Below are 107,836 nucleotides of genomic sequence, written 5' to 3'. Positions count from 1 at the left end.
CACGGGACCGAGATTCAGCTGAACGCTTGGGAGAGGATCGTCATCGAAGCCAGGATGAAAACGATGATGAAAGACGGCGCCGAAGATTTTTCTTGTTGTCTGAGGGATGATTGGTATGAAAATGGACATTAGGTTTTGGCTTTTCAGTGTCAGAGTGTTGGTGCTGCTGGCATGCGGATCGGGTTCAGTAGCTGTTGCAGCGAGCTGCCCAAGTGATGACTTCGCGGCGTTTGTGAAAGAATTTTCAGCCACACCCGAAGTGCGCCAGGCTTTTAGCGCATCGCCATTGCTGAAGCTGGAGGTCGCCGCTGATGGAAGCAAACCCAGAGTGATACAGAAAAAAATAACGTCTCTGGACGCGGACGAGTTGAATCTATTTTCCTTGAAGTCTGGTTTGATCGTTCAGGTTAAGTTACCGAACAGGCTCATTGCACGAGACCAGCAAGGTTCAGTTTTGAAAATACTCACCTTCAAGCACAGTGATTGCTGGGTGGTTAATCGCCTTGAGGATTGGTCTCTCGAAACGGTGCTGGATGCTCAGGCGCAGGCCTCCGCACTGCCGGCAGATGAGCGTGCATTGCGCAGAGGAGCGATGTTTAACGATTTAGGCATTTATGTGCAGTCAGACTCTTCAGCTCAGTTGTACGAGGCCGCCTTGGACAGTTACCTTGATGGCGCACAAAAAGGATCGGCTGAAGCGGCATTCCCTGCGGCCAGCATAAGCCTTTCAGGGCAGGCGCCGCAGTTAGCCACGCCCAGGATCTACGACCTTTTGATCACTGCCTCAAACAGGATTGCTGACGCGGGTGTCGCATTAGCTGAGTTTTATTGTGATGAGGGGGAGTACGACAAGTCGCGCGCTTGTATCAATCCGCAAAAGTCACTCGCTTCCCTTGAAGGTGCTGCGAGACAGGGCTCAGCAAGCGCGCTGATTCAGTTGGGTGAGTCTTATGAGACAGGTAAGCTGGTTTCGAGAGATCTGCCTCGAGCGATGGCGTGTTATCTGGATGTTGAGAAGAGCCAACGTGAGATCGGCGCACGCGCCGTGGCACGCTTGGCGATGCAAGGCGTTGCTGCTAACAGCGCAATTCAGTGTCTTTAAAGCAGGAAGCTTCCGATGAGCACAGGACTACTCGAGCAACGAGCAAAATACCCGCGCAGCCAGAATGAGTACGGCTTAGGCGGACACGGTACGCCAGATACCCGTGGTGATAACGTTAAGACGGAACTTTAAATTGAAAAGTTCTAAGATTTTCGGCTTCAAATATGCTGTTGTATTGTCATGCTTTAGCAGCATGGTTTTCGCTGACGGCCTCGACCTCGTTGGAGCGAATGGTGCTAAGTTAAAGTTTAGTGGGTGGCGTGCTGAAAGTTCAGTTTGGCAGCAAGTCAGCTACGAAAATTCCAATACTCGCTTTTCTATTTACGATCCTTTTCTGAGTAATGATATAGGCGTTGGCGCAGGTATAAGTTCGGACGCACTTGCACCTGATAGAAGCTTAGTCGTTTTGCAACGATCGGTTTTCGGGGTGCTAAATGATGGTGAGCAAATTAGCACAACAGAAAAAAATTATTGCGATATGATTTCTCTCCAGTCCGGATGTGTATTGCTTACTCGACCTGCGCAATTTTGTTCAGGAAGTTGGAAGGTTGGAGAGTGGATCACTGATGCCGGAGAAATAGTTAAACCCGAACTCGAAATAATATCGCCGCAAGATTTAGTCAAATCAGTTATTAACATTGCTGATAAAACGTCTCGGAAAGAAGCGATTAAGTCAGAGATGTTTATGGGCGCTCAATCTTATATGGCCTGTTTTTCGCCTGCAAAAAATGTTCAAGCGATGAATGATATCGGCTTCTATTTGGCGAAGGCTGGCGACGACGTTACAGCACTGCAGATATATAAAGGCGTAGAAGTCGCCGGCAAAAGAACTGTCTTGATGTTAAATATAGCAGACTCTCTTTGGAATACTGGACGTAAGGTTGAAGCGAAAGAGTATTATGATCGGTATTTAGAATACCTGTCTGTTAAGGGCGGTCTAACTAAGGTTCCTGCACGGGTTATTGATAGATTGGCAAGCATAAAAAGGGAAGAACGTTAAACAGCTAGCGCCCTAAGTCGAAACACGTCAATCGAGGGGTCCTGGGTAGCCAGGACGCATACCAGCAGACAGATATAAAAACTTAAAGGTATTTTAAATGGTTAATAAATACTGGTCGGGTCTATCACTAGCGTTTATTTTTTCCTCTATCTGTTATGCAGGTGAAAACACGGTCGCTATCAAGGGGTGGAAAGATAATTTATTAACCTTTCGACAGTTTGATCAGCGATATGGAGGATGGGCCGATGTTGAGTTTAGTAATGCGGGCGATAGGTTTCGATTATATGCGATAGAAAAAGGCGTCGTAGCTAACCCATACGAGGAGATATTGTCTCCCGACAAAAAATACTTAATGGTACAAAGAACAAACGCTGGAGAAATAGTTGATGAACAGGGTAACAGCATAATTTCGGCGCAGGCTTATTGCGACATGGTTTCTTTGGAAACTGGTTGCGTGAAAAACGTCGGTTCAATTCAACAATGCGATGGTATTTGGGTAGCGCAAAAATGGAAGACCTCGACGGGCGATGTGTTTGATTTTTTAAAAGAAGGTCTCTCGCCAAGTCAGTTGGTGTCAAAAACATCAAGTTTATTACCCGATGAAGGTCGTTTAAACTCTTTGAGAGAATGGCTATTTATGGGCGCAGAGTCTTATATGGCATGTTTTCCACAAAAGGAAAATATTTCGGCTTTAAACGACATAGGATTTTACTTGGCAAACGAGGGGGAGCATGTTATTGCGATGCAAATTTACAAGAGACTGTTAGATATTGCACCGAGTAGGATCCCGCTAAAACTGAATACCGCCGACTCGCTGTGGGCGCTGGGTGAACGAAATGAAGCCAAGTTATATTATGCTGAGTATCGCGATGCAATGATGCAAAACGGTAACAGGGCGAAAATACCCAAGCGCGTTGAGTCGAGAGCTGAATGAACTGCGAGAAAAAGCCTGGAAATAGCTAATGAGGCTTATAAATAGGATCGCAACATGTAGATGGATTTGCATCATTTGATTGTTATTATAAATGTAGGGCGGGGAGAGTGTTTGTCTACCTTTTGAGTATAACGATTTTTATAAAAGGGTCTTTATAATGCGGCATTATATGGTTTTAATCGCTTTGGTTTTATTTTTTGTTGGCGAGTCAGTAAAAGCTGATGAGCGATATTTGCAAGGTCGACTCATTCAAGGCCCCTATAAGACAGCGGTAGTTGATGGGGGGGAATTATCAGTTCTGGAAACCGGCGATGAAGAATTCCCAGTCTCGTTAGTCTTGGATGTGATAGGTGCAGATGGCGTCAAAACGAGGCAGTTGGTAGATAAATACGATGTGGCCGGGTCTAGCCCGAAGGTCGAGTCAATATTTTTCTATCCCGTGAAGGGTAAAATCAATGTTTTAACGTTGGTATCTTGGGAGTTAACAAGCAGAGGCGATGGGACGTACGGCACACTTTATCAAGTCTTCGGCTATTATAAAAAATCTAACAACACACTGTCTGCGAACAAGTTAATTGAGTTTGATGGGCGGCTTGGTGGTATTGAAGGTTTTCAAAGTGGGGTGCCGCAGAGTTTTAAGTATAAAAATGCAGCAGCGATAAAGGCCTATTTAAAAGCTCAGTAATTATGTGTGAGCTAAAATATTCTCGGCGTTAGGTATCGAGCCAATCTGATCACCATCGACCACTGAATTTGGATTGTATTCGGAGATAGTATGAACGTCATTAAGCCCGCGGTGGTGTTGGTGTTGAATTTTTTTGCGATGGGCGCTTTTGCATGCGATTTTCCTAAAGAGCGAGCTTTTGAACCGATTCCTATCAAAGGAGGCGCAATAATTTTTGATTTTGCACCTATCGAAAATGAATCGGTAGATAAAAATCAGACATCTGAATTAGGAATTGATATAAATTTTTTAAGTTGCTCCGATGGTTCCAGGAAAACAATTGGCCAATTACCCTATTTGGCTGAGACAGGAAAAGTCAGAGACGCGTTCCTCTATAAAACTGATGGCGGAAGCACCAACGATTTATTTGTGATTCATAGCGTTGAAATTCGTTCTGATACCGGAGTCAGATACTCGGGGGAATATTACACGATAAGCATTTATAAAAATGACGGGGATAGGTATGTGTATGATGAAGGTTTATCGAAATATTTTGGTAATGGTGCAGATATTTTAGCGGAAAATTATGAAGACTTAATATATACGTTCCCGTACAAGAGCAAGGTGTCTATTTTGAAAAAACTAAACTCAGAGTCCTATAGAAAATGGCGTTCAGGCGACCCGGTGAATCTGGTCATAAACAAAAAAACGCTACTGTACAGATCTCCAGTCTTAACAGAGGTGACGAGTATGTATCTAGTGCCAGGGGATCTCGTTTCTCAGGAAGCTGTCGAGAGCGGGTGGTTATCTATTGTATATAAAACGTTGAAAGGTAGGTATATTCATAGCTGGATTCAATGCGCAAACGCCAATGGCTGTTAAAATGCTATCGCTAACCGCTAAATCGTATGCCTGCTCTAGAGATATGCCGCAAAGCCCGTGATAGCTAAATAATAGAAATGCAATTCCCGCTACAGAAATACCTGAAGTTTAAAACTCCAAGGAATCGGCCCGTAGTGAAAATCCACTTCAACATTGTATTCTCTTTTTCGGCATTATTATTTTCCGTTTCGGCGATGGCTGGAAATAACCTCTCATTGTATGCGTCATCCTCGGGAAGTGCGGTTCTCACAGAGGCAGATAACCATAAATCGATATTAGTTTTTGCTGGGGGGGGATGAGTCTGGAGAAGCGACAGCAGGTGGTTGTGTGGTTGCTGCGAATTTATTAACTATCAAAGGTGGCTTTGAAGGTAAGCTAGTACCGGTGACGACTGAGATCAACAGCTATGACAAAAGCCAGGCTCAGGGAAGAAGTATTAGTATTGAAATGCAGTCTGACGCAATAGTTATAAATGATGTGGATTTTGTTGGGCTGTGTAGTTTAGACAGTAGCTTGGTTAATGTATATCAACACATAGGCGTTAGTGATAGGAGATATAAAAATATTTACGCAGAAATGATGGAGATTGCTCATACTGATGCCCTGGCGATGTTTAAAGGCGGCAGAGTTATGGACGCAATTACAAGGCTTTCGAGTTTTGCAGATGGTTACGACGTATCTTGGTTGACGAATAAAGATGTAGGGAGAATCGTAATTTCTGCGATTAATGATTATGCATTTTTTCTACAGCAGAATAACAGTGCTATGGAATCTATTACCTTCCTGAATGATGTCGTAAGCGCCGATCCCGGCAGAGCCGTAGCTTGGTTGAACTTGGCAGATTCAAACTGGATAATTGATAAAAACAACGAAGCAGTCAAACAATACATTGAATATAAAAAACTTATGTTGCTAAAAGATAAAAAATCAAAAATTCCCCTGAGGGTGATAGAGCGTATAAACACACCTGTCGGCTCTTGACTTAAACGTTTTGAATGCTTTAATCGTTGCGCCAGAAGTGGATGACTTTTGCTAGCGGGACCAAGGTCAGCCAGGCATGACCAAGCGAGGCTTCGGGGGTTGCCTGCAAGTGCTGTCATTCAGCGTCAGTAAGGCGAAACTGACCTATACCTTGCCCTACATCTGCCGAACAAGAGGGCGTGCGACTACTTCCAGATACATTATCTACTGCCGTAGTATGCTGGTGATGGTATAAATTTTGAAAAATCTCACAAAAAATGATGAACGCTTGATGGAGTTATCACCGCATGGACAGTTATTTTTCATCACGTTATTGGATTTTGATCACTCTTTTCTTGGCGCCCGAAATTTCTTATGCTTCACCTCTTGCCTTCGACAGTTATAAGGTAAGCGAAGTATACCGCGGCGCGCACAAGCTGAAGGCTGGAGCGCAGGGCGATAAAAATTTGGAGGAGGTACGAAAAAATGCGCTGAAAGTGCCAGTCAACTTCGCCGGTCATTATGTCATCTATACCATTGGGTGCGGTGGGGGCACCTTATGTGGTGAAATATTGGATGTAAAAACAGGCGAAGTGGTTGAGTCCTTTCCTAATGCCTATTATATAGATGGGGAAGATGGCACTGCCCCGTTTGCTGCTGCGTCCGAGCCAGATAGCCGATTGCTAATTATCACTGGGGTCGCCGCCGATACGGAAACGGGTATGAAGGGCGAGGAGTTAGATCAAGGTAGCAGACAGCGCTACTATGAGCTTGTAAATAACAAACTGTTATTAATTAACATTGTTCAAAAATAGCTCATGCTTTATTTTGGTTTCTCCGCACTTTTAGAAAGTAAGCGCGCAAACGGCTCGCCAAACTTATATCTAAATTACTGCTGTTAAAGAGGCGCGTTTAAGTGAAAAATTTAAAGGTCATTAATATAATCAAAATTCAGGCAATGTTTCTAACGTCGCTAGTTATTGTTACTGGTCCTGCGTTAGCTGGAGAAGACGTGAAAACGGTAGATGCGCGCTCCTTTAGTGAAGGTTGTTATGGTTACCTGACCGAGTTGGTGAGAAGCAGCAATTTCCCTTTTCGATATACGACTCGAGACAAGGTAAATTTGTTGATTGACGATGATGACGGTGAGCGCGTCTTTGCACAGCTACATTATGAAACCTCGGGTGAGGGTATCGTCGGCTGGGTGACATATTATATCAATGATCAATTGCTAGTTAACTCATCGGCCGATCTTGAGGAGCCTATTGCATTAAATTATGATAAAAAATATGCAAAGCAATATAAGGATTGCGCATCAAAGCATGGCCATCACCAAGAGTAACTGAGTGCGTGCCTCCCTTGTCATTGGAATTTTCGGACCTCAAAGCTGATGATATTTTCGATGGCAGAGCTTTGAGGCTTAAAGAAGAAGGTGTGTCTGCCAAGGTGAGTGAAGACAAAGCTTATTTGTATTCGGATTCATCAGAATCTTCACGCCTAAAAAGTTACTTGGTAAAAGGGGATGACGTTAAATTATTAAAATTCAGCGCCGGCTTTTTAAAAGTCACGTACATCAATAAAGACGGAAAAACATTGACCAGATGGATTAGTTTTTCCTCGTTAATTTAAGATTGTTCGTTGTGCTGTGACGCCGATTCATAATAGTACTCAACATTACGCTGGATAGGAGGGGTTATGTACTTAGGGCACTTAAGCGAGATAGCCAATAAAATTGTTTCTAGCGCACTATTCTCGCTGTTGCTGTTAAGCTCGGCAGCATTTGCGGCTACTCCACAATTTTCAAGTTATAAAATTGACGATATTTATGCCGGAAAAAACGCTCCATTAGTTATTAGCGAAACCGCGGGTGCACAGTGGAATGATTTAAGGCGGGCCGCTGCAAAACAACCCGTGAATTTTGCAGGGCATTATATTTTATTCACCGGCGACTGCGGCGGCGCTTCAGTGTGTGGGGAAGTCATTGACGCAAAGACAGGCGTTGTTGCGAGAAGCCTGCCGAATGCTTATCTGGCCTATAATGAGGATACCGAAGAGTCATTTGATATTGATTATAAAGTTGATAGTAAATTGATAATTATAACTGGACTCGCCCAAGATAGTGAGGTTGGCGTTAACAAGGAGCTCGTCTCGCGTGTCTATCGCACTCGATATTATAGTTTTGATGGCGTTGATTTTAACATGATATTTAGTGAGGATAACTAAGTTGTATGATGTCGGTTGTATTCAATTGAACAGATATGGCGCAGCTATAAGAATAGATAACGACTAAGATCGTGCAAGCGTTTTAAATGCTGTAGGGTAAGTTAATGGATTTTTTGACAAGGAATGACAATTGAAATTTATTGTTTTGTTTTGCTTGTGTCTGCATCGACTTTTTTATTTGCAGGTAAGGTGCTGCCACAACACGAGTCTTGCACGGTCGGTCAGGACAACGCAAATAGCTGTGATGTTGTACTTGATAGCGGCGGCTTCTTAATTGAAGGGGTTTCAGGACATAAACTCTCCGTCGTTTCTGAGAACACAGGAATGATGAGTGCTAATTCGCTCTATAAATACAGTGATAGGTACATCCTTGAACACCTGGATTTTTCATCTTCGCAAGCGCGACAGTGGATAATTTTTGATTATATTGATCGAAAGATTGTCATTGATAAGGTTTACAGTTTTTCGCAAGCGTTATCTTCGAAGTCGGTACTGTTATGGTACGGCTACGAGTGCCGCGGGAGCGGTGAGGCAGCCGTGCATAATAACGACGTCGCCTTTAGTGACGCTGTTGTAGCAGCATTTTGTGGAGAGGCGACTCAGGATAATTTAAGAGTGAAAAGAGGTGCAGCTGATTCAGCGGATGGCGACGCCCTTAATCTTGATATTCCAGTTTACCGGAATAAAAAAATAGTCGGCGAGGCATCCTATTTCTTTTTTGACTCGGATAAACCGGATTTATTCCAGATGGCCTGTTATTTAAATTGTGCCTTGTCGTCTCGTCACCCTGCGACGACATACATCGGAAGGGTTTCTAAGTCTGCGTGGTTTGTTAGTCAACTCATTGAGCAGGGATGCAACAGCCGCGGGGCGTATAGTTACAGAACCTCACAGCAAAAAATTGTGCTTAGCGGATGCATCGGGGCAGGTAAGGTTAACCTCATAGAATTCAGTTCGGGTAAAGCTTCCGAGCGTGCAGAGTTTTCTGGCTCATCTGACGGTGAGGGATACCGCGGAGAGTGGGTGTCCAAGTCAGGCGATAACAAAAGATTCGCGTTTTTCATGTATCCTTCGACCGTTTTTTAAGCGTATGGGTGGTACTCCAGACAATTTCGTCAAGGTGTAAATGTTATGCGAGCGTTAATGGTAGTTGGCAGGGTATGCGTAATTTCTTGTATTCTGTACGCTTCAATCGGTTGCGTGTTCGCGGACGCTCGGTGTGGGGCTACTGCTTTAACCAATGCGGATATTATTAATTGCTCAAGCGTCGCCTATAAGAAGATCGATAAATTACTGAATGAGCAATACAAGGCCTTGATGCTTGAGCTTGATACTCCTCTTAAAGCAGATCTCTTGGCTGCCCAGAAAAACTGGATTAAGCTTAAAGATAGCTATTGCGAAGATGAAAACAACGCGGCTTCCGGGGCAGAAGCACCGATAGAAAGTTTGTCTTGTGAGACTCAGCTAACCAGTTTTCGTTTAAATGAAGTTATCTATTTACGGACTGGCGTGATTGGAGATGGATTTTATAAGGCGGTTTCAATCGTGAATAAGGCATCTGCTTCGATGGATTACGCCAAGGCTGTGAAATACATGGCCGGCGATGTTGATTTGGGGTCTCTGTGGGCGACGTACGCTCAGCAAAATTGCGCGCTTTCTAATACGTTGTTCGGCGAGGTTGCGGAGCGCTGTAAGGCAAGAATGCAATTTCAAATGCCAATCTATTAAAGACCTACAGGGATGCAGAGCATGATTAATGATAATGGTTCGTCTGCTCGGCCAATGATAAAATCTATGGATACTCATTTTGGATGTGTGCTGGGTGAATAGTTATTTGAAGTTTACAGGGACGCTATTTCTTTTTACCTGTCTTTGCGCGCCGCCTGCCTACGCGTGCGAACCCGATAAAAGCGATGCATCGTATCCTCCGCTTTCAGTAGGTGGTGGTTTTTTAGTCTTCGGTCCAGTTGCAGTGCTTGAAGACGAAGGCAAATCAACTCCGGAGATGGGTATTGGCGTTAGTTTTATTGATTGCTCTACAGGCGCGATAAAATTTATCGCCAGATTGCCGTACGTTGCGGATCCAGGAGTGGTAGAAGATGCTTTTGTAGCGGATGTCGCGCCTGGTAACACTACGATTTTCATCATTCACAGTGCGCCGATTCGGGCATTTACCGGCGTCAGCTATGGTAGCGATTATTTCAGTGTGATGGTCTTTCATCAAAAAGGTAAAAATTTTCTGCTCGATCAGAAACTCACTGATTATTTAGGGAGCGGTGCTGATGTAGTCATTCATGCGGCCGATAACGATATCTCTATTTACACCTACCCGTACAAAGCGCGTGGTGCAATTATCGATAAGTTAAAGTCTAAAAGCTACAAGCGCTGGCTGAGCGGCTCGCCGACAGAATTGACGGTTGCTCGTAAGGCGGTGATATATTCTTCAATGACCGTTGCAGACCCGACTAAAATGTATTTGGTAAAAGGGGATAAGGTGATGCAAGAGTCTGTTTCGGCTGGGTGGGTCTCCATTTTATATAAAACGGTGAAAGGCAAAAAAATACGTGGCTGGTTATTATGTGACGATGTGGGTGGGTGCTGAACAAGCGCAAAGCACGTGCAGACAGTGACCTTTTTGAACAATTTTTCACTGTGACAGGGGGAGCCTTAATTAATGAATAAGCTTGTAATGGCTGCAGCATTCGTCTGGTCTGTTGCCGCGCTTGCGGAAAATAAAAGTTATGACCTCCATCCTGCTTTCAATGACGCAATAAAGGCAGAATTTACACAGGTAATAGGTAATAACGGCGAAACAGTTTCAGCTGTTTTGGTCGATAAAAACGGTAACCAATTTAACCTTCCCGACACCTGCGAGCCTGAAGGTGGGAATGCGGCGCTAAAAGATGCATTCATCGTCAACGCAAAAAAAGCATACTTCTTGTTTATATGCGCATGGCCCGTTCGGCATCCGGGACTCGGTTTAAATGGTACTCAATATGAGACGTTTGTATATGAGGGCGACACGCTAGGTCAGCTTAAGAAAAACGTTGCATTCTCTCAAGCGCTTTCTGGTTACGAGGGAAGTCTGGAGGAGGGTGGAGTTAGTTATGCGTGGTATTTACCTCGTCAAATCGCCAGCCAAAAAGTGACGGAACTTGAGTTGGGTAACCCTACGGATTCGTTAGGGCTGGCTCACCATGTGGTATTGGCTCGTTTGAAAGACAAGGACTATGCAGGGGTCAAGGCCTATCTGGACCCTGACAGGCTCGACCAATTAAACAAAGACTTTCCCGTCAATACGTCAAATTGCATCATTTATAACGATTTCGGTTACGCACTTGCCCAGGCAGGCGACAACGCGTCAGCTTATAAGCTGCTTAAAGCTGTTGAGTTGGTTTCTCCAGATCGAATAGTTCTGAAACTAAATATAGCGGACGTGTTGTGGTCATCCGATAAAAGCGCATCAAGGATTTACTATAAAAAATATGATGAGTCTATGCGCCAGGCTGGAAAAGAAAAGCTAATCCCCAGGCGGGTAGTTGACCGAATCAATTCAATTTGAACGCAGCGACTCAAAGAGTCGGTGTTTTCCTCGGTTGCCGCGCGCAACCGTCAATCGCCCACGTCAGACCTTCTAATGCGTTGCGCCTTGGCTTCACCCGCATACACACCAAGCTTCTCTTGCTGAGCAGCCAGCAACGCACAGACTTTCATCAGCGTCGCTGTTTCATCAGGTGTTTTGCCAATGGCCGCCATGGCCGTCAGCTCAACCACCGACCATCCAATAACAGCCGCGGCATCTTCCAGGTCATAAAACAGTTCTTGCTGAGCGGTTCTGGGACCGTCGAGATCGTTTATCAAAAAGTCATCCTGATCAAAATGGCGTCGCACAACCCCATTCTGCCTTTGATGCGCACGCTGTGCCAATCACCCGGCAGCGTCGAATCAGGCGTGCCTAAACCGGTGAGATGGTCGCGAGCAAGCCAATGCCGATGGTCAGCACTAAAAAGCCGAACAGAAAAAGTGCCATCTTGGTCATAACGCCTCCGAAGGGAAGGGGACGGCAGGAATGTTCCTGCCGCGCTCGACAAGGGTGTCGGGAATGGGCGTATTGTCCGCCCCTGGCGGTTTTCAATACAGACGCAGATGGCAAATAAAAAACCGTATCAGATGCCGCGTGTATTTTTTAGCCTTCATGTAAGCTTGATGCGAGCCTGCGAATGCAATGACCCGCTTTTGCCAGGGTAAAGCGCGGCGGGCATCGCCGGTTGTTGATCGGCCGTGCGCATCATGTGTTGGCGTCTGCGCAGATCCTGGATAACTGGATGCCACGTTTTCGCCGTTTCGGCAGCCCAATCCTCTAAGATGGCGCCCACGGCATCAACAATAAGCGTGGGCTGACCCTCAATGGAAAGACGCCAGTTCAGCGGTGGCATGCAAGGCAAGAACCTGCGCTATCTGAATGAACATCCTCAGCAGCCGTCGCCGGTCACCCGCGTCGGCTTTTTGCTGCTTGAGCACTTCTCCCTGCCAGCCTTCACCCAGGCTCTCGATACGCTGATCACTGCCAACCTGTTACGCCCTGAACTGTTTGCCACGCGCACGTTCGGCTACGGCGAGGGCGAAGTGATCAGCGACCTGGGCCTGGTGATCCGCCCCGATGCACGCCTGCAACTGTCGGCATTGCCGGGCCTGGAGTTGCTGGTGATCTGCGGTGGCTTGCGTACCGCGCTCAAAGCCGATGACGCGTTTATCCAGCTGTTGCGCAGCGCTGCCGAACACGGTGTAAGACTCGCAGGGCTGTGGAATGGCGCTTGGTTTCTTGGCCGCGCCGGCCTGTTGCAGGGTTACCGCTGCGCCATCCACCCGGAACATCGACCGGCGCTGGCGGAGGTGTCCAAAGCCGCTCAGGTGACCAGCGAACCTTACGTGATCGACCATGACCGCCTGACGGCCGCAAGCCCGTCGGGTGCTTTTCATATGGCGTTGGATTGGATCAAAGGCCTGCATGGCAAAGCCCTGGTCGAAGGCGTTGAAGACATTCTGGCCTTTGAGGAGTCGCGCTACCGTCGCATTAAACCCACGGAAAACCTGTGCGTCAGCGCGCCGCTGCGCGAGGTGGTGAAGCTGATGGACGCCAACCTCGAAGAACCCTTGGCGCTGGACCAACTGGCAGTGTACGCGGGCCGCTCGCGTCGCCAGCTCGAACGGCTGTTCAAGGAGCAACTGGGCACTACACCGCAGCGCTATTACCTGGAATTACGCGTCACCGAGGCGCGGCGGTTGTTGCAGCATACGGAGCTGTCGCAGGTGGAGGTGCTGGTGGCGTGCGGGTTCGTTTCGCCGAGTCATTTCAGTCGATGTTACAGCGCCTATTTCGGATATCGCCCCTCGAAGGAGAAGCGACGGGTGAAGTAGCATGGGCGCCGTTGACTCATTTTTTGCACGCGTTTTGATCAAGGAGCGCCGTTGTCTATTACGCTTTCAGACCGCTATCGCGGTAGTTTGCTCGGCTTGGCCTGCGGTGACGCAGTGGGCACCACCGTCGAGTTCATGCCGCGCGGTTCGTTTACGCCGGTTACCGACATGCTCGGCGGCGGCCCATTCAAGCTCAAACCTGGCCAATGGACAGACGATACGTCGATGGCGTTGTGCCTCGCCGAAAGCCTGTTGCGCAAGGGCGGCTTTGACGCCAAAGACCAGATGGGTCGCTACCTGAATTGGTGGAAGTGGGGTTACCTGAGCGCCACCGGCGAATGTTTTGATATCGGTATGACCGTGCGTGAGGCATTGGCCACATTCGAACAAAGCGGCGAGCCCTTCGCCGGCTCTACACATCCGTATTCCGCCGGCAACGGTTCGATGATGCGCCTTGCGCCTGTGGTGTTGTACTTCTTCCCCAGCGCGCAAAACGTCCGCATATTTACCATCAAAAGCTCATGCACCACGCATGCGGCTCAGGAGGCAATCGAATGTTGTGTGGTGCTGGCGTGCGCCATCAGCAACGCCCTGAGCGGAGCCTCGAAAGATGACGTGTTGAGCCTGTCACCCGGTGGCTTGACCGCGCCTGAAGTGATTGCCATCGCAGGCGGCGAGTATCGCCATAAATCACGCGATGAGATCACAGGTTCCGGGTATTCAGTGGCGTCTTTGGAGGCCGCGTTTTGGTGCTTCCAGCACACCGACAGCTTTGCCGACGCCGTGCTCGCCGCTGCGAATTTGGGTGACGATGCGGACACCACCGCAGCCATCGTGGGGCAGTTGGCCGGAGCGTACTACGCTGTGCAAAGCATTCCGGCGGGCTGGCTGGCGAAGCTGTGGATGCGCGATGAGATTCAAGAGATGGCCGATGCGCTGTTAAACGCATCTCAAACCCGCGCTTAAACAGCTCGGTCGATGGGTTTAATCAGAACCGGTCCAGTCGATAAAGCGCCGACGACGGCGTTGAAGTCGCCAACCGCGCAACCATTTCCGCCGTCACCGCCGCCTGCGTCAAGCCTAAATGCTGGTGCCCGAACGCAAGCAACACCCTGCCGTCGCACACCTGATCGATAATCGGCAGCGAGTCGGGTAACGACGGCCGGAACCCCATCCACGCTGTCGCGCCTTCTGCGCTCAGGTCCTCACGAAACAAGCCCTGGCTCAGCCGGTGCAACTGCCAGGCGCGTTGCATATTCGCCGGCCGCTTGAGCCCTGCGAACTCAACCGTGCCGGCCAGGCGCAGGCCGCCGGTCATGGGCGTCATGATGAATTTGCGCTCGAACGACGTCACCGCAAACGGCAGGCGATCGTGTTCGTGGGGCAGCATCAGGTGGTAACCGCGCTCGGTGTCCAGCGGGATTTTTTTGCCGGTCAGTGCCGCGGTGAGCTTGGCCGAGTGGGCGCCGCATGCGATCAGCACCTGGCGTGCGGTAAACGAGCCTTGGTCGGTGATCAGCGACACGCCGTCCGCCTGCAGCCGCCCATCCAGCACGCGTTGCTTGAGAAACTGCACGCCTTCGGTCTTGGCTGACCTCACCAACTCGCAGACCACTTGGTAGGGGTCCAGAAAATGCCCGGTACTCGGGAAGAACAGACCGCCTTTGAGCGCATCGCTCAACTGCGGCGCTAGCGTGCGAATCGCATCGGCTGACCATAACGCTACCGCGACGTTTTGTTGCTGCATACGCTGGCGCAGCGCATCGATCGCTCGCCGTGACTCGGCACGCTCGAACACCAGCAGCGAGCCGTCTTCGCGCAGCAGGTGCGCGCGATCAATTGAGCGCAGCAAGCGTTGCCAGGCGCCCAGGCTGCTTTCATTGAGCGCACGCAGGCCCGCCACCGTGCGCTGGTAGTTCGCCGGGCGCAGGTTCAACAGCAGGCGCGCGAACCAGGGCAGGGCGCGGGGCAGGTATTGCCAGTCCAGGCGCAGCGGGCCCAGGGGGTCCATCAGCATGGCGGGCAGCCGCGTGAGGATCGAGGCGTCGGCAATCGGAAAAACCTGCTCGGTCGCCAGGTGCCCGGCATTCCCGTACGAGGCGCCCATGCCGGGTGCCTGCGGGTCGATGACCACCACGCGCTTGCCCTGACGCGCGAGTTGCAAGGCACAGGCGACACCCATGATACCGGCGCCGACAACGGCTATATCGGCGCTGTGAGTGTCGGGCATGGCCTAGGCCTCAATCTCGGCCGACCAGTGGGCGTACCACTGGCGGAACAGCGTGTACTGTTGCTCGGCGTAACCGCGCTGGGCATCGCTGAGCGCATCGGTTGGGTTGAAATGCAGGGCATAACCCTGGTCACCGTTGAGTACCATCAGGTGCTTGTAAAACAGCACCAGGTCGCAGCCTTCGTCAAAAGACGAGAGCACGCCCAGCGCAGCTTCCAGCTCGCGGGCCAGGCGGCGGGCCTTGGCGTCACCGTTGGCAGCTTGTTTGCTCAGGGCCACCAGGTGCAGCACTTCGCGTGGCAGCGCGTTGCCGATGCCAGTGATCGCGCCGGTCGCGTTGCAGTTAACGAAACCGTGCACCACTTGGGTGTCGACGCCGACCATCAGGCTCACGTTTTGGTCTTGGGCGGTGATGTTTTCCGCCGCGTAACGCAGGTCGGCAGCGCCGCCGAACTCCTTGAAGCCGACCAGGTTCGGGTGTTCGCGGCGCAGTTCAAAGAACAGCTCGGCGCGGGTCGCAAAACCGTAGTAAGGGCTGTTATAGATCACCGCCGGCAAGTTCGGCGCGGCCTTGAGGATGGCTGAGAAGTGCGCCTTTTGCGCGGTGGTCGAGGCGCCCCGGGACAGCACGCGCGGAATCACCATCAAGCCGTGCGCGCCGACTTTTTCGGCATGTGCAGCATGCGCCACCGCCTCACGGCTGTTGACTGCGCCGGTGCCGACGATGGTCGGCACGCCAGCGGCCACCAGGCGCGCCACGCCTTCCTGGCGCTCGGCCTCGGTGAGCAGAGGCCAGTCACCCATGGAGCCGCAATACACCACGGCGCGCATGCCGATTTCGGTCAACTCGTGGCCCTTGGCAACCAAAGCGTCGAAGTCCGGTCGACGCTCAGGCGTGCACGGGGTCATCAACGCGGGGATGCAACCGGTAAAAATTGTGTTGTGCATGGCGCTAGCTCCTTGCAACGTTCGATAAAAGTAAGACGAGGCTCAGATGCCCCAGGCGAAAGGGTCCTGCTCGTCGATCAGCAAGGTGCTGTCGGCGGTCATGTAGGCGCGGCCGGTAATGAACGGGCTTACACGGTCGCCGTCCCATTCATAGTGGGCCTGGAACAGGCTGCCGGTGATGCTCGCTTGCACCCACGACGCGCCAGGGCTGAGTGTTCCGTCGGCGGCCAAACACGCGAGTTTGGCGCTGGTGCCGGTGCCGCAGGGCGAGCGGTCGTAGGCCTTGCCGGGGCACATCACAAAGTTGCGGCTGTCGGCCTGGGCGTCGTCGGCGAACAGCTCAACATGGTCGATCAGTGCGCCGTCGGCCGCGTAAATGCCTTGGGCTTCGAGGGCCTTGAGCATCGCCCAGGTGTAGTCGGTGAGGGCGTCAACATTGTCCATGTGCAGCGTTTGACCGTGCTCCGACACCAGAAAAAACCAGTTGCCGCCCCAAGCGATCTCGCCGTGCACCACGCCATAACCTGGCACGTCCACCGGCACCTGTTGGCGATAGCGATAGGCGGGCACATTGCGCAAGGTCACGGCGCCGTCTTCGTGCAGCGTCGCGGTCACGGCGCCCACCGGCGTGTCGATGCGATGAACACCGGGTTCGATGCGACCCAAGTGGTGCAGCGACGCAACCAGGCCGATGGTGCCGTGGCCACACATGCCGAGGTAGCCGGCATTGTTAAAGAAGATCACCCCGCACGTCGCGCCCGGCGTTACCGGCTCGCAGTACAGCGCGCCGACCAGAACGTCATTGCCGCGTGGCTCCAGCAGGCAGGCGCGGCGCCATGCATCATGTGCGTCGCGCAGGTTGTCGCGTTTGTCGGCGATGCTCGCGCCGGTAAGCTCGGGGAAACCCGTCATCACCAGGCGCGTCGGCTCACCGCCGGTGTGGGAATCAATCACGTGCAAGCGTTTCATAACAGGCTCCGTGCAACGGGCGGGGAAGGGCTCAGGCACTTTTTCTGTGGCCTTTTTGTGAGTTATTCGCAAGGCAGGCAGTGCGCACAGCGTGAACCGATCAAGGTGGCAACGATTGATGGTTTGCGTTCGCTGGAGTGACGAAATTGGCACAATTACCGCGCTCGACAGCACCGCAGGCATGCGGCACTCTGCTCGCAGTCAACCTGACAAATGCGGGGTGGAAGGCATGTTGCACAGCGTGTTTACGACCCTCTGCCAAGGCAGTGAGACGAGTCGCCCGCACAGCATCGAGCAGCTACTGTCCGGGGTCGCGCAGTTGTTGCCGATGCTCGATGTGATCCCCAATGCGACGATTTTCATCAAAGACATCAACGCCCGTTACGTGCTGGCCAACCGCACGCTGGTGCAACGCTGTGGCCTTAAACATCTGCAACCGTTGCTCGGCAAGACCAGCGCCGAGGTGTTCCCCGCGCAACTTGGCCCGGGTTACACCGAGCAGGACCGGCGCGTGCTGCAACACGGCGTGGTGCTGGAAGATCAGCTTGAACTGCACCTTTACGGCAGCCGCGAGCCCGGCTGGTGCCTCACGCATAAATCGCCGCTGTACAACCCTGCAGGCGACATCATCGGCCTGGCGGGAATCTCGGTCGACCTGCAATCGGCCAGCCAAACCCATCCGGCGTACCAGCGCCTGGCGGCCGTCGATGATCACATCCGCGCGCATTTCAACCGGCGCATCAGCCTCGCTGAGCTGACGCAGGTCGCCGGCATTTCCGTGGCGCAGTTGGAGCGCTACTGCAAACGCATCTTCCACCTGACGCCCCGGCAGATGATCCAGAAAGTACGCCTGGAACACGCGCATCAGTTGCTGCGCAGCGTGTTGCCGATCACCCAGGTGGCGCTGCAATGCGGCTACACCGACCACAGCGCGTTTACCCGCCAATTCAAGGCGTTGACCGGGTTTACGCCCATGCAGTATCGGCAGTTGCCCTGGTTAAGCGCATTGCGATGCAACGAATAGCCGCGTTTGCGGCTCCTATGCTTACGAGTAACCTTTTCACGACCACAGGTAATAGGCTTATGACGGCGGCGGACAACGATCATGTGAACTGGCTGGTGCAACAATCGATGCTCAACGCGGCGCGCCAACGCGCCAAGCTCTATTCGGGGCAGGGGCGGTTGTGGCAGCAGCCGTATGCGCACACTCGGCCGCGCGATGCTTCAGCCTTGTCCTCGGTGTGGTTTACCGCTTACCCGGCCTCGATTGTCACGCGTGAGAACGGCACAGTGCTGGAGGCGTTGGGCGATGAAAGCCTGTGGCACGCATTGTCGAAAATCGGCATTCAGGGCATTCACAACGGCCCGCTGAAAAAGTCCGGGGGCCTTTCCGGTACTCGGCATACGCCGACCATCGACGGCAATTTTGACCGCATCAGCTTCGACATCGACCCGCAACTGGGCACCGAAGCACAGTTGCAGGCGTTGACGCGCATGGCCGCCGCGCACAACGCGGTGATCATCGACGACGTGATCCCGTCCCACACCGGCAAGGGCGCAGATTTCCGCTTGGCCGAGATGGCGTATGAAGACTATCCCGGCCTCTACCACATGGTCGAGATTCGCGAGGAAGACTGGCCGTTGCTGCCGGATGTGGCCGAGGGGCGTGATGCGCAGAACCTCAGCCCCTTGCAGGTCGATGCGCTGCGCGACAAGCACTACATTGTCGGCCAGTTGCAACGGGTGATCTTTTTCGAGCCCGGCGTCAAGGAAACCGACTGGAGCGCCACCGCGGTGGTGGTCGGCGTCGATGGCAAACCGCGCCGCTGGGTGTACTTGCATTACTTCAAGGAAGGCCAGCCGTCGCTCAACTGGCTGGACCCCTCGTTCGCCGCGCAGCAGATGATCATTGGCGATGCCTTGCATGCGATTGACGTGATGGGCGCGAAGATCCTGCGCCTTGACGCGAACGGCTTCCTCGGCGTGGAGCGCAAGCTGGACGGCACCGCCTGGTCAGAAAGCCACCCGCTGTCGATCACCGGCAACCAGTTGCTCGGCGGTGCGATTCGCAAGGCCGGCGGTTTCAGCTTTCAGGAGTTGAACCTCACGGTTGACGACATTGCCGCGATGTCCCACGGCGGCGCCGACCTGTCTTATGACTTCATCACCCGGCCCGCGTATCAGCACGCGTTGCTGATGGGCGACACGGAGTTTTTGCGTTTGATGCTGCGCGAAATGCACAGCCAGGGCATCGACCCCGGCTCGCTGATTCACGCGTTGCAGAACCACGATGAGATGACGCTGGAGCTGGTGCATTTCTGGACACTGCACGCGCATGACAGTTACCTGTTCCAGGGCCAGACCTTCCCCGGCAGCATCCTGCGCGAGCATATCCGCGAACAGATGTACGAGCGCCTGGCTGGTGAACATGCGCCGTATAACCTGAAATTCGTCACTAATGGCGTGTCCTGCACCACGGCCAGCATCATCACCGCCGCCCTGGGTATTCGTGACCTGGACGCGATTACACCGGCGGACATTGAACAAATCCGCCAGATCCATTTGTTGTTGGCGATGTACAACGCCATGCAGCCCGGCGTGTTTGCCTTGTCGGGTTGGGACCTGGTCGGCGCGTTACCGCTGGCCGCCGATGAAGTCGCGCATTTGATGGCGGATGGCGACACCCGCTGGGTTCATCGCGGTGCCTATGACTTGGTCGACCTGAACCCGCACGCAGAGTGTTCGGCGGGGCAGATGCCGCGCGCCAAATCTTTGTACGGCAGCCTCAACAGCCAGCTGCAAGACCCGCAATCATTTGCCTCGCAACTGCAAAAAATTCTTGCAGTGCGCCGCGCTTACGACATCGCCGCCAGCCGCCAGATTCTGGTGCCGGAGGTCGAAAACCCGGGCTTGCTGATCATGGTTCACGAACTGCCGGCGGGTAAGGGCACGCAAATCACCGCCCTGAACTTTGGCGCCACCGCGATCACCGAAACCCTGCACTTGCCCGACATTGCGCCAGGGCCGGTGGTGGACATCATCAACGAGCGCGTCGAGGGCGATCTGACTGCCGACGGCGAATTCACCATCACGCTGGATGCGTATGAAGGCCTGGCGCTGCGAGTGGTCAGCCATTCACCGATGCTCTAGGCAACGCTTACGGCGCAAAAAAAAGCGGCGACTCAGTAATGAGTCGCCGCTTTTTTATTGGGCGTGCGCTGATGAGCGTGAGTGTCTGCCGCCAGGAAAAAACCGCCGGCTGAACTATGCTTGCCCTTTGCAATCGTATTGCGATCAACGAATGTGTCGACGGGGCAACATGGACAAGCGGCTGGCAGGTCTCTCATTTTTGTTGACGCTCGGCTGGATCAGCGCCGTCATATTCGTCATGTGGTTCTTTTCAAAGGCCTAGGTTCTACAACTCGACACGCGCGCTCGCCGCAGCAGCCCTGTTGAGCGAGGCAGTGCCGATCAGAGGCGCATGCCTTCAAACGGATTCCAGCCCTGTTGCCCCTTCACCTCTTTGAGGTAGTACGCATAGTTCGTCAGCACTGCGTACATGAACGAGAAACCCAGGCCGATGCCGTTATCCAGCGCTCTCGGAAGCTCCATGTCGAAGATCGCGAAGACGATGCTAACGGCGATATACACCAGGAACATGATGCCGAGCAGCGCCAGGTTCTTCTTCCACAGGCCCAGTACAAACAGGTAGATAGGGCCAAAGAAAAACGCGATCACGTTCGCGTTGATCAAGACCTTTTTACCGAAGGTCGGCAACGCTTTAAGCGCCGCTTTGTGTCGCGGGTCGTTCGGCGGGCCGTAGGTTTCAAAAAAATTGAAACGCTCTTGCCATTTTGGCTTGTGTGTCCCTGCCGCTTGCACCTGTTCTGTCGTGCTCATCATTGCTTCCTTGTGTTCCATCGATGGGTGTTTCTTCCGGTACTGTCCATTCATCTTTTTGCACTACGGCGTTTTCCAGCTCAGTCGCCGTTGGCATGGCTTATAAACGATTCGTTTAACGGTGTCGATGGATCGTGGTTGCCTGGCCCTGTGGGGCAGTGCGCAGTGCTTGAAGGGCAAAGAAGCGTCCTGCGCGCCTAAAAAATGATGGGCAGTCCGTGAGCGGTCTGTATTTCTTCGATCACCACCGTACTGTCCACCTGTTTGACGCCCGGCAAGCGCAGCAATACTTCACCAAGCAGCGCGCGGTACTGCGCCATGTCGCGCAGCCGAGCCTTGATCAGGTAGTCGTAGCGCCCCGACACCCAGTAACAATCGAGTACCGCCGGAATCTTCGCCAGTTCGCGCTTGAACTGCTTGCTACGGTCGCCGGCGTTGTCGGCCAGGGTGATTTCGATAAACACCAACATGCTCAGGTCCAGCACCACGGGGTCAATAACCGCGTGGTAGCCGGTGATTACCTTGTTCTTTTCCAGACGCCGCACACGGTCGATGCACGGGGCCGAGGTCAGGCCAACCGCCTCCGCGATGTCCTTCATTTGCAGCCGGGCGTTTTCTTGCAGATGCTGCAGTATGTTCAGGTCGATGCGATCCAGCACCCGCTCGGTTTTACGTTCTGTTCTCATCTATTCACGCCCCCAATGACCCCGCCGCCTTGGCCCGGATGCGTACGGCGTTGCCGGGCATGTAGGCCAGCGGCATCGTATCAAGGTCCACCACGGTGACTGAGTCCGCGATCGCACCGGCGCAAATGGCGCGTGCGATGGCTTGATTCACCGCCTCATCGATCCCGGCGTTCAACGACTTGTGCTCCAGCGACACGATCAACTCGACTTCCCCGCTGGCCTGGGCAATGGCGACCCCAATGGCATTGGCGACGCCAAAATTTTCTGGCCGGATGATCTGCGAGGCGCCCTCCAAGTGCGTCGGCAAAATAATCGCGCCGCCCCCCACCAGTACCACTGGCAGCGGCGCGCTGCTGGTTTTCATGCGATCGATGACTGCTTCGACCATGGCCACGTAATGTTCATACACCTGCTCTACCAATACCGCCGATAAGTCACTGACCCGTCGGCGATCACCAATATCCGCCAGCCCCTTGGCGACGGCGATATCGGTAATGGTCAAGGTTTGCCCACCAAACACCAGGGCTTCACGCGTCAAGCGGTAGCCAACACTGTCTGGCCCTATCTGGAAGCCGCCTTCGCCCACCAGGTGCACCACCGTGCCGCCGCCCAAGCCGATGGACGCGATGTCCGGCATCCTGAAGTTGGTTCGCACGCCGCCAATTTGCGCTGCAATCAAAGACTCCCGGGGAAAACCATCCGTGAGCATCCCGACGTCGGTGGTGGTTCCGCCAACATCGATAATCAATGCGTGCTCCAGCCCTGCCAAGTAGGAAGCGCCGCGAATGCTGTTGGTCGGCCCGGAGGCGATGGTCAAGATCGGGTAGGCCAGCGCATGCTCCAAGGTCATCAGCGTGCCGTCGTTCTGACCGAAGTACACCTTGGCGTTGACCTGATGGCGCTTCAAGGCCTCGACGAAAGCGGCTGCGGTGGTCCGGGCCGTGCGAAACAGGGCGGCATTGAGGATCGAAGCATTTTCGCGCTCAAGCAAGCCGATCGAGCCAATGGCATGCGACAGCGACACCGGAATGTCCCCCAGTTCTTCTTTGACCCATTGCGCGACCTGCAACTCTTGATGCGCCGACACCGGCGAGAACACCCCGCACACCGAAATCGCATCTACCTCGCCGCGCACGTCACGCAGGTGCCGGCGGATCTGCTGCTCGCTGAGCGCGCACAGGCAACTGCCGTCGTACTCGACCCCGCCTTCGAGCATAAACAGATGCTGGCCGAGCAGCGCCCGCAAGTCATCGGGTACGCCCTCCATGGGCGGAATCGCCAACGTCGCGGGCGCGCCCAGACGCAAATGTGCCACGGTGTTCAACGCCTTGCGTTCGACAATCGCATTGGTGCATTGGGTTGTGCCAAGCATCGCCTGGGTAATCGCCTCTCGCGGCACACCGGAGGCACCGAGTAACGTGGCGATGGCGGCTTCAATACCCGACATGACGTCCGCCGTCGTCGGCTCCTTGGTCTGCGCGATCACCTGGCCGGTCTCATCGAGCAACACCGCATCGGTGTTGGTTCCGCCTACATCGATACCCATCCGATAACTCATGACAGCGCTCCCTTGCCCGCCACCAGGGTGGCCAGCGGTACGTAATCCAGGCCGTATTTGAAGTAACGCGGGCCCGCGACGTCGATGCCCTTGGTGGTCATCCATTTTGGATTGGCCGCAATACCGATCGCCACCACACGTGCGCCGTAGCGCAGCCGCTCGGCCAATAACGGCAGGCCGGTTTCTTCGTCGAGTACGCAAATCAGGTCTGGGGTGATGCACAAGGCGCGGTCGTTGTTGCGCGCCAGCAGGTATTCATTTTGGAACGCGATTTCGAAACGCTCGCCTTTGTCGGCCCCAATCCCGTCGAAGTAAGCGACGCCGCGCGAGAAACCTTCCTCGGTACGCCGGTCCACCTCGGTCACCTTGCCGCGAAACAATACGTGCCCTTGCAGCAAGTCGAGCAGTGCGCCCAGTGCCGGTGTGCCGCTTGACCGGGCGTGCTCAAGGGTTTCGCCGATACGCTGCTCGAAACTCAGAATGCCGTGTATGCCGGAGCGCCGCGCAATGGCAGCGGTGATCGGGTAACCGGCAAAAATCGCCGCGCCGCCCATGCGCGCGCACACCGCGCGGGCAAACCGCTCGGTGCGCAGGCCATCGTCAGCCTCCACCAGCACGCTGTTGAGCTTTTCGTCGACCACGACAAAAGGCGAGGCGTTGACGCCATCCAGGTGAAAGGTGGTCATCTGGAACTCGGGAAAGGCACGGCCCATGCCATCCATGTCCACCACCGGCAAGCCCAGACGGGCCGCCGTCGCCAGTGGCAGCAAGGAATTGAGGCCACCTGCTTCGATCGGAAAGATCGCCGTTACCTTACGCCCATGAATCTGCTCAATAATCTCACAGGCCTTACGGGCTTCCTGGCCGTTGGGGATTTTCTCGATCATCACCGTCGGCGCACCGATCATGCCGGTCGACAGAATTAAATCGTCGTCGTGCAACTCGTCCACACTGATCAAGCGGATCGGCCCACATTCCTTGATCGCGCGTTGCGCCATCAGCTTGCCGATATACGGGTCGCCGCCGCCACCGGCGGCCAGGATCGAGGCGCCGACAGTGATCAGCTCAATCGCTTGTTCGTCGAGTAATCGCATCAAGCACGCTCCATGGTCATAAATCGTTGCCGGGCCAAACCCACCAGCCAGTAAGCCGACGCCGCTGCCACCAGTGAATTCAATGACGCAATACCGTGGTTGAGCAAAAGCCCCACGGCGGCACCGAAGGCGCAGCAACATAACGCTGGCCAGCCAATATTCACCGTGGCCGCCGGTAGCAGGCCCAACGCACGGCTCTCGTCGAGGGCCTGGCGGTGGGTTTTTAACACGAAGTAATCCACCAACATGACCCCGGCAATCGGCGGGAATATAACGCCGAGCACAATCAGAAAATCGATAAAACGGTCGAGAATTCCAAGCACTGAAAGCAGCGTGCCGATTGCGCCGAGCACGAGTGTCAACATGACTCGGCTAATGCGCTTGTCGAACAGGCCTTCGAGGCTCGTGACCATCGCCAGCGATGAGGAATACAGGTTGAAGTCGTTGATTTTGATGGTCGCCAAAATCACCGTCAGCAAGCCAACCCAGCCCGACGTCTGGGTCAGGATGGTCACCACATCATCGGTTTGCAGCGCATGCGCGATGAGGATGGCGATGGTATTGACGATAAACTCGCCGACCACCAGCGACGCCAGCGTTACCCACACCGCGTCGCTCACGCTGCGGCAATAACGCGTCAAGTCCGGTGTCACCAAGGCCCCCGCGATGTAGCCACCGGCAACCGCGCTGGCGCCGGCGCCCAAGGTCAGCGCGGTGCCCAATGGCGTGGCCGGGAACAACTCTGCGGCGGTTGGGTGGGCCACAATGCTGTAAAGCGACCACAGCACCACCCCAAAAAACAGCGGCACGGCGATCTTCGCGGTCCAGCCCAGCGCGCGAAAGCCGAACGCCACTAACAACGACAACGTCGCCCCGGCAATACACGAAGCGAGCCCAAACCCGAGCACGCCGCCGGAGGCGTAGTTCAGGCTCTTGGCGAACATTGCGTTCTGCACCCCAAACCAGCCCAGCAGGCTGATGGCAATTACCACGCCCACCAAAATCGAGCCCACCCGCCCAAAGCCGCACCAGCGCGCCAGCAAACTTGTCGATAAACCCTCGCGCGCCCCGGCAATCCCCAGCCCCAAGCTGACAATTTCGAGTAACAGGCTGCCGATGAACGTTGCCAATAGGGCCTGGCCAAACGTCATCGAATGCCCCAGCGTAGCCCCGACCATAAACTGGCCAAGCGAGGTCATCGCCCCAATGCGGATAAGACTGATGGCAAACAGCGAACCGCGTGCCGACATCGGCACGCGAGAGGATGAATAGTCGTCGGAAGATTCCATCGTGCTCACTCGTTCTCGTTGTAAAAACAATCGATGCGCGATGCAAAGGACGCAGCGCGTTGTTAAACGGGGCAGTTTGGAAAGGGGCGGGCAATTGCAGGTGGGTTTCTAGTTATGCCTCGATGCTAGCATGGGTGTTGCCCAACCCAATTGGGATGTTGAGTGGGGAAACCAAAATGATAAGGGCGGCGCACTAGTTTCATTGCGCCGACTTATTTTTGAACTGGTCATGCCGTCGGGTGCCAAAACATGCATCACCCAGAGGACGTAGCGATGACTCAAGAAAAGAGCAAAGAGCCCGAACAGGAAACCCCGGCACATGCCACGGAGGAAGAACGGGAGAGGTTGAAGGATTTCAACAAGGACGGGATTCCGCCGGGTGCTTGCTGATCAGGCCGCCAGTTGAATAACAACTGCTCACCGGTCCCACGCGCGACTCGGTGAAGGCGCGTAATCGCGCGGGCGCTGAGCGTGAATTGCGCAACAGCCTGGATAATTACGGAACACAAAAGATAAGGGCCTGCATGACGTTCATCATGCAAGCCCTTGATATCTATGGTGCCCGAACCCGGAATCGAACCGGGACGCCCTTACGAGCGGGGGATTTTAAGTCCACATACAAAGAAATATAAAACAGCAGTTAGGGTGATTACCTCCCTCCGCCCGCTGTGGGGCGCGCCGCCTTGATGATGTGGACGATGAAACCGAAGGTGATCAGAAGCCAGGCGCAGGTGCCGCTGAATGCTCCAAGTAATGCGGCCTCAGTACCGACGCCGAGCAGCTCGGGGCGAGCCAAATGAACCAGTAGCCGGTGGCGACCAGGTACAGCAAAGCGCCCAGCAGGATCAGGGTGAGTTTTATTGCGAACAGGGTTTATCCTTGCCGCGCTGGGCGGCAGAAGGTGGGTTAGTCGGTTAGAAAGACTTCTGCGCGGACGGCGCAGGCTCGGATAGCTTGGCGAGCGCCATGGTCACGTTCGAAAAGCCCATATCTCTGGCTTTCTGCCAAACTTCGTCGTACAGCTCGGCTTTGTACTTTTGGCCCTCAAGCAACCGGACAGGCTTCTCGGCAGCCAATATCTTCAGGCACCGCTTACAGGTAGCCTTGACCCTGTAAGGCGTCATCCCGGGATCGCCAATATTGGTACCGCAGAACAGTGTGTCAGGATGATCTTGATCAGCCTCAGTGCCGCCGTCCCAGTCGTCGTAGTGGATGGCGCGCTTGCTCATACAGCCTCCGTCGTTACCAGATCATGGGTATTCACAACCGTCATGCCGAGGTGCTGAGCAATCAGGACTTCGAGTTGGGCGCCCTTCGATTCTTGCCAGCCGGGCAGAGTGGCCACGGTGTCGCAGTCCATCAGGGCGGCAATGTCGCGGCGCATGCAGTCGCTCCAGGTGCCGCCGTCGGGGTTGATCTCGGCGGGATTGGTGACGGTGTGGCCAGCGGCGCGCAGGTTGAAGGTCATTGCGGCTAATGCCGGTAGAAAACCATCCGATCGAACACTTTAATCCGATCCGTTAATTGGCATGCTGGCGCAAGCGGTTGGGAGCTTACGCCAGATGGCTCATTCCGTATCTACGGGGAACCGATCAAGCAAGGCCGCTCTGCTTGAGCCAATCAATCACTTGAGACTGGTCGTTTACCAGGAAACGAAGAGGGCGCTCATACGCTTCTCTCGCAATGCTGCCCTGCACAACTGAAGGAGCATCGTCGATAAACTTTTCGGCTAATGCTGTCAATGCCTCGTTATTGAAATTCGGCGAAGACTTCAGAGCCATGGCAATGGCATTCATTGCCATGAAAAGCCCAAGCTCAGTCGGCGTCATTGCAACTTCGATATCTGATTCGCTGCTCACTTCGACCTCCAGGTCATAAATGCGCCGGTATTGGCGCAACTCCGGTCCTTGGGCTTGCAGGCGAAGGACTCGGGGAATCCATTCGAGTTTTGAGGATGTTTTAATTGTGTCTTAAATCCCAATCATCACTGATTTCGGCAAGAGAGTGAGGCGATCGCTCGATGCGACCGGCGATATCCTCGAGATCGTCATATTCAATTGGGGGGAGTTCAGTCTCCCCAGATCCACCGACACTTTCGCTGTTAACGGCACTCACTACCTTGGAAATCGGACGCGGAATTAACTTTTCAGTTATCCGCTGCTTCTCTAATTCGGTGCCAACCAACACCCCTTCAATACTGTTCCTGGCTTTTTGGCGATTGGCCTCGGTATCTGGCCCGTTACGCAAATTTTCAACCGCCTCGCGAATCGCAGATGCCAGAGCTTGATTGTTCGCCGTCATACTAATTCCTTGTCGTAGATTTCCTTTGGAGGCATAACGCTACTACGGGAAAACCTCATTCTGTTACTGGCATTCCATCCACGCTGGATGCCTGTACAGTGCCGATTCCAGTTGAGGGGCAGCGATGAAAATTTGGGTGGCAGCTATTACAGCAGCATTGCTTGCCGGTTGTGCCGACAGCGGGCCGATCAAGGTCGGACCGGACACTTACACAATTTCAACGCGGGTTCCGTTCGGCGGGCCAGCATCCGCGAAAGGTCAGGCGCTCAAGGAAGCAAACGTGTTCTGCGAGTCGCAAGGCCGAGAGATCCTGCTGGATCACATGCAAGCTAGCGAGTGCGCATTACATGGCGGCTGCGGCGAGGCAGAGATTTACTTCTTCTGTATGGCCAAGGGCGATCCGCAATTAAAGCGCCAAAAATACAGCCCAGATCCCACGCAGAAAATTGAAATCGATCAGCGCTGATCAGTTACGTCTGTCTGGTCCAGCAGCTTAGGTTGGGCTACAGTCCTGCCAAACCAAAGAGGGAGCTACATGCGAATTTTGATAGGGATAGTGGGATCAGTTTGTTTCGCTACTGTGGTGTATGCCGACGCACAGTCAAAGTCTATTTCAATGAGCTTTGATGAGTGCCAATCGTATCAGGCAAGCACCATCGCTAAGCTCAACGTGCCAGCTTCAGACATCGAGCCGATCGTGAACTCGTCAGTGCTGACGATCACCAGAGTCTATACGGCCGACGGCAGTGTTTTGATCAGCTGCAGCAAGCCCGATCAGAAAATGGTAGTAACGATGTCCAGCAAAGGTCGGTAGCGCTACTGACTATTGCTTACCCAAGCCCGCACTGAGCTTTTTGCATCTGCCAATCATAGGCTTTCGTGGAGTGCACTACAGACACTTGCCCATTCGGACATCTTGAAGCACTCTTCATGCCCCCCGATACTTTGAATGAGAAATAGATATGAACCGAACGTATCTGCATGGGCGCTGGGGGGTGTTCAAGAACTCCGCAGCGCAAGAGCCTATCGGGATTCTGATTGATGGAGCTGGGGCGCCTATCGCTCCAGGAGGGCCGATTTTCAGGCTGGCGGGAGATCGCTTGGTAGACCCGCAAGGTGTGAGTGGACCCCTAGCACCATTCCGGACAGTGGAGTGGGCAGTTAACTATGGTCAAAACGACCAGACCTATGTACTGAAGCGGATTGGTTAATCAGGCACTAAAGACCAAGGCTCGCGCTGAGCTTTTGGCATCTTGGAATGTTTGAAATCGAAACCATTGGAGCGTCAACGAATGGACGTGAGTACCACTCAAATTGAATATCGAAGGCCGGACAATTTGGCCGGTTTGGGGCGGCGGTTGGTAGGGCAATGGATTGACTCGTTAATCACCCTTTTTGTGTTATTCGCCGTGGGAAAGGCGGCAGAGCTTGTTGGTGTATCTCCAAACGCGGTCGGGATTCTGGCTTTTGGGTCCGCTGCTGCGTATTACCTATTCTCAGACGCAATGCCCAACGGTCAAAGCGTGGGTAAAAAACTGTTGGGGATGTCAGTGATTGACGAGCGCAGCCACCTTAATTGCAATCTTTATCAGTCCTTTATGCGAAATATCACTACACCCATCCTGAGTATTTTTGACTGGATATTTATTTTCTTTGGCTCACGGAAACGGTTAGGAGATATGCTCGCATCCACTATTGTGATCCGATCTAAATAGCTGTAACTGCTACAGTCCCGCCAAACCAAAGAGGGAACGACATGCGGATTTTGATAGCGGCGGTAGCGGCGGTGATGCTGGTGGGGTGCGCCTCATCGGCGATTTCAGTAAGGGATGCGAAGCCGGTGCCGTCGGATGAGGTTTATGCCTTCCAGACAAAGCCGGCCGGTGAAAGCGGGAAGGTCACGGTTGTGCGCGACTCCGGCGCTGTTGGTTCAGGCTGCGATATCGTCGTCTATGTAGACGGCCGCAAGGCTGCGAAAATTGGCACCGGTCAGCGGGCTACCTTTTACCTTCCGCCAGGCTCACCAAGCCTCGGCGCCGGCCTTGCCGGATCAGGCCTGTGCGCAGGCGCTACAATTCGCACTATCGCAGCCACGGTGCAGCCCGGCAAAGAAAGCCTATACCGCATCAGCGGCGACATGGCCGGTTTCTACATTGGCCCCTACGTCGACTACAACTGAAAAACGAAAATCATAAAGCCGCCTCCGGGCGGCTTTTTCATGCCTGGAGAAAATGATGCAGGCTTCAGCGATCAACTACCAACCGATGACAACGATTCGCCTGTATGGGCAACTTCGCCAGTTCGAGAAAACCTTCAGGCTTGCGGTGAAGTCACCGGCCGAGGCCATCAAGGCGCTCTGCGTCCAGATCCTTGGCTTCGAGCGCTTCCTTTCGAACGCTAAGTCGCGAGGGCTTGAATTCGCAGTTTTTCGCGATAAGCGCAACATCGGCGAGAAGGAACTGATCTACAACGGTGCCGGTGATATTCGTATTGCGCCGGTGGTGGTGGGCAGCAAACGGGGGGAGTCCTTCAAACCATCGTCGGTGCGATCCTGATCGTCGTCGGTGTCATTTTTTCAGCCACGCCGTTCGGCACTCCGCTTATTGGCGCCGGTATTGGCCTTGTCGCCGGCGGCGTCATCCAGATGCTCAGCCCCCAAGCCGGTGGCCTCAAGACCAGCGCCGCACCAGAGAACATACTCGGCTACGCCTTCGGTAGCGCCAAAAGCACCACTGCATCGGGTAACCCGGTCCCACTCTGCTACGGCAAGCGGCGGGTTGGTGGTGCGATTATCAGCGCCACCATCTACGCCGAAGATCACACGTAAACATTCACCGCAGCACCGCAGCCGCCCACGAGGCGGTTTTTTATTGCCTGGAGAAAAGCATGGGCGCAGAACGCAAGACTGATATCCACGGCGCCAAGGGCGGCGAGGACAAACCAAAAACGCCAACTGAAGCCCCGGATAGTCTGCGCTCGATCGCCATCGCCAAGATGCTGATCGCAGTGGGAGAGGGTGAGTTTGAAGGCATTCCGACCGCCAAGGATATCTACCTCGACAACACGCCGCTGCAAGATCCTCAGGGCAACATGAACTTCCCGAACGTGAAGTGAGAATGGCGCACCGGTGCGGTGGATCAGACCTATATTCAGGGGATCCCGTCGGTAGAGAATGAAACCTCCATCAGCACCGAGTTGCGCAGTGGCACCCCGTGGGTCCGCGCGATCAGCAACACCCAGCTTTCCGCCGTGCGTGTTCGCTTCGCTTGGCCAGCGCTCCAGTCCGTGGATACCGGCGGCAACATCAACGGTTACCGGATTGAGTACAAGGTTGAACTGGCCACCGACGGCGGCGCGTACCAACAGGTGCTGAGCGAGGCTGTCGACGGCAAAACCATCAGCGTTTACGAACGCACCCGCCGCATAGATTTGCCGAAGGCTACTTCTGGCTGGTTGATGCGCATCACGCGACTGACCATCAACCAGAACAACAACAAAATCTCCGACACGATGCAGATCGCCGGATTTACCGAGGTGATCGACGCCAAGATTCGTTACCCGAACACTGCGCTGCTCTACATTGAGTTTTCAGCTGAGCAGTTCCGCAGCATTCCGGCCGTCACGGTCGAGACAAAGCTGAAGAAGATGCAGGTGCCGAGCAACTACGATCCTGTCGCGCGCTCGTACACCGGCGTCTGGGACGGCACTTTTAAGCAGGCGTGGACCGATAACGCGGTCTGGATGACCTACGACATCACCACGGCCGACCGTTTTGGCCTCGGCCGGCGCATCAAGTCGTGGATGGTGGACAAGTGGGAGCTCTACCGGATATCGCAGTACTGCGATCAGGTGGTGCCGGACGGGAAGGGGGGTCAAGAGCCGCGCTTCATCTGCAACCTGAACCTACAGAGCAAGGCTGACGCTTGGTCTCTGTTGTGTGACATCTCGGCGATCTACCGGGGCATGACTTACTGGGCTCAAGGCCAGGTCTTCACACTGTCGGATATGCCGCGCGCCACCGACTTCGACTTCGCCTATACCCGGGCGAATGTCATCGAATGTAAGTTCACCTACCCCAGCGCGTCGGAGCGTATGCATCGGTGTTTCTCTGGTGGAGTGAACAGCGTAGCAGTTGGCGAAACGGAGGATTTGAATTGAGTCGGCAGAACGCCGGAGAGGGAAATTGCGGAACGCAAAAGATAAGGGCCTGCATGAAGTTCATCATGCAAGCCCTTGATATCTATGGTGCCCGAACCCGGAATCGAACCGGGACGCCCTTACGAGCGGGGGATTTTAAGTCCGCAATGTATTCTTTTAAATACAACAGGTTAGCGTCTATTCTGCACCGCTATGAGTAGTTTTTACCTCGCTTGCAGCCCTTTGTTTTCAAGGGGGTCAAAACTATTGCGGTGCAGAATTTACCTGGTCGGCGTGACCTTTTTGCCGATCCTCTTACGGATGTAGTTCTCTGTCATAACGACAGTTGTGTGCCCAAGTTGGTCGCGAGCCTGCAGGATGTCACCGCTGGATTCTGCTTTGTCGGTGCCAGCTTTTGCGCGCAGATCGCGCATCTGAAAGTTTCCTTTCTCAACACCTGCCGCCTCACGGGCCGCGTCAAACCTTCCTCGCAACATGCTGCTAGTCATTGGCTGCCCGTTATCCATAACGATGAGCCTGCTGGTGCGGATCTTGTGCCCGTCCTTCCTGGCCATGATTCGATCAATCACCACCTTCAGCTCTCCGGTTATCTCAATCCTCCTTTTCGCATTCGTCTTGCCTTGCTTCACGGCCAGCCTATTGTCGCGGATGTCTCGCTCATCCATCTTTAGCGTGTCCGCTATCCGCTGGCCGGTCAGGTAGAACAGATCGAGTGCATCACGCAGCGGCTGCTCGGCGTGCTGGTACACCAGGGCGAACATCTCGTCCTCGATGTATTGATCTCGTCCAGATTCCTTGTGACCCTTCACGCCGGCGCACGGGTTGGCCAAGGCCGTATAGCCGCTGCTGCGGGCAAAGTTCCAGATGGCGCTAAGTAACGCCTTCTCGCGATTAGCGCGCACTGGCGCCGTCTTGCCGCGCTGGCGCAGGTACTGTACGACGTGTTGAGGCTCGATCGCCTCCAGAGGCGCCGGTGGATCATCGAAGAATTTCAGAAGCTGCTTAAGCTCCCGAGTGTTGTCCTTCTGTGTGGCCGGGCTCTTGGTCGGTACCACCTCATCCATGTAGATTTTTGCGACATAGGCGAACGTCAGTACTGCCTGCACCATGGCAGACGAAGTGCGGCTCTTTTCCAGCTTCGCGTATTCAACAATCGCCAGCCCGTAGTCGCTGCCCAGAGCGATTTCCTTTCTTGGAGAGCCGCCGAGGTCGTAGTAGTAATAGATGATCCCGCTGCGCTGCTTGCGCTTCCTGAGGCGTGTGACGCTATCAGGGTTTGTTGGCTTCCTTCCCATTTAACTCACCAGGCGTGGCTGCCATTTTGGTTTTTCTGCTGATACCGCGACCGGTTCGCCGGTTAGGGCGCTGGCGATTACGCAAGGCCAACCGCTGCGCTTGATGGTGTGCCGAATACCGTTTCTTTTAAGAACCTGCACCTGTCCTGCTTTCGTTCTTGCACCGGTAAGGGTGCACACCTCTTCGTGCGACAGGAAATGAATACTGTCCATAGGGAATACCTCGCCCGCCGCTCACCGGCAGGCATGTAGGGGGATTGTGGTTAAGCGGCTGGGTGTTGCACGGTGTCGCGGAAGACATCCATTTGCGCCGCACCGTCGAGCCAGGCGGCAGCGATCCGGCGTTCAGCCATTGCGGCGTATTCCGGGTTGAGTTCACACAGTATCGATTTGCGACCTTCCTGCATGGCGACCACCGCCGTAGTGCCGGCACCGCCAAAAGGGTCAAGCACGACGCCTCCGAGTGGGGCGCCGGCCAGGATGCAAGGTCTGATCAGGTCCGGAGGGAAGGTCGCGAAGTGTGCACCCTTGAAACCTTGCGTCGGAACAGTCCACACACTGCGCTTGTTACGAGTATCCAAGGGCCAGGCACTTTCCTCTCGATCTGACCGATGTGTTCCCAGTGACTGCCCAGGGATGGGCTGCTCTCGCTTTGATTCATCACGCTTGAAACTGTCCCGCTTGCTACGCACTGCTTTCATTGGTCCATTTGCTTTTCCGGGCACGCGATCACTCCCGCGCTGTTGCTCGAGATCCTGCGCCATTCGCACTATAGAGCTGAGCGCTGCAGGTTCCTTGATCGCATCCTGGTCGTAGTAATAGCGTGGTGACTTGCTGAGGAGAAATAGGTACTCATGCGACTTTGTGCAACGGTCCTTGGTGGATTCAGGCATGGGGTTCGGTTTATGCCAGATGATGTCCTGGCGCAGGTACCAGCCATCATCTTGAAGGGCGAAGGCGAGTCGCCAGGGCACGCCCATCAGGTCTTTTTGTTTTAAACCCGTCGGTGGAGCTCGGCGCTTGCCGCGCAATACCGCACCGCGCGTAGCCTGAGAAACCATGTCGTGTTTGCCAGCGGAACCACCAGGTGCGTAACCCCCGGCGATTGATGCATACGTATCGCCCATGTTTACCCATAGCGTTCCGTCATCACGCAAAACCCTGCGCACTTCGCGAAAGACCTCCACCAGGCGCGCGATAAATTCAGCAGGAGTTTCTTCCAGACCGATCTGCCCGGCCATGCCGTAGTCCCGGAGACCGAAGTAGGGCGGCGATGTAACACAGGTGTGTATCGACTGGTCCTGCAGCGTCCGCATCGACTCAATGCAGTCGCCGATCAAAACGCGATGCTGTTTCATGGCCTCGGCCCCTTGTAGGTAAAGACGTAGGCGAACCAGAGGGTGGCGATCATGGCGTCACCCGCTTGAACTCGACAACCCAGACCCACGGGTTTGCAGCCCAGTCACCGCCGACGCTTTGCCAGAGGTCTCGGAACGCGCCAGTCGCCCTGCCGAAAGCATTCTCGCTGTCATCATGAGCGAACCATCGGTTGATCAATTCCACTCGTCTTACGCCCTCGGCCTTGGCCTGATCCTCGGTGATGTCCTGCAACCGCTCGACGTGCACGGCTGTAATTTCCAGCAGGATACGGCTGACCCAGCGGGGCATATGGATGGACGGCCGATAACCGTAGCCGCGATTACTGATGCTCAAATCGGCAAGCGGGTCGGTAGCTGCGTACATGATGTTCTGCCCGCGCCCGCCGTGCGGCTTCACCGGCTCATATTCTCCGGCACTGAGCGTGGCAAATGTCTCGCGCACCCAAAGCCGATCGCCGATCTGGCCAAAGGGGCAGAAGTCCGTGTAATACCCGATGCTGTTCGGGTGCAGCGGGCCTTCGCTGGGAAGTTCGTGGCACTCGCCGAGCTGAACGCCGTAACCGATGTTTTTCAGCGCTTTCGCATTCAGTGCGCGCCGCGTGACCGTCTTCCGGCCTTCCAGGATGGCTCGCACCATCGGCGCCGAGAACAGGATTGGGCGTTCCTTGATTTGGCTCACGGCGTAACCTCCCGGCGCGCCCACTGAACATAGGGGCCGTCATCCGTATCGAAGATCCCCATCAGGAACCACTCAGGGCCTGGCGATTCGGGATTCCAGCCTTTGCAGTGGCACTCGCCATCCTCACAAGGGTGTCCGTCAAGTTCATCGCCCAGATGCCAGCCTTTCAGCTCCAGGCCTTGCTCTTTCGTCCATACGGTATACGGCGCTGGATCTTCACCTTCGCCAAAGCTTGGAATGTTCGGGTGATACCACCAGCCGTCCGCATCGCGCTTCACCTCGACCGGTCCGAATGGCTTGATGCCGCTGTGCGCCTCGCAGGGACTGACGTACACCACGTCTGAGTAGTGGCCGCCGCCACAGCTGAATTCCATTTTGCAGCCGCACTTGGCTGGAGCGCCGTTGACGAACGTAATTTTTTGTTCAGGCATGACTTCGTCCTTGCCGCTATAGCGGCTGACTTTGGATAGGTTGGGGGTGATTAAAAAATCTTTTTGAATGGGTATATCGCTGACATTCGCCTCGGTCGCATAATCGCGGCCTTAATATCAGGGCTACACAGATGAGAAAACGAGGCAACGTTTACTGGGACTGGGCCGACCAAACTCTTCACACTCGTTCGGTGGATGAGCGACAAGTCGACGGCACGGTGCTGAACGTGCAAGTCCGTATGTCTCTACTTGGTAGAACTCAGTTGTTCATAGGGGTCTACGGGGACAAAGGCGCAGTTATCTCTGAAGAAGCCTTTGATTCACTACCCGGCGAAACGATGACAAAAGCATTGGCTTGGGGACTTGAGCGGGCGAGATTGCAATCTCCTGCTCGAACCAAATCCGTCAAGGGCCGAAAAACCGAGAGCTTGCCCAGAGCAGGCTCAAAGCAAGCAGAGAGGTAGCGGTTCTCAGGCATTGCGGAACGTTTGTCCGGACATTTTGTCTTCCTGTGGATAGGAATAAAACACGGAGCTTCCGGAGAGACCTATCGAAAGGCTTTTCAATGAACGGTATTGACGATTTCCGCTTTGAGTCTCACAAGCTGCTTGTCCAGCTTGATGCAGCAACCACCAAAATGATGATGCTGGTCGTTTCTAAAAATGTGAGCGGCCCAGAATGGCAGGAAGCAACGAGCGACCACAAAGCTGCGTTCGATGCTTGGAACTCCTTTCTTAACTCTACAAGCACCTCTTTAACGGATCAGGTCTGAGCCGTTTTTCTTCCCTAGTTACCAGATCATGGGCATTCACAACCTTCATGCCGAGGCGTTCGGCGATCAGCACTTCCAGCTTGGCGCCTTGCGACTTCTCCCAGTCAGGCAGCAGGGCGATCATTCCGCACAGGCCAAGGCGGGTCAGGTCGTAGGCCATGTAGTCGGCCCACTGTGCGCCCTCGACGATTCCGTGGTCTGCTGGGTTTTCGACTTCGTAGCCCTGGGCGCGAAGCTGATCAGCAACGGCGTTGAAGGCCGGGTAGTTGAAGTCGGCGATACCAGTCATTGGCCCGGCCACGTAGACGCGGTTGGCGCGCTCGGCCTGAAGAGTGACTCCTGATGGGGCTGGCGCCGGCGCAAGGTCGTGCCAGGTGTAAACCTCGAACTCTCCGGGACGTAGCCCAAGGTGATGCCCATCAGGCATTACCGCTGCCACGGCGCCATAGCTGTTGGTCCACGCCTGATAGATGTCGTTCTGATTCGCCACCGGCACCGCGCCTTTGATGTACGCAAGCCCAATGCCGGGCATTGGATCGGCGGTGACAGTTTTCACCATTCGCACGGTGCGCGGCACGCGTGCGCCAAACGGATAGCTGTTGCTGCGCTTGTGCAGAGCTGGGCAGTCGATACGGTTTTCTGTAGGCATGGGAAGTCCTTGCCGGGCCATGCCCGGTCGGTTGTTCTGAGGGTTTTGGAAAAACCCCAAGTGGAACGAGGGGGCGTTCTTGGATTCAATTGGGCACCTGTAGACTACGAAGCCGTTCCTCGGCTTTGAGTCTGAGGAGGATGCTCATTTGAAGAACCTGATAAAGCTCGTTGACCTGGTCACCGCCATCGCTCGACTGTTCGATGCGATCATGCGTACGGGCTGGGTGTGATCTGTTGCAAAAGGCGCAGCCCAAGCCAGCGAACCACGGTGACGGCCTTGCTGTTGCCGATCGCCTTGTAGCGGGGACCGTCCGGGCATTCGCTGGCTAGCTTGCCGCGCCAGGGGATCAGGGTGTAGTCATCGGCCATGCCCTGGAGGCGTTCGCACTCGACGGGAGTGAGGCGGCGCACGGCAGAGCCAATTTGAACGGATGGGGTGCCCTGTCCCGGCTTGCCTCCACCCGTACTCATAGCTCCGGTGATGCCGCCGTCGCCGTCCTCATAGCGAAGTTCCGATCTAGAGTTCTCGGCGAAGGCCGCTACGATATTCGGCCCTAATGATGAGTTGGTGTTGTCCAGTTGCTTGCCGTAATTGCTGGTTATGGCTTGGGCAACCTCGCGACAGTACAGGACGTTCTCCTGTCCATTGTTACGACCTAATGTATGCGCCTGTTCGATGCTGACGCAGGGGTCTTGCGTGCCGTGCACCACCAGATGACTGTGGCCGTGGTTTGCATCCTGGCCAGAGCAGCCCTGCAGCCGCCCATAGCTCGCGTCGAGGGTCGCGGCAATGCACGGCACATCATCGTAGCTGTAGCCGCCTTTTTTACGTCCCCCACCGGCGAGCGTTGTCGCAACAAGGAAGTGCCCTGCCGCTGCGCCCTCGGGCCTGCCGCCTGAGCCTCCACTGAACGCGTGGCTTGTGAGCGTCCCGGCGACCTCGGGATGAATTAAGAATGTCTCGCTCTCGATGTCGAGTCGGCTGTCCTTTGCGGTGAGCGTTGCAGCGCGCTCGATCGAGCTGCTCAGGCTATGGCCGCCGAAGGCCGGGATTCCGCCGAAAATCGATACCGCCGGCCCGTCGTCGCCTTCGCAGTTAGGGCAGCCATGTGGGCCTAAGTATTCTTCGAACACGAATCCGCATCCGCACTGGAGCGCAGGGCCGAAAGGAGCTGTTCCGGTAACGTCTTGCCCCTCGCCTCGGCGCGGCGCAGTATCCCGGCGCACGCCTTCTCGCTCAAAAAGTACCTCGGCGGGATCGAATCCGTCACGAGCACTTGCGACAACGAACACACGACGGCGTCGTTGGGCCAGGCCGAAATATTGGGCGTCCAGGACCCGCCACGCGATTGTTCTTTTGGGTCCATACACACAACCAGCGTCCTGCCATTTCTTCCCTGGAGGCTGCAGCTCGCAGTCTTCCCCAGCAAGCGCGCCAAGAAAGCATCCGAAGGCGTTCCCTTTGTCGCTGAGGACGCCGGGGACGTTTTCCCAGACGATGACGCTGGCGGGCTTTCGCTGGCCGGCGCGAACATAGTCAACTGCATCTGCAAGCTCCACGTATTTGATGGTAAGGGCGCCGCGCGGGTCGGTGAGGCCTTCGCGCATGCCGGCAACCGAGAAGGCCTGGCACGGGGTGCCGCCGACCAGCACATCCGGTGCCGGTATCTTGCCGGCCAGCACTAGGGCGGCCAACTTGGTCATGTCGCCGTGGTTGGGCACGTCGGGGTAGTGGTGGGCCAGGACCGCCGACGGGAAAGGCTCAATCACGGAGCATCGTGAGGCGCGTATGTCCAGCGGGTGCCAAGCTCGGATTGCAGCCTCGATGCCGCTGCAAATACCGCCATAGCAAAAAGCCATATTTTATGCTCAAATTCAATTTTATCGATCACGTTAGTAGTTTCGCCCGAAGAACGTTCATGCGGCTGCAAGCGTTTTAGTTGATGGATTATCGGTAGACGTCATTAAGTCAAAAAAGGAAGGTGACGATGTTCGCAGTAAGCTGTATTGGCTCTCCTATCGCGGGTAAAAAACTGATAGCCCAGGGTGTAGGATTAGGTACGGAAAATTCACCATTATTGTTTGAGGTATGTGTTCCTGATATTTCGATTCCGTTAGTAATTGATTTTAGAATTTCTGATGATCCAACTAAAGGGACTGCGACTGCGACGGTTGGAGAGATTGCAAATAATTCTGTAGCGGTTACGTTTTACAACGTCACCCGCAATGGGCCAAGCGGAATAATCAGACCTGTAAGCATTGTTGCGGTTAATAATGTAGATTTAGAAATGCAGTTCCATGTTGAGCGAACGAGTAGCGCTCCGACATTTTTGTTGTTCTACACATTCTATGAGACCTCACTTGAGCGAGGTCCATGGGGATGAAAGATTGGAATACTTATGCTCAATCTAGGGCAAGCAGTGCCTCTGGCAGCGGTGCAGAACCTTCCGTTACCGAATACCTTTCTATAAAGCTTGCAGATAACTGGATCGCAGTAGTGGTAGTAATGGTCATGGTGTTGTTTGCACTCGGAGGAGTGGTAACCCTAATCCCAGATAAACCATCGTTCAGTACTTCAAGTGTTTGGTTTTTTGATGCGGCTAAACTTTGCTTGGGCGTTTTCCTTGGACTACTGACTGCGGGAAAAAAGTAGCAAGTCATCTTTGTTGACGCGAAAAGCTTCGCGGTCGTAGGCGATTATCAATTTACGCGACATGCCTTCAAGTGTTGCGTATTCGTGTCGCGGCGCGAGGAACTGCGCCGATCCTGCTGGGCCCAGGCCGTGCAGGTGGTGAATCATCAAGGTCATGGCCTCGCCCTGTTCCTCGATGCAGCTCCAGGCCATCAGGTCAGCCAGGGCCTGGCGGGTGCCGGCCATGGTGTGGAGTCGCAATTCTTCCTCGCCGCGAGTCTTTCGCCTCGCCGCAGTCTTTGCTGATCGTTCTTTCTGCGCGGCTGCCATGGCCCACCTCTTCTATTCCGCTGGCCGGCAGTGCGAGCCAGGTTTGTCGTTTGCGTTGCTGGATGCGGGTTATGCGGCGCATGCAGCGACCTTCTGCTGATTCCAGGCGCCGACAGCTTCGAAGATTCGCGCGGCGTGTTCCTCGTCCAGTGACATCGCTTCAGGAATGGCGATCCAGCCTGACGCCACCATCTGGCTTTGGTTTGCCTCGTCGCGCAGCTTCTTGTAGCAATGCTCGATCACGTCTTCCAGGTGGTCGGAGAGGTAAACGCCATCGGGCGCCACCTCCACCGACTTGCTGTATCGGTCGCCGCGGGCGTCGATGCAGAGGGCGCTGAGGTAGATCGTCCACCTGTGGGGAATGCCGCAGACAGCCTGGCCAATCTTCCCCGGCGCGATGTTTTTCAGCGACTTGTAATTGATCATGCCCTGGCGGCCACTGGGGTCGATGTTGACCACTGCGACGTGGTTAGCGGCCAGCAGCGACCGGCAGGACCGGTCAATGCGGGCTTTGAGGTTGTGGGGTTTGCGCTTGCTCATAAAGCCTCCGCAAGTTTGCGCAGCGCCTTACGCTCGTCCCGCGTGATGGGGGGCTTGCGACGCTTGAGGATGGTTGTCGGGTCGATGAATTCCGAACGCTTTGCCGGATCTGGATTGATCGCCGGGCTCTCGCCGATTGTGATCTTCCCGCCGGCGGCCAAGTGCCGGCGAACCTGACTGGAAAGCTCCAGCGCCTTCTCGCGCCGGAACTCGATATCTGATCTGAGGTTGCTGATCATGCTGCCGCCTTGCCGAGTGTCACCCCAGCCATGCTGAAGTTTGCACCCTGCGCTGCGACCATCGAGTCGAGCGCTTCCCAGTTCACCAGAAGCAGCGTGATCGGCGCCTGACCATATGCCACCGCTTTTATCAGTGCCTCGAAGTCCGTCACGTTGGCCTGCAGCGCTACCTGCTCCACCGTGTTGCTCGGCACAGGCTTTGTGGCCTGGCCGACGGGCGCCGCCTTGACCGGAGCGGTGCGGACAGGCTCTGGTGTCGCCACCTTCTCCACGACAGGCTCTGGCTTGATGGTTTCCAGCCGCTGGGCTTCCTGCTCTTCGGCGATGCGCTTCGCTTCGGCCTTTATCTTCTCCGCCTTCTGGTGTTCGGAGATTCGGAATTTGATCAGCGTCACCAGGTCATCATTGGCCTTGGTCACCAGCTGCTGCACGTCGTTGAACAGGAAGGCGTAATCAACGGCGAGCTCCGCCAGACTGGTCAGGTTCAAGCGAATACTGTCCGCTGCCTGACTTGCATCGATCTTCGCCCGGGCCAGCTCGGTATCTACCGCGTCCTGAAGGCTGGCGATGGTGCGCTTGTTCTTCATGGCGCCGGCGAAGTCCGAAACAACATGAGGCAGTGTGACTTGGCCCAGCGTCTTGTTGATTGCAGCGATGTGATCTGCCAGTGCCAGTTCGGCCTTTTGCTTGATGTTGGTCTTCACCAGCAGCTCTTGAGCCTTCACCAGCTTGTCGACTTTCAGGCGAGTCTCGCGAGCATGGGCACTGATGCGATCCAGCGATGAAAACAACTCATCGATGCTTTGGGTTTGCGACAGGGCCTGTTTCTTGGCGACGGCGACAGCCTCTTCAACATCGCCGCACCATTTGACTGCCTTCTTCGCATCAGCGAAGTCCTGGTCGGTGGAGAGTGTGGTTTTCACCGAATCGATGACGGCCAGGGCCGAGTCTTCAAATACCTTCAGGTTGCTGGCAGTGACCATGCCGGTCAGCTCGATGCGTAGGGCTGGCAGCTCATCAGGTGCCTTGCCGACGACGATTGAAGGAGCGTCGGTCATCTCGAAGTTGGCCAGGTCTGCCTCGAACTGTTTCCATCCTTCGATCAACTGGGCCGCGCGGCCGGCGACGGGCCGGTACTCCATGTGCACGAAGTTCTCCGGCGTGCCGTCCGAGCAAACAAAGATCACCCGCTCAGCGCCGCTGACCAAGAGTTGCTGCTCAAGCTGCCAGTAGTAGTGCGGAGCCAGTTCGCCGGCTTTCACCTGGGCCACAACCGACTCATTCCACAGCTTGTGTTCGAACAGGGTCTCGCCGAGCATCGTGGCGCCGTCCATGGAAGCCAGCAGGTTGCCCTCGGTCGCGACGATCGGATACAACTCTTCGCCGATCAACGCTTCAGTCAGTGGGCGGGCCAGGGCTTCAGTAGCGTGGCCCTTGTCGAAGATGAACTGCTGAGACGGCGTGACATCGGGCGTGATGCCGGTCTTTTTGGCTGCCAGCAGGTCTGTGCGGGTTTGGTACTTCGAGGCGCCCATCATTGCCGGGGCTTCGGAGGCGGTGCGGAACTTAGCGCGAAGGGTAAGCCACTCGGCGGAGCCTTGAGCTACGTTGTGAATTTTCATGCTGAATCTCCATCGAGGGCTTTGAGGTTGGTGATTTTTTCAATCTGCGCCGGGCTCAGCGTGTACTTGCTGCTGATGGTCGCAATGAGGTGTTCGGGGCTGGTGCGGTTCGAGTCGATCAATGGCTGCCACCTCACGATGTTCTCGGTCAGCAGTTCGTCGGAGTAGGCGGGCAGCGCTTCCGGTTCAGGCTGGGCGTGCTGTCGTGGGCTGACATCGCGCGCCGGCTCCTCGAATGCTTTGCCTTCCATCTCGTCGGCCGTTGGCGCCGATCCAACTTCAGGGAAAGCTTTGCGCAGGGCCTGGGCCTCGGCGCACTTGGCGAGTTGGGCAAATGCTCGGCGCTTCCACATGGCGTTGGGCGCCGCGGTGTCCTTGCTCGACGTCGCGTAGTTTTCGAGCCAGCGTTCATTGGCCGTGTATTCGGCAACCAGGCCGTTGCTCATCTGCCGCTTGACCGTTACACGGCACCATTCGGGATACGTGACTTCTACGCCGCTCAACTTCGCCGTTACTGGAGGGCCATATTCCGGCTCGCTGATCCCTGCATATTGGCCGGTGCGAGCTGCCTGAATGCGGTACAGGCCGATGCCCGGCATCACCGTGTCCTGCATCTTTTTTGTCTTGGTGTTCCAGATCGGGACGATGTGGACCGGTTTCAACATTGGGTCCAGGTGAGCGGCCTGGCAGTAAGCCAACACCATCACGACTGAGTTTTTTTCTGCGCCGGGGTAGAGGCTGCTGCTCAGTACTTCAACGAGCGCGGCCTCCGACATCGCAGGCGTGTTGTCGTCCTGCTTCATTACTGCGGACATGGGGAATCCTTGCCGCGATGCTCGCAGCGATTGAAGGTGTTGGTTATTGAGTGATTCGATCAGCGAGGGCGCTGAGCAACATCAGGAAGGTGAAGAGGGCAAGGACAGGGAAAGAGCCGCGCCAGATGAGTAGGTGCCGCTGGCGGCTGGTCACGTCCGAACTCTCACAGCGATCCTGCCACCCTTCATTGTTGGTGCCAGGCGCTGCGGCAGATCCCGCACCAGGTCTTCGCGCTTGCGGCCGATCAGCTCGTTGAAGGGGACGCCGAAGCCGAGGATGGCAATGCGGCGTTCGATGTCGTCGAGCTGGCTGTCGATCAGCGATTTAACCGGTGCGGTAGTCATGCTGCAGCCCTCTTGAGTTCTGTATTGCGCTCGACGAACTTGGCGTCCAGCGCATCGCGGTAACGGTTGGCGGTAGGGGAATCGACCAGATCGGCGAACTCGGCCATTTCGATCATGCCCATGATGAAGGTGCGGTCCGGGACCGGCGTACAGGACTTCTTCATCTTGGCGATTTCCAGGCCAAGACGGGCGAGAGCGGTAGCGTTGCTCATAATTCGTCGTCCTCAGCCTGGGCGGCCAGTGCATCGTCAGCGAGGGGCCGAAGTAGGGCCTCTGCAATTTCGCCAAGCTTGCCGAAAGGGTGGTCGCTTCGACCCAGCAGCTCGACGACGGCGTCTTTGTCGGCCCGTCCGCAGTTGTTGGAGATCAATAGCCAGCCAAGTGCCGGTGTGCCGACATCACAGTCCGCCTGCCGGGCGTTCGCCAGTTCATCCGCCGCCAGTGCAAGCTGGGCGACCGTGACGCACTGCGGCGACCTCATGCGCAGCTGAACCCTCACATCTGCGCCGAACCTCACCAGCTGCTCCGTGGCGTTGTAAAGCCACTCACTGCGGGCAATCTCCACCGCCGACTCGCTTACTGGAGGCGGCAACTGAGCGTCGTAACGCTCCTGGCATATCTTCAATGCTGCGTTCATGGTCGCCTCCAGGGTGGCGTTATTCGGTAGGCGGGGCGGGAAGTGGCTGCCAGTGGGTTGGCTCCATTGACCCATCAAAGTCGGTTACGAGATTCCCCAGTCCGTCATCTGCGGCCGGGTGAAAGTCATGGTCATCTTCTGAGTAGATCGTCGGCTCAACCCAGCGACCCTTGGTTGGGTCTCTGAAATTCCATCCAGATCCGATAACAAGCACGCCATCATCTGGCAGCCTGTCCTCAACCTTGATCCATTCGCTCATGGCGACCTCCAGTGTTTGGGGTTAAGCGTCTGCGGCAATGTCCGCGAGGATTTGAGCCTTGCGCTTTTCGAAGCGAGCGCTCCAGGTTGGACTTCCATCTACGCGCCAGATGGTCGCGCCACGCTTGCGGAGCTTCCGGGCACGAGCCGGAGAAATTCGATTCCCCCACCCCTCGGTGCGGTAAATGGCTTCCCAGTACTCGACGGTCTCGCGCTTGTCGTACTTGTAGTACCTGCTGCTCGGCTTGTTTTGGGACAGCCAGTCCTCTACCAGTGACCTCGCGACGGTGGCGCCACTGAAAACGTAGCAACTCTCCAGTGACTCACGGGTGCCAATGCCAGCATGAAGCGTGGGTACACCAGGATCGCCGCCGCAATCCCAGACCTGACCTTTGCACTCTAGGGTCGAGCCGTCAGTGAGAGTGATGGTGAAAGAGCTGCCCGCAAACGCATCACGGGTTCCAGGCGCAATCTTCATGAAGTCGAAGAAGCCATCGTGACTCGAAACAAGCAGGTTGCCGGTGCGCTCGTATACAAGACGCGGCATTTCATCCAGCAGCAGGAACATCTGCCCCTGCTTGGTTTTGATCACATCCAAAATCTTTGGCATTTCGGGAACTCCATTCGTTGGTTCACCTGTATTCGTCAACACTCATGCCTCCCGCTGGTTGCCGATGGGCGCGGGGGAGGAGTGCTGACGTAATAGAGGTGGGGAAGGGTGCCGGTCTTTCACGGCTGCCGCGGCGCTGGCCGTTTAGCGAGTCGTACTGAAGGCTGGTAGCATCGACACTCCTTATCGGAGCAAGGAATTGCTATGCATCAGGTTGTTGAAGGGGCGTTAAACGTGATCGCAGCAGAGAGCAGCGAGCCCAAATACACTGAAGCGTTCAGCGCTGTCCGTGCAGTAGTGGTTGAGTTTGGGGAGGAGAATTTGGCTGATCGGCTTTTTGCCGATATCCCTGACTCGATATCGTTTCTGCAGGTCGCTAGGCTATTTGACTTTCTTGCTTGGCAGACGGATGACAACGGATCAGCGATGACTCGCGCAGCTGAGCGCTGGCTCGTCGAAGGCACAGATCTACGCAAGATTCAGATCGCTCTCAACCTCGAGGTGTACCCGTTTCCGGACGAGCATGAGATGTACCGTGTGCTGTCTGACGTGGCTGTAACCTTCCCGCAGATGGCTGATAGATGCCAGCAGCTAATCAGCTCTCGGAAAAGTCGGTAGTACCCGGTCTACATCCCAAAGCCCGCTCTTCGAACGGGCTTCAGTGATGCTTTCCGCCTTGACCCGCTTCTGGCGTCGGTCATCGGCTTGAATCGAATGTTTCTCCAGCCGCGGGCCTCTCGGCTTGTTCTCCCGCTGGATAACTGTTCTTGGCGCTTTACGCTGCACGCCCGGGTAAGTTGCCAACCCTCTGAACCGTTTAGGCCGGTTCATCGCTGCCTTTGAATCTGGGCCGGTGGTGATCCGGCAAGGGTGAAACCAAAGAGCGGCGGGCGGTGAGGCCCTGGCGAGTCCCTGTTGGGTGACTCGATGAAGCCAACATTACTAGCGATAATATTATCAGTCAAGACCGCAGGTAATAAAAAAGATCGTGGATAATAAAAAACCCGCTCAATGGCGGGCTAATTTATGCGTCGCAGTATTCTCGCCAGCCGATCCTGACGGTTCCGCCCTCCAGGGTCTCGACTCGGACGCCGGCCGTTTCGCTGATCTCATCCAGCAAGCGCTGCCAGTCTTCGGGAGCTTCATGCTCCAACCTAAACACGGTCACCGCCTGATACTTTTGAACGCCTGGGGAGGCGATCAGGGCCTGTAGGCGACGGCCTGCCGACTCGTAAGAGGATGTTGGTTTAGAGGTGGTAAACGCTGGACTTGGCATGCGACTCTCCTGGTCGTTACTGGATATATATACAGTATTGGTGGCGGGCGATATTGGCAAGCTGCATTTGGATCCAACATGCATTTATGCATAAATAGTCTAAGGGTGACTTTCATCCACGCAAGAAAAAGCCCGCACTTGGGCGGGCTCTGGTTACTTTTAGCTGTCAGTCATTAACAGACGGGGCTTGGCTCTTACCGGTCCATATAAACAATTTCGCTGAATAATTTTGGTCCTTCGCGCATCGTGACAAGGGCGTTCTTGGCCTCTTCCTTGGTTTCAAATGGGCCAGCACCTACGACCAGGCCCGTCATTGAAACAACTGGAAGTCCGGCTGCGGAAATGGCCGCCGTTGATCGCCGCTGATCTTCTACGTCACGACAAGCCACGGAAGCAACCCAGCCATTTTTAAGCTTTAACGCTTCGACAGGCTCAACATCTGCTGCGCAGTGCTTGCACTTGACCGCTGCAGCCTTAATGCTCTCGGCGCACATAGGGCAAGGCCGAGTATCTTTTTCGGCGAGAGAAGTGGTTGGCTGGTTTTTTCCGGAAAGCAGAAGCATGAGAAGACCCGCGAGCGCGATCACACTGCCGACAATAGTGTGGATCTGCCGATCGGCCATCAGGCCCATATTGTTCACTCGCCCGCCAGCACCAGTCAGCACCGAGACGTCCATGCTCAACGCAAAAATCAACCAGCAAGCGCCGACAATCAGAGCGAGCACTCCAAGTCCTTTCATTGATTAACTCCCGTAATTGAGCCAGCACTTTATCATCCGTGGCGTACAGCCACCATCTAAGGGTGGGGGTGCACAGACTACAAAGATCACGCTCTGTGGCAGGTTAATGAAAAACGGATCATTAAGATGCTTGACCGCTTCAGTCACCTGGATCGGCATTAGCTGTTGTTGTGATCCCGAGCGCCTGCGATCTGAAGTCTTGATGAGCGGTCGCCATTTTTAGTACGGTTTTGGAATATCTTGTTTCTAAATCGGCTTTCGCTTCGGCGGACAGGTTTTTATCTTTCAGTGCTTTCTTCTGATATTTTAAGTCATTTTCGTAAGCTGTTAGATAGTCTGTTAGTTCCGGAGCCTGTTCAACTTTTCTTTGAAGTCTAGATATTCCGGCTGCAATAAACGGACTCGCGATTCCTGCTATTACGGGGATTATTGTTTTTGCCTCTATCGATAAATCAGCTGTAAATAGAGCGCTAATGGATACCAATAATCCTGTGATAGTGGCGGTCAATCCCGTGCGGCTACTGGACGATGAGTGCTCGGCTTCACTCATGGCTGGCTCTCCGCTGGCTTAACCCTAGGTCAATTTCTTTAATTGACCCGTCACGTTTTCTCTGTATTTTTATACGAGATTTTACGACGCCGTTATCCTTGTATGTAACGTAAATATCTTCGATCGAGAAATATCTATGATATATATATCTTACGGACAGGCGACCAATCCTGAATGCTAAGGGAGCAAGCAGGATCATGAATAGAAACACCATAGCCAAGGCAATTTCGTGCTGGCTCCATGCAGGCATAACCACCTCCGTCGCTACCATTCAGGAAATCATTCCTTAACCTTGACTATAGCACGCTCGATGGTTGCACGCGTGGGTCTAGATGTCGTGGTGGTTTCAATCGTAATATTATAATTATCGTCCTTCTGGAAAGTTTTTTGATTCTTGTGAACCTTGTCAAGGAATGTCTTGTCTTTAACAGTAACCGCGAATTCCGAGCCGTCATGCTTTCTGATTCGCCAGCCTTTCGATGATTCGAAATTGATTTGAGCGAAAGATGCTCTGACAACCTCTGTCTCAACTGTTATCTCCTCGAGAGTACCCTTTGGTAATCTTGAGAAATCATCGATAGCGGCTTCCTTAATAGCAATCACTGTGTTTTCAGCGCTCCCCTTCACCTTAAATTGAGCGTCTTTTTTTCCTGTTAGAGGCGCTTGTATTACCTTGTGCAAGGCGTCGCGAATTTTCGTATTTGTAATGAGCTTTGCGAGATTTTTGTCCACCTTGATAGGTCCGCCTGTAGTCATAACTTCCGCATTTTCACTGTCTCCTTCAATTGTAACAGAAGTTATTTTTTTGCCTTTAATCTGCTGGACTAATTCGACAAGTGAACCGCCTACAAACGCCGCAACTGGCGTTGCAAATCCCAATATTCCAAGAACTTTAAGTGCCGTTGCAGGATCTGCCAATAAAGCGAATACAACCTCGACAGAACCCTCTTTTGCCGGTGTGGTTACCTTGAGCGACACATCTGCCGAGCCATTGCTAATGACGCTTGCGGTTTCCTCGATAAGGTTATGCATGCCTAGAATGGCCTCACCGAGGTCCTTCGCACTTATTTCATGGCGAGAAAGTGCACTTTCCTTCGCATCGTAAGATATTGTGAACTTTTTTTCAGAGAGCTCTTTTTCTTTTGCCCGTTTTACAGCTTTGGCTTCCGCCATATCCTTCTCCCCAGCGCAGCCTTCCAATTGGCAGGCAAAATGTTTTTTGTGGATGACTTATCAGCTAAAAAAGTAATTTTTTCTAATCGGCTGAGGTTAGTTCCATATGCTCGTGTAGTCCATAACCCCATTAGCCGTAGTATCAAGCGTGGTGGGCACTACACGCCACTAGTCTCCGATCCTGGATGTAGGTTGATCACTCAGCCTTTTCCCGCACAAACCTTCCCGCCTTCACCTCATCCGCATAACCCGCCAGCCTGGCCTCTGATTCTTGAAGGCTGATTGCAATCCTCTGCATCTCTAAGGCGCCTTGCTCATCCCCGGCGGCTAGCATTCGCTCGGATACTGCAAATAAATCCACTCCAGCCCATACGAGCAGGTACGCAGCCTCTTTCAGGTCGCGGCACAGCTGCTGGTTGGGTTTGGTCAGGCCCATCACGACCTCCGCACTCAGTAGTGAAATTTCTGGGTGGCCTGCACTACAACGCCAACGATTCGGCAGTTTTCATCAAATACTTCAGTCGGGTAGCCGGGATTCAGGGGTTTTAAGTAGAGCCTGCCACCATCACTGACTAACTTCTTAAAGGTCGCCTCATTGCTGTCCGGCAGCTTGGCCACAACAAGCTTGCCTGGGGTCGCCTCGACTTCGGTGTCTACTAGGATCAGGGATCCCTGGGCAATGCTCGTGCCGACTGGAGAGGTCATTGAGTCGCCTTTGACCTCGAGCCAGAACGCCGGGCCTTTCGAGTTGTACTCAGAGTACTCGTAGCGATCCGATACGCCGGCAGGGTAGGGCTCGACCGCCTCAGCCCAAGATCCGGCAGACACCCAGCTGATAACGGGGTATCGGTAATACGCTCCCGGCTGCTGAGCGCCCTCAACATTGGATTCAGAAGACCTGGAAATGCCCTTGATCTCTCTCGCCAACCTTTCACTGAAGTCAGAGACCGGTACCTGCAGGTACCTGGCGAAAACTGCGGCAGCCTCAATGTTCAATGCGTTCCGGCCGGTAAGGTAATGGCTTGCAGCGCTTTGACTATTCGCCTTCAAACCCTCCATTGCGATTTTCTCCTGACTGATGCCAAGAGACTTTTTTTTCGCCTTGTAGATGGCGTTCAGAGCCGCGCACTCGGCCAGCTCTTCAGCTGAGAGCGCGCGCTTTTTTGCCGGGGCTTTTTCAGGATTTTTCATCAGGCAACTGTATGACTTCGGGTAATAACATTCTAAGACCGCCGATATTGACTTAATAAAGACCGCAAGTAATACTTGTGCATGCATCGCGCAGGAGAAACCCGTATGCAACGCACACCATTGAAAGAGTTCGTGACAAGGGTCGGGCAGATCAAGGCTGCCGAAGAGCTGGGCATGACCCAGGGCGGAATCAGTAAGGCTCTGCGTGCTGGTCGAGAGGTTTACGTGATCGATCTGGGTAACGGGAAGTTCAAGGCCGAAGAGATAAAGCCTTTTCCCGGCCAGGCTCAACGACTCGCCAGCTAAGCGACATCCCTGTCCGCCGCTCCATTGAGCAAATGATCGCCTCTGCACCTGCAGGGCGCCACGTAAAGAATTTCGAGGTGTTACATGCAGGATTTGATGAAGGCGATCTATGACGTGGTTGACGACCATGGGGCAGGGCGGATTGCGGAGGGCGCCAGCTTCTCTTCGAAGACGCTGCTTTCTCAAAAAGCGAACCCGGACTACGACAGCCACAGACTGAACGTCCAGGAGCTGCACCGGATTATGAAGTTCACCCAAGACTTCCGCCCGCTGAAGGCATGGGCTGAGGCTTTCGGTTTCGACCTGGTGCCAAAGGAAAAGCCCGAGGGGATCAACCTCAACACCGCGCTTCTGCGCCTCCATGCCGATCTGGCAGACGTGACACGCCTTGCGTTCGACGCCCAAGCCGATGGCCGGGTTTGCACTCGCGAGAAATCCGAACTTCTCAAGGAGGCCGAGGAAGTGATCGTCAGCCTGGAAGTGTTCAAGCAGTCGGTGAAAGCAGCCTGAATTTCAAACACAAAAAAGCCACCGGACGAGGGTGGCTTTTTCTGCAGCAGTAAACATCTGGAGCGAATCATGCACCAACACACAGAATCGATCAATACCCCCAACAATCTCGCGCCACGTTTTTCGCAATCTGAAAACGTGGCGCGCAATTCCTCAGTGATTCCGTTCGACTTCGACGGCGCCGCGATCCGAGTCATTACCGACAAGCTCGGCGACCCCTGGTTTGTTGCCCGCGATGTCGCTGACGCCCTCGGCTACTCAAAACCGGAAAACGCCGTGGCCCGTCACTGTAAGGCTGCGACCACTACCCCGAAACAGGGTGGTGGTTTCATGACCATCATTCCTGAGCGCGATCTGTACCGGCTGGTGATGAAGTCCAAGCTGCCGGCCGCCGAGAAGTTTGAAGAGTGGGTGGTGGGGCAGGTCCTGCCGAGCATTCGCAAGAGAGGCACCTTTTCTGCCCAGGGCCCGAACAACTCCAAAATCGTCGGTGAGCTGGCCATTCTGGAATGCTTCGACCGTCTGCTGAAGCCTGCGAACTCCAGCAAGATGATGATGCTGGCCAAGATCGCCGCCAACAACGGCCTGGACGCCAAATTCCTCCCAGGCTACGCCATGGACGCCGCCCCTGACGCCGCTGGCAGCTCTTCGATGCCTACCAAGGCAATCACTGCCCTTATCAAAGATCACGCCATCGCCAGCACCGCCCGCGCTTTCAACCTTGCGCTCAAGGCTCACGGCTTCCTGACTTTGCTCCAGCGCAAAAACTCCAAGCAGGAAATGGTCGACTTCTGGTCCGTGACTGAGAAAGGGATGGCCTACGGCAAGAATCTCACCAGCCCTCAATGCCCCCGCGAGACTCAGCCTCACTGGTACGTGGATCGCTTCCTTGAATTGGCCGGCCTTGTCGGCAAAGGAGCCAAGTAATGGCCGGAGATTGGATAAAAATGCGCATCGACCTTCAGACGCATCCGAAAGTATTCCGCATGGTGTCCGCATTGAAAGCGGACAGATTGCGGATCATCGGCGGACTGCACATCGCTTGGAGCATCTTCGACACCCATTGTGATGATGGTGTGCTGGTGGGCTACACCGTCGACGCGATGGATGCGGTGGTCGGCTGGCCAGGCTTTACCCAGGCCATGATCGACGTGGAGTGGGCATCCGTGAATGAAGGCGGAAGCCTTGTAATGCCCCGCTTTGACGAGCACAACGGGGCCAGTGCAAAGCGGCGCGCGAACGACAACGAGCGGAAACGTAACGACAGAAAGACGAAGAGTGTCCGCAATGTGTCCGCTAGTGATGCGGACAAATTGCGGACCAGAGAAGAGAAGAGAAGAGAAGATAAAGAACAAAAGCCTTATGGCGATGATGAAGTCGATCACGCTGAGTTGTTCGCGCAGTTCTGGGCCCTGTATCCACGCAAGGTGGGCAAGGAGGCTGCACGCAAGGCGTGGGACAAGCTCAAGCTGACCAACGAGCTTTTCGATTCTCTGGTTCAGGCCCTGGGCGCGCAGTGCCTCACGACAGACTGGCTCAAGGACGACGGCCGGTTCATCCCACACCCATCGACGTGGATCAACGGCAAGCGCTGGGAAGACGAAGTGCCTGATCCGTCGTCGGCCGGTAGCAACGTCCACCAGTTCACGCCGCGCCCTCAGTCTGGCGAACCAGACTTCAACAGCAAGGCGTGGGCTGACGGCCTTGTGGCTCGCCCATGAAGCCAGTCAACCAACTGATGGCGACCATGGGCAACCTGCCCGCTGAAAGCCATGTCCAGCCGATCGACATCACGCCGCAGACGGTCGAGGTGGTTAACGACTTGTTCCGACGGCTGCGTGGGATCTTCCCTGCATGGCGCCAGGCGTGGCCGTCCACCGAAGCACTGGACGCTGCAAAGGCCGAGTGGATCAAGGAGTTCGCCGAGGCGGGCATCCGCACCCTGGAGCAGATCGAGTTCGGCATCCAGAAGTGCCGCAAGCTCAAGAAACCTTTCGCGCCGAGCGTTGGTGAGTTCATCGCCATGTGCGTGCCTGGCCCGGAAGACTTCGGCATGCCAGCCGCTGCTGACGCCTGGATCGAAGCGCTGATGACCACTTACAGCCATGAAGCGGTGAAGCTGGCCGCTGAGGCGACAGGGCTGTTTGATCTGCGCGTCGCCAAGCAGGAAGACAAGGGTCTTCGCGCCAGGTTTGACCACAACTACGAAATCATCCTTCGCCGTGCGCAGGCCGGGCAACAGCTCGACGGCCGAATCGCCACCGGCATCGGTCACGACAGCCAAAAAACTGAACTGGAACTGGCCGAAGAGTTTGCCAGCCAGCGCCAGGCACGCCTACTCGACGTACAGGGAATCCCATCCACCGGCGCCGGCGCACGCGCGCAGTTGATGGCCAAGTTCGGCAAGAAGACAACGGAGCAACGGACATGACCATCGACAAGCAGAAACTTCAGAAGCTGCTGTGGAGTGAAGTCGCTTCTTGGAAGGCTGACTGCGGGGAGTGGAAGCAGAACGCTGAAGCGCTCGGCGAATTCCTTGGCGAGAAGACCGTGGAGGAGGTGGCTTTGGAGCTGCTTACCGAAAACGAGCTCCTCCGCAAAGAGTGCGCCCGGCTGACAGAGGACAACCTTGCATTGCTGGAAACCCCGGGGGACGCGCTATGACCGACTACATCGAGCTTCAGAAGGCCGCCGAATACGCGGCCCAAGACACAATCAAGTTCGCTGATGAAAGCGAGGAGATGCGTGCGCTCCAGCAGTTCCACGAAGAAGTTGATCCTGAAACAGTCCTGGCCCTGATCGCCGAGAACGAGCGGCTGGAGCGACTTGCTCTTGATTCAGTCAACGGAGAGTACGCGGCCAATATGGATCTTGAATCCGTCTGCGCCGAGCGCGACCAACTCCGCGCCGAAGTCGCCGGCCTCAAGACCGGCTACGAAGCCTACGGGCGGGTGAATGCTGAGCTGAAGGCTGAGTGTGAGGCGCTGCGGAAATACGGGGAAGAGTTTGCCGTATTGGCTGAGCGCCGCCGCGAAGAGGCCGATGCGTTGCGCAAGGATTCAGAATCCTATCGCTTGTTGAGCTTCTGCCATGGGCAGGGAACGCTGCAACTGGTTCGGTCTCACCATGAGTTGTGCGCCGAGATTCGCCGATTGAAAATTCTCGCCGGCGAGCCAGTGCCGCCAACTCCCGAAGAGTTCATTGGGCCAAGCCCTGAAGGTCCGACGGCGCGCATCCGCCGCAAGCTGGCCGCCATGGGCAAGGGAGAGCAGTCATGAATGTCCCGACGTTCAATCCAAAGGGCATTCGGCCTTGGATGATCAAGTACCGGTTCGCGGCGCGCATATTCTGCCTGGCGATGTTGCCTGTTTCCCCATTCGTGTATGGCGCCGCCATCCTCTGGGAGAACCGTAGCGGTTTTTCTGAAATCAAGATGCTCGCCAAGGCGGCTTTCTTGCCATGGAAGGTGAAGTCATGACCAGCCTCCAGATCCGCAACGAATCAGACCGCAACAAGGCCATGGGGTACATCGCCGGCCTGGACCTAGCCAAGCCGAAGAAGCTGGACATCACCGAAGTGGACCGAAGCGGGGAGCAGAACAAGGCCCTGCACGCGGCTCTGGCCGATATCGCCGCCCAGGTCGAGCACGCCGGGAAGAAGTGGGATGTCCTGATCTGGAAGCGCCTGCTGACCGCCGCATGGCTGCGCGAGTCGGGCGATCAGCCGCAAATGATACCGGCGGTGGACGGCAACGGCTTCGACGTCATCTACGAGCGCACCAGCAAGCTCACCGTGAAGCAGTGCGGAGAGTTGATCGAATGGGTTCATTGCTTTGGCGCCGAACACCAGGTGCGCTGGACGCAGAAGGACAATTGGGGAGGGCGTTACTAAATGGCCATCGAAAGGAAGCCGGCCAAGCCGAAGAAATGCCGCGTTGCTACGTGCAGGGCCTCATTCGTGCCTTCTCGCATGGGGCAGGCGGTATGCAGCCCGGCGTGCGCAATGATTGACGCGCCAAGGCACGCGCCCAAGGCAAAAAAGGCGCTGGCCGACATTGAGCGCAAGGAAATCAAGGTCCGCAAGGAGAAGCTGAAGAGCAGGGCGGATCACGCCAAAGAGGCCCAAGCGGTTATCAACCGGTATGTCCGCCTACGTGACGCTCATCTGGGCTGCATCAGCTGCGACAAGCCGGCGAGTTGGGGTGGTCAATGGCATTGCTCGCACTTTCGCAGCGTGGGCGCCGCCGCACACCTCAGATTCAACCTATGGAACATGAACAAATCCTGCTCCCAGTGCAATGCCCACCTGAGCGGAAACATCATGGTTTACCGGCCCCGCCTGGTCCAGAAGATCGGCGCGGAAAAGGTCGCGTGGCTTGAGTGCAATCAGGACCTGGTCCGCCATGAAATCCATTACTTGAAGCGCCTCAAGGCTGTTTTTACGAAGAAGGTGAAACGGATAGAGCAGAGATATGAAAGGGGGCAGTCATGGGTAGCAATGTGATTCTTGTTCGAAAAGCGCTCGTCGAGATTTCTGGATCAAGAAGGTCGATCGGAGTGTTTCGGTGCCCGGAGTGCTTGGTCGAATTCGAAACCAGAATGGAGCGCGCCAAGGTCATGACAGGGCTCTGCATTCCATGCGCAAACAAGGCGGCGGGTAAGAAGCGCGCAACCCACGGCCTCAATAACTCGAACAGCCGGCTGCATGTGACGTGGGCGAACATGAAGCGCCGCTGCCTGAAGCCTCGTGGCTCTGAAATCCAGAAATACCACGGCGTGACGCTTTGTGAAGAGTGGATGAGCTTTGAGCCCTTCATGGAGTGGTCGCTTGCAAATGGCTACACCGATGAGCTGACGCTTGACCGGATCGAATCCTCGAAAGGCTACGAGCCGGGCAATTGCCGTTACGCCGATTACAACGTGCAGGCGGCCAACCGCAAAAAGACGGACAAGAACACCAGCGGTCACGTCGGGGTTTCTTGGGACCGTGGCAGATGGTGCGCGAAGGTCCAGTGGCAGAAGAAGCAGATACACCTCGGTCGGTTCAAGGACCTCCGCGATGCAGTGAGGGCGCGCAACGATTACTTGGCGGCGCACGACCTACCGCACTTGAGGGCATAGCAATGGACGACATCAAAACCATCAAGGCCAAATACCGGGCATTGACCAGAGAACTGAAAAAAGGGGAAGCCGCATGACCTATCGCAACGTTGTTTCAGCAGTAGTTCGCGCCCTTGCGGCCGAGACCATCACTTCTGCTGGCGGTTGTGACTTTGAGCCAAAGGTGCAGTGTGCCAAGCAGAAGGGGGAGATCGTCGGCAAGGAGGCTGCATTCCTGACTGACTGCTGGGTTTTCGGTCGCCTGCACAAGTCGCTGACCGCCGAACACTGGCGCGCCCTTGTGGCGAAGTTCTCCACGCACACTGAGCGCAAGCATGCGGCAATTGCAGAATTGACCCGTGTGATGCGCTCACCGGCGCCGGAGCGTTTCCTACACTGCGCCGTAGTTACGTGGGCGTTACCTCGGCTGCCGGGAGTGGACGGCAAGCGCTCCACGAACGTACTGCCGGCCGGGTGGTACGAGATGGACAACTGGTCGAACGAGCCTCACCCGATCAAGACCCAGGAACGGTGGAGGCGAGATATTCGCAAGTCGCTGGAGAGCTGCGTAGATATCGCTTTGGTCGAGGCTCAGCACATTCTTGAGCAAGAAGGCCTTGTGACATCAGAAGTCGCTTGACGGCGACTGAGCCAATGAGCCATTATCTACCCATCCTGTCGTACTTGCGCATGTAGGTGATGCAAGAGACAAACAAACCCGGCCATCGCGCCGGGTTTTTTATTGCCTAAGTTTCCCCAAGCCCTCAGAGCCTCTGACTTGTCACGCTGATGAGGTACCTATTCAGGGCCTCTGCACATGCAGGGGCTTTTCTCGTTATGAGGCAAAGCAAATGTCCGGCCAAATCCAATCCTGCGATTACGTGCCGGGCGTTTCCGGATGGAAGCTCGACACCGATACCGGTACTTTTGAGGTTAATTCCTGTCGCGCCCAAGGCGAAGGCGGCACTACCGTCAAAGTTCATGGCGGATCGATGACCGTAACTCACAATGGCGTACTTCGATCCCTTCTGAATGGGCTTCCTAGCCTGTGTGACAAATAATTGCTATTCAGGGCCTCGCCATCGTGCGGGCCTTTTCGTTTTCGGCCCCACCACACCCATTGCTCCGAGCTGGGAGTGCTGCTGGGCTGGATTTATCAATCTCCCCGAGAGGGAGTAATCCGGATGCCAAACATGCCTGATAAGCCAGACACCTGGGCCAAAATCTGGCTGGCGTTGAGCAATCCGCTCTGGCAGGGCGTGATCATGTCCATCACCGTCTCACTACTGCGTGTCATGTATGACGCGAAAGAAACGAGCAAGCGCCGGATCGTGTTTGAAGCGCTGATCTGTGGATCGCTGAGCCTGGTTGCGTCAAGCGTGATCGAGTGGATGGCTTGGCCACCAAGTCTTTCTGTTGCTGCTGGAGGAACTATTGGGTTCCTCGGTGTGACGGCCATTCGCGAGATGGTGACCCGCTTCCTGGGTCGCAAGGCTGATTCAGCATGAAGGCGTTCGCAGCAGCAATCATCATCGCCTTGGTCGGTCTGTTACTGGTGGGCATACAGCAGTCGCGTGTCATAGCCCTTCGCGGGGAGGTGGCATTCGAAGCTGGCGAGAAGTCGAAAGCCGTCGCCGCCAATGCCGAGAGTCAGGCCACGATTACCACTTTGCGCGCCGAAGCGCTGCGCAACGCCGCGTACACATCCGACCTGGCCAAGCGAATCAAGGCCAGCGAGAAGAAAGCCGAGAAGGCGAGGAAAGACTTTGAAGAACTCAAGCGCAGCAGCAAGCCTGTTCGTGACTGGGCTAATCAGCCTTTACCTGACGGGCTGCGCGGCAAAGACGGCGGTAGTGACAAAGACCGAGGCGGTAAGAATTGAAGCGCCCGAGCTGATCCCCTGCGAACGCGTTGAACAAGACCAGGCCGACCTTCGACTCAACGGTGATGTGTGGGAGCTCAAAGATAAGGCGATCAAGTTACTGGATACGTGCGCTGACCAGGTCGACGCACAGATCGTTCGCAGTCAGAGCAAGTAAACGTAAAAGGTCAAGGCAGGATATGAGCCCTGAAGGCCAGCTCAAGCTCGGAGTTCAGCTGCTTAAATTGCTCGCGACTGATAAAACCAGCATCCAACAATGTTTGGTTAAAGCTGTGAGCGTCGTTCGTTAAGTTCTCACGATCTGATTTGCTTACGGCCGAAGCCAAGCGCCCGAAGTTTATGCGGGCTGCGGTCATCGCGAACTCTGTGTCTGTTGGCATGTGCATCTTCTCTAAAAGTTTGCCGACCATGCACTTGATGAACGTGCTCAATCGTAATCTATCCAGCAGCGTTGATTGTCTGCGGACAGGGCGAATCATTTGATTCAAGCTAAGGGTGATTTGTAAGCCAGACAGGCTTCATCGAGCTCTCTGTTCAGTTGATCCAATTGCTCGGGGCTGATCAGGCCGGCAATCAAAAGTGACTGGTTATAGCCGCAAGCGCCTCCCTTTAGCTTGGCGAGGTGCGCATCATCTTTTGCTTCAGCCAGATACTTGAAATTGTCTCTTGCCCTAGCCATTGCGGTTGCTGCATCAATTGGCATCGGCTTCTCTTTTTTTGGTTGCGAGCTTAGCAGGGGCTCTGTTTTATCGGTTTTGACCTAGTTTATCCCAATCGTAAATCCGCGCCACGTTTTCAGATGCGCCAAATTGTGGCGCGCAATTATGAGGGTTCGCCATGAACCAATTTCCAAATATGACCGGTGCCTTCGTCATCGGCGCGGTCACTTGTGCCGTGGTTGGGTGGGCAGTCATTGAGGGCGCCATCTGGATTGGCACTCACATCAGTATTGGGTGGGCGTGATGAACAATGTCACCCGGCTGCATCACGCGCTACCTCTGGGCCAAGACATCAACGCTGTCGTGAACGCTCTCGACAAGGCCATTGCCGATGCCGTGGACGCCGCCAAGAACGCCGGGTTGCCCCAAGGCCTGATCGTTGGGTTGCTCCACGGTCACGCTCACGCACTGACGCACCAGATGGTGACCGAATGACCGTCAAGGTTCTGGAGTTCAAACGGGAAGATTGGCGCAACGCCGCCAAGACCCTGCGCAAGATTGCCGATGACCTTGACGCGGGCGAGCATCCTGAATGCACCGTAGGCGCCTTGACGCTGATCGGCGCGAAGGGGGAGGTGACCGTGTTCGGTCTCGGCCCCAAGTGCGACGACCTCCAATGCCTGGGTGCTATGCGCCTGGGTGAGCAGAAGCTGATTGATGTGCTGCTGGATAACGCGGAGGGGTAGGTGTGCCGCAGGTGAGTGCGGCCCGGACAGGCCCTAATTCTTTTTCAGCGCAGCTCTCTCTCCAATGCTTTCTGATAACAGACAAGGTCAGAAGACCGCATTCCTGTTTCGTATGCCGTTTGATAATGATCTGCACTTAGGGTGCATGGGTCGCTAGTTCCGCCACTCATCTCCCGCTCAAGAGCCTTTTGATAGCAGACCAGATCGCTAGCTCGCATCGTTGACTCATAACGATCTTGATATTTTTGAGCGGGCTCAGGGCAGGTTCCATATGGTGTTGCAGCCATACATGCTGACGAGGTCACCACCGCTGTGCAGGCTAGAAGGCTTCGTAACTTTACGTTCATCCTTGATGCTCCTTTTGTGTTTTTTCATCAATACCGGCAACGCGCCACTATTTCAAGCTCAAGGTGAACCATGGATAGGCCATACCCTCCATCATCACTGCTTGAGCTGTCCGATCTGTCCGACTTTAGCATTCGCCTAACCCCAGCTCCTGAAGTGTGGGAATGGCTCCAAGCCGAGATCCTTGCCGACACTGGCAGCATTCACAACGAAGACCATGTCCACCTACTGGATGCAGACATCCGGATCATGTGGGCGTCGTCGAGCTTCGCCAAGCAGGGTCGCACAGTCCTGGGCCAGGCCGAGCAGGTAGCGTTCCGTGCCGGTGGCTGGCAGAAAGCCCGAATGGAACAACAGATGCGCGATTGGTTCGGCGACGTGCCGGCCTTCATCATCACCTTGGCTGCGGACTACTGCGCCCAGTGCAGTGACACCGACTTCTGCGCCCTGGTGGAGCATGAGCTGTATCACCTGGCTCACGCGACCGACAAGTACGGTCAACCAGCATTCACCCAAGACGGTGCACCGAAGATCAAGCTGCAGGGCCACGACGTAGAAGAGTTCGTCGGTGTTGTCCGTCGCTACGGTGCGAGCCCTGACGTTCAAGTGTTAGTGGATGCAGCAAACAAACCCGCCGAGGTGGGGAAACTGAACATATCGAGGGCTTGCGGAACCTGTCTGCTCAAGCTGGCCTGAATGTGAGACAGGCATGAGACGGAACCCAATCTATGGCAGCCCTGAAAAACGATGTGAAAGCCTTCATCGTTCAGGCTTTGGCGTGTTTCGACACTCCCACGCTCGTCTCACAAAACGTTAAGCATGAATTCGACATCGATGTGACCCGCCAGCAGGTGGAGCAGCACGACCCAACAAAGCGCGCCGGAGCCAATCTGGCAGCCAAGTGGCGCACCCTGTTCGAAGATACTCGCAAGCGGTTCCGTGAAGAAACTGCAGAGATTCCTATAGCCAATCGAGCCTATAGGCTGCGAACACTTGGGCGTATGGCTGAGAAGGCCGAGAACTCAAAGAATATGGCGTTAACGGCCCAGCTATTGGAGCAGGCCGCCAAGGAGACGGGAGACGTCTACGTCAATCGCCGCGTTGAACCTGACAAGTCGCTAGATGAAGAAATCAAACGGCTTGAGATCGAGAAGCGTAAGGCCGAGCTCAAGCTGATAGAGAAGGGTGGTGGCAACTCCAATGCCCAACTGCTGGCCGATTTGATCGCGAGGCTGCCGTCATGATCGCGAACACCGGCAATCTGATGCTGGATCGGCAGCTGTCACGTTGGTACCCGCTCAAGGATCACCCGGTGCAGCTCGCCTTGGTGGGCGCTGTGTCTGAAGGAGTTCGCTTCCCGCTGGTGCCTGCTGGTCGTCGTAGCGGCAAGACTGAGCGGTTCAAGCGCTTCGTGGTGAAGCAGGCATCGGCTTACACCGGCATGTACTTCGCCGCCGCACCAACGCATGCGCAGGCCAAGAAGATTTTCTGGGATGACCTCAAGGCATTCACGCTGTGCTGCATGCACAGTCGCCGCCCCTCAGAGTCGGACTTGATCATCTATCTGGACAACGGTAGCGAGATTCACGTCATCGGCCTGGACAAGCCGCAGCGGATTGAGGGTATTCCGTGGACTGGCGGTGGCATCGACGAGTTCGCCGACATCAAGCCGGATGCCTGGGAGGCAAACATTCTCCCGGCGCTTAACACCGTCAACCCGACCATGCCTGATTACCGGGCCTGGTGCTGGCTGCTCGGTGTACCTGATGGCCTGAACCACTACTACGATCTGTGCATGCAGGCAGAGTCGGGCAACGACCCGAATTTCCGGGTGTTCCACTGGAAGTCGGCCGAGATTCTTCCGGCTGATGTGATGGATGCAATGAAGCGGGCCATGTCCGCCAAGCAGTTCAAGCAGGAATTCGAAGCATCGTTCGAAACGGCGTCTGGCCGGATCTACGAGGACTACAGCAAGGCGAACACCACGGATGCAGCCATTGAGCCGCATGAGCAGCTGATGTGGATGCACGACCAGAACTTCACGCCTCTGTCATCTGCGATCGGTGTCCGGCGCAATGAAGGCAAAGACCTCTATCTGCTCGATGAGATCGTTCTGATCAGCGCCGTTTCGAAGCAGTCGGCTGCCGAGTTCGTGGACAAGTTCAAGGACCACAAGAACAAGCACGTCCTGATCTACGGTGACCCGGCTGGCAAGGCGGGCGAGAAGCACGGCCACGCTTCTGACTACACCGACATCGAGGGCGTGCTGAAGGCCAACGGTTGGACGTACACACGCAAGGTCAAGCCAGCTCACCCATCCATCAAGGATCGGCAGAACGCCGTGCGAGCGAAGATCCTGACCGCCTCAGGCGAAACCAGCTTGTTCATCAACCCGGTCACCGCTCCCTGGTGCCACAAGGGGCTTAGCACGGTTCAGCTTCAAATGGGCTCGACCTTCCAAGAAGACCAGAAGAACGACTACCAGCACATCACTACGGCGATCGGCTATTGCATCGACGTTGAGTGGCCGTGCATCAAACGCACAGGCGGAACACGCCGAATTGGAGGCTTGGCCTGATGCCAGTGCAATCGACAAACCCCGACTACGACGCGCATATCGCCGAGTGGGAAATGATGGACGACGCGCTCGAAGGTGAGTGCGCCGTGAAGCGTAATGAGCGAAACCTCCCAAAGCCCAGCGGAATGGTGGAGGCTGAAAAGCTGGACGCCACCGGCAACAGGTATCTCTACGAGAACTACACGAACCGGGCTCAGTACGAGCACTGGGTGCGCGACTCGCTGCGTTCGATGATGGGGCTGGTGTCTCGACTCATCCCCGAGATAGAGCTTCCTGCCCGCTTAAAGGGTCTCGAGGACAACGCCACAGCTGACGGCTTCGGCCTAAAGCAACTGTTCTTCCGCATGGTGCGCCAGGCAATCTCGCACGGTCGCGTGCCGCTGGTGGTGAACATCGACGACAGCGGCGAGCCGTATTTCTCTACGTACGCTACGCGCAATGCGATCAACTGGGACACCGCTGATCAAGGTGGCCGGCAAGATCTGGTGCTTTCGGTGTTCCGTGAGTTCCGCAAGAAGGGCGGTGACCGATACAGCCATGACTGCGACACGGTGTTTCGTGAGTTCTTCATGCTGGGAGACGTCTGCTACACCGCGGTGCGTAATGAGGGTGGCGAGCTCGTCGAGGATGAGAGACCGCTGGGCACGACTGGTACAGACAATCGCCTGGTCAAAGGCTTGCCCTACCTACCGGTGATCTATTGCGGCTCGACCGACAACTCGCCGGAAGTTGACGAGGTGCCGCTGCTGACAATGGCGCGGGCAGCCTTGAAGTCCTACCAGTTGAGCGCCGACTATTTCACTTCGTTGCACCAGACCAGCCACCCGCAACCTTGGGTTTCTGGCCTGGATGAGGCTGTGGAGTTGAGCGTAACCGGCCCATCTGCCGCATGGGATCTTGGCCCGAATGGCGAATGTGGCTACCTGGAGTTCCAGGGCGCGGGCATCGAAGCCGTTCGCACGGCCATGGACGATCAGAAGAACGCTGCGCTTGAAGCCGGTGCCAAGGTCATGGACGTGGGCGGCACCGAGTCTGGTGAGGCACGTAAAACTCGCCAGAACGATCAGCACGCCACACTGCACAGTATCGTCATTACGGTTGCTGAGGCAGTGGAGCAGGGCTTGCGTTACGCCGCTGAATGGAAGGGCTACGACCCCAAGCAGGTGAAGTTTAAGGTCAACCCTGAGTTCGTCACCCCAGTGGTCGACGCCCAGGTTCTTGCTGAGCTGCTCAAGGGCGTGATGGCTGGCACGATCAGCGCTGACACCTACTGGCATTACCTCACCACCGGCAAGTTGCCGGAGCGCCCCTACGAAGACGAGGCCGAACTGATCAGCGACGAGCGCGAGTCGGCCGGCATCAACTTGGACAAAGAAGATGCCAACGACAAGCCAGGCGCAGGTGGAAAGCCAACTGCTGGAGCAAACGACACGCCACTCGGTAATGCTGGAGCGGCTTAAGGCAGGTGAGGTAAAGAAGTTCGAGAAATACCTGCGCCAGATTGACACGTTGGTACGGGAGCAGTTGACCCGCAAGGAACTGACCACCTACAGCCGGGACCGGCTTGAGCAGTTTCTGGCCCGCGTGGACGGAAAGCTGCTGGAGATATACAAGGCCTACGGTGACCTGGTGCAGGCCGATCTGGTCGACATCGCGCTGTATGAGTCGAGCTTTGAGGCAAAAAGCCTAAGCAATGCGCTCTCCGTCGACGCGGTGGTGCCGACTAATACGGTGATCCGCGCGGCGGTGTTCTCTTATCCGCTGCAGGTGAAGGGCATCGATGGTGGCAAGTTGCTGAAGAGCTTTGTCAGCGGCTGGACGCGCACCGAGACGATGCGCGTCACGAATACCATCCGGCTCGGCTTTGGCCAGGGCCAGACCAACGCCCAGATCATCCAGGCGATTCGCGGTACCGCGGCTCAGAACTTCACGGATGGCGTCTTGGCGGTGAGCAACCGCAATGCTGCCGCCGTGGTGCAGACAGCAATCCAGCATGTTGCCACCACCGCACGGATGGAAACGCTGAAAGCCAACAGTGACGTAGTGCTGGGCTACCGCTGGGTGTCGACGCTCGATCGCAAGACCTCGCAGCAGTGCAAGGGCTTGGACGGCATGCGCTTCGACCTGGGCAAAGGTCCGCTGCCGCCGGCGCATATCAACTGCCGGTCAACCACGGTGCCGACCACCAGGCTTTCGGAGGTGTTCGCCAAGGACGCCACGCGCGCCTCGGTGGGCGATAACGGTGGGGCACAGGTCGACGCAGGCCTGAATTATTACGAGTGGCTGGCAACGCAACCGGCGAGCTTCCAGGATCATGCCCTCGGGCCTGTCCGGGGCAAGTTGTTCCGCGATGGCGGGCTGACGCCGGAGAAGTTCGCCAAACTCCAACTCGACAAGTCTTTCAAGCCGTTGACCCTCGCGCAGTTGAAGGAAGCAGAGCCTGACATGTTCACCCGAGCAGGCGTTACACTCGGCGCTTCACCAGGTTGAGATAGCACATGCAGATCATCGTTGAGGACGGAAAGGGCAAGCCAGACGCGAATAGCTTCGTGCCACTGGAGAAGCTGACCTTCTACCGCGACTACTACGGGTTCCGGGTACCTGAAGCTGAGGCTGACCAGGTCGAACTGCTGCTGCGCGCCGCGGCCGACATCAACGGTCGCCAGTGGAAAGGGCGCAAGGCCCAGGCTGAACAGGCAATGGCCTGGCCCCGACGTGACTGCAAGATCGAATACCAGACACTGTCGGAGACGTTCGTGCCCTTTGAGCTTGAGTGGGGCCAGGTGCGGTTGGCGGTTGAGCTGTATGCCGTCGAGCAGGGCTTCCAGATCGACGAGCCAACGCATTGCACTGAGCCGAATGGCCGGCGTACGCGACTCAACCGAGATACGCCCGGCCTGCGCATGCGGCCGCCACCATACGCGCCGAGCAGGACGCAGTTCGCTGATTACCTGGTAATGCGCGGGCTTTCGATAGTCCGATAAAACACCGAATTCACACCAAGCCGCCCAATGGGCGGTTTTTTTATGCCCGCAAAGCGGGAAACCAAACCCAAGGGGTGCACCAAGTGGCAGACGAAAACCAGATTGATCTTGAGGACCCGGCAGTTCAGACCGCCATTGCTGCAGCCGTTGAGGCTGCAACTCTGGGCCTCAAGAACAAAAACACCGAGCTACTTGGCTCGCTCCGGACCACCAAAACTGAACTGGATGGCTTTAAAAACCAGTTCGAAGGCCTGGACATCGCAGCTGTGAAGGGCCTGCTGACCAAGGTTGGCCAGGATGAGGAAACCAAGCTGATTGCCGAGGGCAAGCTGGACGAGGTCATCACCCGCCGCACCGAGCGCCTTCGCACCGACTACGACACCAAGCTGGCCGCCGAGAAGGCCCGTGCCGACAAAGCCGAACAATTTGCCGCCAAGTACAGCGACAAGGTGCTGGCCGACTCCATCCGCGCTGCTGCCATCAAGGCCGGCGCGCTCCCAGAGGCCGCCGAGGACATCATCCTGCGCGCCCGGGGCACTTTCAAACTCAGTGAAGACGGCGAGGCGATTGCCACCGATCGTGACGGCGAGGTCGTTTACGGGAAGGACGGGAAAACCCCGCTGTCGCCGCTCGAATGGGCGGAATCGCTGCGTGAAACCGCAACACACCTGTGGCCAAGGGCCCAGGGCGCCGGGCAGACCGGTGACAACGGTGGCAAGGCCACGAAAAAGTGGGGCGAGTACACGGAGGTCGAGCGTGCCTCGATTGCCCGTGACAACCCTGAGCTGTTCAAGAAAATCCAGGCCACCAAAGGAACCTAATCCATGGCAACTACCCAACTGACCGACATCTTCGTCGGCGACTACTACGCCTCCCTGGCGCCGGTTAACAGCCCGGAAAAGACCGCTGTATACGAGTCGGGCATTGTGACCCGCTCGCCCGTGCTGGATGCGATCGCGTCCGGCAGCCAGGGCACCGCCGAGATCAGCTACTGGCAGGATCTCAACGCCGATGAAGCTCCGAACATCAGCAACGATGACCCGAGCGACCAAGGTGAAGTTGGCAAGGTGACCCAGGACAGCATGCGTGCCCGTGTCCTGTACCTCAACAAAGGCTATGGCGTGACCGATCTTACCGCTGAACTGGCGAACAGCGAGCCTCAGCAGCAGATCCGCAACCGCTTTGGCACCTACTGCCCCCGCCAGTGGCAGCGTTACACGTTGGGCGCGGCTCGCGGCATCATTGCCTCGAACATCGCGAACAACGGCGGTGACATGGTCATCGACGCGGGCGCGACCATCAGTGCGAACGCTTTTCAGGATGCTGCGTTTACCGCCGGCGATGCCGCTGACCAGTTCGGCGCTATCGGCGTGCACTCCGTGGTGATGAACCAGATGGTCAAGCAGGACCTCATTGAGTACCTGCGCGACTCCGACGGCAAGATCATCCTGGCCACCTACCTCGGCAAGCCAGTGTTCATGGACGATGCCCTGGTGTATGGCGCGGGCAAGTACCTGTCCGTGTTCTTCGGCCAGGGCGCTTTCGGCTACGGCGAAGGAACTCCTAAGGTGCCGGTAGAGCTGGAGCGTAAGCCAGGCGGCGGTAACGGCGGCGGTGCCGAAGTGCTGTGGGAGCGGAAGACTTACATCCTCCAGCCTGCCGGCTTCAGCTGGAAGGGTTCCGAGGCTCAGAACCTCAGCCCGACCGCGACTCAGTACGCGGCTGCTGCGAACTGGCAGCGCGTGTTCAGCCGCAAGCAGGTCCCGTTCGCTGCTGTGATCAGCGGTACCACCACGCCGTAATCCGGCCCCCACAACCTGGCGTCTTTATGGGCGCCGGGGTGCTTTTGAGGTGACTCATGAAAGTGATCTACACGGACAAGCCGGGCAAAGAGCGCGGCGTATGCTACCGCCTGCTGAGCGAATTCTTCGGCGTCATCGGCTCCGCGACCGAAGTGGTCGTTGATGGCGATGCACCGAATATCTTCGATGCCTACCAAGCAGCCGGCATCAAGGTTTCCGATGGCAAGGAGCAGGAAATCCCTGAAACCGACCCTCTCAAAATGAAGGTCCCCGAGCTGAAAGAGTGGCTGACCGCGAAGGGCATTACCTTCGACCCAACCGCCAGGAAAGAAGACCTGCAGGCCCTGGTGCCAGCGGAATAAGGACAAGCATATGACCGATTTCATCACCGTTGCCGATGTTGACGCCTCGCTGGGTCCTGGCTGGGCAGGCACCGGTGATCCGGTCCTTGCTGTGACCATGGCCAACGCCTGGCTCACGGCCAAGATTAAGCGGGCTGTTCCCGATCTGGTCCCGCCTGAGATCAAAACAGCCGGCGCCCAAGTCGCCAAAGAGGCGGCGGCGGGCAAGTTGTACACGTCCACGCAGAAGGAAGTGCAGAGCAAGACGGTTTCGGCTCAGTCCGGCACGTCTGTAAGCAAGACCTACGTGGCAGGCTCTACCGATCAGTCCGCGGGCGAGAATTTCGCCCTAGCCCTGCTTGCACCCTGGATCAAACGCTCCGGCGTGATGATGCTGAAAAGGATCTGATAATGGGCATGCGCGAAGAGATCCAGGCCGACCTGGCTGAAGCGTTCGACGATCCTGATGGCCTGGCGGACGCGGTAAAGCCGGTGACGGGCGTGCGTATGGTTGCTGGCGAGTATGACCCTGACTTGGGTGGCGAAACGCCGGAGACCACCCTGACTTACACGGGGCGCGGAGTTCTGGGCAGCTACCTGTCCAAGGAAATCGACGGCAGCCTGATTCAGTCCACCGACAAAAAGCTTCTGGTACTGCAAAACGAGCTGTTCGTCTCCGAGGCTGGTCTGCCAACGGCGGTACCAGCGTTACTAGTTATCGGGGACATTATCAACGGCCTCCGGGTGATGAACGTGTCTGCCGATCCTGCTGACGCAACATGGACCGCGCAACTGAGGAAGTGAGATGGCAAGCAAAGGCGCCGGCCAGTCCGGCAGCTTCGCACTGAGCCTGGCCGCGTTCGCCGCGCAGGCTACCGAAGCCCTCGACGCAAGCATGCGCGAGATCATCATTGAGGTCGGCAGCAGCCTGATCCGCATGTCCCCCGTGGGTAACCCGGAGATTTGGGCGCAGAACGCTGTGGCGACCCAGTACAACAAGGCCGTCGACGACCACAACAGCGCGCTGCGGAGCGATCCGGCCAACCTCACAAAGGCAGGCAGGCTAAAGCCAGGGCGCAAGGTGCACGACGGCATGGACATTGCGGCGCCCGCAGGCTACGTGGGCGGCAGGTTTCGCGGGAACTGGATGTTCAGTATCGGCACCCCGGACGGCAGCACAACCGAAGAAGTCGACCCGAGCGGCGTCAAGTCGACGGCGCGCATTACCTCCGGCGCCATCGAATTCAAGGCGGGCGACACCTGCTACATCACCAACAGCCTCGGTTATGCCATCCCGCTGGAGTTCGGCCATTCGACCCAAGCACCCGGCGGTATGGTCCGGGTAACCGTGGCCCGCTTCCAGCAGATCGTGCTGGAGGCCATCAGGAACAACCAGGTATGAGTCACGCAATCATCGCTTCGATCTACGAGGCAAAGCTCATCGCCTGGAACGCTGCCAGGTCGCAGAATCTGAAGATCGTCTTCGAGAACACGGCCTACACGCCGGCGGCGGACGAGACCTACCTGAGGGCGTTCACGATCCCGGGCGATACCGCGAGCAACACGCTCGGCGGTGATCACCGGCTGTTCACCGGCGTGTTCCAAGTGAGCATCATCGCACCGGCGGGCACCGGCAAGACCAAGACGAATCCGATTGTGGCTGAGTTGACAGACCTGTTCCCGCTGTATGTGCGCGACACGAAAAACGGCTTCGTTGTCACGCCCATGACGCCGGTAGATCAGGGGCCAGGTCTCACCGGCGACTCCACCTACACCGTCCCGCTGTCGTTCTCGTACCGGTCCGACACCACACCATAATCCGCCCGTTGGGCAAATCCTGAACCCGCCAAGTGCGGGTTTTGTCATTTCTGCAAAGAGGAAAACCCATGTCGATCTACTTCCCCAACGGGGCAACACTGGCGATCTCAACCGGCTTTGCTGCAGCCAAGTTGATCTCCGCCATCAGCAACGCTAATCCGGGCGTGGCCACGGCTTTGGCCAACGGTTTCTCCAACGGTGACATCCTGCTGGTTACTTCGGGCTGGGAGGACATCAACGAGCGCGCCGTGCGCGTGTCCAACGCCGCGGCCGGAGCCTTCACGCTTGAAGGCATCGATACCTCGAACGTTGCGTTCTTCCCGGACGGCATCAGCGCTGGCACTGCCAAAAAGGTGACCGGCTGGGTTGCGGTGAACCAGGTGATCGGTAACTCGATGTCTGGCGGTGAGCAGCAATACTGGACGTACGCACCGCTGGAGGCTCGCCGCGACAAGCAGATTCCGACTACCAAGAATGCTCAGGCGTTTGCGTTCCAGCTCGCCGACGACGACAGCCTCGCCTGGTACGACGAATTGGATAAGGCTGATCGTGAGAAGGAAGTGCGGATTCTGCGCATGTCTCTGCCCAACGGTAAAACGATCTACTACGCCGGTTACCCGTCGTTTAACAAAACCCCAACGCTGGTGCGCAACGAGGGTGCAGCTGTGACGTTCGGCTTCACCATTAACGCCGAGATTACGGCGTACCGCGCGCCAGTGGTTGCTGGCGGGGGTAGCTGATCATGGCGAAGTTCAAGATCGCGCAAGGCGCTACCTTCAAGGCGGATGTGGAAATTCCGCGCGTCGGCGGTGCATTCATCAAGGTGCCGTTTGAGTTCAAGTATCGAAACCGCAATGAGCTGGCGGCCCTGTTTGCGGGGTGGCAGCAACGGGCGAAGGACGATCAGGAGGCTTTCAAGGCCAAAGCTGATGATTTGACTCTGGTGGACATCACTGATGCGGACATTGAACGCCAGGTAGATCAGGTCCAGGCATTGGTTGAAGGCTGGGGGTTTGAAGACAAGCTGAGCCCTGAGTCGATCCGCGCGCTGGTGGAAACATCTGCCGGCGCCGGTGAGGCCATTGTCGCGGCCTATCAAGCGGCTTACGCACCGGCCCGCACGGGAAACTGATCCGCGTCGCACGCGCCCTGTATGAGCCCCCTCCGAGTGCCGAGCAGTTGGCGGCATTCGGTCTCGACGCCTCGGACATGGATGAGGCGTTTGAGGTGTGGCCGTGTGTCTGGCCTGCGTTCCGCTTGTTCGACGGCCTCTCAACACAGTGGCGCACCGGCGCGTGCGGCGCGACCGGCATTGATTACACCGCAATCACCAGCGTTGCCGAGCTCATCGGCATGAAGAAAAAACAACTCAGAGAGATCTTCCCCGACCTTCAAGTATTGGAGGCCGAGGCGTTGCTCGTTATGTCTGAGCAATCGAAATAATGGAGCACTCATGTCTACGATCGCTGAGCTTGGCATTGCGGTAGATTCAGGCGAAGCGGTCAAGGCCACCTCCGATCTGGAGAATCTTGCAAAGGCTGGTGCCAAGGCTGAGAAAGCCGCTGATGGTATGGCGTCTGGTTTTGACAAGGCTGCAACCGCTGCATCCGACCTCTCGGCATCAGAGCGCAAGCTGTCCGAGTCTCTCGACGAAGCCAAGGCGCGATTGCTGGCCACGGCGAAAGCCTCGTTGGAGTCGAGTGAGTATTACCAGCGCCTGACCACCAGCGTGAACACCAATGCTTCGGCGATGGAGTCGTCCGGTTCGTCGGCAAGCAGCTTGGCTGCGCTCCAGCGCCGTCTACAGGCTGAATCCGACGCCCTGATCGGCTCGACAGATCGCCAGGCCGAGGCGACCAAGAAGGCGGCGGCAGCGACCGGCGCCCAGGCCGAAGGCTTGCAAGAGCTGCTCGGTAAACTCAACCCAACAATGGCTGCGCTCGATAAGCTCGATCAGCAGCAGGCTCAGCTGCAGAAATACAAGGCCGCCGGCGTCATTGATGCCGACACCTTCCGCGAGTACTCCGCTCGCATCGACGCCTCCCGCCAGAAGCTGGGGGAGTTCGACGAGGGGTTGAGAAAAACTGGCGTCAGCTCCGGGCAAACACAGGCGGCGCTGCGTCAGCTTCCAGCACAGTTCACTGACATCTTCACCAGCCTGGCAGGCGGGCAAAACCCGCTGATGGTACTCATCCAGCAGGGCGGTCAGATAAAAGATTCGTTCGGCGGCATCGGGCCGACGATGGACGCACTCAGGGACAAGTTCCGCTCGTTGTTTTCCGGCGGCGCCGGTGCGGCTGTATTGGGAGAGTCGCTTGCGGGTATTGCCTCCGGCGCGAAGGACACCGCTGAAAGTGCTGGCGAGGCAAGTGAAAGTCTGTCGGACCTGGCTGAAAGCTCGAACACAGCTGCGGAGGCGGCCGAGAACGCGCAGAAGGCCGTAGGCGCTATCCGCCCGGCAATGAGCGGGGTCACGTTCGGCGCTGCTGGTATGGCTCTCGCACTGGCCGCCGTGGTCGTGTCGCTCGGCACCATGGTCTACGGCTACAAGACCGGCAGTCAGGAAGCGGACGAGTACAACAAAGCACTAATATTGACCGGCAATTACGCAGGAACCTCTGCGAGTCGCTTGGCTGATCTGGCGCAACAGGTCAGCGCGACGAATGGCACCACCAGCGAGGCGGCGGCATCGCTTACCAAGTTGGCGTCCAGCGGAGTTATCGCGGGCGACAGCTTCAAGGTTATCGCGGATGCCGCCGCGGCGATGGAAGACGCCACCGGCAAGTCGGTGGACGCGACCATTGCTGAGTTCGTCAAGATCGCTAAGGACCCAGTTTCGGCGGCGAAGGAGCTGAACGATCAGTATCACTTCCTGACGGCTTCGGTTTACTCGCAAATCGTTGCTCTTAAGGAGCAGGGCGACACCATTGGCGCCGCAAAGCTGCTTACTGATACTTACGCGGATACCGTCAAAAGCCGATCCACGGAGATCACCGACAACCTGGGTTTCATCGAGAAAGCCTGGAAGGGCATCACCGATGAGGCCAAGAAATCGCTTGATGCGATCAAGAACATTGGCAGGGACCAGGGTGATGCCGTTCGGGTCACAGAACTCAATCAGAAAATCGCGTACCTGGAATCGACTGTTGGAACAGGCTTTGAGGATGGCGACGCGAAGGTTCGTCTGACGGCACTCAAAGACGAATTGAGCCTGCTGCAGGACAAGAAGGCAGCCCAGGAAGGGGAGTTAAAGCGCAACAGCGATAATGCCAAAACCCAGAAAGAGGGGATCGAGGCTGAGCAGCGGCTTAAGCAAATTAGCGACTCAATGCTCAGCAACGCTGAGAAGCGCGACAAGCTGACCAAAGCGTACCTGCGCGACGTCGAGGTGCTGAAAAAGGCCAACCCTGATGATCCAAAAGTTCAGGCCGACTATGTCGCCAAAACCCTTCAGAACATCAAGGACAAGAACAAAGACCCCAAGGCTGCATCGGCCGGCGCTGTAGATCTGACGGCATATAACGACGCCCAGAACGCGCTCAAGGGTATTCAGGACGAGTACACCAACACCTTTAGGCAGTTGGACGCAGCGCAGAAAGCCGGGTTGATCTCGCAGGCTGATTACGCAACGCAGCGCGCGGTCTTGATCCGTGCTGAGAAGGACGAGGTCACCGCCGGATACGAGGCGGAAATCTCCGCTCTAGAAACCGCCCAGGGTAAGAAGACAACCACCGCCGCACAAAGCATCCAATTGGACCAGAGGATCGCCGACGCACGCGCCGGTATGGTCAAGGCTCAGAAGGATGCTGATAGCCAGCTTGAAGTGCTGGCGACTAGCGAGACGGGGCGCCTGGCGAAACAGGAGCGGTCAATCGCCTCTTACGTCCAGGCACTTGGACAGCAGCAGCGCGCTCTGGAGCTTGCCGGGCAGCGCGCCGTAGTTGGCGTTGGCCAGGGTGACCGCCAGAACGCACTTAACGGTGAGCTGAACAGCCAGCAAGACCGGTTTGCTCAGCAGGCGCTGGAGCTAGCGAATCAAAAGTCCGACCCGTCGCGAAATATGTCGGAGGAGGAATTCAAGCGAAAATCCCAGGCGCTCGCAGATGCGAACAAAAACGCTACCGACCAGATCCGGCAGAACTATGCGGACGTTGAAGCCGCTCAGGGCGATTGGACGAAGGGCGCCTCAGCAGCTTGGGAAAACTACCTCGATTCGGCTCGCAACATCGCTGGGCAGACAAAAAGCCTGTTCGGCAATGCTTTCAGCAGCATGGAGGATGCGGTCGTCAACTTTGCAATGACCGGCAAAGCATCGTTCTCGGACTTCGCTAAGTCGATTTTGGCGGATATGGCGCGTATCGCTACCCGTCAGGCCAGTTCGGCATTGCTGAGTAGCTTGGTCAGCGCAACGGCCACCTATTTCGGTGGAAGCGCTGCCGCGGGCACGGGCAATGGATTGGCGGCGGGATCAGCCGGTGCAGTCTCATCGAACCTCGGCGCCTCCCAAGCGGGTTACTCGTCGACTTACCTCCAGGCTGAAGGCGGCGCCTGGTCCAAAGGCGTGCAGATGTTTGCCGACGGCGGCGCCTTTACCAACTCCGTCGTAAGTAAACCCACTGCGTTCGGCATGGCCAACGGCAAAACCGGTGTCATGGGCGAGGCTGGAGACGAGGCGATCATGCCTCTGACGCGCACGGCCAACGGCAAGCTGGGCGTTATGTCGGTAGGCGGTGGCGGCGGCACCTCCGTCAGTCTTTCAATGCCGATCATGGTCATGACAGACGAAGAATCGGGCAAGTCGGAAGGCGACGAACTCGATACCGAACTGTTCCAGCGAAACATGCAGGAGCGCATGCGCACCGTTGCGAAAGAAGAGATCGCCAAGTCTTGGCGCCAAGGCGGCGTGAGCAGCCGAAACGTAAAAGGATGATTTATGGCAATCGAGCGATTCACCTGGGCAACGGAAAAGGGCGCGGAAGGGGAAATCACCCAGCGCGTTCGCTCCAAGCAGTTCGGCGACGGCTACGAGCAGTCGGTCGAGGATGGGATCAACAGCCGAGCCCAGTCCTGGCCGGTCACGTTCACTGGCATGAAGCCCCGCATCAAGGAAATCATGGTGTTCCTCGATCGGCATAAAGGCTCAAAGGGTTTCCTGTGGGAGCCGCCGCTGGGCGATCTCGGCTTATTCAAGTGCAACGGCTACAAGCCAGTTCACCGAGGTGGCCAGGTCTACGCCATCACAGCAACATTCCAACAAACCTTTCACCCCTGAGATAACCGCGTATGTCACTGATAACGGACATCCAGAAGCTGGAGCCCGGCGGCGAGATTCGCCTGTTCGAAATTGACGGGACCGAGTACGGCGCCGATTACTTGCGCTTCCACGGGCACGCTATTCCGCATACGGCGGAGGAACTGCTCGCCTACGAGCATTCGGAACAGGACCTACCGGCGAAGTCGATCTGGTGGCAGGGCGAGGAGTACGCGGCGTGGCCGGTGCAAATTGAGGGGATTTCCTCAAGCAGCGACGGTAGCGCCTCCCGGCCTACCTTCGCCGCCGGCAACATCAACGGGCGCGTTACGGCACTGTGCCTGGCCTTCGAGGACATGCTTAAGTTCAAACTGACGGTGCGCGAGACCCTGGCCCAGTATCTGGACGCGGCGAACTACCCCGGCGGCAACCCGACGGCCGATCCGACACAGGAAGCGCTGGAGATCTGGTACATCGACCAGAAAACCAGCGAGGACGGCGAGGCCGTGGTCTGGGAGCTTTCTTCCCCCGGCGAGATCGACAACCACGGGCTGCCCGGTCGGCAGATGACGACTTTCTGCCACTGGGCCATGACCAATGGCTACCGCGGGCCTGACTGTGGCTACACCGGCGCGGCGATGTTCGACGACGAGGACAACCCCACGGACGACCCAGCGCTGGACCAGTGCAAGGGCTGTTTGTCGTCCTGCAAGTTGCGCTACGGAGAGAACAACGAGCTCAGTTTCGGCGGATTTCCGGCTGTGAGCCTCGTGTCCAGATCGTAGTAGAATGACTATGTGGCTAGGGCATGCAACCCGAAAAGTCGGCACCTAACCGACCTGCCACTCCTTTCAGTTAGGTCTCACGCTTTAGGGGTGTGAATTGAAGAGGAAATACCCAAAAGATTTAGTGGGCTTGCAGTTTGGCAGGCTCACGGTGGTCAGCGAAGCGCCAAACGATAGACCTTATAGGGTCAGTCTTTGGGACTGCCGATGTGTATGCGGCAATTCCCGAGTCGTCCAAAGATCTGCGCTCGTGTGTGGCGTACAAGTGTCTTGCGGCTGCTTTATGAGAATGCGGGTTAAAGAAACCCACACTACCCACGGACTACACAGGCACTCTGCCTATGGGACATGGAAGGCGATGATCGATCGCTGCTACAACCCTGATTCCAAAGACTACAAAGATTACGGAGGTCGAGGTATTCGGGTGTGTAATGAGTGGCAAGACATTGCGGGATTCGTCGCCGGAATGGGGGCGAAGGAGAAAGGCCAGAGCATCGACCGGCTTGATGAGAATGGCGATTACGAGCCAGGAAACTGCCGATGGACTGACGCTCTAGGTCAGGGCGAGCATAAGCGGAACAATGCCATTGTCACGCGCCTCGGCAATCAGAGGCATATCGCCAGTGTTTGGCGCGAGGCTGGCATAAAAGAATCTACGTTTTACAACCGCCTCGATGCTGGGATGACTCCTGATGAGGCAGCCTCAAAGCCCGTGCGCAAACATAATGCGACTCTGCTGATCGATGGCGAAGAGAAAACAGTCGTTGAGTGGGCGAAAATAGCCGGAGTGAGCCAGGCGACCATGCGCAATAGAGTAAAGGCTGGAATTATCGGACGGGCACTACTTAGGCCTCCGCAATCCGGGAAAATGTTTGCTTAACCAAGGGCGCTTCGGCGCCCTTTTTAGTGGGCGCAAATAATGCGAAAACACATCATCACCACCATCCAGGCGCACGCGGCAGCCGAGTATCCGAAAGAGTGCTGTGGCTTGCTGTTGGCGGTCGGGCGCGCGCAGAAGTACTTCCCGTGCCGGAACATCGCCACGGAGCCAAACGAAGAGTTCAGGGTTGATCCAGAGGATTACGCGGCGGGGGAAGACTTGGGCGAGGTGATCGGCATCGTTCACTCGCATCCTGATGCCACCAGCAGGCCGTCGCCGCACGACCTGGCCATGTGCGAGGCGACGGCCTTGCCCTGGCATATCTTGTCGTGGCCTGAAGGGGATTTGCGCACCATCACGCCAACCGGAAGCACGCCGCTTCTCAAGCGCCCGTTCGTGCACGGCGCCTGGGACTGCTGGCAGGTCTGCGCTGACTGGTACCAGCGCGAGTGGGGGCTGGAGTTCGAAGCATTCCAGCGCACCGATGGTTGGTGGGAGCGCGCGGATAACGCAAGCCTGTACGAGCAGTACTACGAGGATGCTGGTTTTGTCCGAGTTGACCGGCCACAGCGTGGCGACATGATCGTCATGCACGTCGGGCGGACAGTTCACCCGAACCACGCTGGCATATACCTGGGCACTGATCCGTCGCTGCCTGGTGAGGATTCAGGCGCGTTCGGCCCCGGCCCATTTCTGCTGCACCACCTATACGGAAGGCCGTCTGAGATCATCGTCTATGGCGGCCCCTGGCATGACCGAACACGCCTGATTCTCAGGCACAAAGACGCAAGACAACTAACATAGCCGCGCGGGAGAGATTTATGAATCAGCTATTTGTAGTGGACGAAAACGGGAAGGTGCGCATTGTCGAGGCGGCAATTTTCGACAATGCGCGGATAAGGTCTAGCGAGGTGTAGCCCCCACGCCATCCTTGATTGCTTTTTCAATATTACTCATGTCTCCACCCAGTGCATCCAAGGGAAGAACATAAGCGGCCTTATTTGCACCGTCTTGGACGGTGTTTTTGAAAAAGTTGACGTACTTTTGAAGCTCTGCCGCGTCGTAGTCTGGACGCGAGCGCAGATACAAGGATATAGCGCCTAGTGTGGCTATTACGCCAGCTTCAAATGAAGAAACAGGGGTTTTGCTCATTTTGACCTCCAGGTCATAAGCGCGCCGATATTGGCGCAACCCCAGTCCTTGGGCTTGCAGGCGTAGGACTGGGAAATCCTTGAACACTTGATTCAGCGTTGAATCACTGGGCGATGGTAGAAAAACTCATCCTTCTCTGGGCGGTAGCTGCCGAGGTGCGCGCTGTGTCCTTCGCCGAGAGACTTTATTTCATCTCTTGCCTCAGGCCATGTAGCGAATATATCTAGGAATTTGCCTTGGGCGTCGTTTACGACCCCCCAGCCTATTACGGCACCCGGATATTCAGGATCTGGCGGTAGATGGCTTACATCTTTCATTAATGTTCCTCTCACTCCATTGAGGGCACAACGCTACTACGCGCAGCCCGATCCCTGCTACTGGCATTCCATCCACGCTGGATGCCTGGACAGGTCCGATGTAAAGTGCCGATTCCAGTGGAGGGGCGGCGATGAAAATTTGGGTGGCAGCTATTACAGCGGCATTGCTTGCCGGTTGTGCCGACAGCGGGCCGATCAAGGTCGGACCGGACACTTACACAATTTCAACGCGGGTTCCGTTCGGTGGGCCAGCATCCGCGAAAGGTCAGGCGCTGAAAGAGGCAAACACTTTCTGCGAATCACAGGGCCGGGAAATCCTCCTTGATCATATGCAGGCTAGTGAGTGTGCGTTGCACGGCGGCTGCGGTGAGGCGGAGATTTATTTCTTCTGTATGGCCAAGGGCGACCCGCAGTTGAAGCGCCAACGATATAGCCCCGATCCGACGCAAAAAATCGAAATTAATCAGCGATAATTACGGTGGCGAGCTGCATAGCAGTGCAGTCCCGCCAAATCAAAGAGGGAACGACATGCGGATTTTGATAGCGGCGGTAGCGATGATGGTGCTGGCGGGGTGCTCGACATCTGGAATTCAGCAGGGATCGCCTTCGTTTTCCGCGCAGTCGAAGAAGACGCCGCAGCAGTACACTAAGTGTCTTGGGCCTAAATGGCAGGAATTCAACCCGTCAACCAGCTCCATTGAAACGGAGAGTGGCTACAAGCTGTCCGCGTCAACAGCGTTTTCCGGGGTTGTCGCGCTTGCAGTTGTAGATAAGTCTTCAGGTGGTTCCTTGGTAAGGGTTTTCCTTCCGATGGACTGGGCCGGAACGGCTGGATGGAAGGATTCTGCCAAAGCCTGCATTTAAATATCTCATCGTGAAATAAGCGGCCGCCCACGAGGCGGCTTTTTTATACCTGGAGGAAGGCAATGGCCGCGCTAGCTATCGAATATCAACCAATGACTACTATCTTGCTCTATGGGCAGCTTCGGCAATTCGGACGCTCTTTTCGGCTTTCTGTGCGGACTCCGGCCGAGGCGATCAAGGCGCTTTGCATACAAATTCCTGGATTTGAGCGTTTTATCTCCAACGCAAAGTCGAGAGGGTTGGAGTTCGCTGTCTTTCGAGGAAAGAATAATCTCGAAGAAAAGGAGCTTTGCTACGAAGGCGCTGGCGACATTCGTATCGCCCCCGTGATCACCGGCAGCAAGCGCGCCGGCCTGCTTCAAACCATTGTCGGTGCAGTGATGATCGTTGCTGGTGTTGTGGTGAGCGGCATGTCATTTGGCCTTGCCTCACCTGTCGGCGCCGCTCTGATCGCTGGCGGTATTGGGATGGTCGCCGGCGGCGTTATCCAAATGCTCAGCCCTCAAGCCGGCGGCCTGAAGACCAGCGCCGCGCCCGAGAACACACCCGGCTATGCCTTTGGCAGTGCCAAGAACACAACGGCCTCCGGCAATCCTGTGTCGCTGTGTGCCGGCCGCCGGCGCTGGGGTGGCGCGATCATCAGTGCCGCCATTTACGCCGAAGACCAGATGTAGCCAACAGCCGAAAACCTGAAGCCGCCCAAGAGGCGGTTTTTTTATGCCTGGAGAAAAGCATGGGCGCAGCACGCAAGATCGATGTTTATGGCGCCAAGGGCGGCTCCGAGAAGCCTAAAACTCCAACCGAGGCACCAGACAGCCTGCGTTCCGTCGCCATTGCGAAAATGCTTATTGCTGTTGGTGAGGGCGAGTTTGAGGGCGGCCCTACCGCCAAGGACATCTTTCTCGACAATACGCCGCTGCAAGACCCTCAGGGGAACATGAACTTCCCGAACGTGAAATGGGAGTGGCGCAGCGGGGCTGTGGACCAGTCCTATATTCAGGGCATTCCATCGGTCGAGAACGAAACAACCATCAGCACCGAGCTGCGCAGCGGCACGCCATGGGTTCGTGCGATCACCAATACCCAGCTCTCGGCTGTGCGCGTGCGATTTGCTTGGCCAGCCCTGCAATCAGTTGACTCCGGCGGCAACATCAACGGTTACACGATCGGGTATAAGGTCGAGCTGGCAACGGATGGGGGAACGTATCAGGAGGTTTTGAACGAGGCCGTGTCCGGCAAGACCACCAGCCTGTACGAGCGAACCCGCCGCATCGATCTGCCGCGCGCAACAACCGGGTGGCTGCTGCGGATCACTCGAGTGACTGCAAACCAGAACAACAACAAAATCTCCGACACCATGCAGATTGCCGGCTTCACAGAGGTGATCGACGCGAAGATCCGGTACCCAAACACCGCGCTGCTTTACATCGAGTTTTCTGCTGAGCAGTTCCGCAGCATCCCGGCAGTGACGATCGAATGCGACGGCCGGAAATGGCAGGTTCCGAGCAACTACGACACCAGGTCGCGCACCTATGCGGGCGTCTGGGATGGGACGTTCAAAGAGGCCTGGACCGATAACCCGGTTTGGCACACTTACGGCATCACCACGAACGATCGGTTCGGCTTGGGTCGGCGCATCAAGCCGTGGATGGTGGACAAGTGGGAGCTCTACCGGATCTCGCAGTACTGCGACCAACTGGTGCCGGACGGGAAGGGGGGTCAAGAGCCGCGCTTCATCTGCAACCTGAACCTGCAGAGCAAGGCTGACGCTTGGTCTCTTTTGCGTGACATCTCTGCGATCTACCGGGGCATGACTTATTGGGCTCAAGGCCAGGTATTCACTCTCTCTGACATGCCGCGCGCTACCGACTTCGACTTCGCTTACACCGGGGCGAATGTGATCAAGGAAGGAAAGCAGCCGTTCACCTACTCCAGCGCGTCTGAGCGTACCCGCTATACGCGCGCACTGGTCAGCTACGACAACCCGCTCAATAACTACGACACCGATGTAACGGCCGTCACCGACCAGAAGTTGCAGCGCCGATACGGCGATAACCCACTCGAGATCAGCGCTATCGGCTGCACCCGTGAATCCGATGCTCAGCGCCGAGGCAAATGGGCGCTGCTGACCAACTCAAAGGACCGAGCCGTAACTTTCAAGGTGGGTCTCGACGGACGCATTCCGCTGCCAGGCTACGTGATTCCAATCGCCGACGAGCTGCTCGCTGGGCGGCCTGTGGGCGGTCGCATTTCGGCGGTAAATGGAAAAGTCATCACCCTGGACCGTGACACCCAGGCCAAGCCCGGCGACCGGCTAATCCTCAACCTGCCCGATGGCAAGTGCGAGGGGCGCACCGTGCAACTGGTCAGCGGCCGCCAGGTCACCGTTACCGTGGCCTACTCGGTGGCGCCGGAGCGTGAGCTGGTCTGGGCACTGGATGCTGATGACTTGGCTATCCCGCTGTACCGCGTCGTGAGCGTAGCGAGGCCAGAGCCTGGTGTTTTTGAAATCTCGGCTGTGCAGTACGACCCGAGCAAGTTTGCGCACATCGATACCGGCGCGCGCCTGGAAGAGCGGCCGATCAGTGTTATCCCGATAACGTTCGTTCCAGCACCGGCAAGCGTTACGCTGACGTCGAGCTACGCCCTGAATCAGGGCATTGCCATCAGCACCATGAACATTTCGTGGCCCGCCGTGAGCGGCGCTATCGCTTATGACGTGGAGTGGCGCAAGGACAGCGGCAACTGGATCAAGGTGCAGCGCACGGGTTCGACCAGCGTGGACGTGACCGGGATTTACTCGGGCGCCTACATTGCTCGCGTGCGGTCGGTTAGCGCGTTCGAGATCTCGTCGATCTGGAAAAGCTCAAACCTGACCAATCTGGAAGGGAAGGTCGGCTTGCCGCCGGCGGTGTCGTTCTTGACCACCACCAGCTTGGTCTATGGCATCGGTATTCAGTGGGGATTCCCGCCGGGCGCCGAGGACACCCAGCGCACGGAGATCTGGTATAGCCAGTCTGCCAACCTCACTACTGCGATCAAGCTGAGCGACTTCAGCTACCCACAGGCCAAGCACGAGATGCATTCGCTGTTGGCAGGTGCGAGCCTGTTCTTTTGGGCGCGCCTTGTGGACCGCACCGGGAACATCGGCCCGTTCTTCCCTGTGCCTGGTGCAGTGAACGGCCAAGCCAGCTCGGACCAGAGCGAGTACGAGAAGTACTACGCCGACAAGATCGGCAAGGGCGCGCTGTATCAGAGCCTGCGCGAAGAGATCGAGCTGATTTCCGGCGACGGCCCAGGCTCTGTAAATGATCGCCTGGAAGAGGCCAAGCAGGAACTGGAGCAGCTGATCAAGCAGGTGAGTGATGCCTTGGCATACGACCCTGCTAAGGCTTATGCGAAGGGAGACATCGTTCGCCTGGATCAGCGTTTGTATCAGGCCAAAGGAACGGTGCCCGCCGGTGCCACGCCGCCTGACGCCGCCTACTGGACCGACATCGGAACCATCTTGGAAACGGCAAACGCGCTGGCTTCCCAAGTTCGGATCATCGAAACCAAGATCGAGGAAATCGACGGCAAGGTTGTTTCGACAGCCTCGTCTGTTGAGGCGCTGCGCTCTGCTGCTCGCGGTGATGATGGTGCGGGCGACCTGGCCGACGCGGTGAAAGGTTGGAACTCCACGGCAGATCTCGCGGTTGAGCGCAAAACACGGACGTCTGAAAATCTCGCCACGGCCCAGCAGCTATTAACGCTCGGCGCTCAGATTGGTGACAACAGGTCGTCGCTTACTGTTTTGGAGCAGGTGGTGGCCACCAACCGAGAAACAGCGGCCACTCAGGTGACGCAGCTCAAGAGCGACCTCAAGATCACTGCGGACAAGGTTGATGTGCAAGGAGGCACTATCGCGGGCCAGGCTCAGGTAATTACTGGGCAGGGCATAGCGATATCGGGACTGGACACGAAGGTCACCAGCCTGGACGGCAAGATCACTTCAATGGCGTCGAGCAATGACACGTTGCGCGCTTCGGTGCGCGGTGACGACGGCGCCGGCGAGCTGGCCAGCGCTGTCAAGGCGTGGGATTCCACGGCCACATTCGTTGCTGAGAAGAAGGTGCAGGCGACGGCCAACGAGGCGCAGGCCAAGACGTCCGAAACGCTGCAATCCAGCATCGGCCAAACCAGCGCGTCAGTGCAACAGGTCAGCCAAACCCTCGTTGGGCTCGACGGGAGGGTATCGTCTCAGGTCACCCTGAAGGCTCAAACAATCGTAGATGGGCGAAAGGTCACCACAGGCCTGGCCTTCGGCACCAACGGCGAGCAGTCAGAGTTCCTGATCATGGCTCAACGGATGGCTGTCGTTAACGAGATCGACGGCAAGGTTGTTCCGATGTTTGTCATCGAGAACGGTCAGGCAGTGTTCAACACGGCGATTATCAGCAAGGCCTTCGTTCAGGAGATCATTCTGGGCATGGTGCTGCGCTCGCCTACTGTCGACTCCAAAGGCCGGCCACTTCTCGAAATCAACATACCTGCAGGTACGTTCACTGTTCGTAGTCCTGGCGTTGGCGGATCTTCCGTACTGAACAACGATGGTCTATCTGTTCTCGACTTGAATGATGTTCTCAGGCTTATGGCGGGGAGGCTTTCCTAATGAGTTTTGGACTTCGAGTATGGGGGGGGAACGGCGCCCTTCAAATGGATACCGATAGCTTTACTTATCAGGTAATTCATAATGCACTTTATAACCTAAGCCTCAATCCGGTTATAACCGTTAACATTCCAGGCTTTAGCGTTTCAAACTGCGTAGCCACTATTCTTCCTACCGAGGCTTCCACGGGTGATTACGCAAATAATGCCCTGCCTTATATGTCGGTGGCTCCCGGTGTTGTTACCGTCAGAAGTAAAAACCCAGGCGAGACCGGAAACTTTGGCAGCCTCATAAAGTTTAGACTACTTGTGATGAGGTTTAAAAATTGAGCTTCGGACTTAAAGCAATTAACGATAGCGGCTACGTCCAGATAGACTCGGACACACCGAGACTCTGCGCCATATATAGCGGCGTTTATGCCTCTACCAGCTACGCGACAAATATTTACTTCCCCGCTGCAATTACTACTCAGGAGCCGCCCTGCATTTTTATTAGGAACGGCCAGGGAACTCCGGGAGACCTTTATTCGAGTATCACGCTGCTTGGCGGCGCAGGAGCTTGGACAGGCTTTCAGATCGTCGCGCTGAATGTCGACATGAGGCCTAACGGTAAGTGGTTCGCGGCTGTCTTTGCCTCAAAAAGCACAGAGACTTTCGGTTTAAGAATGTGGGCCGCTGACGGGAGCCTGATCTATGACTCGGGCGCCGTGCCGGTGCTATTTAGCCGTGCCAGCCACTCTTGGTCATTTCAGGGGAGAGTTCAAATTAGTCCCGTAGCCAACGGCTATTATTGGAGAAATGCGTTAGTTGGCACTTTGTTGAGTGATGAATATTTCATGATAAACCCTTTTTCCCGTGGCCTACTTACACCACAGGTAATAGGTTGGACCCAGATTGGTGTCAGGTTCAGCTATACCGAGAACTGTCTGCAAGTTTTCGGCATAACGGCGCAAGGGGCGTTCTCGGATATGGGGTCTCCCGGTGCAGTCTTTGCCCGACTTCCTGGAACTTGATAGGTTTTCGCTAAACAATTTACATAACCCGCGATGCGGGTATTTTTTTGCCTGGAGAAAAATATGGCTTCTTGGTACACAGAAGGAACGGTCACAGTTACCAACGGCAGCGCCGTAGTAACCGGAGCCGGTACAAAGTTTTCTAATTGCCGGCCGGGCGATATGTTTGTTGGCCCTGACAGCGGCATTTATCAGGTAGCCAACCCGGTGAGCGATACATCGGTATCGATTTCTCCCAATTACCGTGGCACGAACGCCGCCGGTGCTACCTACGGCATCGTGCCCGTAAACGGCTATCCCAAGGCGCTGGCCGATGCGGTCAACCAGATGGTGCAGCAGTGGGGCGCGACACTGGCAGGGCTTGGCCCGGTGGCCAGCATGAGCGTGGTACCCGTTGCCAACGGCGGCACCGGCGCAACCTCGGTGCCTGCAGCGCGCACAAGCTTGGGGCTCGGCAGCGCCGCACTCAAAACCATTGGCAGTGCCGCAGGCAATGTTCAGGACGTTAGCGCACCGGCGCCCATGGTCGGCAACTCAGCCTTTATTGAGCAAGGCAGCCACTTCATCAATTACGGCGACAGCACAACGGTGGTCCCTTCCGGCGGTGCGTACTGGGCGGGTATCAGGGCTCAGTACCCTTACCAGAACTGTGCGATGGACCTGGTAGCCCAAGTCGTTACCGGAGGTAGCATGAACCTCATGTTCCGCACTATTGCCGGCAACGGCGGCGGCGACCCGTGGCGCAAGATCTACCACGACGGCAACACCACCCGTGCCCAAGACGGCACCCTCAAGGCGATCTAATCATGGCAAGAGCAGCAATCAATATCGTGGGCGCTACTGGTGCAATGTACGACCTGACCTCACTTGGTGGCATCGATGTTGGCAGTTACCGCAAAGATGTGGGTGTTTACTGCGTGAGGGGTTCCTTGGGCATGGTGCCGTTTCCGCCACTGGATCAGGGGTGGGGCTTTTCACTGCACCCGTCGGAAAGCCAGGCACTGGTCGATACGTCCTTCGACGATGGGCTGTTGACCATCACTGTCACGATGGATGGCGAGCCGTATGACCTGAAAACAATGATCACGCTGCACATCCTGGTACCGGACTTGGAGGTGATCGTCGTCCCGCCGCCGGCCGCCGATCCGATGGTGGATGCGCAGTCTGAGATCAATCGTTTGCGCGCGGCCGCTGACCACGCAATAGCGCCTTTGCAGGACGCGGTCGATGTTGACGACGCGACGGCTTCAGATTTAGCACTGCTGACATCTTGGAAAAAGTTTCGTGTCGCACTCAACCGTGTGCCCGATCAGCCCGGTTACCCGCAGGCTATTGCGTGGCCCGAGGCTCCCCAGTAGAGCCAGCGTTCTGCACTAATACCCGCCGCCGAGCGGTTTTTTTCGCCTGGAGAAAGCCATGCCGATCACCGAGCAGCAGTTGCTGCAGATCCTCCCGAACGCCGGCCGCCAAGCCGGCGTTTTTGTATCCGCTCTAAACGCGGCCATGAACCGGTACGCGGTCGTGAGCCTCGTTCGCGCCTCGGCGTTCATTGCTCAGATCGGCCACGAGTCTGGCCAGTTGCGTTACGTGCGGGAAATTTGGGGGCCAACCGCCCAGCAACTTGGATATGAGGGCCGGGAGGACTTGGGCAATACCGTAAAGGGTGATGGTTCTAGGTACCGTGGCCGTGGCCTGATCCAAATCACCGGTCGCGCCAATTACGCCGATTGCGGTGAAGCGCTGGGCCTGGACTTGGTAAATCACCCGGAGTTGCTCGAGCAGCCGCAGCATGCAGCGATGTCGGCGGCGTGGTTCTGGTCGACGCGAGGGCTGAATACCCTTGCTGACGAAGGGGGGTTCGTGAAAATCACGCGCCGAATTAACGGCGGCATCAATGGCCTAACAGATCGTCGGGCGCTGTACGACAAAGCGCTGGCGGTGCTGGCATGACACCCTTGAGCTTGGTGGGTTTGATTTCGGCGCTGATGGTAAACGTTGCAGCGATTATCTGGTGAGTCTGTCGCGGTCTACGACCATGCGATTGACTGATAGATATCGCGCCATGGTCAGATTCAGCATCGGTTTGACATGCTGCGCCACGAGCAGAAAAACACCGAAAATGAACTGATTGATACCATCCCGTGCAAAGGTAACGAGTAATAAATACCTCGTACCTAAGCTATTGGAAAAAATGGGCTTTCCAAAAAAAATAGCTACACGGCTAGGAAACAAAAAAATCTAGATTTTAAAAGTTCCTATAAGCACTCCAAAGGAGCTTGCAAGCCTGGACAGTTCAGAGCTTGATGCATTGGTCTGGTGCGCTCCAGTTGCTGTCTGAGTTGAGAGATCTTGAATGTTCACCAGATTTCTATCTACCTCCCTCGCTACCTGAGCTTGCTCTTCAGCAGCACTGGCAATGACCATGTTTTTTTCGTTGATAATTGATACTCCGTCGGTAATTCGATTAAGGGCATTGCCCGCTTCGATGGCCTCCGCTTGAGTTTTTGACGCTAACTGCTTGCTCTTAACCATTGCCATTACCGCTTCGTCAGCACCGGTTCTAACCTGCTTCATCATTGATTCGATGTCTGCGGTGGATGCTTGAGTGCGGTGAGCAAGAGCACGTACCTCGTCTGCCACTACAGCAAAGCCCCGTCCTTGCTCCCCCGCTCGCGCTGCTTCAATGGCAGCATTAAGGGCTAGCAAATTGGTTTGCTCGGCGATGGCCCTTATTACATCTAGGACCTTAGTGATTTCACTTATACGATTCGACAAATTTTCAACTTTTTCAGTTGAATTTGAGATCTCATCTGCCATTGCGGTTACAGAAGTTACTGCACTTCTGACTTGATCTCGTCCTTCAATAGCATTGCGACTTGCCTGCTCCGATGCTTCGGAAGCGCCCGTCGCATTGCGAGCTACTTCCTCAACCGCTGCAGTCATTTCGTTAACGGCAGTAGCAGCTTGCTGAATCTCATCGTTTTGTCGTATCAGACCTCGCGAACTCTCTTCAGTAACTGCGTTCAATTCTTCAGAAGCTGATGCTAGTTGATCTGCTGCGCTACCGATTTCTGTTACAGTGTCTTTTAAATTCTTTTGCATCTTGGAAAGGGCGACCATCAAATCGCTAACCTCATCCCGCCCGTCAACTATTACTGTCTTGGACAGATCTCTATCGGCTATTTGTTCTGCATTTTTTAGCGCGCTGGAAAGTGGCCTGGTGATAGAACGCGTGATTAAAATACCCAACATGATGGCTGCAATGAAAGCTATTACAACACCAATGCCTAAGCTCCAAATGGCTTTCGATACTGAACGTGTTGCGCTTTCAGCTGCTTGGCCAGTCTGGTCGTTGTTTGACTTTACGATGATTTTTAATTCGTCATTTACAGTGTTGTAAGCGGTTACTCCTTCTTTGTCAAGAAGCTCTGCGGCGCCATCAAGATTTCCCGAGTTTACAAGAGAAACTATTTGGTCTGATATGCGAATATAAGTTGGCCAGTCTTTTTCAAATTTATCTCCAGCCGCTCTCTCATCGTCAGCGAGTGGTGTTTGACGATACTCTTTAAAAAGCTGTTCAACCTCTTTCTGGTTGTCCGCCAGGGACTTTACGGTATCATTGTATTGAGAGATCGGCGCTTTGGTGTACTTTAACAAAAGGGCACGATGTATATCTCGATAGTGTGCAATGGCGTTCGCCCGAGCATTGCTTGTTTTGTATACGGATACCAGATTGTTAGATATAACGCCGTCTAGGCTATCGCTTAGCGCATTGATCCCCGATCGACCTACCAACCCTACAAGTAGAGTAATAACAGCACACGCTGCGAATGCGGTGACCATCCTGGGCCCGAGTTTAGTGTTACGCAAAAGGTTCATAAAGCGCCTACCGTTAATGGATTGTCCTGAACCCCAGAAATTTCTGGACCATTATCTGTATCAGCGCGGATGGTCATTCACTTGAATGAGCGACGACAGACGGTAAGATATGACCAGTATCGCTAACCAGACTTTAGGTATGCGCGGCTAAATGATGAGCCAAAGCTTTACAACGCGGCTTGATCAGCTATGGACGGTCAACTGCACATAGGAACCACCACCAAAGCCCATTGCAAAGGATTGCAAATGACAAACCCAATCGTTCCATGGATGGGCGGCAAGCGCCGCCTTTCGAAACGCCTGCTGGCGATGCTACGTTGAAGCTTTCGCCGGCGGCGCTGCGCTGTACTTCAAGCGCGAGCAGCCCGCCAAAGTCGAGGTGCTTAACGACCTGAATGGCGACCTGGTTAACCTGTACCGCGTCGTGCAGCACCACCTCGAGGAATTTATTCGCCAGTTCAAATGGGCGCTCAGCTCGCGGCAAATCTTCGAGTGGCAGAAAATGGCTGTGCCGGAAACACTGACGGACATACAGAGGGCGGCGCGTTTCTTTTATCTCCAGCAGCACGCCTTCGGCGCCAAAACCAACGGTCAAACCTTCGGTACTGCGACCACGGGCCGACCTATCAACCTTCTAAGGATCGAGGAAAACTTATCAGAGGCTTGGCAACGGCTTTCTGGTACTTACGTTGAAAACCTTCCTTGGCTCAAGTGCGCGGTGAAATACGACCGGCCGCACACCTTCCATTACATGGACCCACCTTACTGGCAGACAGCTGGGTACGGTGGTCAGTTTGGTTTCGAAGAGTACGAGCGCATGGCAGAGTTCATGCGCAGCTGCGAAGGCAAGGTAATGGTGAGCATCAATGATCATCCAGATATTCGACGGGTGTTTGAGGGGTTCCGGATGCAGGCGATGGATATTCGTTACAGCACCGCCAACCCTAGGAAGGCATCAGCCACTGTGACTGGCGAGTTGGCGATCATGAGCTGGTAGCCAGTGAGTGCCTGGACTTTTGCGTCGGAGGGCATAAAAAAATGCCCTCAATCCATGTAAAGAAAATGGAACTGGTGCGTTGGGCAGCGGCGCGCAAAAGCTGGCGCAAATTATCCCAGGCTCTGCCGCGTCGTCGTTCCGAGCTTGCCAGGCTTACTTCAGGGCTATTGCGCAGTGATGGGCTGGATTAACTCCGGCCCTTTGTTCCGCACATTGCCAACGGCTGTGTCGACCTTGAACCACTCGAAGATCTCTGATGGTTCGCCTTGGTGCAGTACCATCTGCTCGGCGCGCTCTTTGGGTGTGGCCGGGTCAAGCCATTCACGCGCCAATTCCGGCGTCAGCACAACGGGCCGCCGGTCGTGCACGTCCACCATTCCACCTGCGCTGTCGGCGGTGATGATCACAAAACCGTCATGTTCGCCTGGTCCCTCATCGGAGTCAGGCAGTTGACCAATCGCTGCGCACAGTGATGGTGCTCCATCCCGCCGGCGAATCAGATAGGGCTGCTTTTTTGGTCCGCCTTCATCCACCCACTCAAACCAGTTATCGATTGGCGTGATTGCCCGATGCGGCCATATCGCCCGGAAGAATGGACCGTGAGCAACCTTCTCGACGCGCGCGTTGATCGGCGCGGCCCGGTCTGTGGCCCAATGCGGCCTCCAACCCCAGCGCACCGGATCGGCCAGTAGCAGCTCACCCTGGATGTGGAGCAGGGCGACCTGAGTTGCGGGGGCGACGTTGTAGCGCTCTAGGGGCAATTCGCCCACAGAGTTCGCCAGAGCATTGGGCATGCTCAGCGCTGCAACGAAGTCGTGAATTCCCCGGTACTGCGTCAGTCTTCCACACATGGCTATTCCTCGCTGTTTTAATCAGGCGCCATCAACACTGCCAAGGTCAGCTTTACGAAGTCCTCATTAGCGTCAATGGTGTGCAGTGCCCCGCGTACGTTTTCGGAAACTTCGGCTGAGCCGCGCTGCTCGACCCAGTTTGAAATCTCCATGATCGCGGATTCGAGAGCCAGCTGGTTTTCGTAGAGTTTGGAGAGAAGGGAGGGCATTAGGTCTGAGTTAGGCATCGGTGTTCCTCTGGTTGAGTGAACAGCTTAGCAGTCGGTGTTAGCTGGGGAGTTTATGTTCGGTCGGCAGGACGCCGGAGATGGGAATTGCGGAGCAAGCTTGGAAATTGCGAAGCGGAAAAGATAAGGGCTTGCATGAAGTTCATCATGCAAGCCCTTGGTATCTATGGTGCCCGAACCCGGAATCGAACCGGGACGCCCTTACGAGCGGGGGATTTTAAGTCCCATGCGTCTACCAGTTTCGCCATTCGGGCGGCAGCGCGGTGCAGCAGGGTTGGGAATATATAGACCCGGGCGCTTCGATGCAAGGTCACAGGGTGCCTTTCTTGTACAAAAGCTTGCCTTAAAAAGCCCGGTAGATCAGTGATCTACAGGCGATTTTTAGTCTGTTGCGAAACACCCTGGAGGCGCGGGAACAAGGTCTGGTAATCGCAGTCATAGCGATATGCCATCCCGGCATTATGCAAAGGAATCAGTTGATGCTCAGTGTTCGCAAGCCTTCCTGGATGATTGCTGCAGGCGTAATCGGGCTGTTGGTCGCCACAGGGGTAAATACGGCGCAGGCGGGAAGTGAGGTGCAATGGGGAAGTTTCGGACCAGGCAGTGGCGATAAGCTCACGACCAGTTCATCAGAGGGCGCGAAGCGCGTGTTGTCTACCACCGCGTTTAGCGTGGGCGATCTTGAAAAGCTGCTGGACGGCCAGAAAAGTGATCACCAGGAGTTGCTGCGCTTGAACAGCAAGCTGCAAGAGCAGGCGCGCTATTTCGACGAGTTCAAGCGTAAGGACGGGTCAAGCTCAAGCGCCAGTGACAGTCAATTGTCGGACTTGAAGCGTACGGTTGCAGAGCAGAAAAGCACCATCGACAAGCTGAGAAGCGAAGTGGAAGACTTGAAAAACAAATCAAGCTCCAATTCGAGTTCCAGCTCCAGTGAGCTGTCCCGCCTGAAAAGCGATGTCAGTGATCAGAACCGTACGATTAGTGACCTCAAGCGAAGCATCGACACGTTAAGCAGCAAGGTCAAATAGTTCAGTCGATCAGCGCCAGCAGGTCGGTATCGCCTACATCCACTCCGGCCTGACTTAACAGCGTGGTTACCTGGCCGCGATGATGGGCCTGGTGGTTGAAAAAATGCACCAACAAGCCGGAGAACGGCTTGTTGGTCCCAACGCCGCGCATGTTGTGGTACGTGAGGCGGTGATCCAGGTCCGGTTCGCGCAGGCTTTGCGCCCAGTCGATGATCAGTTGATCGAGCCAGGCGCGATGGGCCGACAGCTCACGAATATCAGCAAACGCCAACGCCTTGAGGTCGCGAGGCGTGGCGACGGTGCTTAATGGCCCCAGCGCATCAAAACCTGCCGGGTGCTCGGCAAAGCGCTTCAGCCAGACAGTATCGCCCAACGCCAGATGATTCAGCGTGCCGAGGATCGAGCCGAAAAATGCCTGTCGATCGGCTGCCAACGCGGCGTCCGTCAGTGTGCAGGCGGCCGCATAAACCTTGCGGTTCATCCACTGGTTGTACTCGGTCATCAACCTGATTTGTTCAATGCGGTTCACGTGCGTGCTCTCTGAATGGCGCGGTGGGGCCATCATAGAGCGTGCTTGCCTGGCAGTCATGCCAACTAACGCTTAGAAACGCACGGTGGCGCCGGTGGTCAGCCATTGGTTGCGGTCACCGCTGAGGCTTTGCCCGACGATTACGTCTATGTCGATCAGTTTGCCCACGTGCAATCGCGGCCCGGCTTGCCACGCTTGGTCGCCGCCTGCCTGGCCGTAACGCTCACCGATCAGCGTCAGCGCGTCCGCTAACTGATATTCGAAGCCGGTGCCCCATGTCAGGCGATGGTTCTGCTCGCCGCCGTTATACGTATGCGTCCAGCCGCCATTGAGGTTAAGGCGCAGCGATTCTACGGGTTGCCAGGTCAGCGGAAGGTTGAAGTCCGCGCCGTCGAACGCATGCGCGCGGTTGACGGCAATATGACCGGTTGCCGACACCGCCATTTGCAGGCCCAAATCTTGCCGTGACCAAACCTGCGCCTTGACTTGCGGGCTGACCTGGCTCTGGGCATCGCCGGTGTCGCTGGCACGAGACAGCGCCGCGCTCCATTGCACGGCAGGCAGTGCGCTGAACGTGCAGGCGGGGTTGAGGGTTTGGCTATGCACACGGCCTGCGTGCCGGTCGGCGGTGTACCAGGCGTCGACGTTGCATTCTCCCGGCGCGTTCACCGCGCCGTCGTCGACGGCATAAGCACCGCCGGCCGCGTGGGCCTTTGAACACAGCGCAATCAGCAAAACAAGGCCCAGGGTCACGCCGATAAAGGTCAGGTTACGCTGCAGTGCGCGGCGCTTGGCCGGTGGCAACAACAACAAGCTATGGCGAGCGCCGCGAGAGTGACGCGCGCGGTATTTGGCGAACCCGTCCTGGCGCTTTGGGGTAAGTTTTTTGTGCATGATGCACCTCGCTTGAAGTCAGCTTTCTACGGTGAGCACCGAAATGCCGCAGGCTTTGGCCTGGCAGATCAGTTGTGAAGTGTCGTCACCACCCGGCAGGGCGATGACCACATCGGGGCGGCTGTCGGTGAGCATGAAATGGTTGCGCTGGCGTTCCGCCTGCTTGCCGTGGCGTTGCCAGTTGGGCGGGTAGCGCACCACGTCGATGCCGATTTCTCGCGCCCATTCCTCAATGTCACTGCCGAGGAACTGGTTGCCGCCGTGTATCAATACCTGCACCGGGCGCAGGCGGTGGTAGGCGTCCAGCACTTGGCGGGTTTTTTTGCTGTCGGCGTAATGACGACCTGCACAGATCAAGACGCGCATGCGGGCGTTCCTTTTATTGCGCGGTGGCGGCCGGGCGACCGCCACCGTTTAAACGGCGGGGGTGATCAGTACCACTGCTTGAAGCGGCGGATGTAGATCGTTTTCATCAGTTGGGCGACGCAGCAGTAAGCGAGCAGGGTGCCGACCAGCCATGGGAAGTACGCCAGCGGCAGCGGCTGCAGGCCCACCAGTGTGCCCAGCGGCGAGAACGGCACGTAAATGCCCAGTGCGATCACCACGCACGTCATCATCAACACCGGCCAGGCGGCCGTGCTCTGGAAGAACGGGATCTTGCGCGTGCGCAACATATGCACCACCAGGGTTTGCGAAAGCAGCCCCTCGATAAACCAGCCGGACTGGAACAGGGTCTGCATTTCTACGCTGTTGGCCGAGAACACGTACCACATCAGCGCAAAGGTGGTGATGTCGAAGATCGACGAGGTTGGCCCGATCCAGATCATGAAGCGGCCGATGTTCTTCGCGTCCCACTTGCGCGGCTTGGCCAGGTATTCCTTGTCCATCTTGTCCCACGGCAACGCGAGCTGGGAGATGTCGTACATCAGGTTTTGCAGGAGCAAGTGAATGGCCAGCATCGGCATGAAGGGAATGAATGCACTGGCTACCAGCACCGAGAACACGTTGCCGAAGTTAGAGCTGGCGGTCATGTTCAGGTACTTCATGATGTTGCCAAAGGTTTCGCGGCCCTTAAGCACACCTTCTTCCAGCACCATCAGGCTCTTTTCCAGCAGGATGATGTCGGCCGACTCCTTGGCGATGTCCGTGCCGCTGTCCACCGAAATGCCCACGTCGGCATCGCGCAGCGCTGGCGCATCGTTGATGCCGTCGCCGAGGAAGCCGACCGTGTGGCCGTTGGCTTGCAGCGCTTTGAGCACCCGCGATTTTTGCAAAGGCGTGAGCTTGGCAAACACCGTGCGTTCTTCCACGCGGCGCCGCAGGGTCGCGTCGTCCATCGCTTCGATTTCAACGCCCAGCAGCGGCTTGCCTGGGTCGAGGCCGACCTGGCGGCAGATAGTGCAGGTGACCACGGCGTTGTCGCCGGTCAGGACTTTGACCGCCACGCCGATTTGCTGCAGTGCCGCAATCGCCGGGCCTGCGGTTTCCTTGGGTGGATCAAGGAAGGTCAGGAAGCCCTGGATGACCAGGTTGCGCTCATCGGCCGTGGTGTATTGCTGGCGCGCCAGTGCGTTGGGAATGTTGCGCGTCGCGACCACCAGCACACGGAAGCCGTCTTCGTTGTAGTCATTGGCGAGTGCCAGCAGTTCTTCACGGCGGCGATCATCCAGCGGCAACGCTTCGCCGGCTTCCATCACGTGGGTGGAAATGCTCAGCATCTCTTCCACGGCGCCCTTGCACACCAGCAGTTGATCGCCAGCGGCGTCCTTGACCACGATCGACAGGCGACGGCGCACAAAGTCGAACGGCAGTTCGTCGACCTTGCTGTAGGCAAACGGCACCTGGAACTTCGGATTTTGTTCCGAGAACTGCACCACGGCCTGGTCCATCAGGTTTTTCATGCCGCTCTGGTGAAAGCTGTTCAGCCAGGCCAACGACAGCACCGCGTCATCGCGCTGACCCGCCGCATTGACGTGGTGTTCGAGGATGATTTTGTCCTGCGTCAGGGTGCCGGTCTTGTCGGTGCACAGCACGTCCATCGAACCGAAGTTCTGGATCGCATTGAGGCGTTTAACCACCACTTTGCGCTTGGCCATGGCCGTGGCGCCCTTGGCCAGGTTGGCGCTGACGATCATCGGCAGCATTTCCGGGGTCAGGCCGACGGCAACCGCCAGGGCAAACAGGAAGGCATCGCCCCAGTCACCTTTGGAGAAGCCATTGAGCAGGAACACGATGGGCACCATCACCAGCATGAAGCGAATCAGCAGCCAACTGACACTGTTCACCCCGCGATCGAACGCGGTTTGCACCCGTGAGCCGACAATCGCTTTGGCCAACGAGCCGAAGTAGGTGCGTGGCCCCGTGGCAACCACCACGGCCTTGGCCCGGCCGCTGACCACGTTGGTGCCCATGAAGCAGATATTCTGCAGGTCCAACAGGTTGCTTTGGTCGGCCGCGAATGAGCTGGCAGATTTCTGTGTGACGTCGCCGAGGGTGTCGTATTTTTCGACCGGCAACGCTTCGCCGGTCAGCACGGCCTGGCTGATGAACAGATCGCGCGATTCGATCAGGCGAATATCGGCCGGGATCATGTCGCCGGCAGACAATTGCACAATATCGCCGGCCACCAGGTCACGCATCGGTACTTCGCGCAGGGTCGGTGCGGCGCCGACTTGCTCGCGACGCAGTACGGTGGCGGTGGTGCGTACCATGGCCTTGAGGGCTTCGGCGGATTTGGCCGAGCGGTGTTCCTGCCAAAAAAGCAGCAAGCTGCTGAGCAGCACCATGGTCATGATAATGATGACTTTGGTCAGGTCGACGTCTTCACCGGCCTGCAATGGCAGCCAGTAGTCGGTGACAAAGCTGATGCCGGCCAGGGTCAACAACACGTAGATGAACGGGTTGTTGAGTGCCTGCAGGAACTGCACGATGGCGTGCGGCGGCTTGTCATGCGCCACCTCGTTATAGCCTTCGCGTTGCAGTCGTGCGCTGGCGTCCAGCTCGGTCAGGCCATCCTGCGTGGCCCGCACGTTGGCGAGGGTGGCCGAGAGGCCGTTGCGGGCTTCACGCGCGGCACGCATCGAGAGTGCAGTGTCGGTGCCATGTTTGGTGTGCAGAGGCGTGTTTTTTACGGCGCTCATTGTGTGTACTCCTGTCGCCAATTCACGACAAAACATGCCCGGTACTTACCTGATGACAGGCGAGCGAAAGCATGCCGAGCCGCAAACTTTGCGATCGGTTTAAATAAGAGAGTTACTTAACTTCTACAGCGCCCGCCACGCAGGCGTTAATTAACTAACGCGCAGCGGGCCACCACTGGCCATGTTCATAAAGAACGCCAGAGCGGTTATCGGGAAGTTGCTGTTTCCAGCCGGTTCAAGCGGCGCGATGGCTCAGGTAAACATCGAGCATCAGGCCTGCTTGAGCCCACGTGGAAACCTTCGGTCTCTGCGGGTCTTGAGGGTCGGCGTGCTCCCACTGCTGCAGCAATTGGCCGCTGACAGGGCAGGCGCGCCAGTGCGCCAGCGGGGGCGCCGGGCGTACTTGAGGGGAGGGTGCAGCAAAGGCCGAGCGGGTAGGCGAAAAGCCCACGGGCTCGCGGTGCAGCTTGGCGCGCAGGGCGGCGGCCAGGGTGCGTACATCGGGCAAAGCAATCAGTTGGAAGGTCATAACACACCTCGGGACCGGACGGGCGACCGGTGAGGCAGTTACGGTGGAGCATCAAGCTCTAGCGCAGCTTACCGGACCGAAACGGCGAGTCCTGTCATATTCTGGGTTTGGCGCCCGATGCCCGCTAACGCGATGCTCGAGCAGCGACTAGATACTGTGTCCATTGGCTTCTTTTGTGAGGTTTAAAAAAGGCCCCAGTTGCGGGCAGGGGGAATTTACTCAGGCGCTTACAAAATGTCAACGCAAGATTAATTAAACCTCGCGGTATTCAGAGTTTATTCAGACACGCTGCTCTCACAAGTTACTCGCGCGCTGTAACTTCATACATCGCGTACGGCCAGAACAGCCAGATACAAGAGTACCAGCCCGCACAGTGCATAACTGACGCGTTGCCACAGTGGTGATGCATGCTTGCGCAATAGGTTGACCAGCGCCGCCGTCAGAAAACACGAGAGCACCGACGCCAGCATGAAGCCTGCAAAAAACGTCAGTGTCTGCGCATGGCTCGGCGTCGCGCCGACGATGCCGGACAACGCGCTGCCCAGCGCGCCCCAATAAACGATGTTCTTAGGGTTTGCCAGGGAAATCGCGGCGCCTACCGCCAGCGCGTTCTGCGCGCTGCCGGCCGGTGCGCTGCTTTCTTGTGGCAAATGCCAGGCATCGATCAGGCTGCGCACGCCCAGCCAGGCGAGGTACAGCGCACACACGATGGTCAGTGGCACACGCACCGCGTCATGCTGGATCAGCAGCGCAATACCGGTGAGGCCAATGACCGCCCACACCGCGTCGCCGACCAGCGAACCAACTTGCACCAGCAACGCCGGGGTAAAGCCTTGCAGCAGGCCACGGCGCAAGGTCTCCGCGAGCACCGCGCCGGGCGACAGGCAAAATACAAAACCGAACACCAGTGCGTAAAAAAAGATCGTCAACATGCCCGCGTCCTTTCGACAAAGTGCAAAAGCATACGACGGCAGCGGTGGCAAAATCGAGTATCGGTTGGCACGTTTACGGCCGCAGCGTGCGTTCCTGCAGCCGTCAACTCAGTCGAGCGCTTACACACTCAGGCGCACGGCCAGCGCCGCGAGGGTGATCAACAGCACCGGCAGGGTCAGCACAATCCCGACCTTGAAGTAGTAGCCCCACGTGATGGTGATGCCTTTGCGCGCCAGAATATGCAACCACAGCAACGTGGCCAGGCTGCCGATGGGGGTGATTTTGGGGCCAAGGTCGCTGCCGATTACGTTGGCGTAGATCATCGCGTCCTTGACCACGCCCACGGCATGGCTGGACTCGATGGACAGCGCGCCGATCAACACCGTCGGCAAGTTGTTCATCACCGACGACAAGAGTGCCGTCAGCACGCCGGTGCCCATGGCCGCGCCCCATACGCCGTAGGTAGCGAAGGTGTCGAGCCAGGTCGCCAGGTAGGTCGTGAGGCCCGCGTTGCGCAGGCCGTAGACCACCAGATACATGCCGAGGGAAAAGATCACGATCTGCCAGGGTGCGTCCTTCAGCACTTTGCGCGTGGAAATAGTGTGGCCCTTGGCGGCGATCACCAGCAGCAACACCGCGCACACGGCGGAAATCGCGCTGATGGGAATGCCCAGCGGTTCCAGCGCGAAACAGCCGACCAGCAAAATACCGAGTACCCACCAGCCGGCGCGAAAAGTCCCACGGTCACGGATGGCGCTCGCCGGCTCTTCCAGGTCGGCCGGGTCGTAGGTCTGCGGAATATCGCGGCGGAAAAACCACATCAGTACCGCGAGCGTGGCCGCCACGCTGACGAAGTTCACCGGCACCATGACGGCGGCGTATTGGTTGAAGCCGATCTTGAAGTAATCCGCCGAGACGATGTTCACCAGGTTCGACACCACCAGCGGCAGGCTCGCGGTGTCGGCGATAAACCCCGCGCCCATCACGAACGCCAGCGTGGCTGCTGGCGAAAAACGCAGCGCCAGCAGCATCGACATCACGATGGGCGTCAGAATCAACGCCGCCCCGTCGTTGGCAAAGAGTGCCGACACCAGCGCGCCGAGCAGCACCATATAGGCAAACAAGCGTCGGCCGCGCCCACGCCCCCAACGCGCCACGTGCAGGGCGGTCCAGGCAAAAAAACCGGCTTCATCGAGCAACAGGCTGATGATGATCAGCGCGACAAACGTGCCAGTGGCATTCCAGATGATGTGCCACACCACCGGAATGTCAGCCAGGCTGACGACGCCAAGGGCCAGGGCCAGGATCGCGCCCATGGTTGCGCTCCAGCCGACACCCAGGCCCTTGGGCTGCCAGATGACCAAGACGATGGTGAAAATGAAAATCGCAAGTGCGACAAGCATGAATAAACGCTCCGGGGGCTCAGCAGCACGTGCTTGCCCGTTGTGGTCTGTTGCCCATTGCCGCAAGACGCTGTGCGTCGTTGCGTAGCCAAGGCATGGATCAGTTGGTACGCACAAAGTTCGCTGGCGCACAGGGTGAATAACCTCAACCGCACGCGGATGGCACCGGCCGGGCATTCCCACAGGCCTTTTTGAATACGCATATGCCTGTACGTAGGGAAAATCCCGAGTTCGATTGACGTGGATCAAATGCGCATAAATCGACCACAAGTGTTTGAAATTAAACTGAAACACGAATGTCCTAAAGTGCCTCCCACTGCTAAAGAAGGAAAAATCAGCGTGACCCGTGCCGTTCGCAACCTGCGCAAGACCCTTGATGCCGTCGCCGATAATAACGAAACGGCGGCGTTTGACCTGATGCGCGCCGTCGAAAAACTCGGCGATGAAGTGCTGCGTCAACGCCTGCTCAATACGATTCATCGTCTTAACCAAGACGCTCACGAGCTGCGCCTGGCGCGCGACTCGGTAGAACTGGTGTCGGTAAAGCTCGCCTGAGCACGATCGTTCAAGACAACCACCGCATGACGCTGGCATGCTTGTCGACTGTCTGTCGATGAGCCGTGTCCATGCCTGCAACCCTGCCTTATTACGCCTTCGGTCGCGGCGCGATTGCCGTTATTCCGCTGTCCCTGGCCTGTGCGCCGTGGGGGCTGCTGGCCGGCTCGATGGCCATTGATGCGCAATTTACCCCGCTGCAAGCCCAGGGTTTGTCCGCCATCGTGTTCGCCGGGGCTGCCCAACTGGTGGCTATCGGCATGGTCAAAAGCGGCGCCAGCCTGATTTCGATTGTACTGACCACCTTGTTGCTGACGTCCCAGCACTTGCTCTACGGCATGCACATGCGCCCCACGTTGTCGGCGCTCAATACGCGCTGGCGCATGAGCCTGGGTTTTTTGTTGACCGACGAGTTCTTTGCGCTGGTCAATCACTATGACCGTCAAACCTTCAACCGCTGGTATGCGCTGGGCGTCGGCCTGACGTTTTATATTGCCTGGAACCTCTTCACCTTGGCGGGCATCGTGCTCGGCAAAAGCATTGCCGGGCTTGATCAGTTGGGGCTGGAATTTTCGATTGCGGCGACGTTTATCGCGTTGATCACTCCGGTAGTGCGCGATTTACCTACCGTAGTCTGCGTCGCTGTTTCACTGCTGTTTTCGGTATGGCTGAGTTACTTGCACTGGGAGTCGGCGGTGGTGGTGTCGGGTGTGCTGGGGATGAGCGCGGGTTATGCGTGCAAGCGGCTGGGCCTGGCGGGGAGCGCGCAGCGATGATTTACGGCATGATTGTGCTGATGGGGTTAGTGGTGTTCCTCAACCGCTACCTGTTTATCGAACCCCGCTTGCCGGTGCGGCTCAATCGCGGCGTGCGCGAGTTTCTGGGGTTTGCAGTGCCGGGGATGTTGACGGCGATTTGCGGGCCGATCATTTTTCTTGCCGAGCACAGGCTCAACGTGAGTTTAGCCAACCCGTACATGCTGGCCGGTATTTGCGCGGTGGCGTTGATGGTTTACACGCGCAGCGTATTAATCACCGTGCTGCTGAGCATGGCGGTGTTCTATCTGCTTCGTTGGTGGCTCTGAATGCAGGCCGCCTGAAAGCCGACCCAATCCCCCAAACAGAATGCATTCAAACTGTGGGAGCGGGCTTGCTCCCGATGGCGGTGTGTCAGGTAAATATTTTTCAACTGACACACCGCAATCGCGAGCAAGCCCGCTCCCACAAAGGCTCTTTTGATCTGCTTTAACCACTCAGGCCGCCGTGCTCTTGCTCTTGATCCGAGAAGTGCCACAACCGGCAGGCAAAAAAAAGCCCGCGGGAGGGCGGGCAGAAGGGAGACTTCTAAAAAATGAGCCTGCTCACTATAAGCGGCGCAATCTCCCTTCACAGTGAAACTAAATTTATTCAGCCGCCGGTACTGGCTTCTTCTTGGCCTTGGCCTCTGCCGCCAGGCACTCCAGGGCAAACTGCTCGGTGTAGGTCATCTGGATCGGTGTGCTTTCGCCCTTCACGGTGCGCTCGCCATCGAGTATGTAGCGGATGCGCTTGTCCGTGACGCCGATGCGTTTGGCAATCCACGTGGGCGTCTGGCCGATGCGGCTGATCAGCTTGTCGGCGTAGTCGGTGGACGGGTTATAGCGTTCGGCGTTGGGTGTCATCGGTTTTCCAGGTAAAGGTGCAGTCACAAGTAGGCGACAGGGTGACGTAATAATGCTTGGGTGTCGCCTGCTAATGGTAGAGTCGCGGTTTTTCCAAGGAGGCGATGGCATGCGAACGTTGGTAATTGGCGCATTGATGGTGGCAGCATTGTCCGGTTGCGCGAGCTCGAAGATGACCCAAGCGCGCGCCGGCGTGCCCTACAAAACCCTGGCTTCGCAGAAGGCGCCGTTGGTGGTTGCGCAATGCATCCAGTTCGGCTGGCAGGACGAGGCCGTGTTCGGGGTTGACGCGGGTGGCTTCAAGGAGCCGATCGAGGCTGGCGGTTTCACGGTGTACACCACCGGCGGCGATTATTTTGCCGACGTGCGCAGCGCCGGCGCCGGTGCTACCGTCAATTACTTCGCGGCTGAAGACACGATGCCGGCCAAACGTCGCTTGGCCGCTCTCGCGACCTGCCTTTAATCCGTTGCCTGCGTGATATTCGGAAATGCCCGGCGGGACAGCCGCCGAGCATTGGCCTATGATTCACACCGCTCGCTCGACGCCAAAGCTCTTTACCAGTACATGGACGTCGAGGCCCAAACGTCGGGCGAGCATCTTTACCGGCTTATCGCGGCATGTAACCCAAGTGCCAGCGCCGCGGAATCTTCAGTGACACCAGCCCCAGCACGGCGGCCAATACACCACTCACCAGCAACGCCTTCAGCCCCAGTTGCTGCTCCAGCACCGCGCCGATGATCGCGCCCAAAAACATCCCGCCCCACGGAATCAACTGCACCCGCCAGCCGTTGCGCCTTTCCCCCAGCACCCAGCGGCCCAGCCCGCGGCCAAAGCGTGACAAGGCGCCCGTCACATAGGTCAGCCCTACCGGCAGGCCGTTGACCTCTTCGACGGCGGCATTGAGCATGCCCATCGCGACAATCGCCGCCAACAGCGCCGGCAACGCATCTTTTGCGGGCCACACGGCACCGCCGCACAGCAAGGCGGCGATGCATAACAGCAAGGGCAGGGCATGCCGCCGGCTGATGCGGCTGACCACCACACCCAACGCATTGCCGACAACAAACGTCGCCACCAGCAACAGCAAACGCCCGGTCAGGCCGAGGTCGCCCGCGCTGATCGCCACGGCCAGGCGCGTGGTATTACCGCTCATAAACGACACAAAGTCGCCGCTGGCCATAAACCCGATGGCATCGGTCATGCCTGCCAGTACCGAGAGGCTGGCCACCAGCATCAAGCCGACCCGGCCGCGCCATCGATGGCGATGCGCGAGTGCGACGTTGACGTAAGGCTTGCGCGACGACGGCAGCATGCGGCCGGGCTCCGGGTGGGATTATTTGGCCACTACCGTAAGACGCTTTGATTGCCTGCGCAATGGGTTCAGAGCAGCAGCGGCTAACTCGCCTTGGCTTGCCCGGGCGCTTGCTTGGGCGCGCGCTTAGGCAAATCGGCCGCCAGTTGTTCAAGGAACATCGCCAGCGCGACTTCCTCGGCTTTTAAACCCTTGCGCACCCGAGGTTTGGGCAGTTTGGACAGCTCACCCAGGCTGAAATGTTCGAGCACGGCAGGGTGGATATAACATTTGCGGCACACCGCCGGGGTATTGCCGAGTTGCTTGGCGACGTCCTTGACCATCGCCACCACGTGGCGCTTGGCATCCGATTCCGGCTGCCATTCCAGCTCGCGCAACACCGCGAGGGCAAGGGCGGTGCCGGCCCAGGTGCGGTAATCCTTGGCGGTGAAGTCGGCGCCAGTGAGGCTGTGCAGGTAGGCGTTGACGTCATGCGAGCTGACGGTGTGCCGCTCGCCGTCTTCGTCCAGGTACTGAAACAGGTTTTGCCCAGGCAACTCCATGCAGCGCTTGACCACTGTGGCCAGGCGCCGGTCCTTGACGCTGATTTGATGCTCAACCCCGCTTTTGCCGCGAAACTGGAACTGGATCTCGCTGCCTTTGACGTCCACATGGCGGGTGCGCAGGGTGGTCAGCCCGTAAGATTTGTTGTCACGCGCATATTGGGTATTGCCGACGCGAATCAGCGTGGCGTCGAGCAGCATCACCACGGTGGCGAGGACTTTTTCGCGGGTAAACCCTGGCTCGGCGATTTGTGCTTCCAGTTGCCTGCGCAGTTTCGGCAAGGCCTCGCCGAACGCTTGCAGGCGCGAATACTTGTCGGTGTCGCGCACCTCACGCCAGCGCGCGTGGTAGCGGTACTGCTTGCGGCCGCGCGCATCACGCCCGGTGGCTTGCAGATGGCCACGCGCGTCGGCGCAAATCCACACATCGGTGTAGGCGGGCGGCACGGCCAATGCGTTCAGGCGTTTGATCTCATCCTTATCGGTAATGCGCTGGCCTTTAGCGTCGACGTACTGGAACTTGCCGCGCAGTTTTTTGCGGCGGATGCCGGGCTGGGTGTCGTCAACGTAATGCAGGTCACGGGGCAAGTCGGCAAGCAACGCAGAGTCGGGCATGGTGCAAATTCCTTGGCAAGATCAGGCCGGTATGTCTGATTGACCGCAGAGTTTTGCGCGCGTGCCAATTAGTTAGGCCAGCACCGCCGCCGCCTTGATTTGCGCCCACAGTTGCTGGCCGGGGTGCAGTTGCAACTGGTCGCGGGAGAAGCGCGTAATGCGCGCCAGCAACGGCGTGCCGCCCGCGTCGAGGCGCACCAGCACGTGGGCGCTGTTATCCGCCGCGATGTCTTGGGTGACCGTCACCGGCAAACGGTTAAGAATGCTGCTCGGCTCTTGCGCCTGCAGGCTGAGGCTGACGTCGCGCGCTTGCACCTTGACCCGCAACTGTTTGCCCAACGCCAGCGGCGCGTGGGCCACGCGTATCTGCAGCGGGCTGTCAGGCAGTTGCAAGGTCAGCAGTTGATAGTGCGCGTCGTAGGCGCTGACCGTGCCGTTGATCACCACGCCGGCGTCGTCGCCCAACGCCAGCGGCAGGTCGAGCCGCGCCAGGGTTTCACCGATCGGGCCGCTGGCCAGGGCTTTGCCGTCGCTGAGCAGCACGATGTGATCCGCCAGCCGCGCTACTTCGTCCTGCGCGTGGCTGACGTACAGCACCGGTATGTCCAGCTCGTCGTGCAGGCGTTCGAGGTAAGGCAGTATTTCGCCTTTGCGTTTGCTGTCGAGCGCCGCCAACGGTTCATCCATCAACAACAATGTGGGGCTGGTGAGCAGCGCGCGCGCAATGCCGATGCGCTGGCGCTCACCGCCGGACAAGTGCTGCGGATGGCGCTCAAGCAAGTGGCCGATGCCGAGCAGTTCGGTGGCCTGGGCCATGTCCACGCGCCGCTGTTGGCGCGGTATGCGCTTGAGACCGAACTCAAGATTAGCCCGCACCGACAGGTGCGGGAACAGGCTCGCTTCCTGGAACACATAACCCAGCGCGCGTTTATGCGGCGGCACAAACAGCCCGTTACGGCTGTCTTGCCAAACCTCATCGTTAACCTGAACAAAGCCGGCTTCGGCGCGCTCCAGCCCGGCGATGCAGCGCAGGCAGGTGGTTTTGCCGGAGCCGGAATGCCCGTACAGCGCGCTCACGCCACGGCCGGGCAGGTGCAGGTCGACGTCCAGCGCAAAGCCTGCATAGTTGAGGTGCAGTCGTACGTCTATCATCGTGGTCAGCTCCAGCCCATTTTGGTTTTACGGCTGGAGTAAAGCGCCAGCAACACGAGGAACGCGAACACCACCATCGAGCCCGCCAGCCAGTGCGCCTGGGCATATTCCATGGCTTCGACGTGGTCGTAGATTTGCACCGAGACCACGCGGGTTTTGTCCGGGATGTTGCCGCCGATCATCAGCACCACGCCAAACTCACCCACCGTATGCGCAAAGCCAAGAATTGAGGCAGTGATAAATCCGGGGCGCGCCAGCGGCAAAATCACCGTGAAAAAAGTGTCCCACGGATTCGCCCGCAAGGTCGCGGCCACCTCCAATGGGCGGGTGCCGATGGCGGCGAAGGCGTTTTGCAACGGCTGCACCACAAACGGCATGGAATAGATCACCGAGCCAATCACCAGCCCGGCGAAGCTGAACGTCAGGGTGCCCAGCCCCAGCCATTGGGTGAACTGGCCGAAATAGCCATGCGGGCCCATGGTCAACAGCAGGTAAAAGCCGATCACCGTCGGTGGCAGCACCAACGGCAGGGCGACGATGGCCCCAATCGGGCCGCGCCACCAGGAACGCGTGCGCGACAGCCACAGCGCAATCGGAGTGCCGATGATCAGTAGAATCACGGTGGTCAGTGACGCCAGCTTGATGGTCAGCCAGATCGCCGAAAAATCGGCACTCGACAGCGGCATTCAGTTGGCCAGCTCGTAACCGTAGGCCTTGATCACCGCAGCGGCTTTCGGGCCTTTGAGGTATTCAACCAGGGCTTTGGCGGCGGCGCTGTCTTTACCTTTGGTGAGGATTACCGCGTCCTGCTTGATCGGGTCGTGCATCGACGCCGGCACGATCCACGCCGAGCCGCGGGTGACTTTGCCGTCCTTGTAAATCTGCGACAGCGCCACAAAACCCAGCTCGGCATTGCCGGTGGACACGAATTGGTAGGCCTGGGTGATGTTCTGGCCTTCGACCAGCTTGTCCTTGACCTTCTCGGTCAAGCCTTGCTTGGCCAGCACTTGGGTGGCGGCCAGGCCGTACGGCGCAGCTTTCGGGTTGGCGATGGACAGGTGCTTGAAGTCATTTCTCTTCAGCACGTCGCCCTTGGCATCCACGTAGCCTTCTTTTGCCGACCACAGCGCCAGCGTACCGACGGCGTAAGTGAAGCGCGAACCTTTGACCGTGTCACCTTCGCTTTCGAGCTTTTGCGGGGTGGTGTCGTCCGCACAGAGGAACACTTCAAACGGCGCGCCGTTCTTGATCTGCGTATAGAACTGGCCGGTGGCACCGTAGGCGGCGACCAGTGTGTGGCCGGTGTCTTTTTTGAAGTCGGCGGCAATCGCCTGGATCGGCGCCGTGAAGTTGGCGGCGACGGCGACTTGCACTTCATCGGCGTGGGCCGAACCAAAGGCGAAGGCGGCAATCAGGCTGGCCAGGGCAGTGGGGGCCAGGCGTGAGGCGCGGATCATCATGAAGCAGCTCCTTTTTATGAGGCGAGGATTGTACGTTGCGTTATAGGCAGGTGGCTTTACCGCTATGTACGGGAATATATAGCGGTTGGCCATCGCCGGTACAGTGCAAAGTTCTCCGGGCCACTCGCCTCAGTGTTGAAACGCTACAGCCTGGCCAGCGCTTGCTCGGCCAATTCGCGCGTCAGTTCGTAAGCGGGCATGTGTTTGCCCAAGCGCAGTGCCTGCCCCGACCACAAGTTGCTGAAACCCGCTTCATCACGCGCTTTGAGCGGCATCAACGCGCCGCCCGAGGTGGGGAATGCAGGCGCTGCCGGGTTGATCGCGCCCAGTTCGCGCATCACGCGGTTCACGATGCCGCGCGCCGGGCGGCCGGTAAACAGGTTGGTCAACGCGGTGTCGCTGGCTTGCGCATGTTGCAACGCATGCCGGTGGGACGCGCTGATGTTGGCCTCGTCTGTAAACAGGTACGCGGTGCCAAGCTGCACGGCGCACGCGCCAAGCGCGAATGCCGCGACGATCCCGCGGGCATCGCCGATGCCGCCTGCGGCAATCACCGGCACGCTGACCGCGTCGACAATTTGCGGCAGCAGTGCCATCAGGCCAATCTGGGTATTCAGGTCGTCGCTGAGAAACAACCCGCGATGCCCGCCTGCCTCAATGCCCATCGCAATAATTGCATCGCAGCCGTGCTGCTCCAGCCACACGGCTTCGGCCACGGTGGTGGCTGACGACAGCACCTTGGCGCCGGTGGCTTTTACCCGGTCGAGCAAGGCCTGTTCCGGCAGGCCGAAGTGAAAACTCACCACTTCTGGGCGAAACGCTTCAACGATTTTGCAGGCGGCATCGTTGAAGGGCGCGCGATCAGACACCGGGGTCGGCGCGTCGAAGTCGGCGCCCAGTTCGTGGTAGTAGGGCTCCAGCAAGTTCTTCCAGTGCCGGTCACGTTGTGCATCGGCCACAGGCGGTTGATGGCAGAAGAAATTCACGTTGAGCGGGCGCACGTTTGCCTGGCGCAGGGTGGTCAAGGCTTCGCGCAGTTGCTCGATGCTCAACCCGGCCGCCGGCATCGAACCGAGGCCGCCCGCTGCATTCACCGCGCTGACCATGGCGGTGGTGGTCGCCGCAACCATGGGCGCCTGGATGATGGGCAAATCAATGCCCAAGAGGTCGAGAATTCGGGTGTCTGGCCAGGTGCTCATGGCGGATGCGTCTCCAGCGTCAGTAAGGCGTGGCGCTGTTGTAGCAGGGCGCTTGGCGCGCGGCCAGTGCGTTTTATTCACTGGACGAAGGCGACGTTTCGTGAAGCTCTGCACCGCCGTGTTCTCGCTCCAGCAGTTGGCGCTTGCGTTCTATGCCCCAGCGGTAGCCCGACAGTTCGCCGTTACTGCGCACCACGCGATGGCACGGAATCGCCACCGCCAGCGCGTTGGCGGCACAGGCCTGAGCCACCGCGCGAAACGACTTGGGCGCGCCGATGCGCTGGGCGATCTGCGCGTAGCTGGCGGTGCTGCCCGGCGGAATGTCGCGCAGCGCCTGCCACACGCGCTCCTGAAACGCGGTGCCGCGCAAGTCCAGCGGCAAATTCAACCCCAGTGCGGGCGCTTCGATAAACCCCACGACGTGGGCGATCAACTGTTCAAAGCCCTGATCTGCGCCGACTAATTCGGCG

Annotated in this window: 134 protein-coding genes, 1 tRNA gene and 6 pseudogenes (1 of these 141 only partly in view); 81 read left to right on the top strand and 60 right to left on the bottom strand. The window is 56.7% G+C overall.

The annotated features are described in order from the left end of the window. Window positions 1–115 precede the first annotated feature (115 nt). From AO240_RS04270 to AO240_RS04210, 14 genes are all read left to right on the top strand, one after another. On the top strand, window positions 116–1,102 hold the full coding sequence (locus AO240_RS04270; RefSeq protein WP_099235290.1) for a sel1 repeat family protein: 987 nt from the start codon (window positions 116–118) through the stop codon (window positions 1,100–1,102). 133 nt (window positions 1,103–1,235) lie between these two features. Then, window positions 1,236–2,102 carry a type IV pilus biogenesis/stability protein PilW gene (locus AO240_RS28240; RefSeq protein WP_143505293.1) on the top strand — a complete coding sequence of 289 codons (867 nt, stop codon included), beginning with the start codon at window positions 1,236–1,238 and terminating at the stop codon, window positions 2,100–2,102. 97 nt (window positions 2,103–2,199) lie between these two features. Next, the gene (locus AO240_RS04260) at window positions 2,200–3,036 is read left to right on the top strand and encodes a type IV pilus biogenesis/stability protein PilW (protein ID WP_099235288.1); all 837 of its coding nucleotides are present in this window, start codon (window positions 2,200–2,202) and stop codon (window positions 3,034–3,036) included. Window positions 3,037–3,205: 169 nt separating this feature from the next. Further along, entirely contained in the window at window positions 3,206–3,721 is a 516-nt protein-coding gene (locus AO240_RS04255; protein WP_241679026.1) for a hypothetical protein, read from the top strand. Between the two features lie 90 nt (window positions 3,722–3,811). Continuing rightward, entirely contained in the window at window positions 3,812–4,582 is a 771-nt protein-coding gene (locus tag AO240_RS04250; RefSeq protein ID WP_099235286.1) for a hypothetical protein, read from the top strand. A 327-nt stretch (window positions 4,583–4,909) separates the two neighbouring features. Then, window positions 4,910–5,563, top strand: a complete 654-nt coding sequence (locus AO240_RS04245; RefSeq protein WP_256585840.1) for a hypothetical protein — start codon at window positions 4,910–4,912, stop codon at window positions 5,561–5,563. A gap of 287 nt (window positions 5,564–5,850) precedes the next feature. Further along, window positions 5,851–6,357, top strand: a complete 507-nt coding sequence (locus AO240_RS04240) for a hypothetical protein (protein ID WP_099235285.1) — start codon at window positions 5,851–5,853, stop codon at window positions 6,355–6,357. A 101-nt stretch (window positions 6,358–6,458) separates the two neighbouring features. Continuing rightward, window positions 6,459–6,884, top strand: a complete 426-nt coding sequence (locus AO240_RS04235) for a hypothetical protein (RefSeq protein ID WP_099235284.1) — start codon at window positions 6,459–6,461, stop codon at window positions 6,882–6,884. Then, window positions 6,851–7,171, top strand: a complete 321-nt coding sequence (locus AO240_RS28235; RefSeq protein ID WP_143505291.1) for a hypothetical protein — start codon at window positions 6,851–6,853, stop codon at window positions 7,169–7,171. The genes AO240_RS04235 and AO240_RS28235 overlap by 34 nt, the downstream gene beginning before the upstream one ends. Before the next feature lie 66 nt (window positions 7,172–7,237). Continuing rightward, a complete protein-coding gene (locus tag AO240_RS04230) occupies window positions 7,238–7,765 on the top strand; it encodes a hypothetical protein (protein ID WP_177445773.1) in 528 nt (175 codons plus the stop codon). A gap of 123 nt (window positions 7,766–7,888) precedes the next feature. Further along, entirely contained in the window at window positions 7,889–8,851 is a 963-nt protein-coding gene (locus tag AO240_RS04225; protein WP_143505290.1) for a hypothetical protein, read from the top strand. 45 nt (window positions 8,852–8,896) lie between these two features. Next, entirely contained in the window at window positions 8,897–9,493 is a 597-nt protein-coding gene (locus tag AO240_RS04220) for a lysozyme inhibitor LprI family protein (RefSeq protein ID WP_099235282.1), read from the top strand. Between the two features lie 94 nt (window positions 9,494–9,587). After that, window positions 9,588–10,367 (top strand): YciI family protein, encoded by a 780-nt coding sequence (locus tag AO240_RS04215; RefSeq protein WP_256585839.1) that lies wholly within the window; start codon window positions 9,588–9,590, stop codon window positions 10,365–10,367. A 72-nt stretch (window positions 10,368–10,439) separates the two neighbouring features. Beyond that, window positions 10,440–11,327, top strand: coding sequence for a hypothetical protein (locus tag AO240_RS04210; protein ID WP_143505288.1), 888 nt, complete (start codon window positions 10,440–10,442; stop codon window positions 11,325–11,327). A gap of 50 nt (window positions 11,328–11,377) precedes the next feature. Here AO240_RS04210 and AO240_RS04205 read toward each other — a convergent pair whose 3' ends face one another. Further along, window positions 11,378–11,656, bottom strand: a complete 279-nt coding sequence (locus tag AO240_RS04205) for a hypothetical protein (protein ID WP_256585838.1) — start codon at window positions 11,654–11,656, stop codon at window positions 11,378–11,380. Between the two features lie 371 nt (window positions 11,657–12,027). Between AO240_RS04205 and AO240_RS29205 the strand changes: the two are divergent. From AO240_RS29205 to AO240_RS04190, 3 genes and pseudogenes are all read left to right on the top strand, one after another. Then, window positions 12,028–12,129, top strand: a pseudogene (locus AO240_RS29205) (signal peptidase I); the annotation flags it as partial. 70 nt (window positions 12,130–12,199) lie between these two features. Next, complete coding sequence (locus tag AO240_RS04195; RefSeq protein WP_099235278.1) at window positions 12,200–13,183, top strand: GlxA family transcriptional regulator; 984 nt, start codon at window positions 12,200–12,202, stop codon at window positions 13,181–13,183. Between the two features lie 51 nt (window positions 13,184–13,234). After that, window positions 13,235–14,149: an ADP-ribosylglycohydrolase family protein gene (locus tag AO240_RS04190; RefSeq protein ID WP_099235277.1), complete on the top strand. Its 915-nt coding sequence runs from the start codon at window positions 13,235–13,237 to the stop codon at window positions 14,147–14,149. Window positions 14,150–14,171: 22 nt separating this feature from the next. On the opposite strand, the gene AO240_RS04185 is transcribed toward AO240_RS04190, so the two are convergent. The 3 genes from AO240_RS04185 to AO240_RS04175 are packed head-to-tail and all read right to left on the bottom strand — an operon-like array spanning window position 14,172 to window position 17,330. Beyond that, window positions 14,172–15,413, bottom strand: a complete 1,242-nt coding sequence (locus AO240_RS04185; RefSeq protein WP_099235276.1) for an FAD-binding oxidoreductase — start codon at window positions 15,411–15,413, stop codon at window positions 14,172–14,174. A 3-nt stretch (window positions 15,414–15,416) separates the two neighbouring features. Further along, window positions 15,417–16,361 carry a dihydrodipicolinate synthase family protein gene (locus AO240_RS04180; RefSeq protein WP_099235275.1) on the bottom strand — a complete coding sequence of 315 codons (945 nt, stop codon included), beginning with the start codon at window positions 16,359–16,361 and terminating at the stop codon, window positions 15,417–15,419. A gap of 42 nt (window positions 16,362–16,403) precedes the next feature. Next, entirely contained in the window at window positions 16,404–17,330 is a 927-nt protein-coding gene (locus AO240_RS04175; protein ID WP_099235274.1) for a 4-hydroxyproline epimerase, read from the bottom strand. Window positions 17,331–17,559: 229 nt separating this feature from the next. Between AO240_RS04175 and AO240_RS04170 the strand changes: the two genes are divergently transcribed. Together AO240_RS04170 and treS are read left to right on the top strand one after the other, a co-directional pair. Then, the gene (locus tag AO240_RS04170) at window positions 17,560–18,354 is read left to right on the top strand and encodes an AraC family transcriptional regulator (protein ID WP_099235314.1); all 795 of its coding nucleotides are present in this window, start codon (window positions 17,560–17,562) and stop codon (window positions 18,352–18,354) included. Window positions 18,355–18,413: 59 nt separating this feature from the next. After that, window positions 18,414–20,480: a maltose alpha-D-glucosyltransferase gene (gene treS, locus AO240_RS04165; RefSeq protein WP_099235273.1), complete on the top strand. Its 2,067-nt coding sequence runs from the start codon at window positions 18,414–18,416 to the stop codon at window positions 20,478–20,480. Between the two features lie 321 nt (window positions 20,481–20,801). Here the strand turns inward: treS and AO240_RS04160 are convergent, their stop codons facing one another. The 10 genes and pseudogenes from AO240_RS04160 to AO240_RS04110 all read right to left on the bottom strand — a co-directional run bounded on the left by AO240_RS04160 (window position 20,802) and on the right by AO240_RS04110 (window position 28,158). Further along, entirely contained in the window at window positions 20,802–21,230 is a 429-nt protein-coding gene (locus tag AO240_RS04160; protein ID WP_099235272.1) for a DUF2628 domain-containing protein, read from the bottom strand. 197 nt (window positions 21,231–21,427) lie between these two features. After that, window positions 21,428–21,916: an Lrp/AsnC ligand binding domain-containing protein gene (locus tag AO240_RS04155; RefSeq protein WP_058414470.1), complete on the bottom strand. Its 489-nt coding sequence runs from the start codon at window positions 21,914–21,916 to the stop codon at window positions 21,428–21,430. 4 nt (window positions 21,917–21,920) lie between these two features. Beyond that, window positions 21,921–23,474 (bottom strand): hydantoinase/oxoprolinase family protein, encoded by a 1,554-nt coding sequence (locus AO240_RS04150; protein WP_099235271.1) that lies wholly within the window; start codon window positions 23,472–23,474, stop codon window positions 21,921–21,923. Further along, window positions 23,471–24,568: a DUF917 domain-containing protein gene (locus AO240_RS04145; RefSeq protein WP_099235270.1), complete on the bottom strand. Its 1,098-nt coding sequence runs from the start codon at window positions 24,566–24,568 to the stop codon at window positions 23,471–23,473. The genes AO240_RS04150 and AO240_RS04145 overlap by 4 nt, the downstream gene beginning before the upstream one ends. Further along, the gene (locus AO240_RS04140; protein ID WP_099235269.1) at window positions 24,568–25,857 is read right to left on the bottom strand and encodes a cytosine permease; all 1,290 of its coding nucleotides are present in this window, start codon (window positions 25,855–25,857) and stop codon (window positions 24,568–24,570) included. Before AO240_RS04140 ends, AO240_RS04145 begins: the two co-directional genes overlap by 1 nt. A gap of 649 nt (window positions 25,858–26,506) precedes the next feature. Then, window positions 26,507–26,727, bottom strand: a pseudogene (locus tag AO240_RS28825) (hypothetical protein). A 44-nt stretch (window positions 26,728–26,771) separates the two neighbouring features. Further along, window positions 26,772–27,086 carry a hypothetical protein gene (locus AO240_RS04125; RefSeq protein WP_099235267.1) on the bottom strand — a complete coding sequence of 105 codons (315 nt, stop codon included), beginning with the start codon at window positions 27,084–27,086 and terminating at the stop codon, window positions 26,772–26,774. After that, entirely contained in the window at window positions 27,083–27,325 is a 243-nt protein-coding gene (locus AO240_RS04120) for a DUF4406 domain-containing protein (protein WP_099235266.1), read from the bottom strand. The genes AO240_RS04125 and AO240_RS04120 overlap by 4 nt, the downstream gene beginning before the upstream one ends. Window positions 27,326–27,449: 124 nt before the next feature. Next, complete coding sequence (locus AO240_RS04115; protein WP_143505284.1) at window positions 27,450–27,716, bottom strand: hypothetical protein; 267 nt, start codon at window positions 27,714–27,716, stop codon at window positions 27,450–27,452. Window positions 27,717–27,816: 100 nt separating this feature from the next. Then, the gene (locus AO240_RS04110) at window positions 27,817–28,158 is read right to left on the bottom strand and encodes a hypothetical protein (RefSeq protein WP_099235264.1); all 342 of its coding nucleotides are present in this window, start codon (window positions 28,156–28,158) and stop codon (window positions 27,817–27,819) included. 124 nt (window positions 28,159–28,282) lie between these two features. Between AO240_RS04110 and AO240_RS04105 the strand changes: the two genes are divergently transcribed. The 5 genes and pseudogenes from AO240_RS04105 to AO240_RS04075 form a co-directional block, all read left to right on the top strand. Beyond that, window positions 28,283–28,624, top strand: a complete 342-nt coding sequence (locus tag AO240_RS04105) for a hypothetical protein (RefSeq protein ID WP_099235263.1) — start codon at window positions 28,283–28,285, stop codon at window positions 28,622–28,624. 826 nt (window positions 28,625–29,450) lie between these two features. Then, window positions 29,451–29,873, top strand: coding sequence for an RDD family protein (locus tag AO240_RS04090; protein WP_099235260.1), 423 nt, complete (start codon window positions 29,451–29,453; stop codon window positions 29,871–29,873). Between the two features lie 41 nt (window positions 29,874–29,914). Further along, window positions 29,915–30,337, top strand: coding sequence for a hypothetical protein (locus AO240_RS04085; protein ID WP_099235259.1), 423 nt, complete (start codon window positions 29,915–29,917; stop codon window positions 30,335–30,337). Window positions 30,338–30,392: 55 nt separating this feature from the next. Continuing rightward, window positions 30,393–30,985, top strand: a pseudogene (locus AO240_RS04080) (tail assembly protein). A gap of 59 nt (window positions 30,986–31,044) precedes the next feature. Further along, window positions 31,045–32,250, top strand: a pseudogene (locus AO240_RS04075) (host specificity protein); the annotation flags it as partial. Between the two features lie 326 nt (window positions 32,251–32,576). Here AO240_RS04075 and xerC read toward each other — a convergent pair. Genes xerC through AO240_RS04050 form a run of 5 tightly spaced genes read right to left on the bottom strand, consistent with a single transcriptional unit; the run spans window position 32,577 to window position 36,100 of the window. Continuing rightward, complete coding sequence (gene xerC / locus AO240_RS04070) at window positions 32,577–33,611, bottom strand: tyrosine recombinase XerC (RefSeq protein WP_099235258.1); 1,035 nt, start codon at window positions 33,609–33,611, stop codon at window positions 32,577–32,579. Next, on the bottom strand, window positions 33,612–33,824 hold the full coding sequence (locus tag AO240_RS04065) for a DUF4224 domain-containing protein (protein WP_099235257.1): 213 nt from the start codon (window positions 33,822–33,824) through the stop codon (window positions 33,612–33,614). A 50-nt stretch (window positions 33,825–33,874) separates the two neighbouring features. Continuing rightward, window positions 33,875–34,969, bottom strand: coding sequence for a site-specific DNA-methyltransferase (locus AO240_RS04060; RefSeq protein WP_099235256.1), 1,095 nt, complete (start codon window positions 34,967–34,969; stop codon window positions 33,875–33,877). A gap of 49 nt (window positions 34,970–35,018) precedes the next feature. Beyond that, window positions 35,019–35,669 (bottom strand): hypothetical protein, encoded by a 651-nt coding sequence (locus AO240_RS04055; RefSeq protein WP_099235255.1) that lies wholly within the window; start codon window positions 35,667–35,669, stop codon window positions 35,019–35,021. Then, the gene (locus AO240_RS04050) at window positions 35,666–36,100 is read right to left on the bottom strand and encodes a hypothetical protein (protein WP_256585835.1); all 435 of its coding nucleotides are present in this window, start codon (window positions 36,098–36,100) and stop codon (window positions 35,666–35,668) included. The genes AO240_RS04055 and AO240_RS04050 overlap by 4 nt, the downstream gene beginning before the upstream one ends. 131 nt (window positions 36,101–36,231) lie before the next feature. Between AO240_RS04050 and AO240_RS28820 the strand changes: the two genes are divergently transcribed. Beyond that, complete coding sequence (locus tag AO240_RS28820) at window positions 36,232–36,564, top strand: hypothetical protein (protein WP_099235254.1); 333 nt, start codon at window positions 36,232–36,234, stop codon at window positions 36,562–36,564. Window positions 36,565–36,665: 101 nt separating this feature from the next. After that, complete coding sequence (locus AO240_RS04040; RefSeq protein ID WP_099235253.1) at window positions 36,666–36,872, top strand: hypothetical protein; 207 nt, start codon at window positions 36,666–36,668, stop codon at window positions 36,870–36,872. On the opposite strand, the gene AO240_RS04035 is transcribed toward AO240_RS04040, so the two are convergent. Then, entirely contained in the window at window positions 36,841–37,521 is a 681-nt protein-coding gene (locus AO240_RS04035; protein WP_099235252.1) for a DUF4406 domain-containing protein, read from the bottom strand. The genes AO240_RS04040 and AO240_RS04035 overlap by 32 nt on opposite strands. A 209-nt stretch (window positions 37,522–37,730) precedes the next feature. Then, window positions 37,731–39,383 (bottom strand): DNA cytosine methyltransferase, encoded by a 1,653-nt coding sequence (locus AO240_RS04030; protein ID WP_099235251.1) that lies wholly within the window; start codon window positions 39,381–39,383, stop codon window positions 37,731–37,733. Between the two features lie 128 nt (window positions 39,384–39,511). On the opposite strand from AO240_RS04030, the gene AO240_RS28225 reads away from it, so the two are divergent. Both AO240_RS28225 and AO240_RS28220 read left to right on the top strand, forming a co-directional pair. After that, window positions 39,512–39,907, top strand: coding sequence for a DUF6864 domain-containing function (locus AO240_RS28225; RefSeq protein WP_143505282.1), 396 nt, complete (start codon window positions 39,512–39,514; stop codon window positions 39,905–39,907). Then, window positions 39,904–40,176, top strand: a complete 273-nt coding sequence (locus AO240_RS28220; protein ID WP_143505280.1) for a hypothetical protein — start codon at window positions 39,904–39,906, stop codon at window positions 40,174–40,176. The genes AO240_RS28225 and AO240_RS28220 overlap by 4 nt, the downstream gene beginning before the upstream one ends. Here AO240_RS28220 and AO240_RS04025 read toward each other — a convergent pair. The 10 genes from AO240_RS04025 to AO240_RS03980 all read right to left on the bottom strand — a co-directional run bounded on the left by AO240_RS04025 (window position 40,153) and on the right by AO240_RS03980 (window position 45,551). After that, on the bottom strand, window positions 40,153–40,485 hold the full coding sequence (locus tag AO240_RS04025; protein WP_099235250.1) for a hypothetical protein: 333 nt from the start codon (window positions 40,483–40,485) through the stop codon (window positions 40,153–40,155). The genes AO240_RS28220 and AO240_RS04025 overlap by 24 nt on opposite strands. Window positions 40,486–40,554: 69 nt before the next feature. Beyond that, window positions 40,555–41,025 (bottom strand): hypothetical protein, encoded by a 471-nt coding sequence (locus tag AO240_RS04020; RefSeq protein ID WP_099235249.1) that lies wholly within the window; start codon window positions 41,023–41,025, stop codon window positions 40,555–40,557. Next, window positions 41,022–41,264 carry a hypothetical protein gene (locus AO240_RS04015; RefSeq protein ID WP_017254546.1) on the bottom strand — a complete coding sequence of 81 codons (243 nt, stop codon included), beginning with the start codon at window positions 41,262–41,264 and terminating at the stop codon, window positions 41,022–41,024. The genes AO240_RS04020 and AO240_RS04015 overlap by 4 nt, the downstream gene beginning before the upstream one ends. Continuing rightward, a complete protein-coding gene (locus AO240_RS04010; protein ID WP_099235248.1) occupies window positions 41,261–42,886 on the bottom strand; it encodes a YqaJ viral recombinase family protein in 1,626 nt (541 codons plus the stop codon). The genes AO240_RS04015 and AO240_RS04010 overlap by 4 nt, the downstream gene beginning before the upstream one ends. Further along, complete coding sequence (bet, locus tag AO240_RS04005) at window positions 42,883–43,689, bottom strand: phage recombination protein Bet (RefSeq protein ID WP_099235312.1); 807 nt, start codon at window positions 43,687–43,689, stop codon at window positions 42,883–42,885. The genes AO240_RS04010 and bet overlap by 4 nt, the downstream gene beginning before the upstream one ends. Window positions 43,690–43,851: 162 nt before the next feature. Beyond that, entirely contained in the window at window positions 43,852–44,046 is a 195-nt protein-coding gene (locus AO240_RS04000; RefSeq protein ID WP_099235247.1) for a hypothetical protein, read from the bottom strand. Then, window positions 44,043–44,258, bottom strand: coding sequence for a hypothetical protein (locus AO240_RS03995; RefSeq protein WP_099235246.1), 216 nt, complete (start codon window positions 44,256–44,258; stop codon window positions 44,043–44,045). The genes AO240_RS04000 and AO240_RS03995 overlap by 4 nt, the downstream gene beginning before the upstream one ends. Beyond that, window positions 44,255–44,683: a hypothetical protein gene (locus AO240_RS03990; RefSeq protein WP_099235245.1), complete on the bottom strand. Its 429-nt coding sequence runs from the start codon at window positions 44,681–44,683 to the stop codon at window positions 44,255–44,257. The genes AO240_RS03995 and AO240_RS03990 overlap by 4 nt, the downstream gene beginning before the upstream one ends. Before the next feature lie 19 nt (window positions 44,684–44,702). Beyond that, a complete protein-coding gene (locus AO240_RS03985; RefSeq protein WP_057008977.1) occupies window positions 44,703–44,942 on the bottom strand; it encodes a DUF551 domain-containing protein in 240 nt (79 codons plus the stop codon). Between the two features lie 21 nt (window positions 44,943–44,963). Continuing rightward, the gene (locus AO240_RS03980) at window positions 44,964–45,551 is read right to left on the bottom strand and encodes a hypothetical protein (RefSeq protein WP_099235244.1); all 588 of its coding nucleotides are present in this window, start codon (window positions 45,549–45,551) and stop codon (window positions 44,964–44,966) included. A gap of 204 nt (window positions 45,552–45,755) precedes the next feature. On the opposite strand from AO240_RS03980, the gene AO240_RS03975 reads away from it, so the two are divergent. After that, complete coding sequence (locus AO240_RS03975) at window positions 45,756–46,169, top strand: hypothetical protein (RefSeq protein WP_099235243.1); 414 nt, start codon at window positions 45,756–45,758, stop codon at window positions 46,167–46,169. Between the two features lie 406 nt (window positions 46,170–46,575). Here the strand turns inward: AO240_RS03975 and AO240_RS03970 are convergent, their stop codons facing one another. From AO240_RS03970 to AO240_RS03945, 6 genes are all read right to left on the bottom strand, one after another. Further along, on the bottom strand, window positions 46,576–46,827 hold the full coding sequence (locus AO240_RS03970; protein WP_099235242.1) for a DUF1654 domain-containing protein: 252 nt from the start codon (window positions 46,825–46,827) through the stop codon (window positions 46,576–46,578). A 194-nt stretch (window positions 46,828–47,021) separates the two neighbouring features. After that, window positions 47,022–47,567: a hypothetical protein gene (locus tag AO240_RS03965; RefSeq protein WP_099235241.1), complete on the bottom strand. Its 546-nt coding sequence runs from the start codon at window positions 47,565–47,567 to the stop codon at window positions 47,022–47,024. Window positions 47,568–47,706: 139 nt separating this feature from the next. Continuing rightward, window positions 47,707–48,117: a hypothetical protein gene (locus AO240_RS28215; RefSeq protein ID WP_143505279.1), complete on the bottom strand. Its 411-nt coding sequence runs from the start codon at window positions 48,115–48,117 to the stop codon at window positions 47,707–47,709. Between the two features lie 279 nt (window positions 48,118–48,396). After that, complete coding sequence (locus AO240_RS03955) at window positions 48,397–49,290, bottom strand: hypothetical protein (RefSeq protein ID WP_099235239.1); 894 nt, start codon at window positions 49,288–49,290, stop codon at window positions 48,397–48,399. 196 nt (window positions 49,291–49,486) lie between these two features. Then, window positions 49,487–49,726: a hypothetical protein gene (locus AO240_RS03950; protein ID WP_099235238.1), complete on the bottom strand. Its 240-nt coding sequence runs from the start codon at window positions 49,724–49,726 to the stop codon at window positions 49,487–49,489. A gap of 14 nt (window positions 49,727–49,740) precedes the next feature. Continuing rightward, on the bottom strand, window positions 49,741–50,481 hold the full coding sequence (locus AO240_RS03945) for an XRE family transcriptional regulator (protein WP_099235237.1): 741 nt from the start codon (window positions 50,479–50,481) through the stop codon (window positions 49,741–49,743). 105 nt (window positions 50,482–50,586) lie between these two features. On the opposite strand from AO240_RS03945, the gene AO240_RS03940 reads away from it, so the two are divergent. From AO240_RS03940 to AO240_RS03865, 15 genes are all read left to right on the top strand, one after another. Continuing rightward, complete coding sequence (locus AO240_RS03940) at window positions 50,587–50,787, top strand: Cro/CI family transcriptional regulator (RefSeq protein WP_099235236.1); 201 nt, start codon at window positions 50,587–50,589, stop codon at window positions 50,785–50,787. A gap of 84 nt (window positions 50,788–50,871) precedes the next feature. Beyond that, entirely contained in the window at window positions 50,872–51,297 is a 426-nt protein-coding gene (locus tag AO240_RS03935; protein ID WP_099235235.1) for a phage regulatory CII family protein, read from the top strand. A 69-nt stretch (window positions 51,298–51,366) separates the two neighbouring features. Then, the gene (locus tag AO240_RS03930) at window positions 51,367–52,224 is read left to right on the top strand and encodes a BRO family protein (protein WP_099235234.1); all 858 of its coding nucleotides are present in this window, start codon (window positions 51,367–51,369) and stop codon (window positions 52,222–52,224) included. Further along, complete coding sequence (locus AO240_RS03925) at window positions 52,224–53,018, top strand: Pyocin large subunit-like protein (protein WP_099235233.1); 795 nt, start codon at window positions 52,224–52,226, stop codon at window positions 53,016–53,018. The genes AO240_RS03930 and AO240_RS03925 overlap by 1 nt, the downstream gene beginning before the upstream one ends. After that, window positions 53,015–53,728, top strand: a complete 714-nt coding sequence (locus AO240_RS03920; RefSeq protein ID WP_099235232.1) for a replication protein P — start codon at window positions 53,015–53,017, stop codon at window positions 53,726–53,728. Before AO240_RS03925 ends, AO240_RS03920 begins: the two co-directional genes overlap by 4 nt. Continuing rightward, window positions 53,725–53,961, top strand: a complete 237-nt coding sequence (locus AO240_RS03915; protein WP_099235231.1) for a hypothetical protein — start codon at window positions 53,725–53,727, stop codon at window positions 53,959–53,961. Before AO240_RS03920 ends, AO240_RS03915 begins: the two co-directional genes overlap by 4 nt. Continuing rightward, a complete protein-coding gene (locus AO240_RS03910; protein ID WP_099235230.1) occupies window positions 53,958–54,575 on the top strand; it encodes a hypothetical protein in 618 nt (205 codons plus the stop codon). Before AO240_RS03915 ends, AO240_RS03910 begins: the two co-directional genes overlap by 4 nt. Next, a complete protein-coding gene (locus AO240_RS03905) occupies window positions 54,572–54,775 on the top strand; it encodes a hypothetical protein (RefSeq protein ID WP_099235229.1) in 204 nt (67 codons plus the stop codon). Before AO240_RS03910 ends, AO240_RS03905 begins: the two co-directional genes overlap by 4 nt. Further along, the gene (locus tag AO240_RS03900) at window positions 54,772–55,188 is read left to right on the top strand and encodes a recombination protein NinB (RefSeq protein ID WP_099235228.1); all 417 of its coding nucleotides are present in this window, start codon (window positions 54,772–54,774) and stop codon (window positions 55,186–55,188) included. The genes AO240_RS03905 and AO240_RS03900 overlap by 4 nt, the downstream gene beginning before the upstream one ends. Further along, window positions 55,189–55,800: a recombination protein NinG gene (locus AO240_RS03895; RefSeq protein ID WP_099235227.1), complete on the top strand. Its 612-nt coding sequence runs from the start codon at window positions 55,189–55,191 to the stop codon at window positions 55,798–55,800. Beyond that, window positions 55,785–56,417, top strand: coding sequence for a hypothetical protein (locus AO240_RS28210; RefSeq protein WP_143505277.1), 633 nt, complete (start codon window positions 55,785–55,787; stop codon window positions 56,415–56,417). Before AO240_RS03895 ends, AO240_RS28210 begins: the two co-directional genes overlap by 16 nt. 73 nt (window positions 56,418–56,490) lie before the next feature. Next, on the top strand, window positions 56,491–57,036 hold the full coding sequence (locus tag AO240_RS03885; RefSeq protein WP_099235226.1) for a hypothetical protein: 546 nt from the start codon (window positions 56,491–56,493) through the stop codon (window positions 57,034–57,036). 544 nt (window positions 57,037–57,580) lie between these two features. Beyond that, window positions 57,581–57,904 (top strand): phage holin, lambda family, encoded by a 324-nt coding sequence (locus AO240_RS03875; protein ID WP_099235224.1) that lies wholly within the window; start codon window positions 57,581–57,583, stop codon window positions 57,902–57,904. Next, window positions 57,901–58,278, top strand: a complete 378-nt coding sequence (locus AO240_RS03870; RefSeq protein ID WP_099235223.1) for a hypothetical protein — start codon at window positions 57,901–57,903, stop codon at window positions 58,276–58,278. The genes AO240_RS03875 and AO240_RS03870 overlap by 4 nt, the downstream gene beginning before the upstream one ends. Continuing rightward, window positions 58,250–58,435, top strand: a complete 186-nt coding sequence (locus AO240_RS03865) for a hypothetical protein (protein WP_177445769.1) — start codon at window positions 58,250–58,252, stop codon at window positions 58,433–58,435. The genes AO240_RS03870 and AO240_RS03865 overlap by 29 nt, the downstream gene beginning before the upstream one ends. A 10-nt stretch (window positions 58,436–58,445) precedes the next feature. Here AO240_RS03865 and AO240_RS03860 read toward each other — a convergent pair whose 3' ends face one another. Together AO240_RS03860 and AO240_RS03855 are read right to left on the bottom strand one after the other, a co-directional pair. After that, window positions 58,446–58,709: a hypothetical protein gene (locus AO240_RS03860; RefSeq protein ID WP_099235222.1), complete on the bottom strand. Its 264-nt coding sequence runs from the start codon at window positions 58,707–58,709 to the stop codon at window positions 58,446–58,448. Window positions 58,710–58,762: 53 nt separating this feature from the next. Next, complete coding sequence (locus AO240_RS03855) at window positions 58,763–58,981, bottom strand: hypothetical protein (protein WP_099235221.1); 219 nt, start codon at window positions 58,979–58,981, stop codon at window positions 58,763–58,765. A 259-nt stretch (window positions 58,982–59,240) separates the two neighbouring features. Between AO240_RS03855 and AO240_RS03850 the strand changes: the two genes are divergently transcribed. From AO240_RS03850 to AO240_RS03740, 23 genes are all read left to right on the top strand, one after another. Then, a complete protein-coding gene (locus AO240_RS03850) occupies window positions 59,241–59,432 on the top strand; it encodes a hypothetical protein (RefSeq protein WP_099235220.1) in 192 nt (63 codons plus the stop codon). After that, window positions 59,429–59,683, top strand: coding sequence for a hypothetical protein (locus AO240_RS03845; RefSeq protein ID WP_099235219.1), 255 nt, complete (start codon window positions 59,429–59,431; stop codon window positions 59,681–59,683). The genes AO240_RS03850 and AO240_RS03845 overlap by 4 nt, the downstream gene beginning before the upstream one ends. 417 nt (window positions 59,684–60,100) lie before the next feature. Continuing rightward, on the top strand, window positions 60,101–60,724 hold the full coding sequence (locus AO240_RS03840; protein WP_099235218.1) for a putative metallopeptidase: 624 nt from the start codon (window positions 60,101–60,103) through the stop codon (window positions 60,722–60,724). A 32-nt stretch (window positions 60,725–60,756) separates the two neighbouring features. Continuing rightward, window positions 60,757–61,272, top strand: coding sequence for a DUF2280 domain-containing protein (locus tag AO240_RS03835; RefSeq protein WP_256585834.1), 516 nt, complete (start codon window positions 60,757–60,759; stop codon window positions 61,270–61,272). Beyond that, the gene (locus AO240_RS03830; protein ID WP_099235217.1) at window positions 61,269–62,606 is read left to right on the top strand and encodes a hypothetical protein; all 1,338 of its coding nucleotides are present in this window, start codon (window positions 61,269–61,271) and stop codon (window positions 62,604–62,606) included. Before AO240_RS03835 ends, AO240_RS03830 begins: the two co-directional genes overlap by 4 nt. Further along, window positions 62,606–64,066: a DUF4055 domain-containing protein gene (locus AO240_RS03825; protein ID WP_099235216.1), complete on the top strand. Its 1,461-nt coding sequence runs from the start codon at window positions 62,606–62,608 to the stop codon at window positions 64,064–64,066. Before AO240_RS03830 ends, AO240_RS03825 begins: the two co-directional genes overlap by 1 nt. Next, window positions 64,050–65,096 (top strand): minor capsid protein, encoded by a 1,047-nt coding sequence (locus AO240_RS03820; RefSeq protein WP_099235215.1) that lies wholly within the window; start codon window positions 64,050–64,052, stop codon window positions 65,094–65,096. Before AO240_RS03825 ends, AO240_RS03820 begins: the two co-directional genes overlap by 17 nt. Before the next feature lie 8 nt (window positions 65,097–65,104). Continuing rightward, on the top strand, window positions 65,105–65,590 hold the full coding sequence (locus AO240_RS03815) for a DnaT-like ssDNA-binding protein (protein WP_099235214.1): 486 nt from the start codon (window positions 65,105–65,107) through the stop codon (window positions 65,588–65,590). Between the two features lie 83 nt (window positions 65,591–65,673). Continuing rightward, a complete protein-coding gene (locus AO240_RS03810; RefSeq protein ID WP_099235213.1) occupies window positions 65,674–66,411 on the top strand; it encodes a hypothetical protein in 738 nt (245 codons plus the stop codon). 3 nt (window positions 66,412–66,414) lie between these two features. Further along, window positions 66,415–67,392 (top strand): major capsid protein, encoded by a 978-nt coding sequence (locus AO240_RS03805; protein ID WP_099235212.1) that lies wholly within the window; start codon window positions 66,415–66,417, stop codon window positions 67,390–67,392. 56 nt (window positions 67,393–67,448) lie between these two features. Further along, entirely contained in the window at window positions 67,449–67,754 is a 306-nt protein-coding gene (locus tag AO240_RS03800) for a HeH/LEM domain-containing protein (RefSeq protein ID WP_099235211.1), read from the top strand. Window positions 67,755–67,764: 10 nt separating this feature from the next. Continuing rightward, window positions 67,765–68,142, top strand: coding sequence for a hypothetical protein (locus tag AO240_RS03795; protein WP_099235210.1), 378 nt, complete (start codon window positions 67,765–67,767; stop codon window positions 68,140–68,142). 2 nt (window positions 68,143–68,144) lie between these two features. Continuing rightward, window positions 68,145–68,537 carry a hypothetical protein gene (locus AO240_RS03790; protein ID WP_099235209.1) on the top strand — a complete coding sequence of 131 codons (393 nt, stop codon included), beginning with the start codon at window positions 68,145–68,147 and terminating at the stop codon, window positions 68,535–68,537. 1 nt (window position 68,538) lies between these two features. Then, window positions 68,539–69,135: a hypothetical protein gene (locus AO240_RS03785; RefSeq protein WP_099235208.1), complete on the top strand. Its 597-nt coding sequence runs from the start codon at window positions 68,539–68,541 to the stop codon at window positions 69,133–69,135. Further along, window positions 69,132–69,551: a phage tail terminator-like protein gene (locus AO240_RS03780; protein ID WP_099235207.1), complete on the top strand. Its 420-nt coding sequence runs from the start codon at window positions 69,132–69,134 to the stop codon at window positions 69,549–69,551. The genes AO240_RS03785 and AO240_RS03780 overlap by 4 nt, the downstream gene beginning before the upstream one ends. A gap of 68 nt (window positions 69,552–69,619) precedes the next feature. Beyond that, window positions 69,620–70,291 (top strand): phage tail protein, encoded by a 672-nt coding sequence (locus AO240_RS03775; protein WP_099235206.1) that lies wholly within the window; start codon window positions 69,620–69,622, stop codon window positions 70,289–70,291. Between the two features lie 2 nt (window positions 70,292–70,293). Continuing rightward, a complete protein-coding gene (locus AO240_RS03770; protein ID WP_099235205.1) occupies window positions 70,294–70,683 on the top strand; it encodes a phage tail assembly chaperone in 390 nt (129 codons plus the stop codon). Window positions 70,684–70,730: 47 nt separating this feature from the next. Next, entirely contained in the window at window positions 70,731–70,994 is a 264-nt protein-coding gene (locus AO240_RS03765; RefSeq protein ID WP_177445771.1) for a DUF1799 domain-containing protein, read from the top strand. 10 nt (window positions 70,995–71,004) lie between these two features. Next, window positions 71,005–74,481 (top strand): phage tail tape measure protein, encoded by a 3,477-nt coding sequence (locus AO240_RS03760; protein ID WP_099235203.1) that lies wholly within the window; start codon window positions 71,005–71,007, stop codon window positions 74,479–74,481. 3 nt (window positions 74,482–74,484) lie between these two features. Further along, complete coding sequence (locus AO240_RS03755; RefSeq protein WP_099235202.1) at window positions 74,485–74,823, top strand: phage tail protein; 339 nt, start codon at window positions 74,485–74,487, stop codon at window positions 74,821–74,823. A gap of 11 nt (window positions 74,824–74,834) precedes the next feature. Then, window positions 74,835–75,587: a phage minor tail protein L gene (locus tag AO240_RS03750; RefSeq protein WP_099235201.1), complete on the top strand. Its 753-nt coding sequence runs from the start codon at window positions 74,835–74,837 to the stop codon at window positions 75,585–75,587. A gap of 358 nt (window positions 75,588–75,945) precedes the next feature. Continuing rightward, a complete protein-coding gene (locus AO240_RS03745; RefSeq protein ID WP_099235200.1) occupies window positions 75,946–76,467 on the top strand; it encodes a hypothetical protein in 522 nt (173 codons plus the stop codon). A 39-nt stretch (window positions 76,468–76,506) separates the two neighbouring features. Continuing rightward, window positions 76,507–77,271 (top strand): C40 family peptidase, encoded by a 765-nt coding sequence (locus AO240_RS03740; protein WP_099235199.1) that lies wholly within the window; start codon window positions 76,507–76,509, stop codon window positions 77,269–77,271. A gap of 99 nt (window positions 77,272–77,370) precedes the next feature. Here the strand turns inward: AO240_RS03740 and AO240_RS03735 are convergent, their stop codons facing one another. Continuing rightward, window positions 77,371–77,619: a hypothetical protein gene (locus AO240_RS03735; RefSeq protein ID WP_099235198.1), complete on the bottom strand. Its 249-nt coding sequence runs from the start codon at window positions 77,617–77,619 to the stop codon at window positions 77,371–77,373. A 448-nt stretch (window positions 77,620–78,067) separates the two neighbouring features. On the opposite strand from AO240_RS03735, the gene AO240_RS03730 reads away from it, so the two are divergent. The 8 genes from AO240_RS03730 (at window position 78,068) to AO240_RS03695 (ending at window position 86,410) form a co-directional block, all read left to right on the top strand. Continuing rightward, window positions 78,068–78,409, top strand: coding sequence for a hypothetical protein (locus tag AO240_RS03730; RefSeq protein WP_099235197.1), 342 nt, complete (start codon window positions 78,068–78,070; stop codon window positions 78,407–78,409). A gap of 55 nt (window positions 78,410–78,464) precedes the next feature. Next, window positions 78,465–78,800 (top strand): hypothetical protein, encoded by a 336-nt coding sequence (locus tag AO240_RS03725; RefSeq protein WP_099235196.1) that lies wholly within the window; start codon window positions 78,465–78,467, stop codon window positions 78,798–78,800. Between the two features lie 62 nt (window positions 78,801–78,862). Further along, entirely contained in the window at window positions 78,863–79,474 is a 612-nt protein-coding gene (locus AO240_RS03720; protein WP_099235195.1) for a tail assembly protein, read from the top strand. Window positions 79,475–79,533: 59 nt separating this feature from the next. Continuing rightward, the gene (locus AO240_RS03715; RefSeq protein WP_099235194.1) at window positions 79,534–83,451 is read left to right on the top strand and encodes a DUF1983 domain-containing protein; all 3,918 of its coding nucleotides are present in this window, start codon (window positions 79,534–79,536) and stop codon (window positions 83,449–83,451) included. A 44-nt stretch (window positions 83,452–83,495) separates the two neighbouring features. Next, complete coding sequence (locus AO240_RS28205; protein ID WP_143505275.1) at window positions 83,496–83,777, top strand: hypothetical protein; 282 nt, start codon at window positions 83,496–83,498, stop codon at window positions 83,775–83,777. An 845-nt stretch (window positions 83,778–84,622) separates the two neighbouring features. Further along, window positions 84,623–85,264, top strand: coding sequence for a hypothetical protein (locus AO240_RS28590; protein ID WP_177445770.1), 642 nt, complete (start codon window positions 84,623–84,625; stop codon window positions 85,262–85,264). Window positions 85,265–85,266: 2 nt separating this feature from the next. After that, the gene (locus tag AO240_RS29125) at window positions 85,267–85,818 is read left to right on the top strand and encodes a tail fiber assembly protein (protein WP_099235192.1); all 552 of its coding nucleotides are present in this window, start codon (window positions 85,267–85,269) and stop codon (window positions 85,816–85,818) included. Window positions 85,819–85,876: 58 nt separating this feature from the next. Continuing rightward, window positions 85,877–86,410 (top strand): glycoside hydrolase family 19 protein, encoded by a 534-nt coding sequence (locus AO240_RS03695; RefSeq protein ID WP_099235191.1) that lies wholly within the window; start codon window positions 85,877–85,879, stop codon window positions 86,408–86,410. 288 nt (window positions 86,411–86,698) lie between these two features. On the opposite strand, the gene AO240_RS29200 is transcribed toward AO240_RS03695, so the two are convergent. Then, entirely contained in the window at window positions 86,699–87,562 is an 864-nt protein-coding gene (locus tag AO240_RS29200; RefSeq protein ID WP_371918591.1) for a methyl-accepting chemotaxis protein, read from the bottom strand. Beyond that, window positions 87,554–88,339: pseudogene (locus AO240_RS29195) on the bottom strand (MCP four helix bundle domain-containing protein); the annotation flags it as partial. The gene AO240_RS29200 and the pseudogene AO240_RS29195, both read right to left, overlap by 9 nt. Window positions 88,340–88,585: 246 nt before the next feature. Between AO240_RS29195 and AO240_RS03680 the strand changes: the two are divergent. Further along, window positions 88,586–89,336, top strand: a pseudogene (locus tag AO240_RS03680) (DNA adenine methylase). Between the two features lie 164 nt (window positions 89,337–89,500). On the opposite strand, the gene AO240_RS03675 reads toward AO240_RS03680, so the two are convergent. The 3 genes from AO240_RS03675 to AO240_RS03665 all read right to left on the bottom strand — a co-directional run bounded on the left by AO240_RS03675 (window position 89,501) and on the right by AO240_RS03665 (window position 90,668). Beyond that, entirely contained in the window at window positions 89,501–90,187 is a 687-nt protein-coding gene (locus AO240_RS03675; RefSeq protein ID WP_099235189.1) for an SOS response-associated peptidase family protein, read from the bottom strand. 17 nt (window positions 90,188–90,204) lie between these two features. Continuing rightward, the gene (locus AO240_RS03670) at window positions 90,205–90,414 is read right to left on the bottom strand and encodes a hypothetical protein (RefSeq protein ID WP_058414019.1); all 210 of its coding nucleotides are present in this window, start codon (window positions 90,412–90,414) and stop codon (window positions 90,205–90,207) included. Window positions 90,415–90,581: 167 nt separating this feature from the next. Beyond that, window positions 90,582–90,668 (bottom strand) — tRNA-Leu (locus tag AO240_RS03665). Between the two features lie 225 nt (window positions 90,669–90,893). Between AO240_RS03665 and AO240_RS03660 the strand changes: the two genes are divergently transcribed. Continuing rightward, the gene (locus tag AO240_RS03660; RefSeq protein WP_099235188.1) at window positions 90,894–91,442 is read left to right on the top strand and encodes a hypothetical protein; all 549 of its coding nucleotides are present in this window, start codon (window positions 90,894–90,896) and stop codon (window positions 91,440–91,442) included. 1 nt (window position 91,443) lies between these two features. Here AO240_RS03660 and AO240_RS03655 read toward each other — a convergent pair whose 3' ends face one another. The 7 genes from AO240_RS03655 to AO240_RS03625 all read right to left on the bottom strand — a co-directional run bounded on the left by AO240_RS03655 (window position 91,444) and on the right by AO240_RS03625 (window position 98,870). Continuing rightward, window positions 91,444–91,971 (bottom strand): DinB family protein, encoded by a 528-nt coding sequence (locus AO240_RS03655; protein ID WP_099235310.1) that lies wholly within the window; start codon window positions 91,969–91,971, stop codon window positions 91,444–91,446. Between the two features lie 72 nt (window positions 91,972–92,043). Further along, the gene (locus AO240_RS03650) at window positions 92,044–92,865 is read right to left on the bottom strand and encodes a hypothetical protein (protein ID WP_099235187.1); all 822 of its coding nucleotides are present in this window, start codon (window positions 92,863–92,865) and stop codon (window positions 92,044–92,046) included. An 18-nt stretch (window positions 92,866–92,883) separates the two neighbouring features. Next, window positions 92,884–93,231, bottom strand: a complete 348-nt coding sequence (locus AO240_RS03645) for a DUF2493 domain-containing protein (protein WP_099235186.1) — start codon at window positions 93,229–93,231, stop codon at window positions 92,884–92,886. Window positions 93,232–93,296: 65 nt separating this feature from the next. Then, on the bottom strand, window positions 93,297–96,005 hold the full coding sequence (gene mgtA / locus AO240_RS03640) for a magnesium-translocating P-type ATPase (protein WP_099235185.1): 2,709 nt from the start codon (window positions 96,003–96,005) through the stop codon (window positions 93,297–93,299). Window positions 96,006–96,240: 235 nt separating this feature from the next. Further along, window positions 96,241–96,534, bottom strand: a complete 294-nt coding sequence (locus AO240_RS03635; protein ID WP_099235184.1) for a hypothetical protein — start codon at window positions 96,532–96,534, stop codon at window positions 96,241–96,243. A gap of 320 nt (window positions 96,535–96,854) precedes the next feature. Then, window positions 96,855–97,466 (bottom strand): LysE family transporter, encoded by a 612-nt coding sequence (locus AO240_RS03630; RefSeq protein ID WP_099235183.1) that lies wholly within the window; start codon window positions 97,464–97,466, stop codon window positions 96,855–96,857. 120 nt (window positions 97,467–97,586) lie between these two features. After that, window positions 97,587–98,870: an arsenic transporter gene (locus tag AO240_RS03625; RefSeq protein ID WP_099235182.1), complete on the bottom strand. Its 1,284-nt coding sequence runs from the start codon at window positions 98,868–98,870 to the stop codon at window positions 97,587–97,589. Between the two features lie 339 nt (window positions 98,871–99,209). Between AO240_RS03625 and AO240_RS03615 the strand changes: the two genes are divergently transcribed. From AO240_RS03615 to AO240_RS03605, 3 genes are all read left to right on the top strand, one after another. Next, a complete protein-coding gene (locus AO240_RS03615) occupies window positions 99,210–99,425 on the top strand; it encodes a hypothetical protein (protein WP_099235181.1) in 216 nt (71 codons plus the stop codon). 71 nt (window positions 99,426–99,496) lie between these two features. After that, window positions 99,497–100,201: an AzlC family ABC transporter permease gene (locus AO240_RS03610; RefSeq protein ID WP_099235180.1), complete on the top strand. Its 705-nt coding sequence runs from the start codon at window positions 99,497–99,499 to the stop codon at window positions 100,199–100,201. Then, entirely contained in the window at window positions 100,198–100,509 is a 312-nt protein-coding gene (locus AO240_RS03605; RefSeq protein ID WP_099235179.1) for an AzlD domain-containing protein, read from the top strand. Before AO240_RS03610 ends, AO240_RS03605 begins: the two co-directional genes overlap by 4 nt. A 318-nt stretch (window positions 100,510–100,827) precedes the next feature. Here AO240_RS03605 and AO240_RS03600 read toward each other — a convergent pair whose 3' ends face one another. Then, complete coding sequence (locus tag AO240_RS03600) at window positions 100,828–101,085, bottom strand: hypothetical protein (RefSeq protein WP_058414009.1); 258 nt, start codon at window positions 101,083–101,085, stop codon at window positions 100,828–100,830. 109 nt (window positions 101,086–101,194) lie between these two features. Here AO240_RS03600 and AO240_RS03595 point away from each other — a divergent pair, with 109 nt between their 5' ends. After that, window positions 101,195–101,548 carry a hypothetical protein gene (locus AO240_RS03595; RefSeq protein ID WP_099235178.1) on the top strand — a complete coding sequence of 118 codons (354 nt, stop codon included), beginning with the start codon at window positions 101,195–101,197 and terminating at the stop codon, window positions 101,546–101,548. A gap of 145 nt (window positions 101,549–101,693) precedes the next feature. On the opposite strand, the gene AO240_RS03590 is transcribed toward AO240_RS03595, so the two are convergent. The 7 genes from AO240_RS03590 to ada all read right to left on the bottom strand — a co-directional run. Beyond that, window positions 101,694–102,398 carry a YoaK family protein gene (locus AO240_RS03590; RefSeq protein WP_099235177.1) on the bottom strand — a complete coding sequence of 235 codons (705 nt, stop codon included), beginning with the start codon at window positions 102,396–102,398 and terminating at the stop codon, window positions 101,694–101,696. Window positions 102,399–102,481: 83 nt separating this feature from the next. Then, on the bottom strand, window positions 102,482–103,555 hold the full coding sequence (locus tag AO240_RS03585; RefSeq protein WP_099235176.1) for a DNA topoisomerase IB: 1,074 nt from the start codon (window positions 103,553–103,555) through the stop codon (window positions 102,482–102,484). Between the two features lie 72 nt (window positions 103,556–103,627). After that, window positions 103,628–104,707 (bottom strand): molybdenum ABC transporter ATP-binding protein, encoded by a 1,080-nt coding sequence (gene modC / locus AO240_RS03580; protein ID WP_099235175.1) that lies wholly within the window; start codon window positions 104,705–104,707, stop codon window positions 103,628–103,630. A 5-nt stretch (window positions 104,708–104,712) separates the two neighbouring features. Next, on the bottom strand, window positions 104,713–105,393 hold the full coding sequence (gene modB, locus AO240_RS03575) for a molybdate ABC transporter permease subunit (protein WP_099235174.1): 681 nt from the start codon (window positions 105,391–105,393) through the stop codon (window positions 104,713–104,715). Further along, window positions 105,394–106,167, bottom strand: coding sequence for a molybdate ABC transporter substrate-binding protein (gene modA, locus AO240_RS03570; protein ID WP_099235173.1), 774 nt, complete (start codon window positions 106,165–106,167; stop codon window positions 105,394–105,396). It lies immediately after the preceding gene. Between the two features lie 143 nt (window positions 106,168–106,310). Continuing rightward, window positions 106,311–107,366, bottom strand: a complete 1,056-nt coding sequence (locus tag AO240_RS03565; protein WP_099235172.1) for a nitronate monooxygenase family protein — start codon at window positions 107,364–107,366, stop codon at window positions 106,311–106,313. Window positions 107,367–107,439: 73 nt separating this feature from the next. Beyond that, a protein-coding gene (gene ada / locus AO240_RS03560) for a bifunctional DNA-binding transcriptional regulator/O6-methylguanine-DNA methyltransferase Ada (protein ID WP_099235171.1) crosses the window boundary here: on the bottom strand, window positions 107,440–107,836 show its 3' end. It continues 686 nt past the right edge of the window; only the last 397 of its 1,083 coding nucleotides appear in the window; its start codon lies off the right edge, out of view — the gene reads right to left on this strand; the stop codon is at window positions 107,440–107,442.

The sequence above is a fragment of the Pseudomonas sp. ICMP 460 genome (genome assembly GCF_002723595.1).
Lineage (GTDB): Bacteria > Pseudomonadota > Gammaproteobacteria > Pseudomonadales > Pseudomonadaceae > Aquipseudomonas > Aquipseudomonas kitaguniensis.
This window is presented reverse-complemented; position numbering and strand designations above follow the sequence as displayed.

What these genes read in the sequence shown, in the direction of transcription:
- AO240_RS03610 (WP_099235180.1), top strand. Translation starts at nt 99,497, where the DNA reads ATGCCTGCAACCCTGCCTTATTACGCCTTCGGTCGCGGCGCGATTGCC.
- AO240_RS03975 (WP_099235243.1), top strand. Translation starts at nt 45,756, where the DNA reads ATGCATCAGGTTGTTGAAGGGGCGTTAAACGTGATCGCAGCAGAGAGC.
- AO240_RS28820 (WP_099235254.1), top strand. Translation starts at nt 36,232, where the DNA reads ATGAGAAAACGAGGCAACGTTTACTGGGACTGGGCCGACCAAACTCTT.
- AO240_RS04060 (WP_099235256.1), bottom strand. Translation starts at nt 34,969, where the DNA reads ATGAAACAGCATCGCGTTTTGATCGGCGACTGCATTGAGTCGATGCGG.
- AO240_RS04250 (WP_099235286.1), top strand. Translation starts at nt 3,812, where the DNA reads ATGAACGTCATTAAGCCCGCGGTGGTGTTGGTGTTGAATTTTTTTGCG.
- AO240_RS03900 (WP_099235228.1), top strand. Translation starts at nt 54,772, where the DNA reads ATGACCAGCCTCCAGATCCGCAACGAATCAGACCGCAACAAGGCCATG.
- AO240_RS03925 (WP_099235233.1), top strand. Translation starts at nt 52,224, where the DNA reads ATGGCCGGAGATTGGATAAAAATGCGCATCGACCTTCAGACGCATCCG.
- AO240_RS04040 (WP_099235253.1), top strand. Translation starts at nt 36,666, where the DNA reads ATGAACGGTATTGACGATTTCCGCTTTGAGTCTCACAAGCTGCTTGTC.
- AO240_RS04145 (WP_099235270.1), bottom strand. Translation starts at nt 24,568, where the DNA reads ATGCGATTACTCGACGAACAAGCGATTGAGCTGATCACTGTCGGCGCC.
- AO240_RS03745 (WP_099235200.1), top strand. Translation starts at nt 75,946, where the DNA reads ATGATCGATCGCTGCTACAACCCTGATTCCAAAGACTACAAAGATTAC.
- AO240_RS04210 (WP_143505288.1), top strand. Translation starts at nt 10,440, where the DNA reads ATGAATAAGCTTGTAATGGCTGCAGCATTCGTCTGGTCTGTTGCCGCG.
- AO240_RS04030 (WP_099235251.1), bottom strand. Translation starts at nt 39,383, where the DNA reads ATGGCTTTTTGCTATGGCGGTATTTGCAGCGGCATCGAGGCTGCAATC.
- AO240_RS03785 (WP_099235208.1), top strand. Translation starts at nt 68,539, where the DNA reads ATGGCAAGCAAAGGCGCCGGCCAGTCCGGCAGCTTCGCACTGAGCCTG.
- AO240_RS03955 (WP_099235239.1), bottom strand. Translation starts at nt 49,290, where the DNA reads ATGGCGGAAGCCAAAGCTGTAAAACGGGCAAAAGAAAAAGAGCTCTCT.
- AO240_RS04150 (WP_099235271.1), bottom strand. Translation starts at nt 23,474, where the DNA reads ATGAGTTATCGGATGGGTATCGATGTAGGCGGAACCAACACCGATGCG.
- AO240_RS03930 (WP_099235234.1), top strand. Translation starts at nt 51,367, where the DNA reads ATGCACCAACACACAGAATCGATCAATACCCCCAACAATCTCGCGCCA.
- AO240_RS03565 (WP_099235172.1), bottom strand. Translation starts at nt 107,366, where the DNA reads ATGAGCACCTGGCCAGACACCCGAATTCTCGACCTCTTGGGCATTGAT.
- AO240_RS04025 (WP_099235250.1), bottom strand. Translation starts at nt 40,485, where the DNA reads ATGGCAGCCGCGCAGAAAGAACGATCAGCAAAGACTGCGGCGAGGCGA.
- AO240_RS03885 (WP_099235226.1), top strand. Translation starts at nt 56,491, where the DNA reads ATGACCTATCGCAACGTTGTTTCAGCAGTAGTTCGCGCCCTTGCGGCC.
- modB (WP_099235174.1), bottom strand. Translation starts at nt 105,393, where the DNA reads ATGCCGCTGTCGAGTGCCGATTTTTCGGCGATCTGGCTGACCATCAAG.
- AO240_RS04160 (WP_099235272.1), bottom strand. Translation starts at nt 21,230, where the DNA reads ATGAGCACGACAGAACAGGTGCAAGCGGCAGGGACACACAAGCCAAAA.
- AO240_RS03950 (WP_099235238.1), bottom strand. Translation starts at nt 49,726, where the DNA reads ATGGGCCTGACCAAACCCAACCAGCAGCTGTGCCGCGACCTGAAAGAG.
- AO240_RS03870 (WP_099235223.1), top strand. Translation starts at nt 57,901, where the DNA reads ATGAAGGCGTTCGCAGCAGCAATCATCATCGCCTTGGTCGGTCTGTTA.
- AO240_RS28215 (WP_143505279.1), bottom strand. Translation starts at nt 48,117, where the DNA reads ATGAGTGAAGCCGAGCACTCATCGTCCAGTAGCCGCACGGGATTGACC.
- AO240_RS03915 (WP_099235231.1), top strand. Translation starts at nt 53,725, where the DNA reads ATGACCATCGACAAGCAGAAACTTCAGAAGCTGCTGTGGAGTGAAGTC.
- AO240_RS04195 (WP_099235278.1), top strand. Translation starts at nt 12,200, where the DNA reads ATGCAAGGCAAGAACCTGCGCTATCTGAATGAACATCCTCAGCAGCCG.
- AO240_RS03855 (WP_099235221.1), bottom strand. Translation starts at nt 58,981, where the DNA reads ATGCCAATTGATGCAGCAACCGCAATGGCTAGGGCAAGAGACAATTTC.
- AO240_RS03725 (WP_099235196.1), top strand. Translation starts at nt 78,465, where the DNA reads ATGCGGATTTTGATAGCGGCGGTAGCGATGATGGTGCTGGCGGGGTGC.
- AO240_RS03650 (WP_099235187.1), bottom strand. Translation starts at nt 92,865, where the DNA reads ATGCACAAAAAACTTACCCCAAAGCGCCAGGACGGGTTCGCCAAATAC.
- xerC (WP_099235258.1), bottom strand. Translation starts at nt 33,611, where the DNA reads ATGGGAAGGAAGCCAACAAACCCTGATAGCGTCACACGCCTCAGGAAG.
- AO240_RS04000 (WP_099235247.1), bottom strand. Translation starts at nt 44,046, where the DNA reads ATGACTACCGCACCGGTTAAATCGCTGATCGACAGCCAGCTCGACGAC.
- AO240_RS03595 (WP_099235178.1), top strand. Translation starts at nt 101,195, where the DNA reads ATGCGAACGTTGGTAATTGGCGCATTGATGGTGGCAGCATTGTCCGGT.
- treS (WP_099235273.1), top strand. Translation starts at nt 18,414, where the DNA reads ATGACGGCGGCGGACAACGATCATGTGAACTGGCTGGTGCAACAATCG.
- AO240_RS03920 (WP_099235232.1), top strand. Translation starts at nt 53,015, where the DNA reads ATGAAGCCAGTCAACCAACTGATGGCGACCATGGGCAACCTGCCCGCT.
- AO240_RS04140 (WP_099235269.1), bottom strand. Translation starts at nt 25,857, where the DNA reads ATGGAATCTTCCGACGACTATTCATCCTCTCGCGTGCCGATGTCGGCA.
- AO240_RS03850 (WP_099235220.1), top strand. Translation starts at nt 59,241, where the DNA reads ATGAACAATGTCACCCGGCTGCATCACGCGCTACCTCTGGGCCAAGAC.
- AO240_RS04050 (WP_256585835.1), bottom strand. Translation starts at nt 36,100, where the DNA reads ATGCCTGAACAAAAAATTACGTTCGTCAACGGCGCTCCAGCCAAGTGC.
- AO240_RS03720 (WP_099235195.1), top strand. Translation starts at nt 78,863, where the DNA reads ATGGCCGCGCTAGCTATCGAATATCAACCAATGACTACTATCTTGCTC.
- AO240_RS03995 (WP_099235246.1), bottom strand. Translation starts at nt 44,258, where the DNA reads ATGAGCAACGCTACCGCTCTCGCCCGTCTTGGCCTGGAAATCGCCAAG.
- AO240_RS04065 (WP_099235257.1), bottom strand. Translation starts at nt 33,824, where the DNA reads ATGGACAGTATTCATTTCCTGTCGCACGAAGAGGTGTGCACCCTTACC.
- AO240_RS29125 (WP_099235192.1), top strand. Translation starts at nt 85,267, where the DNA reads ATGGCAAGAGCAGCAATCAATATCGTGGGCGCTACTGGTGCAATGTAC.
- AO240_RS04225 (WP_143505290.1), top strand. Translation starts at nt 7,889, where the DNA reads ATGACAATTGAAATTTATTGTTTTGTTTTGCTTGTGTCTGCATCGACT.
- AO240_RS04090 (WP_099235260.1), top strand. Translation starts at nt 29,451, where the DNA reads ATGGACGTGAGTACCACTCAAATTGAATATCGAAGGCCGGACAATTTG.
- AO240_RS03795 (WP_099235210.1), top strand. Translation starts at nt 67,765, where the DNA reads ATGACCGATTTCATCACCGTTGCCGATGTTGACGCCTCGCTGGGTCCT.
- AO240_RS03590 (WP_099235177.1), bottom strand. Translation starts at nt 102,398, where the DNA reads ATGCTGCCGTCGTCGCGCAAGCCTTACGTCAACGTCGCACTCGCGCAT.
- AO240_RS03675 (WP_099235189.1), bottom strand. Translation starts at nt 90,187, where the DNA reads ATGTGTGGAAGACTGACGCAGTACCGGGGAATTCACGACTTCGTTGCA.
- AO240_RS04085 (WP_099235259.1), top strand. Translation starts at nt 29,915, where the DNA reads ATGCGGATTTTGATAGCGGCGGTAGCGGCGGTGATGCTGGTGGGGTGC.
- AO240_RS04170 (WP_099235314.1), top strand. Translation starts at nt 17,560, where the DNA reads ATGTTGCACAGCGTGTTTACGACCCTCTGCCAAGGCAGTGAGACGAGT.
- mgtA (WP_099235185.1), bottom strand. Translation starts at nt 96,005, where the DNA reads ATGAGCGCCGTAAAAAACACGCCTCTGCACACCAAACATGGCACCGAC.
- AO240_RS03775 (WP_099235206.1), top strand. Translation starts at nt 69,620, where the DNA reads ATGTCGATCTACTTCCCCAACGGGGCAACACTGGCGATCTCAACCGGC.
- AO240_RS03985 (WP_057008977.1), bottom strand. Translation starts at nt 44,942, where the DNA reads ATGAGCGAATGGATCAAGGTTGAGGACAGGCTGCCAGATGATGGCGTG.
- AO240_RS03895 (WP_099235227.1), top strand. Translation starts at nt 55,189, where the DNA reads ATGGCCATCGAAAGGAAGCCGGCCAAGCCGAAGAAATGCCGCGTTGCT.
- AO240_RS03585 (WP_099235176.1), bottom strand. Translation starts at nt 103,555, where the DNA reads ATGCCCGACTCTGCGTTGCTTGCCGACTTGCCCCGTGACCTGCATTAC.
- AO240_RS03670 (WP_058414019.1), bottom strand. Translation starts at nt 90,414, where the DNA reads ATGCCTAACTCAGACCTAATGCCCTCCCTTCTCTCCAAACTCTACGAA.
- modC (WP_099235175.1), bottom strand. Translation starts at nt 104,707, where the DNA reads ATGATAGACGTACGACTGCACCTCAACTATGCAGGCTTTGCGCTGGAC.
- AO240_RS04260 (WP_099235288.1), top strand. Translation starts at nt 2,200, where the DNA reads ATGGTTAATAAATACTGGTCGGGTCTATCACTAGCGTTTATTTTTTCC.
- AO240_RS03800 (WP_099235211.1), top strand. Translation starts at nt 67,449, where the DNA reads ATGAAAGTGATCTACACGGACAAGCCGGGCAAAGAGCGCGGCGTATGC.
- AO240_RS03780 (WP_099235207.1), top strand. Translation starts at nt 69,132, where the DNA reads ATGAGTCACGCAATCATCGCTTCGATCTACGAGGCAAAGCTCATCGCC.
- AO240_RS03945 (WP_099235237.1), bottom strand. Translation starts at nt 50,481, where the DNA reads ATGAAAAATCCTGAAAAAGCCCCGGCAAAAAAGCGCGCGCTCTCAGCT.
- AO240_RS03840 (WP_099235218.1), top strand. Translation starts at nt 60,101, where the DNA reads ATGGATAGGCCATACCCTCCATCATCACTGCTTGAGCTGTCCGATCTG.
- AO240_RS04240 (WP_099235285.1), top strand. Translation starts at nt 5,851, where the DNA reads ATGGACAGTTATTTTTCATCACGTTATTGGATTTTGATCACTCTTTTC.
- AO240_RS03695 (WP_099235191.1), top strand. Translation starts at nt 85,877, where the DNA reads ATGCCGATCACCGAGCAGCAGTTGCTGCAGATCCTCCCGAACGCCGGC.
- AO240_RS03935 (WP_099235235.1), top strand. Translation starts at nt 50,872, where the DNA reads ATGCAGGATTTGATGAAGGCGATCTATGACGTGGTTGACGACCATGGG.
- AO240_RS28205 (WP_143505275.1), top strand. Translation starts at nt 83,496, where the DNA reads ATGGATACCGATAGCTTTACTTATCAGGTAATTCATAATGCACTTTAT.
- AO240_RS04120 (WP_099235266.1), bottom strand. Translation starts at nt 27,325, where the DNA reads ATGACCTTCAACCTGCGCGCCGCTGGCCACACCGTCACCAATCCCGCC.
- AO240_RS03990 (WP_099235245.1), bottom strand. Translation starts at nt 44,683, where the DNA reads ATGAACGCAGCATTGAAGATATGCCAGGAGCGTTACGACGCTCAGTTG.
- AO240_RS03760 (WP_099235203.1), top strand. Translation starts at nt 71,005, where the DNA reads ATGTCTACGATCGCTGAGCTTGGCATTGCGGTAGATTCAGGCGAAGCG.
- AO240_RS04110 (WP_099235264.1), bottom strand. Translation starts at nt 28,158, where the DNA reads ATGACGGCGAACAATCAAGCTCTGGCATCTGCGATTCGCGAGGCGGTT.
- AO240_RS03715 (WP_099235194.1), top strand. Translation starts at nt 79,534, where the DNA reads ATGGGCGCAGCACGCAAGATCGATGTTTATGGCGCCAAGGGCGGCTCC.
- AO240_RS03875 (WP_099235224.1), top strand. Translation starts at nt 57,581, where the DNA reads ATGCCAAACATGCCTGATAAGCCAGACACCTGGGCCAAAATCTGGCTG.
- AO240_RS03825 (WP_099235216.1), top strand. Translation starts at nt 62,606, where the DNA reads ATGCCAGTGCAATCGACAAACCCCGACTACGACGCGCATATCGCCGAG.
- AO240_RS03970 (WP_099235242.1), bottom strand. Translation starts at nt 46,827, where the DNA reads ATGCCAAGTCCAGCGTTTACCACCTCTAAACCAACATCCTCTTACGAG.
- AO240_RS28225 (WP_143505282.1), top strand. Translation starts at nt 39,512, where the DNA reads ATGTTCGCAGTAAGCTGTATTGGCTCTCCTATCGCGGGTAAAAAACTG.
- AO240_RS03830 (WP_099235217.1), top strand. Translation starts at nt 61,269, where the DNA reads ATGATCGCGAACACCGGCAATCTGATGCTGGATCGGCAGCTGTCACGT.
- AO240_RS04185 (WP_099235276.1), bottom strand. Translation starts at nt 15,413, where the DNA reads ATGCCCGACACTCACAGCGCCGATATAGCCGTTGTCGGCGCCGGTATC.
- AO240_RS04220 (WP_099235282.1), top strand. Translation starts at nt 8,897, where the DNA reads ATGCGAGCGTTAATGGTAGTTGGCAGGGTATGCGTAATTTCTTGTATT.
- AO240_RS04180 (WP_099235275.1), bottom strand. Translation starts at nt 16,361, where the DNA reads ATGCACAACACAATTTTTACCGGTTGCATCCCCGCGTTGATGACCCCG.
- AO240_RS03940 (WP_099235236.1), top strand. Translation starts at nt 50,587, where the DNA reads ATGCAACGCACACCATTGAAAGAGTTCGTGACAAGGGTCGGGCAGATC.
- AO240_RS04015 (WP_017254546.1), bottom strand. Translation starts at nt 41,264, where the DNA reads ATGATCAGCAACCTCAGATCAGATATCGAGTTCCGGCGCGAGAAGGCG.
- AO240_RS28590 (WP_177445770.1), top strand. Translation starts at nt 84,623, where the DNA reads ATGTTTGTTGGCCCTGACAGCGGCATTTATCAGGTAGCCAACCCGGTG.
- AO240_RS04020 (WP_099235249.1), bottom strand. Translation starts at nt 41,025, where the DNA reads ATGAGCAAGCGCAAACCCCACAACCTCAAAGCCCGCATTGACCGGTCC.
- AO240_RS28220 (WP_143505280.1), top strand. Translation starts at nt 39,904, where the DNA reads ATGAAAGATTGGAATACTTATGCTCAATCTAGGGCAAGCAGTGCCTCT.
- AO240_RS03630 (WP_099235183.1), bottom strand. Translation starts at nt 97,466, where the DNA reads ATGTTGACGATCTTTTTTTACGCACTGGTGTTCGGTTTTGTATTTTGC.
- bet (WP_099235312.1), bottom strand. Translation starts at nt 43,689, where the DNA reads ATGAAGCAGGACGACAACACGCCTGCGATGTCGGAGGCCGCGCTCGTT.
- AO240_RS03635 (WP_099235184.1), bottom strand. Translation starts at nt 96,534, where the DNA reads ATGACCTTCCAACTGATTGCTTTGCCCGATGTACGCACCCTGGCCGCC.
- AO240_RS03770 (WP_099235205.1), top strand. Translation starts at nt 70,294, where the DNA reads ATGGCGAAGTTCAAGATCGCGCAAGGCGCTACCTTCAAGGCGGATGTG.
- AO240_RS03660 (WP_099235188.1), top strand. Translation starts at nt 90,894, where the DNA reads ATGCTCAGTGTTCGCAAGCCTTCCTGGATGATTGCTGCAGGCGTAATC.
- AO240_RS03980 (WP_099235244.1), bottom strand. Translation starts at nt 45,551, where the DNA reads ATGCCAAAGATTTTGGATGTGATCAAAACCAAGCAGGGGCAGATGTTC.
- AO240_RS03600 (WP_058414009.1), bottom strand. Translation starts at nt 101,085, where the DNA reads ATGACACCCAACGCCGAACGCTATAACCCGTCCACCGACTACGCCGAC.
- AO240_RS04105 (WP_099235263.1), top strand. Translation starts at nt 28,283, where the DNA reads ATGAAAATTTGGGTGGCAGCTATTACAGCAGCATTGCTTGCCGGTTGT.
- AO240_RS04035 (WP_099235252.1), bottom strand. Translation starts at nt 37,521, where the DNA reads ATGCCTACAGAAAACCGTATCGACTGCCCAGCTCTGCACAAGCGCAGC.
- AO240_RS04125 (WP_099235267.1), bottom strand. Translation starts at nt 27,086, where the DNA reads ATGAGCAAGCGCGCCATCCACTACGACGACTGGGACGGCGGCACTGAG.
- AO240_RS03755 (WP_099235202.1), top strand. Translation starts at nt 74,485, where the DNA reads ATGGCAATCGAGCGATTCACCTGGGCAACGGAAAAGGGCGCGGAAGGG.
- AO240_RS03815 (WP_099235214.1), top strand. Translation starts at nt 65,105, where the DNA reads ATGCAGATCATCGTTGAGGACGGAAAGGGCAAGCCAGACGCGAATAGC.
- AO240_RS03905 (WP_099235229.1), top strand. Translation starts at nt 54,572, where the DNA reads ATGAATGTCCCGACGTTCAATCCAAAGGGCATTCGGCCTTGGATGATC.
- AO240_RS03805 (WP_099235212.1), top strand. Translation starts at nt 66,415, where the DNA reads ATGGCAACTACCCAACTGACCGACATCTTCGTCGGCGACTACTACGCC.
- AO240_RS03625 (WP_099235182.1), bottom strand. Translation starts at nt 98,870, where the DNA reads ATGCTTGTCGCACTTGCGATTTTCATTTTCACCATCGTCTTGGTCATC.
- AO240_RS03730 (WP_099235197.1), top strand. Translation starts at nt 78,068, where the DNA reads ATGAAAATTTGGGTGGCAGCTATTACAGCGGCATTGCTTGCCGGTTGT.
- AO240_RS04155 (WP_058414470.1), bottom strand. Translation starts at nt 21,916, where the DNA reads ATGAGAACAGAACGTAAAACCGAGCGGGTGCTGGATCGCATCGACCTG.
- AO240_RS28210 (WP_143505277.1), top strand. Translation starts at nt 55,785, where the DNA reads ATGGGTAGCAATGTGATTCTTGTTCGAAAAGCGCTCGTCGAGATTTCT.
- AO240_RS03735 (WP_099235198.1), bottom strand. Translation starts at nt 77,619, where the DNA reads ATGAGCAAAACCCCTGTTTCTTCATTTGAAGCTGGCGTAATAGCCACA.
- AO240_RS04010 (WP_099235248.1), bottom strand. Translation starts at nt 42,886, where the DNA reads ATGAAAATTCACAACGTAGCTCAAGGCTCCGCCGAGTGGCTTACCCTT.
- AO240_RS03835 (WP_256585834.1), top strand. Translation starts at nt 60,757, where the DNA reads ATGGCAGCCCTGAAAAACGATGTGAAAGCCTTCATCGTTCAGGCTTTG.
- AO240_RS04255 (WP_241679026.1), top strand. Translation starts at nt 3,206, where the DNA reads ATGGTTTTAATCGCTTTGGTTTTATTTTTTGTTGGCGAGTCAGTAAAA.
- modA (WP_099235173.1), bottom strand. Translation starts at nt 106,167, where the DNA reads ATGATGATCCGCGCCTCACGCCTGGCCCCCACTGCCCTGGCCAGCCTG.
- AO240_RS03605 (WP_099235179.1), top strand. Translation starts at nt 100,198, where the DNA reads ATGATTTACGGCATGATTGTGCTGATGGGGTTAGTGGTGTTCCTCAAC.
- AO240_RS03820 (WP_099235215.1), top strand. Translation starts at nt 64,050, where the DNA reads ATGCTGGAGCGGCTTAAGGCAGGTGAGGTAAAGAAGTTCGAGAAATAC.
- AO240_RS29200 (WP_371918591.1), bottom strand. Translation starts at nt 87,562, where the DNA reads ATGCAAAAGAATTTAAAAGACACTGTAACAGAAATCGGTAGCGCAGCA.
- AO240_RS04230 (WP_177445773.1), top strand. Translation starts at nt 7,238, where the DNA reads ATGTACTTAGGGCACTTAAGCGAGATAGCCAATAAAATTGTTTCTAGC.
- AO240_RS03790 (WP_099235209.1), top strand. Translation starts at nt 68,145, where the DNA reads ATGGGCATGCGCGAAGAGATCCAGGCCGACCTGGCTGAAGCGTTCGAC.
- AO240_RS03845 (WP_099235219.1), top strand. Translation starts at nt 59,429, where the DNA reads ATGACCGTCAAGGTTCTGGAGTTCAAACGGGAAGATTGGCGCAACGCC.
- AO240_RS03645 (WP_099235186.1), bottom strand. Translation starts at nt 93,231, where the DNA reads ATGCGCGTCTTGATCTGTGCAGGTCGTCATTACGCCGACAGCAAAAAA.
- AO240_RS03750 (WP_099235201.1), top strand. Translation starts at nt 74,835, where the DNA reads ATGTCACTGATAACGGACATCCAGAAGCTGGAGCCCGGCGGCGAGATT.
- AO240_RS04175 (WP_099235274.1), bottom strand. Translation starts at nt 17,330, where the DNA reads ATGAAACGCTTGCACGTGATTGATTCCCACACCGGCGGTGAGCCGACG.
- AO240_RS03910 (WP_099235230.1), top strand. Translation starts at nt 53,958, where the DNA reads ATGACCGACTACATCGAGCTTCAGAAGGCCGCCGAATACGCGGCCCAA.
- AO240_RS03965 (WP_099235241.1), bottom strand. Translation starts at nt 47,567, where the DNA reads ATGAAAGGACTTGGAGTGCTCGCTCTGATTGTCGGCGCTTGCTGGTTG.
- AO240_RS04270 (WP_099235290.1), top strand. Translation starts at nt 116, where the DNA reads ATGAAAATGGACATTAGGTTTTGGCTTTTCAGTGTCAGAGTGTTGGTG.
- AO240_RS03740 (WP_099235199.1), top strand. Translation starts at nt 76,507, where the DNA reads ATGCGAAAACACATCATCACCACCATCCAGGCGCACGCGGCAGCCGAG.